General features: G+C 60.3%; 103 protein-coding genes, 1 tRNA gene and 3 pseudogenes. 59 read left to right on the forward strand and 48 right to left on the reverse strand.

The genetic code is table 11. The annotated features are described in order from the left end of the window. Positions 1–200: 200 nt before the first annotated feature. From AC3WJW_RS18795 to AC3WJW_RS18805, 3 genes are all read left to right on the forward strand, one after another. Positions 201–1,307: a GGDEF domain-containing protein gene (locus AC3WJW_RS18795; protein WP_493726959.1), complete on the forward strand. Its 1,107-nt coding sequence runs from the start codon at positions 201–203 to the stop codon at positions 1,305–1,307. Next, a complete protein-coding gene (locus tag AC3WJW_RS18800; protein ID WP_493726960.1) occupies positions 1,300–2,235 on the forward strand; it encodes an iron-sulfur-binding ferredoxin reductase in 936 nt (311 codons plus the stop codon). Before AC3WJW_RS18795 ends, AC3WJW_RS18800 begins: the two co-directional genes overlap by 8 nt. A gap of 146 nt (positions 2,236–2,381) precedes the next feature. Then, positions 2,382–3,131, forward strand: a complete 750-nt coding sequence (locus AC3WJW_RS18805; protein WP_493726961.1) for an enoyl-CoA hydratase-related protein — start codon at positions 2,382–2,384, stop codon at positions 3,129–3,131. 147 nt (positions 3,132–3,278) lie between these two features. Here AC3WJW_RS18805 and pyk read toward each other — a convergent pair whose 3' ends face one another. Continuing rightward, entirely contained in the window at positions 3,279–4,730 is a 1,452-nt protein-coding gene (gene pyk, locus AC3WJW_RS18810) for a pyruvate kinase (protein WP_493726962.1), read from the reverse strand. Positions 4,731–4,900: 170 nt separating this feature from the next. Here pyk and AC3WJW_RS18815 point away from each other — a divergent pair, with 170 nt between their 5' ends. Together AC3WJW_RS18815 and AC3WJW_RS18820 are read left to right on the forward strand one after the other, a co-directional pair. Continuing rightward, a complete protein-coding gene (locus AC3WJW_RS18815; protein ID WP_015096630.1) occupies positions 4,901–5,284 on the forward strand; it encodes a tetratricopeptide repeat protein in 384 nt (127 codons plus the stop codon). A 234-nt stretch (positions 5,285–5,518) separates the two neighbouring features. Then, positions 5,519–5,878 (forward strand): PilZ domain-containing protein, encoded by a 360-nt coding sequence (locus tag AC3WJW_RS18820; protein ID WP_095965416.1) that lies wholly within the window; start codon positions 5,519–5,521, stop codon positions 5,876–5,878. A gap of 12 nt (positions 5,879–5,890) precedes the next feature. Here AC3WJW_RS18820 and AC3WJW_RS18825 read toward each other — a convergent pair whose 3' ends face one another. From AC3WJW_RS18825 to AC3WJW_RS18850, 6 genes are all read right to left on the reverse strand, one after another. Beyond that, complete coding sequence (locus AC3WJW_RS18825; RefSeq protein ID WP_493726963.1) at positions 5,891–7,213, reverse strand: DUF58 domain-containing protein; 1,323 nt, start codon at positions 7,211–7,213, stop codon at positions 5,891–5,893. 103 nt (positions 7,214–7,316) lie between these two features. After that, complete coding sequence (locus AC3WJW_RS18830) at positions 7,317–8,318, reverse strand: AAA family ATPase (RefSeq protein WP_493726964.1); 1,002 nt, start codon at positions 8,316–8,318, stop codon at positions 7,317–7,319. Further along, positions 8,315–9,478, reverse strand: coding sequence for a DUF4350 domain-containing protein (locus AC3WJW_RS18835; RefSeq protein WP_493726965.1), 1,164 nt, complete (start codon positions 9,476–9,478; stop codon positions 8,315–8,317). Before AC3WJW_RS18835 ends, AC3WJW_RS18830 begins: the two co-directional genes overlap by 4 nt. Continuing rightward, positions 9,475–11,019, reverse strand: coding sequence for a DUF4129 domain-containing protein (locus AC3WJW_RS18840; RefSeq protein ID WP_493726966.1), 1,545 nt, complete (start codon positions 11,017–11,019; stop codon positions 9,475–9,477). Before AC3WJW_RS18840 ends, AC3WJW_RS18835 begins: the two co-directional genes overlap by 4 nt. Then, on the reverse strand, positions 11,006–11,983 hold the full coding sequence (locus AC3WJW_RS18845; protein WP_493726967.1) for a stage II sporulation protein M: 978 nt from the start codon (positions 11,981–11,983) through the stop codon (positions 11,006–11,008). The genes AC3WJW_RS18840 and AC3WJW_RS18845 overlap by 14 nt, the downstream gene beginning before the upstream one ends. Then, complete coding sequence (locus AC3WJW_RS18850) at positions 11,980–12,705, reverse strand: RDD family protein (protein ID WP_493726968.1); 726 nt, start codon at positions 12,703–12,705, stop codon at positions 11,980–11,982. Before AC3WJW_RS18850 ends, AC3WJW_RS18845 begins: the two co-directional genes overlap by 4 nt. A 187-nt stretch (positions 12,706–12,892) precedes the next feature. Between AC3WJW_RS18850 and sbcB the strand changes: the two genes are divergently transcribed. Beyond that, positions 12,893–14,323, forward strand: coding sequence for an exodeoxyribonuclease I (gene sbcB / locus AC3WJW_RS18855; protein ID WP_493726969.1), 1,431 nt, complete (start codon positions 12,893–12,895; stop codon positions 14,321–14,323). 100 nt (positions 14,324–14,423) lie between these two features. Here the strand turns inward: sbcB and mvaT are convergent, their stop codons facing one another. After that, on the reverse strand, positions 14,424–14,801 hold the full coding sequence (gene mvaT, locus AC3WJW_RS18860) for a histone-like nucleoid-structuring protein MvaT (protein WP_007933316.1): 378 nt from the start codon (positions 14,799–14,801) through the stop codon (positions 14,424–14,426). Between the two features lie 336 nt (positions 14,802–15,137). Between mvaT and purU the strand changes: the two genes are divergently transcribed. Both purU and AC3WJW_RS18870 read left to right on the forward strand, forming a co-directional pair. Next, entirely contained in the window at positions 15,138–15,986 is an 849-nt protein-coding gene (gene purU, locus AC3WJW_RS18865; RefSeq protein ID WP_007977367.1) for a formyltetrahydrofolate deformylase, read from the forward strand. A gap of 86 nt (positions 15,987–16,072) precedes the next feature. Then, positions 16,073–16,288, forward strand: coding sequence for a hypothetical protein (locus AC3WJW_RS18870; protein WP_493726970.1), 216 nt, complete (start codon positions 16,073–16,075; stop codon positions 16,286–16,288). 24 nt (positions 16,289–16,312) lie between these two features. Here the strand turns inward: AC3WJW_RS18870 and gpgF are convergent, their stop codons facing one another. The 5 genes and pseudogenes from gpgF to AC3WJW_RS18895 all read right to left on the reverse strand — a co-directional run. After that, complete coding sequence (gene gpgF, locus AC3WJW_RS18875) at positions 16,313–17,308, reverse strand: glucosaminyl phosphatidylglycerol flippase (RefSeq protein ID WP_493726971.1); 996 nt, start codon at positions 17,306–17,308, stop codon at positions 16,313–16,315. Then, positions 17,305–18,081 (reverse strand): N-acetylglucosaminyl phosphatidylglycerol deacetylase, encoded by a 777-nt coding sequence (gpgD, locus tag AC3WJW_RS18880; protein ID WP_493726972.1) that lies wholly within the window; start codon positions 18,079–18,081, stop codon positions 17,305–17,307. The genes gpgF and gpgD overlap by 4 nt, the downstream gene beginning before the upstream one ends. Then, positions 18,074–19,186, reverse strand: coding sequence for an N-acetylglucosaminyl phosphatidylglycerol synthase (gpgS, locus tag AC3WJW_RS18885; protein WP_493726973.1), 1,113 nt, complete (start codon positions 19,184–19,186; stop codon positions 18,074–18,076). The genes gpgD and gpgS overlap by 8 nt, the downstream gene beginning before the upstream one ends. A 228-nt stretch (positions 19,187–19,414) precedes the next feature. Beyond that, entirely contained in the window at positions 19,415–20,179 is a 765-nt protein-coding gene (locus AC3WJW_RS18890) for a methyl-accepting chemotaxis protein (RefSeq protein ID WP_428608872.1), read from the reverse strand. A 93-nt stretch (positions 20,180–20,272) separates the two neighbouring features. Then, a pseudogene (locus AC3WJW_RS18895) lies at positions 20,273–21,304 on the reverse strand (HAMP domain-containing protein); the annotation flags it as partial. A 188-nt stretch (positions 21,305–21,492) separates the two neighbouring features. On the opposite strand from AC3WJW_RS18895, the gene AC3WJW_RS18900 reads away from it, so the two are divergent. Beyond that, the gene (locus AC3WJW_RS18900) at positions 21,493–22,971 is read left to right on the forward strand and encodes a helicase HerA-like domain-containing protein (protein WP_493726974.1); all 1,479 of its coding nucleotides are present in this window, start codon (positions 21,493–21,495) and stop codon (positions 22,969–22,971) included. Between the two features lie 90 nt (positions 22,972–23,061). Here the strand turns inward: AC3WJW_RS18900 and AC3WJW_RS18905 are convergent, their stop codons facing one another. Continuing rightward, the gene (locus AC3WJW_RS18905) at positions 23,062–23,517 is read right to left on the reverse strand and encodes a DUF721 domain-containing protein (protein WP_493726975.1); all 456 of its coding nucleotides are present in this window, start codon (positions 23,515–23,517) and stop codon (positions 23,062–23,064) included. 307 nt (positions 23,518–23,824) lie between these two features. Here AC3WJW_RS18905 and secA point away from each other — a divergent pair, with 307 nt between their 5' ends. The 4 genes from secA to AC3WJW_RS18925 all read left to right on the forward strand — a co-directional run bounded on the left by secA (position 23,825) and on the right by AC3WJW_RS18925 (position 29,635). Next, a complete protein-coding gene (secA, locus tag AC3WJW_RS18910) occupies positions 23,825–26,560 on the forward strand; it encodes a preprotein translocase subunit SecA (RefSeq protein ID WP_493726976.1) in 2,736 nt (911 codons plus the stop codon). Positions 26,561–26,680: 120 nt separating this feature from the next. Continuing rightward, complete coding sequence (argJ, locus tag AC3WJW_RS18915) at positions 26,681–27,898, forward strand: bifunctional glutamate N-acetyltransferase/amino-acid acetyltransferase ArgJ (protein WP_102698385.1); 1,218 nt, start codon at positions 26,681–26,683, stop codon at positions 27,896–27,898. A gap of 163 nt (positions 27,899–28,061) precedes the next feature. After that, positions 28,062–28,694: a glutathione S-transferase family protein gene (locus tag AC3WJW_RS18920; protein WP_493726977.1), complete on the forward strand. Its 633-nt coding sequence runs from the start codon at positions 28,062–28,064 to the stop codon at positions 28,692–28,694. Continuing rightward, positions 28,691–29,635, forward strand: coding sequence for a Nudix family hydrolase (locus AC3WJW_RS18925; protein ID WP_493726978.1), 945 nt, complete (start codon positions 28,691–28,693; stop codon positions 29,633–29,635). Before AC3WJW_RS18920 ends, AC3WJW_RS18925 begins: the two co-directional genes overlap by 4 nt. 127 nt (positions 29,636–29,762) lie before the next feature. On the opposite strand, the gene AC3WJW_RS18930 is transcribed toward AC3WJW_RS18925, so the two are convergent. The 3 genes from AC3WJW_RS18930 to AC3WJW_RS18940 are packed head-to-tail and all read right to left on the reverse strand — an operon-like array spanning position 29,763 to position 33,346. Beyond that, positions 29,763–30,344 carry a cob(I)yrinic acid a,c-diamide adenosyltransferase gene (locus AC3WJW_RS18930; protein WP_104449221.1) on the reverse strand — a complete coding sequence of 194 codons (582 nt, stop codon included), beginning with the start codon at positions 30,342–30,344 and terminating at the stop codon, positions 29,763–29,765. Positions 30,345–30,346: 2 nt separating this feature from the next. Next, positions 30,347–32,383, reverse strand: coding sequence for a sensor histidine kinase (locus AC3WJW_RS18935; protein ID WP_493727096.1), 2,037 nt, complete (start codon positions 32,381–32,383; stop codon positions 30,347–30,349). Between the two features lie 45 nt (positions 32,384–32,428). Beyond that, positions 32,429–33,346, reverse strand: coding sequence for a putative 2-dehydropantoate 2-reductase (locus AC3WJW_RS18940; RefSeq protein WP_493726979.1), 918 nt, complete (start codon positions 33,344–33,346; stop codon positions 32,429–32,431). 135 nt (positions 33,347–33,481) lie between these two features. Here AC3WJW_RS18940 and AC3WJW_RS18945 point away from each other — a divergent pair, with 135 nt between their 5' ends. Together AC3WJW_RS18945 and AC3WJW_RS18950 are read left to right on the forward strand one after the other, a co-directional pair. Then, complete coding sequence (locus AC3WJW_RS18945) at positions 33,482–33,967, forward strand: YajQ family cyclic di-GMP-binding protein (protein ID WP_007977344.1); 486 nt, start codon at positions 33,482–33,484, stop codon at positions 33,965–33,967. 137 nt (positions 33,968–34,104) lie between these two features. After that, on the forward strand, positions 34,105–34,947 hold the full coding sequence (locus AC3WJW_RS18950; RefSeq protein ID WP_102698379.1) for a mechanosensitive ion channel family protein: 843 nt from the start codon (positions 34,105–34,107) through the stop codon (positions 34,945–34,947). A gap of 141 nt (positions 34,948–35,088) precedes the next feature. Here the strand turns inward: AC3WJW_RS18950 and AC3WJW_RS18955 are convergent, their stop codons facing one another. Beyond that, positions 35,089–36,417 (reverse strand): OprD family porin, encoded by a 1,329-nt coding sequence (locus AC3WJW_RS18955; protein WP_095965396.1) that lies wholly within the window; start codon positions 36,415–36,417, stop codon positions 35,089–35,091. Between the two features lie 909 nt (positions 36,418–37,326). Between AC3WJW_RS18955 and AC3WJW_RS18960 the strand changes: the two genes are divergently transcribed. Both AC3WJW_RS18960 and AC3WJW_RS18965 read left to right on the forward strand, forming a co-directional pair. Beyond that, positions 37,327–37,752, forward strand: a complete 426-nt coding sequence (locus AC3WJW_RS18960) for an HIT domain-containing protein (RefSeq protein WP_429394230.1) — start codon at positions 37,327–37,329, stop codon at positions 37,750–37,752. Positions 37,753–37,755: 3 nt separating this feature from the next. Further along, positions 37,756–37,962, forward strand: coding sequence for a SlyX family protein (locus AC3WJW_RS18965; RefSeq protein WP_007977339.1), 207 nt, complete (start codon positions 37,756–37,758; stop codon positions 37,960–37,962). 90 nt (positions 37,963–38,052) lie between these two features. On the opposite strand, the gene AC3WJW_RS18970 is transcribed toward AC3WJW_RS18965, so the two are convergent. Then, positions 38,053–38,655 carry a cold-shock protein gene (locus tag AC3WJW_RS18970; RefSeq protein WP_095965394.1) on the reverse strand — a complete coding sequence of 201 codons (603 nt, stop codon included), beginning with the start codon at positions 38,653–38,655 and terminating at the stop codon, positions 38,053–38,055. Between the two features lie 532 nt (positions 38,656–39,187). Here AC3WJW_RS18970 and AC3WJW_RS18975 point away from each other — a divergent pair. The 18 genes from AC3WJW_RS18975 to nadA all read left to right on the forward strand — a co-directional run bounded on the left by AC3WJW_RS18975 (position 39,188) and on the right by nadA (position 53,611). Then, positions 39,188–39,523, forward strand: coding sequence for a ribbon-helix-helix domain-containing protein (locus AC3WJW_RS18975; RefSeq protein WP_493726980.1), 336 nt, complete (start codon positions 39,188–39,190; stop codon positions 39,521–39,523). A gap of 137 nt (positions 39,524–39,660) precedes the next feature. Continuing rightward, positions 39,661–39,882: an FmdB family zinc ribbon protein gene (locus AC3WJW_RS18980; protein ID WP_007977333.1), complete on the forward strand. Its 222-nt coding sequence runs from the start codon at positions 39,661–39,663 to the stop codon at positions 39,880–39,882. A gap of 121 nt (positions 39,883–40,003) precedes the next feature. Then, positions 40,004–41,779, forward strand: coding sequence for an aspartate--tRNA ligase (gene aspS, locus AC3WJW_RS18985; RefSeq protein ID WP_007977331.1), 1,776 nt, complete (start codon positions 40,004–40,006; stop codon positions 41,777–41,779). A gap of 128 nt (positions 41,780–41,907) precedes the next feature. After that, positions 41,908–42,654: a YebC/PmpR family DNA-binding transcriptional regulator gene (locus AC3WJW_RS18990; protein WP_007977329.1), complete on the forward strand. Its 747-nt coding sequence runs from the start codon at positions 41,908–41,910 to the stop codon at positions 42,652–42,654. Positions 42,655–42,796: 142 nt separating this feature from the next. Continuing rightward, positions 42,797–43,321: a crossover junction endodeoxyribonuclease RuvC gene (gene ruvC / locus AC3WJW_RS18995; protein ID WP_102698375.1), complete on the forward strand. Its 525-nt coding sequence runs from the start codon at positions 42,797–42,799 to the stop codon at positions 43,319–43,321. 114 nt (positions 43,322–43,435) lie between these two features. Then, on the forward strand, positions 43,436–44,044 hold the full coding sequence (ruvA, locus tag AC3WJW_RS19000; protein WP_007995640.1) for a Holliday junction branch migration protein RuvA: 609 nt from the start codon (positions 43,436–43,438) through the stop codon (positions 44,042–44,044). Further along, a complete protein-coding gene (ruvB, locus tag AC3WJW_RS19005; RefSeq protein WP_493726981.1) occupies positions 44,045–45,106 on the forward strand; it encodes a Holliday junction branch migration DNA helicase RuvB in 1,062 nt (353 codons plus the stop codon). A 127-nt stretch (positions 45,107–45,233) separates the two neighbouring features. Continuing rightward, a complete protein-coding gene (ybgC, locus tag AC3WJW_RS19010) occupies positions 45,234–45,701 on the forward strand; it encodes a tol-pal system-associated acyl-CoA thioesterase (protein WP_085714501.1) in 468 nt (155 codons plus the stop codon). Beyond that, positions 45,691–46,386 carry a protein TolQ gene (gene tolQ / locus AC3WJW_RS19015; RefSeq protein WP_007977321.1) on the forward strand — a complete coding sequence of 232 codons (696 nt, stop codon included), beginning with the start codon at positions 45,691–45,693 and terminating at the stop codon, positions 46,384–46,386. Before ybgC ends, tolQ begins: the two co-directional genes overlap by 11 nt. A gap of 23 nt (positions 46,387–46,409) precedes the next feature. Continuing rightward, positions 46,410–46,862, forward strand: a complete 453-nt coding sequence (gene tolR / locus AC3WJW_RS19020) for a protein TolR (protein ID WP_162130292.1) — start codon at positions 46,410–46,412, stop codon at positions 46,860–46,862. Then, the gene (gene tolA / locus AC3WJW_RS19025) at positions 46,862–47,941 is read left to right on the forward strand and encodes a cell envelope integrity protein TolA (RefSeq protein WP_102698374.1); all 1,080 of its coding nucleotides are present in this window, start codon (positions 46,862–46,864) and stop codon (positions 47,939–47,941) included. The genes tolR and tolA overlap by 1 nt, the downstream gene beginning before the upstream one ends. 17 nt (positions 47,942–47,958) lie before the next feature. Continuing rightward, positions 47,959–49,239, forward strand: coding sequence for a Tol-Pal system beta propeller repeat protein TolB (tolB, locus tag AC3WJW_RS19030; protein ID WP_493727097.1), 1,281 nt, complete (start codon positions 47,959–47,961; stop codon positions 49,237–49,239). A gap of 52 nt (positions 49,240–49,291) precedes the next feature. Next, positions 49,292–49,789, forward strand: a complete 498-nt coding sequence (pal, locus tag AC3WJW_RS19035; protein WP_003178634.1) for a peptidoglycan-associated lipoprotein Pal — start codon at positions 49,292–49,294, stop codon at positions 49,787–49,789. A gap of 6 nt (positions 49,790–49,795) precedes the next feature. Next, positions 49,796–50,635: a tol-pal system protein YbgF gene (gene ybgF / locus AC3WJW_RS19040; protein WP_429394244.1), complete on the forward strand. Its 840-nt coding sequence runs from the start codon at positions 49,796–49,798 to the stop codon at positions 50,633–50,635. Positions 50,636–50,802: 167 nt separating this feature from the next. Next, positions 50,803–51,450 carry a 7-carboxy-7-deazaguanine synthase QueE gene (queE, locus tag AC3WJW_RS19045; RefSeq protein ID WP_007977310.1) on the forward strand — a complete coding sequence of 216 codons (648 nt, stop codon included), beginning with the start codon at positions 50,803–50,805 and terminating at the stop codon, positions 51,448–51,450. Position 51,451: 1 nt separating this feature from the next. Next, on the forward strand, positions 51,452–52,144 hold the full coding sequence (queC, locus tag AC3WJW_RS19050) for a 7-cyano-7-deazaguanine synthase QueC (RefSeq protein ID WP_102698370.1): 693 nt from the start codon (positions 51,452–51,454) through the stop codon (positions 52,142–52,144). Positions 52,145–52,206: 62 nt separating this feature from the next. Then, positions 52,207–52,282 (forward strand) — tRNA-Lys (locus AC3WJW_RS19055). A 270-nt stretch (positions 52,283–52,552) separates the two neighbouring features. Continuing rightward, on the forward strand, positions 52,553–53,611 hold the full coding sequence (gene nadA / locus AC3WJW_RS19060; RefSeq protein ID WP_007995624.1) for a quinolinate synthase NadA: 1,059 nt from the start codon (positions 52,553–52,555) through the stop codon (positions 53,609–53,611). Positions 53,612–53,708: 97 nt separating this feature from the next. On the opposite strand, the gene AC3WJW_RS19065 is transcribed toward nadA, so the two are convergent. From AC3WJW_RS19065 to arcD (AC3WJW_RS19120), 12 genes are all read right to left on the reverse strand, one after another. Beyond that, complete coding sequence (locus AC3WJW_RS19065; RefSeq protein WP_493726982.1) at positions 53,709–54,197, reverse strand: RDD family protein; 489 nt, start codon at positions 54,195–54,197, stop codon at positions 53,709–53,711. Positions 54,198–54,291: 94 nt separating this feature from the next. Beyond that, a complete protein-coding gene (locus AC3WJW_RS19070; protein ID WP_007977299.1) occupies positions 54,292–54,504 on the reverse strand; it encodes a cold-shock protein in 213 nt (70 codons plus the stop codon). Between the two features lie 403 nt (positions 54,505–54,907). Beyond that, entirely contained in the window at positions 54,908–56,032 is a 1,125-nt protein-coding gene (gene gcvT, locus AC3WJW_RS19075; protein ID WP_493726983.1) for a glycine cleavage system aminomethyltransferase GcvT, read from the reverse strand. A 36-nt stretch (positions 56,033–56,068) separates the two neighbouring features. Further along, positions 56,069–57,445: an L-serine ammonia-lyase gene (locus AC3WJW_RS19080; protein ID WP_015096592.1), complete on the reverse strand. Its 1,377-nt coding sequence runs from the start codon at positions 57,443–57,445 to the stop codon at positions 56,069–56,071. Positions 57,446–57,650: 205 nt separating this feature from the next. Next, positions 57,651–60,503 carry an aminomethyl-transferring glycine dehydrogenase gene (gcvP, locus tag AC3WJW_RS19085; protein WP_493726984.1) on the reverse strand — a complete coding sequence of 951 codons (2,853 nt, stop codon included), beginning with the start codon at positions 60,501–60,503 and terminating at the stop codon, positions 57,651–57,653. An 11-nt stretch (positions 60,504–60,514) separates the two neighbouring features. After that, positions 60,515–60,898: a glycine cleavage system protein GcvH gene (gcvH, locus tag AC3WJW_RS19090; RefSeq protein ID WP_493726985.1), complete on the reverse strand. Its 384-nt coding sequence runs from the start codon at positions 60,896–60,898 to the stop codon at positions 60,515–60,517. A gap of 431 nt (positions 60,899–61,329) precedes the next feature. Next, positions 61,330–62,838: a transcriptional regulator GcsR gene (gene gcsR, locus AC3WJW_RS19095; RefSeq protein WP_493726986.1), complete on the reverse strand. Its 1,509-nt coding sequence runs from the start codon at positions 62,836–62,838 to the stop codon at positions 61,330–61,332. A gap of 202 nt (positions 62,839–63,040) precedes the next feature. Continuing rightward, entirely contained in the window at positions 63,041–63,403 is a 363-nt protein-coding gene (locus AC3WJW_RS19100) for a DUF5064 family protein (protein WP_493726987.1), read from the reverse strand. Positions 63,404–63,415: 12 nt separating this feature from the next. Continuing rightward, entirely contained in the window at positions 63,416–64,345 is a 930-nt protein-coding gene (gene arcC, locus AC3WJW_RS19105) for a carbamate kinase (RefSeq protein ID WP_493726988.1), read from the reverse strand. 137 nt (positions 64,346–64,482) lie between these two features. Continuing rightward, positions 64,483–65,493, reverse strand: coding sequence for an ornithine carbamoyltransferase (locus AC3WJW_RS19110; protein ID WP_007974406.1), 1,011 nt, complete (start codon positions 65,491–65,493; stop codon positions 64,483–64,485). A gap of 81 nt (positions 65,494–65,574) precedes the next feature. After that, positions 65,575–66,831 carry an arginine deiminase gene (arcA, locus tag AC3WJW_RS19115; protein WP_493726989.1) on the reverse strand — a complete coding sequence of 419 codons (1,257 nt, stop codon included), beginning with the start codon at positions 66,829–66,831 and terminating at the stop codon, positions 65,575–65,577. 33 nt (positions 66,832–66,864) lie between these two features. Next, the gene (gene arcD / locus AC3WJW_RS19120) at positions 66,865–68,292 is read right to left on the reverse strand and encodes an arginine-ornithine antiporter (protein WP_493726990.1); all 1,428 of its coding nucleotides are present in this window, start codon (positions 68,290–68,292) and stop codon (positions 66,865–66,867) included. A 443-nt stretch (positions 68,293–68,735) separates the two neighbouring features. Between arcD (AC3WJW_RS19120) and arcD (AC3WJW_RS19125) the strand changes: the two genes are divergently transcribed. Further along, positions 68,736–70,163 (forward strand): arginine-ornithine antiporter, encoded by a 1,428-nt coding sequence (gene arcD / locus AC3WJW_RS19125; RefSeq protein WP_493726991.1) that lies wholly within the window; start codon positions 68,736–68,738, stop codon positions 70,161–70,163. Then, positions 70,160–71,023 carry a DNA-3-methyladenine glycosylase family protein gene (locus tag AC3WJW_RS19130; protein ID WP_493726992.1) on the forward strand — a complete coding sequence of 288 codons (864 nt, stop codon included), beginning with the start codon at positions 70,160–70,162 and terminating at the stop codon, positions 71,021–71,023. Before arcD (AC3WJW_RS19125) ends, AC3WJW_RS19130 begins: the two co-directional genes overlap by 4 nt. A gap of 112 nt (positions 71,024–71,135) precedes the next feature. On the opposite strand, the pseudogene AC3WJW_RS19135 reads toward AC3WJW_RS19130, so the two are convergent. From AC3WJW_RS19135 to gap, 10 genes and pseudogenes are all read right to left on the reverse strand, one after another. Beyond that, positions 71,136–72,485 (reverse strand): annotated as a pseudogene (locus AC3WJW_RS19135) (CoA transferase). Positions 72,486–72,658: 173 nt separating this feature from the next. Further along, positions 72,659–73,414 (reverse strand): methyl-accepting chemotaxis protein, encoded by a 756-nt coding sequence (locus AC3WJW_RS19140; protein WP_376739137.1) that lies wholly within the window; start codon positions 73,412–73,414, stop codon positions 72,659–72,661. A gap of 102 nt (positions 73,415–73,516) precedes the next feature. Continuing rightward, positions 73,517–74,839: pseudogene (locus AC3WJW_RS19145) on the reverse strand (methyl-accepting chemotaxis protein); the annotation flags it as partial. A gap of 159 nt (positions 74,840–74,998) precedes the next feature. Next, positions 74,999–75,388: a YbaN family protein gene (locus AC3WJW_RS19150; RefSeq protein WP_493726993.1), complete on the reverse strand. Its 390-nt coding sequence runs from the start codon at positions 75,386–75,388 to the stop codon at positions 74,999–75,001. A gap of 158 nt (positions 75,389–75,546) precedes the next feature. Then, positions 75,547–76,155, reverse strand: a complete 609-nt coding sequence (locus AC3WJW_RS19155) for a biliverdin-producing heme oxygenase (protein WP_493726994.1) — start codon at positions 76,153–76,155, stop codon at positions 75,547–75,549. Positions 76,156–76,270: 115 nt separating this feature from the next. Continuing rightward, a complete protein-coding gene (locus AC3WJW_RS19160) occupies positions 76,271–78,835 on the reverse strand; it encodes a TonB-dependent receptor (protein WP_493726995.1) in 2,565 nt (854 codons plus the stop codon). A 122-nt stretch (positions 78,836–78,957) separates the two neighbouring features. After that, on the reverse strand, positions 78,958–79,923 hold the full coding sequence (locus AC3WJW_RS19165; RefSeq protein WP_493726996.1) for a FecR family protein: 966 nt from the start codon (positions 79,921–79,923) through the stop codon (positions 78,958–78,960). 91 nt (positions 79,924–80,014) lie between these two features. Further along, complete coding sequence (locus AC3WJW_RS19170; RefSeq protein ID WP_102700505.1) at positions 80,015–80,542, reverse strand: RNA polymerase sigma factor; 528 nt, start codon at positions 80,540–80,542, stop codon at positions 80,015–80,017. A 77-nt stretch (positions 80,543–80,619) separates the two neighbouring features. Continuing rightward, positions 80,620–81,084, reverse strand: coding sequence for a methylglyoxal synthase (locus AC3WJW_RS19175; protein ID WP_116582949.1), 465 nt, complete (start codon positions 81,082–81,084; stop codon positions 80,620–80,622). Between the two features lie 328 nt (positions 81,085–81,412). Next, a complete protein-coding gene (gene gap / locus AC3WJW_RS19180; RefSeq protein ID WP_007974423.1) occupies positions 81,413–82,414 on the reverse strand; it encodes a type I glyceraldehyde-3-phosphate dehydrogenase in 1,002 nt (333 codons plus the stop codon). 220 nt (positions 82,415–82,634) lie between these two features. On the opposite strand from gap, the gene edd reads away from it, so the two are divergent. From edd to AC3WJW_RS19235, 11 genes are all read left to right on the forward strand, one after another. Further along, positions 82,635–84,461, forward strand: a complete 1,827-nt coding sequence (gene edd / locus AC3WJW_RS19185; protein ID WP_493726997.1) for a phosphogluconate dehydratase — start codon at positions 82,635–82,637, stop codon at positions 84,459–84,461. Then, the gene (locus AC3WJW_RS19190; RefSeq protein ID WP_493726998.1) at positions 84,458–85,417 is read left to right on the forward strand and encodes a glucokinase; all 960 of its coding nucleotides are present in this window, start codon (positions 84,458–84,460) and stop codon (positions 85,415–85,417) included. The genes edd and AC3WJW_RS19190 overlap by 4 nt, the downstream gene beginning before the upstream one ends. 179 nt (positions 85,418–85,596) lie before the next feature. After that, positions 85,597–86,328 (forward strand): response regulator, encoded by a 732-nt coding sequence (locus AC3WJW_RS19195; RefSeq protein ID WP_007974429.1) that lies wholly within the window; start codon positions 85,597–85,599, stop codon positions 86,326–86,328. Beyond that, entirely contained in the window at positions 86,318–87,787 is a 1,470-nt protein-coding gene (locus AC3WJW_RS19200) for an ATP-binding protein (RefSeq protein WP_493726999.1), read from the forward strand. Before AC3WJW_RS19195 ends, AC3WJW_RS19200 begins: the two co-directional genes overlap by 11 nt. Before the next feature lie 224 nt (positions 87,788–88,011). Continuing rightward, entirely contained in the window at positions 88,012–89,271 is a 1,260-nt protein-coding gene (locus tag AC3WJW_RS19205; protein WP_493727000.1) for a D-mannose isomerase, read from the forward strand. A gap of 117 nt (positions 89,272–89,388) precedes the next feature. Further along, positions 89,389–90,687, forward strand: coding sequence for an ABC transporter substrate-binding protein (locus AC3WJW_RS19210; protein WP_493727001.1), 1,299 nt, complete (start codon positions 89,389–89,391; stop codon positions 90,685–90,687). 156 nt (positions 90,688–90,843) lie between these two features. After that, a complete protein-coding gene (locus AC3WJW_RS19215) occupies positions 90,844–91,752 on the forward strand; it encodes a carbohydrate ABC transporter permease (protein ID WP_007974433.1) in 909 nt (302 codons plus the stop codon). Beyond that, a complete protein-coding gene (locus AC3WJW_RS19220; protein WP_218427135.1) occupies positions 91,745–92,590 on the forward strand; it encodes a carbohydrate ABC transporter permease in 846 nt (281 codons plus the stop codon). Before AC3WJW_RS19215 ends, AC3WJW_RS19220 begins: the two co-directional genes overlap by 8 nt. Positions 92,591–92,594: 4 nt before the next feature. After that, positions 92,595–93,755 carry an ABC transporter ATP-binding protein gene (locus AC3WJW_RS19225; RefSeq protein WP_493727002.1) on the forward strand — a complete coding sequence of 387 codons (1,161 nt, stop codon included), beginning with the start codon at positions 92,595–92,597 and terminating at the stop codon, positions 93,753–93,755. A gap of 191 nt (positions 93,756–93,946) precedes the next feature. Next, the gene (locus tag AC3WJW_RS19230) at positions 93,947–95,293 is read left to right on the forward strand and encodes a carbohydrate porin (protein WP_493727003.1); all 1,347 of its coding nucleotides are present in this window, start codon (positions 93,947–93,949) and stop codon (positions 95,291–95,293) included. 253 nt (positions 95,294–95,546) lie between these two features. After that, positions 95,547–96,401: a D-hexose-6-phosphate mutarotase gene (locus AC3WJW_RS19235; RefSeq protein ID WP_493727004.1), complete on the forward strand. Its 855-nt coding sequence runs from the start codon at positions 95,547–95,549 to the stop codon at positions 96,399–96,401. 125 nt (positions 96,402–96,526) lie between these two features. Here the strand turns inward: AC3WJW_RS19235 and AC3WJW_RS19240 are convergent, their stop codons facing one another. Next, positions 96,527–97,387 (reverse strand): MurR/RpiR family transcriptional regulator, encoded by an 861-nt coding sequence (locus AC3WJW_RS19240; RefSeq protein ID WP_170948639.1) that lies wholly within the window; start codon positions 97,385–97,387, stop codon positions 96,527–96,529. A 228-nt stretch (positions 97,388–97,615) separates the two neighbouring features. Between AC3WJW_RS19240 and zwf the strand changes: the two genes are divergently transcribed. From zwf to AC3WJW_RS19255, 3 genes are read left to right on the forward strand one after another with little or no spacing between them, the layout of a single operon-like run. Next, positions 97,616–99,085 carry a glucose-6-phosphate dehydrogenase gene (gene zwf / locus AC3WJW_RS19245; protein WP_493727005.1) on the forward strand — a complete coding sequence of 490 codons (1,470 nt, stop codon included), beginning with the start codon at positions 97,616–97,618 and terminating at the stop codon, positions 99,083–99,085. After that, complete coding sequence (pgl, locus tag AC3WJW_RS19250; RefSeq protein ID WP_493727006.1) at positions 99,072–99,785, forward strand: 6-phosphogluconolactonase; 714 nt, start codon at positions 99,072–99,074, stop codon at positions 99,783–99,785. The genes zwf and pgl overlap by 14 nt, the downstream gene beginning before the upstream one ends. A gap of 17 nt (positions 99,786–99,802) precedes the next feature. Further along, positions 99,803–100,468, forward strand: a complete 666-nt coding sequence (locus AC3WJW_RS19255; RefSeq protein ID WP_015096565.1) for a bifunctional 4-hydroxy-2-oxoglutarate aldolase/2-dehydro-3-deoxy-phosphogluconate aldolase — start codon at positions 99,803–99,805, stop codon at positions 100,466–100,468. 223 nt (positions 100,469–100,691) lie between these two features. On the opposite strand, the gene AC3WJW_RS19260 is transcribed toward AC3WJW_RS19255, so the two are convergent. Together AC3WJW_RS19260 and AC3WJW_RS19265 are read right to left on the reverse strand one after the other, a co-directional pair. Continuing rightward, on the reverse strand, positions 100,692–101,873 hold the full coding sequence (locus tag AC3WJW_RS19260) for an aminotransferase class V-fold PLP-dependent enzyme (RefSeq protein ID WP_493727007.1): 1,182 nt from the start codon (positions 101,871–101,873) through the stop codon (positions 100,692–100,694). 20 nt (positions 101,874–101,893) lie between these two features. After that, positions 101,894–102,130 (reverse strand): DUF3820 family protein, encoded by a 237-nt coding sequence (locus tag AC3WJW_RS19265; protein WP_003227425.1) that lies wholly within the window; start codon positions 102,128–102,130, stop codon positions 101,894–101,896. Between the two features lie 202 nt (positions 102,131–102,332). On the opposite strand from AC3WJW_RS19265, the gene AC3WJW_RS19270 reads away from it, so the two are divergent. Further along, positions 102,333–102,800, forward strand: coding sequence for a ferritin-like domain-containing protein (locus AC3WJW_RS19270; RefSeq protein WP_493727008.1), 468 nt, complete (start codon positions 102,333–102,335; stop codon positions 102,798–102,800). Between the two features lie 130 nt (positions 102,801–102,930). Here the strand turns inward: AC3WJW_RS19270 and AC3WJW_RS19275 are convergent, their stop codons facing one another. Both AC3WJW_RS19275 and AC3WJW_RS19280 read right to left on the reverse strand, forming a co-directional pair. Then, positions 102,931–103,401: a MaoC family dehydratase gene (locus AC3WJW_RS19275; protein ID WP_095967928.1), complete on the reverse strand. Its 471-nt coding sequence runs from the start codon at positions 103,399–103,401 to the stop codon at positions 102,931–102,933. A 42-nt stretch (positions 103,402–103,443) separates the two neighbouring features. Continuing rightward, entirely contained in the window at positions 103,444–104,388 is a 945-nt protein-coding gene (locus AC3WJW_RS19280) for an alpha/beta hydrolase (protein WP_104449179.1), read from the reverse strand. A 239-nt stretch (positions 104,389–104,627) separates the two neighbouring features. Between AC3WJW_RS19280 and fadD2 the strand changes: the two genes are divergently transcribed. After that, complete coding sequence (gene fadD2 / locus AC3WJW_RS19285; protein ID WP_493727009.1) at positions 104,628–106,316, forward strand: long-chain-fatty-acid--CoA ligase FadD2; 1,689 nt, start codon at positions 104,628–104,630, stop codon at positions 106,314–106,316. A gap of 356 nt (positions 106,317–106,672) precedes the next feature. Continuing rightward, a complete protein-coding gene (gene fadD1, locus AC3WJW_RS19290; protein WP_493727010.1) occupies positions 106,673–108,373 on the forward strand; it encodes a long-chain-fatty-acid--CoA ligase FadD1 in 1,701 nt (566 codons plus the stop codon). A 121-nt stretch (positions 108,374–108,494) separates the two neighbouring features. Here fadD1 and AC3WJW_RS19295 read toward each other — a convergent pair whose 3' ends face one another. Then, on the reverse strand, positions 108,495–108,875 hold the full coding sequence (locus tag AC3WJW_RS19295; RefSeq protein WP_493727011.1) for a hypothetical protein: 381 nt from the start codon (positions 108,873–108,875) through the stop codon (positions 108,495–108,497). A 202-nt stretch (positions 108,876–109,077) separates the two neighbouring features. On the opposite strand from AC3WJW_RS19295, the gene AC3WJW_RS19300 reads away from it, so the two are divergent. The 3 genes from AC3WJW_RS19300 (at position 109,078) to def (ending at position 110,945) form a co-directional block, all read left to right on the forward strand. Next, complete coding sequence (locus AC3WJW_RS19300; protein ID WP_007974460.1) at positions 109,078–109,269, forward strand: CsbD family protein; 192 nt, start codon at positions 109,078–109,080, stop codon at positions 109,267–109,269. 177 nt (positions 109,270–109,446) lie between these two features. Then, positions 109,447–110,403: a YihY/virulence factor BrkB family protein gene (locus AC3WJW_RS19305; protein WP_493727012.1), complete on the forward strand. Its 957-nt coding sequence runs from the start codon at positions 109,447–109,449 to the stop codon at positions 110,401–110,403. A gap of 2 nt (positions 110,404–110,405) precedes the next feature. After that, positions 110,406–110,945: a peptide deformylase gene (def, locus tag AC3WJW_RS19310; protein ID WP_104449174.1), complete on the forward strand. Its 540-nt coding sequence runs from the start codon at positions 110,406–110,408 to the stop codon at positions 110,943–110,945. 131 nt (positions 110,946–111,076) lie between these two features. Here def and AC3WJW_RS19315 read toward each other — a convergent pair whose 3' ends face one another. Then, positions 111,077–111,493, reverse strand: coding sequence for a GNAT family N-acetyltransferase (locus AC3WJW_RS19315; protein WP_493727013.1), 417 nt, complete (start codon positions 111,491–111,493; stop codon positions 111,077–111,079). 328 nt (positions 111,494–111,821) lie between these two features. Here AC3WJW_RS19315 and AC3WJW_RS19320 point away from each other — a divergent pair, with 328 nt between their 5' ends. Further along, a complete protein-coding gene (locus AC3WJW_RS19320) occupies positions 111,822–112,763 on the forward strand; it encodes a fatty acid desaturase (protein ID WP_493727014.1) in 942 nt (313 codons plus the stop codon). A gap of 142 nt (positions 112,764–112,905) precedes the next feature. Beyond that, positions 112,906–113,697, forward strand: a complete 792-nt coding sequence (locus tag AC3WJW_RS19325; RefSeq protein ID WP_493727015.1) for a phosphate/phosphite/phosphonate ABC transporter substrate-binding protein — start codon at positions 112,906–112,908, stop codon at positions 113,695–113,697. The last annotated feature ends 92 nt before the right edge of the window (positions 113,698–113,789 follow it).

Below are 113,789 nucleotides of genomic sequence, written 5' to 3' on the forward strand. Positions count from 1 at the left end.
GTAGGAGCTGCCGCAGGCTGCGATCTTTTGATTTTGTTTTCAAGATCAAGATCAAAAGATCGCAGCCTGCGGCAGCTCCTACAGGGGAATCGGGTCTTCCCGAAAATTGAATGGTCATTTATCGGCCACGCCACTAAAGTGACATACGGTCTGTAGAGTAGGACGCTCTGTCAGTCTCCTTTCATTTGGTGAGTCAACGATTGACCCATAACGCCATCCAGCGCCTGTTGCTCAAACGTTTCGCCCTCGCGGCCGGCACCTATGCCCTGGCATTGCTGTTGCTGTGGCTGGCGTTTTTTACCGGTCACTACGATGCACCGATTTCCAGTGTCGCCATCGGCAGCGCACTGGTCGTGACCAGCCAGGCCGTCCTGTTCGCGGTGTTCTACAGCGGCTGCAACCTGCGTTTCGCCGACCCCAGCCTGACCGAGGCGCAAGTGTTGTTGGGGCTTGGCTGGCAAACCTGGCTGATCGCCCATCTGGACGAAGCCCGGGGTGCGTTCCTGGTGTTTTACGTCCTTATCCTGCTGTTCGGCCTGTTCCATCTGTCACGCCGGTCCTTTGTGCGATGCGCATTGCTGGTGTTCTTCAGCTTTAGTGCGATCACCCTGTGGGAGGGCTACCACTTCCAGTTGCCCGACCCAGCCATGGCGGTGTTGCAGGTGTGCGTGCTGTTCATCGTGCTGGTGTGGCTGGTGTTGTATGCCCGCTACGTCCAGGCTTCACGACAACGTATGCGTCAGCGGCGTTTTGCCTTGCAGGCGCACCAGGACACCTTGCGCGGGATGATGCGCCAGCTCGAAGACCTGGTGGCCACCGACGAACTCACAGGCCTGTTCAATCGCCGGCATTTCCTGCGCCTGGCTTCCCGCGAGTTGAACGCCATGGAAGCCGGTGTCGTGCATGGCCTGGCGCTGATCGACCTCGACCATTTCAAACGCATCAACGATCTGCACGGGCATGCCGCCGGCGATCAGGTACTGCAAGCCTTTGCCGGCGTTGCCACCGCGTGCCTGCGTGACAGCGATGTACTGGCTCGCTACGGCGGCGAAGAGTTCGTGGTGCTGCTGCCCGATTGCGATGCCGACAGTCTGACTTCGTGCTGCGAACGGCTGCGCATCGCCTTCACCGATGTCGAGTTGATCGGTCTGAATGTGCGCAATCTCAGCCTGTCCGCCGGCATGACCCTGCTGGAGCTGGGCTGCGACCTCGATGACGCGCTGCAACGGGCCGATCAGGCGCTCTATCGGGCCAAGCGTGACGGCCGCAACCGATGCGCAGCGGCGTGGGAGAACGTCGATGCCTGAGTTGCGGGTTGGCGAGCGCCTCTGGTCGGTAGCGGTGGGCAGCAATCTGCTCGACGCGCTGAATCAGAACGGCGTGCCGGTGCCTTACAGTTGCCGCGCCGGCAGTTGCCATGCGTGCCTGGTGCAGTGTGTGCAGGGCCTGCCGAGCGACAGCCGGCCGGATGCCCTGAGTGCGCAGCAGCGAGAACAGGGTTGGCGTCTGGCGTGCCAGTGCCAGGTGGTCGAGGACTTGCAGGTGCACGCCTTCGACCCGCAGGTCGATGGTCAACCGGCCGAGGTCGCCGCGGTCGATTGGCTGAGCACCACGGTGCTGCGCTTGCGGGTGAGCGCGCAGCGACCGTTGCGCTACAGCGCCGGCCAGCACCTGGTGTTGTGGGCGGGCAACGTGGCGCGGCCGTATTCCCTCGCCAGCCTGCCGCAGGAAGACCGTTTTCTCGAGTTTCATCTCGATTGCCGCCAGCCTGGGGAATTCAGCGATGCCGCCCGGCAAATGCGTATCGGCGATCCGATTCGCCTCGGTGAATTGCGCGGCGGTGCCTTGCATTACGATCCGGACTGGCACGCCCGGCCATTGTGGTTGCTGGCGGCCGGCACCGGGTTGGGGCCGTTGTTTGGTGTGTTGCGCGAAGCGCTGCGCCAGGATCACCAGGGCGCCATCCGTGTCATTCACCTGGCCCATGATGCCGATGAGCACTACCTGGCCAAGCCTCTGCAGGCCATGGTCGCCAGCCGTCCGAACCTGAGTGTCGAACTCTGGACCCCGGCCGAGTTGCCAGCGGCTTTGGCGCAACTGCGGCTTGTTTCCCGGCAAACCCTGGCCTTACTCTGCGGAGCCCCCGACAGTGTCGATGCCTTTGCCCGGCGCCTGTACCTGGCGGGACTGCCGCGCAATCAACTGCTGGCCGATGTGTTCCTGCCTCGTGGTTGAGCGCTGAATCCGCTGTTGTGGCGAGCGAGCTTGCTCGCGCTTGAATGCGCAGCGCTCACAGGTCTTTTGGACCGCTGCGCAGCCCGGCGCGAGCAAGCTCGCTCGCCACAATGAAATCTTCTGACCTCGCACCGCTGAGACCTGCCATGACCGATGCCATCCAAGTTGAACGCGAACGCGGCCTGTTGACCCTGCGCCTGAATCGCCCGGACAAGAAAAACGCCCTGACTCGCGCCATGTACAGCCAACTGGCCGAAGCGTTGAAACAGGCCGACAGCGACCCCGGGATCAATGCCGTACTGATCAGCGGTTCCGCCGAATGCTTCACCGCCGGAAACGACATCGCCGATTTCATCCAGCAACCGCCGACCGGCCTCGATAGCCCGGTGTTCCAGTTCATGCTCAATCTGCTCGAATGTCGCAAACCGGTGATCGCCGCTGTGGCCGGGGCGGCGGTGGGCATTGGCACGACGATGCTGCTGCATTGCGATCTGGTCTACGTCAGCCGCGATGCGCGCCTGCGCATGCCGTTCGTCAATCTCGGGTTATGCCCTGAGTTCGGTTCCAGCCTGATCCTGCCGCGCTTGCTCGGGCAGGCCAAAGCAGCGGAGTTGTTGCTGCTGGGCGAAGGTTTCAGCGGTGAACAGGCGGCTGCCTGGGGCATTGCCAATGAAGCCTTGGGCAGTGGCGAAGAGGCCCTGGCCAAGGGGCGGGAGATGGCCTTGCGCTTTGAGTCGCTGCCGCCGGAAGCGGTGCGGATCAGCAAGCAACTGATGAAAGCGCCGGATCGGGAACTGTTGCGCAAGGTGATTGAAGAAGAGGGTGCGTTGTTTACCCAGCGGTTGCGTTCGCCGGAAGCGTTGGCAGCGTTGACCGGGTTCATCAAGCGGCATTGAATTTGAAAAGATCGCAGCCTGCGGCAGCTCCTACAGGGGTACGCATTCCATGTAGGAGCTGCCACAGGCTGCGATCTTTTGATGTTCAAAACATAAAAAAGCCCCGCCATTCACATGGCGGGGCTTTGTTTTTCAGCAACCGGTCACTCAGACCATCGGGTCGCCAACGTGCAGGATCTTCATGCCGTTGGTGCCGCCGGTGGTGTGGTAGCTGTCACCCTTGGTCAGGATGACCCAGTCGCCTTTCTGTACTACGCCGCGCTTGACCAGCTCGTCGATCGCCTTCTGGCTGACTTCGTTCGGCGCCAGCGAAGCCGGGTCGAACGGGATGGTGTACACGCCACGGAACATCGCCGCGCGAGCCTGGGCTTCGCGGTGCGGGGTGAACGCGTAGATCGGCACCGAGGAACGGATACGCGACATGATCAGCGGGGTGTAGCCACTTTCGGTCAGGGCGATGATCGCCTTCACGCCCGGGAAGTGGTTGGCGGTGTACATGGTCGCCAGCGCAATGCTCTCGTCGCAGCGCTGGAACTCCTTGCCGATGCGGTGGCTGGAGGTCTTGCTGGTCGGGTGCTTTTCGGCACCGACACAGATACGCGCCATGGCCTGAACGGCTTCCAGCGGGTACAGGCCTGCGGCACTTTCGGCCGAGAGCATCACGGCGTCGGTGTAGTCGAGCACGGCGTTGGCCACGTCGGACACTTCGGCTCGGGTCGGCATCGGGTTCTGGATCATCGACTCCATCATCTGGGTCGCGACGATCACTGCCTTGTTGTGGCGGCGTGCGTGCAGAATGATCTTCTTCTGGATGCCCACCAGTTCGGCGTCGCCGATTTCCACACCCAGGTCACCACGGGCAACCATCACCGCGTCGGATGCCTTGATCAGGCCGTCGAGGGTTTCGTCATCGGCCACGGCTTCGGCGCGTTCAATCTTCGCCACCAGCCAGGCAGTGCCGCCGGCTTCGTCGCGCAGTTGACGGGCGTACTCCATATCGGCGGCGTCACGCGGGAAAGACACCGCGAGGTAGTCGACTTCCATTTCCGCAGCGAGCTTGATGTCGGCCTTGTCTTTTTCAGTCAGGGCCGGAGCGGTCAGGCCGCCACCGCGACGGTTGATGCCTTTGTGGTCGGACAGCGGGCCGCCGATGGTCACGGTGCAGTTCAGTTCGGTGGTGGTGGCGGTATCGACGCGCATCACCACGCGGCCGTCGTCGAGCAGCAGCTCGTCACCTACGCCGCAGTCCTTGACCAGGTCCGGGTAGTCGATGCCGACCACTTGCTGGTTGCCTTCGGTCAGGGGATGGCTGGTGGAGAAGGTGAATTGATCACCGATCTTCAGCTCGATCTTCTTGTTGGCGAACTTGGCGATACGGATTTTCGGGCCTTGCAGGTCACCCAGCAGGGCGACGAAGCGGCCGTGCTTGGCGGCCAGATCACGCACCAGCTTCGCGCGAGCCTTGTGCTCGTCGGGGGTGCCGTGGGAGAAGTTCAGGCGGGCGACGTCCAGGCCAGCCAGAATCAGCTGTTCGAGAACTTCCGGCGAGTTACTGGCCGGGCCAAGGGTGGCGACGATTTTGGTACGACGGACGGACATGCAAAGACTCCTGAGTTCAAGCGCTGAGTGAGGCTACTATGCTCCGAAGGTGTAGTCATTGTTCGTATGCACTACTTTTTTCTTTCTTTATTGAACCTGACAACTTTGCGCCAGGCAGCCTGAAGATTTCCGCCCACGGGTCGATACAGCGTTCAAGACAGGAGATCCCCATGCGATTCGTACTCATTGCTGCCCTTGCCGTCGGCGCCCTCAGTGCCACGGGCTGCACCCGTTGGGCAATGAACCATCACTTGAACAATGCCTACAGCGCCTATGACCGGGGCAATTGCGAGCAGGTGATGCTCGAACTGTCCAAGGTCGAACGCGACAGCCGCGCGCGGCCTTACGTGTGGCCGGAAGTGTCGATGATGCGCGGCCAGTGCCTGGAGCGGCAGAAGATGTTTATCGACGCGGCCCAGACCTACCAGTTCATTATTGCCGCCTATCCGCAAAGCGAATACGCCTACCGCGCCCGTGCCCGCCTGGAAACCTTGCAGAGCCTGGGCCACTACCCGCTGCGCAGTGCCGCGGCGGTAAAACCGACGCAGTTCTGATGGCCGGCGGGCAGTCCATCGCTGGCTCCCCGGCGGCGGTGAGCTATAGTCCAAGGAACCGGTTCTAGAGCCTTGCCTCTGAACCGGGGCAACACCTGTGACCGGCATAAGCAGGACTCAGCGCCGTAAGGACTGGCGCACCGGGAACGGGGAGAGCGGGCCACTACTCAATGCGCACCCGTTCCGAAGCAGTAGTGCGGCTCTGCTTAAGAGCCTTGCATAGCGAAAACGCACATGTTCACCGACCGCCGAATCGAGCGGCATCAACTGCCGTATTTCCTGAAAGTGTTCAACGGCATCACCGGCAAACCCATCGGCTACCTGGGCAATGTCTCCGAAGACGGGCTGATGCTGATCAGCCAGCTGCCGATGATGATCGGCGCGGACTTCAACCTGCGCCTGAAAATACCAGCCACCGAAGGCGGCCAGCGGATCATCGACCTGCAGGCCTGTTGCCTGTGGTGCCACGAAGACGCGACCCCCCAACATTACGACGCCGGTTTCAGCCTGCAACGGGCACCGCCGGAGTATGGGCAATTGGTGAGGGCGTTGAAGCAGTACTTCAGTTTTCAGTCGTTGCCGGCTTCGGCTTGAGGTCACTCAGGCTCAAGCTCTTTTCCAGCCCAGATACCGCGTCACCAACGCCGCCCCCAACTCGCCGGGTAACGCATCCATCACCAACACTCCATGGGCGTTCAAACGCTCATGGAGTTCGGCGCGTGCATTGAGGTAGTCCACGGTCCCGCAATAGGCCAGCGCCTCGGGCAAGGTCTGTACCGGTGACTGACGCAGGGTGTCGAGCACGTCCTCGCGAAGGCTCGCGACCAGCACCTGGTGCTGCTGGCTCAGGCGCTTGACCGCCGGGAGCAACTCAGCGTCGTCCTCTTCGCGCAGGTTGGTCACCAGCACCACCAGTGCCCGGCGTTTTTGCCGTGCCAGCAGTTGCGTAGTGGCGGCTTGGTAGTCGGCGCTGCGTTGGCTGCTGTTCAAGTCATAGACGCTATTGAGCAGTGTGTTGAGATGGCTGGTGCCTTTTACCGGCGCAAGATAGCGCGGCTGTTCGCTGGCAAAGGTACTCAGGCCCACCGCATCGCCCTGACGTAGCGCGACGTAGCTGAGCAGCAAGCAGGCATTAAGCGCATGGTCGAAGTGCGACAGCTCGCCGTCCTGGCTGCGCATGTGCCGGCCGCAGTCGAGCATGAAGATGATCTGCTGGTCGCGTTCGTCCTGATACTCTCGGGCTATGGGTGAGCGCTGGCGGGCGGTGGCTTTCCAGTCGATCTGACGCAGGCTGTCGCCTTCGCGAAACTCCCGTAGCTGATGAAACTCCAGACCCAGGCCTCGACGCTGGCGTTGGCGTACACCGAGTTGGCTGAGCCAGTTATCCACAGCCAGTAACTGGCCGCCATAGAGGCGGGCGAAGTCGGGATAGACGCGGGTGTGGTCCGCGACATCGAGAATGCGTGTGTCGGACCACAAACCCAATGGGCTCGGCAGGTTGATTTCGCAGTGCTCAAAACTGAAGTGTCCGCGCTTGAGCGGACGTAGCCGGTAGTCGATTCGGCTGTGCTGGCCCGGTTGCAATTGGACAGTCAGCGGCAGGTGTTCGAAGTCCAGGCCCGAGGGGACATGGTCGAAGATCTGTACGCTCAGCGGTTGTGAAAAGTCGTGCTCAAGGATCAGTTGCACATCGCTCCAGCGACCGAGGGCCAGACTGCCGGGTATCTCACGGCTCAGCCGGGGCGAGGGTAGTCGCTTCAGCCGAAAGGCATCGAGCAGGGCCAGGACCAGCAATGCCAGGAGCAGTCCCCAATTGATCTGCGTGACGCTCGCCGGCATCGCCAGCTCCAGTGCCTGCAGACTGCCGAGCACGATGCCGATGGCCAGTAGCGAGGTTAACCAGATCAAGAGCAGGCGCGAGGGCTTCATGATTGGGCACCTGAAAGATCGCAGCCTGCGGCAGCTCCTACAACGATCGTGTACACCTGTAGGAGCTGCCGAAGGCTGCGATCTTTTCGTTTCTGCACGGGTTTCACTGCCGCGGCGCCGGTACTTGGTCGAGCATCTGCCGGAGCACCTGATCGACATCCAGCCCTTCGATGTCCAGCTCCGGCGCGATGCGCACGCGATGACGTAACACGGCCAGGGCGCAACCCTTGATGTCGTCCGGAATCACGAACTCACCGCCGCGCAGCAGCGCACGGGCACGGGCGCACCGTACCAGCGCGATGGACGCGCGCGGGCCGGCGCCGAGGATCAGTCCGGGCCAGCTGCGGGTGGAGCGGGCCAGGCGCACGGCGTAATCGAGCACCTGATCGTCCAGCGCCAGGTCACTGGCGATGCGTTGCAGGGCCAGCACATCCCTGGCTTGCAACAAGGTGCGCATCGGTTGGACATCGAGCATGTCGGCCCGGGTCGAGCGGCTGACCTGACGGACCATGTCCAGCTCTTGCTCGGCGTCCGGGTAATCCATGCGCACCTTGAGCATGAAGCGATCCAGTTCGGCTTCCGGCAGCGGGTAAGTGCCTTCCTGCTCGATCGGGTTCTGCGTGGCGAGCACCATGAAGGGTTGCGCGATCGGCAATGGCTGGCCTTCGAGGGTGACTTGCCGTTCCTGCATGGCTTCGAGCAGCGCCGCCTGGGTTTTCGCCGGGGCGCGGTTGATCTCGTCGGCCAGTAGCAGGTTGGTGAACAGCGGCCCCTTGCGCAGTTTGAATTGCTCGGTCTGCAAGTCATACACCGCGTGCCCGGTGACGTCGCTGGGCATCAGGTCCGGAGTGAACTGGATGCGCGCGAACTCACCGCCGAAGCAGCGGGCGAGGGCGCGTACCAACAGGGTCTTGCCCAGCCCCGGCACGCCTTCGAGCAATACGTGGCCGCCAGCGATCAGCGCGGTCAGCACGTCGTCGATCACGCTGTCCTGGCCAATCACGGCTTTTTGCAATTCCTTGCGTACGGCCTGGGCCAGATGGCCGGCACGCTGACGTTGTTGAGCGGCATGGCTCGCTGCGTCGGGTTCGATCGGTTGACTCATAAGGCATTCCTCAGGGATTGCAGGTGGGCGACCTGACGGCTGAATTCAACGCTGGAAAGCCGTTGGTTCGGACGCGGGCTCATGGCCTGGCTGATAGCGCGTGTGGGTTGGCCGGTCAGGCGTGCGAGCACCAACCATTGTTCGGCGACGGCAAGTTGTTCAAAGCCGGGATGGCGACGTCGCACGCGCCGCAGGATGTCTTGCTGCAAGGCTTGCAGGAGGCCGGCTTGACCGTTGTGGCGCAACAGGAAGTCGGCACTGGCGCGCAGATGCTCCTGCAGTTGCCGGCGTGCTTTCGGTTCCGGCTCCAGCAACGGCCCCTGACGCACGCCAAAGTGCCAGAAACCCAGGACGATCAAGGCGAACAACGCGACCAGCGCCTGGGGGAAGTAACGCAGCAGCAAGGTCGGCAGGCTGTCGTGATCGGTGTTGAAGATCAGCGTCACGCGGGTGTCGGCGGTCAGGTACCAGAGCAGCCAGGCGTTGTCGTATTGCTCGACGGCCGGGGTTTTCCACAGGTCGGCATCGGTGACCACGATGATCGAACCGAGTCCGTAATCGAGTTGCATCATGTGCGTTGCCCTGGCGCTGTTGGCCCAGGCCTGGGCGAGGTTTTTCGGGTCCTCGAGATGGAAGGCGGTATCGAAACCGGCATAGGCCGGGGCGTCTTCGTCTTCCAGATAGAGCTTGGTCAGTTGTGGGTAAGGATCGTCACCGACATCCGGTGGCGGCTCCTTGAGGTCTTTGCTCAAAGACTGGCGCAGTTGTACCCGGTCAAGCAGCAGGTCATTGCTGTGGCCGAGTTTTTCATCCCACAACGACTCGGCGACGAACAGCAGCCGCCCACCGGCCCGGGTCCAGTTCATCACCTGATCGATCTGCCGTGGCGTCATGTTGTAGCGGTCCCCGAGCAATAACAGGCTGTGTCGATGCGGATCGAGACTGGGCAGGATGTCCAGGCCGTTGGCGTGATCGACACTCAGGCCTTGCCGACGCAGGAACAGCTGCGCCGCCAGGTAAGGGTTGGCCCTGGCTTCGGGAGAAGGGCCGTGGTCGATTTCGACCTGATAAGGGCTCGCCTTGAGGTACAGATAAACACCCAGCGCCGCCACCAGCACGGCGAGCAGCGCAATGGCGATCGTCCCCCGGTGCCGATTCAATGGAGCGCCTCCGGATCGAACAACACGCGCCAGCCGTCACACAGTTCCTGTCGCACCTGTTCGTGGGGCAGGCGGTGACCGTAGGCCATGCCTTGCCAGTGCCCGGTCAGGCTTTTGCTGTAGGCCAGCAAGGCCGGTTGCTGTAATTGCTCGATGCGCTGCAGCACCTGTCCTTCAGTGTCGGCGGCCTCGAGCGCGATGTTGAAGTCGTGTGACAGGCGGCTGAGCAGGGCGCGATAGAGCAAGCCGAGGGCTTCGCGCGGATGGCTCTGCCAGAGGCTTTCGGCGTGGGTGGCAATGTCGGCGGGCAGGGACTCGGGCTTGAGGTCCAGGCCAAACGCCTGCTGCGGCAAGGGGCGCACGGCTTGGGCGCCGAGGGGCGGTCGCCGGCTGACGAACGCCTGCACCCAGTCGCGATAGCGCCAGATCAACAGGCCGACAGCACCGATGACGATGCCCCACAGCGCGATTTCAATCAGGTTCGCCAAGGCTCTGAAGTGCTGCCCCTCAAACAGCTGCAACAGGGACTTCAGCCATTGCGGTGTCTGCCCGTCGCCCGATGCATCAGCGCCCCCCGGGTCTTCGCTGAAGCGATAGCGTGTCACCGCTTCCCGGTTCTTGAAGGGCGGCTGTTCGAGGATCGTCTTGATGCTGTCCCTGGCGACCTGGGTGTTCAGGGGCTGGTCCAGCAGGCGCGGGCTGTCGGGTGAAATGGCCGGTTCGGCGGCCCACACGCTGTGTGTCGGTGACATCAGCAACAGCACGGCGATCAACAGCACGCTGCTCGCACTGATCAGGCGCTGGCGCATCCGGCGGAACACCAGTTCGATGTCCCAGGCCTCCAGCACGGTGCGCCGGTTCAGATAAAGGCTGAAACCGCAGGCGACATAGATCGGCTCCCAGACCACCAGCACCAGTGCATAAAACAGGTTGGTCAGGTGTTCCAGCCAGCGCCAGTCCTGGGTGGCCGCAGAGATCAGCGACTGCCAGCTCCAGTCCAGCGCGACCTGTTGTGGCAACAGCAGATAGAACAGCACCATCAAGCCGATCCACAGCGCGCCTTCCAGGTGCGCGCCGATGATCGTCAGCCAGCGTGCGGCGCCGGCGTCCCGCTGCAGCAGCACCTCTAAACGCTGCTGGCGTTGTTGTCCGTCGAGGCCTTCGAGTTGCGCCACCGGCATCACGAAACTGCGCTGCAGACTCAGGCGTCGCCAGGTCAGGCTGGCCAGCAATTGCCCTTTGAGCAGCCGCGGCCATTGCCGCAGGGCCTGTTTGAGTGTGGGGGTTTCGCCGAACATGGCTTTGGACAGGATGTATAACGGCAAGCGGTCGAATGCCGGTTTCAGCCACCAGAAAATCAACACGGCGAGAGAAGGCGAGTCCCAGAGCCCCCAACAGAGCAACGCGAATACCGGCAACGTGAGCAACGCCCAACTGGTCATCAGCAGGCGTCGGTGGCGCTGGCTCAGGAGCACGCCGAGGTCCATGGCTTCCCAGGTCGAGCGCGGGCGAATGACCACGCTGGCGTCATTCAGGCGCATGGCGGCGACGTCCGGCGAACACGAGATAAACCAGCACCAGCAACCAGAGCGCCGCGCCGACCAGGTACTTGGTCTGGGGCGACGGGCGAGTCATCGATGACCAGTAGGCTTCGATAAACGCCGCGATCAACAGAAACAGCATGACCCCGCAGATCAGCAGCACGCTCTTGCGCGCCGCCAATCGCAAGGACTCGGCACGGGGCAGGCGCCCGGGGGCGACCAACGCCCAGCCCAGCTTCAGACCGGCGGCGCCCGCCAGGGCGATGGCGCTGAGTTCGAAGGCGCCATGGCCGATCACGAATGACCAGAAGGTCTGCCCGTAGCCGACGTAGGTCAGGTGCCCGGCCACCGCACCAATCATCAGGCCGTTGAAAATCAGGAAGAACACGCTGCCCAGGCCAAACAGCAAACCGCTGGCGAAGGTCTGAAAGGCAATGCCGATGTTGTGCATGATGTAGTAACCGAACATCACCCAGTCTTCACTGGCGGCCCGTTCCGCCGTGCGCCCGAGGTGACCGGCAACGGGGTCGTACATGCTTTGCATTTCGCTTACCTGCTCGGCGGGGATCAGGTTGTAGATCAGGTCCGGGAACAGGTACACCAGCAGCGCGAAACCGGCCAGGCTGACAAAGAACATCAGGCTGGCGGCGAGCACGAAACGCCACTGTTCGCGCACCAGGCGCGGGAAATCCGCGAGGACGAAAGCCAGCGCATTGGCCCTCAGGCGACTGCGGTGACGGTAAAGCTGTTGATGCCCGCGCAGCACCTGTTGCTGCAACGAATCGATCAGAAAACTGCTGTAGCCACGCTCCCGTGCCAGTGCCAGGTGCTGGCAGAGGCGTCGGTAATCCTTCGGGAAACTACCAGCGTCGGTGGCCTTGCCGTCCCGTTCCAATTGCTCGAGCAGCCCAGAGAAACGTTCCCACTCGGCCTTGTGCCGACGTTCGAAAAGGCTTTGCTTCATGTTGGCCCCAACAAGCCGCGGGCGATGCCGTTGAGCTCGGTCACCGCCTGCGGGGTCGGGACTTGCAAGGGTTGGGCGAGAATGGCGGCCAGTTCATCGGCCCGCGCCCGGGAGAGTTCGCCCTGGCGTTCGGCAAACCCGAGAATGGCCCGTTGCTCGCTGAGCGTCAGGGCAAATGCCGTGCGGCGGGGCTGGGCTTCGGGGAGTTCGGGGCGGCTGTGCGAGTGTTCGCGGTAGATCACCAGGGTCCCGGCGGCGATATCGCCAAGGCGCTTGAAGTGGGGGTGTTGCAGGCAACTGATGGCCCCGAGGAAGTAACCGAAGGGGAGCAGGTCGACAACGCGCAGCAGGTTGCGCAGCAGCGACGCGGACCAGCCGACCGGTGTGCCATCGTCGTGCACCACCCGCAGCCCCATCCATTGCTTGCCCGGCGAGCGACCCTGGTTGAGCACCTCGAACAGCACCATGTACCACCAACTCACCACGAACAGCAGGATCGACCCGAGCCCGGCGCCCAATTTGCCGAGCATCGCCAGCGCAATGAACAGCACACCGAGGACCAGGCCGCGCAAACCAAGATCGAAGGCGAACGCCAGCGCACGAACCATCAACCCGGCCGGGCGCAGTGGCAGGTCGACGCCCTCCGGCGTTTCGACCTGGTACCGCGTGTCCAGTGGCGGTGACAGCGGAGCATTCCGTGGCTGTGCTGTGGTCTCGAGCATGGGCAACCTGATGATGTGGCCTGGATCGGGATTGTGTATCCATTCGATGCTAGCAGCCTATACGGGGGGAAACGACATAACTATGTATTGCATGGTGAGCCGGGCAAGCTGCTGGAATGACAAGACTACTGGCCGTGGCGGGAGGTGAACGCCTAGACTTTGCCGATCTTCAGTTCAGGAATCGCCCGTGACCTCCATCTTCTGGTACGACTACGAAACCACTGGCATCAATCCCCGTTGCGACCGTCCGTTGCAAATGGCCGGCCTGCGCACCGACGTCGATCTCAATGAAATCGACGAGCCGGTCAATCTTTACTGCCAGCCCAGCGACGACATCCTGCCGCACCCGGCCGCGTGTGCGATCACGGGAATCACGCCCGGGCAACTGCAGGCGCAGGGCTTGAGCGAAGCCGATTTCATGACACGGGTGCATGCCCAGCTCGCGGCACCGGGCACCTGTGGCGCGGGGTACAACACGCTGCGTTTCGATGACGAGATGACCCGCTACAGCCTGTACCGAAACTTTTTCGATCCTTATGCGCGGGAATGGCAGGGCGGCAACAGCCGCTGGGACCTGATCGATGTGGTGCGCGCCGCTTATGCCTTGCGTCCCGATGGCCTGCAATGGCCGACGGACGACGAAGGGCGGGTCACGCTCAAGCTCGAACGCCTGACCGCGGCCAACGGCATCGATCATGGCAATGCCCACGAGGCGCTGTCGGACGTTCGCGCGACGATTGCCCTGGCGCGCCTCATTCGGGAGAAACAACCAAAGCTCTACGCCTGGCTGTTTCAACTGCGCAGCAAGCAGAAAGTCATGGACCAGATACGCCTGCTGCAACCGCTGGTGCATGTTTCCGGGCGCTTTTCGGCGGCGCGCAGCTATGTGGGGGTGGTGTTGCCGCTGGCCTGGCACCCGCGCAACAAGAACGCCCTGATTGTCTGTGACCTGCACCTCGATCCCCAGGGCCTGCTCGATCTGGATGCCGAAAGTTTGCGTCAGCGCTTGTATACCCGCCGCGACGAACTGGCCGAGGGGGAATTGCCGGTGCCGTTGAAGTTGATTCATATCAACAAGTGCCCGGTAGTGGCCCCGTTGTCGGTACTTCGCCAGGAGGATCAGCAGCGCCTGGGTCTGGACATGGCGCTGTATCAGCAGCGAGTGCTGCGGCTAAATGACGCGCGGAAAGTTTGGCTGGATAAAATCCTGGCAATTTATGCCCGCGAAGAATTTTCCCAGAGTGAGGATCCGGAGCAACAGTTATACGATGGATTCATCGGTGATCGGGATCGGCGCTTGTGCGAACAAGTCAGAACCGTTGACCCGATGCAGTTGGCACAAGAGCAGTGGCCTTTCGATGACGAACGCTTGCCTGAATTATTGTTTCGATATCGCGCACGCAACTTTCCCGATACGTTGAATGCCGAGGAGCAAGAGCGCTGGCGAATATTCTGTCAGAAGCGTTTGTCAGACCCCGGATGGGGGGCGCCAAATACCCTCGAAAGTTTTCTAGAGGCCGCGGCCCAATTGAGCGTTAGTGCCACTCCGTTTCAGCAGGGGGTGCTCGGTGAGTGGCAGGATTATGTCCAGGGACTGCGTCAGCGTTTCCATCTTTGAAATCGAACCTGCCGGTGCTTAAACACCGCGCATAAAAAAACGCCAGCATTTGCTGGCGTTCTTTTTTTGTCACGGATCCATCTGCGACAAGCTCTGAGGCTTAGCCCAGCAGGGTAGCCCAGCCTTCTACCACGTCACCGCCCCACTTGGCTTTCCACTCTTTCAGAGTCTTGTGGTTGCCACCTTTGGTTTCGATGACTTCGCCGTTGTGCGGGTTTTTGTATTGTTTAACTTTGCGAGCACGCTTGGTGCCGGTAGTTTTCACTGCACCACCGCGTGGTGCCTTGGTTTTCGACTCTGGATCCAACAGCGCGATGATGTCACGCAGGGACTTGGAGTATTCACCCATCAAGGTGCGCAGTTTGCCTTCGAATTCCAGCTCGGTTTGCAGTTTGTCGTCTTGGGACAGGTTCTTCAAACGGGCTTGCAGCTCTTTGATAGCTTCTTCGGTGGCGCGATATTCGTTGATCAAGGACATGGGAACTACCTTATGTTGTACGCTGGATGGCAGGTGACAGTGCGGCAATAATAGTCACGGTGTTTCATCAAGTAAACATATAAGCCAACTTTATTTAATTTAGTTGCCGTGTCTTGGGCGCACATTGGTAATGCCGTTATTAGTGTGATCCCGGTCCGTCAGATATACATAATTTAACAATTGCCCGGCACCGCTAGAGCATCCGGACGAACCGGCACGGGTGTTGACCGTCCAGCCGCATCGACCTTCCGGCAGGGCGAAACGTCAACAATACTGCAGTTTTGCTGCGCAATCGCTAGAATGGCGGCCTTTGCGAAGTTCTGGAGTTTCCCCCTCATGCGCACTTTTCGTCTGGTGATTTCTTGCCCGGACCGTGTTGGCATCGTTGCCAAAGTCAGTAACTTTCTGGCATCACACAACGGTTGGATCACTGAAGCGAGCCATCACTCGGACAATCTCAGTGGCTGGTTCTTCATGCGTCACGAAATCCGTGCCGACTCCCTGCCATTTGGTATCGAAGCGTTGCGCGAAGCCTTTGCCCCGATCGCCGAAGAGTTCTCGATGGACTGGCGCATCACCGATACCGAACAAAAGAAGCGTGTGGTGCTGATGGCCAGCCGCGAGTCGCACTGTCTGGCCGACTTGCTGCATCGCTGGCACAGCGATGAACTGGACTGCGAAATCTCCTGTGTGATTTCCAACCATGATGACTTGCGCAGCATGGTGGAGTGGCACGGCATTCCGTACTACCACGTCCCGGTCAATCCCCAGGACAAGCAGCCGGCTTTCGCCGAGGTATCGCGTCTGGTCAAACAGCACGACGCCGAAGTGGTGGTGCTGGCCCGTTACATGCAAATCCTGCCGCCCGAGTTGTGCAGCGAGTACGCGCACAAGGTGATCAACATTCACCACAGCTTCCTGCCGTCGTTCGTCGGTGCCAAGCCGTATCACCAGGCCTCCCTGCGCGGAGTGAAGCTGATCGGCGCGACTTGCCACTATGTGACCGAAGAGCTGGATGCCGGCCCGATCATCGAGCAGGACGTGGTGCGTGTCAGCCACAGCGACAGCATCGAAGACATGGTGCGTTTCGGCCGTGATGTCGAGAAGATGGTGCTGGCCCGTGGCCTGCGTTATCACCTGGAAGACCGGGTGCTGGTGCACGGCAACAAGACCGTCGTCTTCTGATAGACGCACGACGCGGTTGAAATTCGAAGGGCCTGGGCGTTCAATCGCTCCAGGCCCTTCGCCGTTTCTGCACCGAGGACATGACCATGGCCGATCCACTGGACAAAGCCACATCCAGGGCGCCCGCCACGCTGGGCGAGGGTTGCCTGAGCCGCTACGACCCGGATGACATGGGGCCTGAAGACGGTACGGAGTTTCCGGGGGCGGCCGAGTTGTGGGAGCAGCTGCAGCAGGAGTCTGACGAATTAAAAAGATCGCAGCCTGCGGCAGCTCCTACAGGGGGAATGCGTGCCATCATGTAGGAGCTGCCGCAGGCTGCGATCTTTTCAGGCCTGCCTGATTTTCATCAATTTCATCAGCAGCGGCCGCCCCAGCATCAGCAAAAACACCGGCCCACCGACCAGCAAGTAGAAGTAATACGTCACCGCCCGCCAGATCAGAATCGCCGCGGCTGCCGTGGATTTCCCGACCATGGGGGCCAATAGCGCTGCCGACGTCAGCTCCGCCGCCCCGGCTCCGCCCGGCAGAAGGCTGAATTGCCCGGCGCTGAGCGCCAGCATCTGGATCAGAAAACTCCAGGCCCACTGCAAATCCGCGCCGAGTCCGCGCAACGCCAGATAGAGCACGCTGTAGCGCAGGAGCCAATGCACACAAGTCAGGACGAATACCTTGATCAAGGTCTGCGCGGGCAATTTCAGCGTGTCGGTAAACGCCGCCAGAAACTGCAGGAGCTTGCGCGCCCAGCGCATTCGCGTGGCCGCCTTGACATTGACTCGGGCGAGCCATCGACCGCTCAGGCGAATCAACGAGCGGTGATAGCGGGCGACCATGGCGCAGGTAATCAAGCCGCCGAACAGCGAGACAGCGCTGACCATCAGCATCCATTCCATGCGCTGGCTGAGGTGCTGGAACAGGGCGTAAACAAGGATCCCGCTCAGGGCGCAGAGGAAAAACAGCAAGTCGCTCAGTTGGTCCATGGCAAACACGGCACTGCCCCTGGCCGGACGCACGCCGTGACGCGCCAGCAACGCCATGATCGTCAGCGGCCCGCCGCTGCCGCCTGGCGTGGCACAGTAGGCAAATTCGGCGGCCATCACCACGCCAAGGCTCCTGAGCCGGCCCACCTTGTGGCATTGATCCCCCAACAACAGGCGCAAACGCAGGGTGTTCACGCCCCAGCACAGCAGGATCATGCCGAACATGATCAACAGCCACGGCAGCGGAAAAGCGCTCAGCCGGGAGCCGATTTCGCTGCCGCCCAACAGCAGTGGAATCAGCACCGCCGCGAGCAGGCCGACGAGCAATAGCAGGGCGCGACTCATGCGGCACAGCCCATTCGGTTGTTTTGCAGCGCCAGCCACTGGGACTTGGTCATCGGAACGCGTCCTTTATCGAGCAGGCGCTCAAGGGTTCGAAGCCAGTATCGGTGCGAGAACTCGTGGCGCATGTCCACCGGGTGCAAGCCCAGGCGAATCACCGGTGCGTGCTCCCAGCGTTGTTCACGGCGGTCGTTGACAAGCTTCGATACACCCCGGCGCCAGGCACTGCGCGCACTCCAGACCAGCCCTGGCGCCTCGATCGCGGTGAAATCCGGTAAACGGTATAGATGCTGCGAGTCGCTGGTGTAACTCAGCGGCAGTTGGCGCAATGCCTGGCGAGTGCCCTGGCTCATCAACCAGGCCGGGGCGACGAACCCTTCCAGCGGCCAGTCATGCCGGTGGAACATTTCGATGCCCGAACGCAGGCGGGCGAGAGCGTCTTCTTGAGACAAACGATAAAACTCGCCTTCGTGGGTGTAGACCCGACGCAGGAACCAGTCGCGGGGATTGAGGGTCATCGGCCCCTCGTCGCAATGGAAATAGCCATGCAGTGCCAGTTCGTCGCCCCGGGCGAGCCTGGCACTGAGCTGGCGGCAAAACGACGGATGGGCGTCCAGGTTGTTGTGTTTGTGGTAATCCGGAACCACCAGCCAGGTGATCGGCACGTCCCCCAAGGCGTCGACGGCTTTGACGAACGGTTGGTAATCGGCCCAGGTGGGTGGTGCCACGTCGTGCAGCACCAGCAGTAAAGCGGGCCTGTTCATGGACTCAACCATTGGCTGTCAGCGGCCATTGGCTGCCGAGCACGGCGTGGTAGTGGCACAGCAAACTGGTGACCACCGTGTCCCAGGCGTAATGTCGTTCGACATGTAACCGCGCTTGGCGGCCCAGCGCTACGCTGCCCGAGCCGAACAGTTCCCGAACAGCGGTGGCCATCGCGGCTGGATCGTTCGGCGCGCAGAGCCGGCCGCAGTCCTCGGTGACGATTTCCTCGAAAGCCCCGGCCGCCACGGCCACCACCGGAATACCGCTGGCCATGGCTTCGAGTATCACCAGACCGAAGGTTTCCTGATCGCCGGCGTGCAGCAATGCGTCGGCGCTGGCCATCAGGCGGGCCACCTGCGGCGCCGGGCAGAACTGGTCGATCACCGTCACATTGGACGGCACGGCCGTCGGCATCGATGAGCCAACCAGCAGCAGGTGATAGCGTCGGCCCAAGCGTTTCATGCAGTCGAGCAACACTGGCAGGTTTTTTTCCTTGGAACCGCGCCCGGCGAAGATCAGCAGCCGGGTGTTGTCGTCCAGGCCCAACTCGGCCCGCAGTCCGGGGTCCCTGACATCGGGATTGAAGGTTTGCAGGTCGACACCCAGCGGTTGCACGAACACATTCCTGACCCCAAGCCCGGTGAGTTTGTCGGCCATGACCCGACTGGGCGCCAGGACCCGGTCGAAGTTGCCGTAGAGCTTGCTGACATAGGCCTCGACGTTGTTGGTCACCCAGTTGCCCATGCGGTTGCTGACCAGCAGCGGCAGGTCCGAGTGGTAGAAACCTATGACCGGTACATCGAGTTGCCGCCGTGCGTCCAACGCTGCCCAGGCGGTGAGGTAGGGATCGCCGACCTCGATCAGGTCAGGTTGCAAAACCTGCAGGACATTGCGCCAGGGCGCGAGACGCAGCGGGAAGCGATAGCCTTTGCCGAAGGGCAGGGCAGGGGCCGGAACGGTGAAGATGCCATCCTGTTCGCTCAAGGACGATCCGGGGATCAGCAGACTGTGACGAATGCCCGGCTTTATGCCCAGGCGACGGTGCTTTGCATCCAGATAAGTGCGCACGCCACCGCTGGCAGGGGCGTAGAACATGGTGATGTCAGCGATATGCACGATGAACGATCCTCCGGTCCCGGTATTCCCTTGGTTGACCTTTATGAAGGATAGATGTTCGGTTGGGGTTGTGCGGGTGGGGTGTCAGCGGGGAGATGTATCGTTTGACAGGCCGCCTTCGCGGGCAAGCCCGCTCCCACAGTGGATCTCGGTCGTACACAAAGTTTGTGTCCACTGAAGATCAAATGTGGGAGCGGGCTTGCCCGCGAAGGGGCCCGCAAGAGCGCCTCAGATCCTGAAACTGCCCACCAACTGCTTCAACCGCGCCGCCTGCTGCTCAAGGTCCGAGCACGCGCGCAAGGTCGATTGCAGGTTTTCCACGCCTTCCTGGTTCAGCGTGTTGATCTCGGTGATGTCGACGTTGATCGACTCCACCACGGCGGTCTGTTCTTCGGTCGCGGTGGCCACCGACTGGTTCATGCCGTCGATTTCCCCGATGCGTAACGTCACGCTGTTCAGACGTTCGCCGGCGAGGTTGGCGATTTCCACACTGTCCTGGCTGTGACGCTGACTGTCGCTCATGGTGCTCACCGATTCCCGGGCACCGACTTGCAGCTCCTCGATCATGGTTTGCACCTGTTGCGCCGACTCCTGCGTGCGGTGTGCCAGGTTGCGCACCTCGTCCGCCACCACGGCAAAACCCCGACCGGCTTCACCGGCACGGGCGGCTTCGATCGCGGCATTGAGTGCGAGCAAATTGGTTTGCTGGGAAATGCTGGTGATCACTTCGAGAATCTGCCCGATGTTCACCGTTTTGCTGTTCAGCGATTCGATGTTGGTGCTCGAGGCGCTGAGCATGCTCGACAGTTGATTCATCGCCACGATGCTGCGGTCCACCACTTGCTGGCCGTCTTCGGCCAGGCTGCGGGCATCGCTGGCCTGGCTCGAAGCTTGAGCTGCGTTACGGGCGATTTCCTGGGCTGCGGCGCCGAGCTGATTGATTGCGGCCGCAACGCTACTGGTGCGCGAGGCTTGCTGGTCGGAGTTGAACATCGACGAGTTGGAAGCCGCGACCACGCGCAACGCCACTTCGTTGACTTGCCCGGTGGCCGAGGACACTTCGCGGATCGAGCCGTGAATGCGCTCGACGAAACGGTTGAACGCGGTGCCGAGGGTGCCGAATTCGTCATTGTTCTGGATGGTCAGGCGTTTGGTCAGATCACCTTCGCCGTCGGCGATGTCGGCCATGGCGCGGGTCATGACGTGCAACGGCTGGATCAGGATGCGAATCAACATGCCGAGGAGGGCGATGATGATCGCCACGGCAATGATGGTTGCAACCACAGCCGAGGTGCGGAACTCGCTGAGCATCGAGTAGGCTTTTTCCTTGTCGACCGACAGACCGATGTACCAGTTGACCGAAGGCAAGCCCTTGATCGGAGTAAAGCTGACAATGCGGGTCTTGCCGTCGACGTCCACTTCGCTGAAGCCGTTGCCGATGCGCGGGGTGTCTTTCGGATACGCCTCGCTCAGGGACTTCATCACCAGCGCTTTGTCCGGGTGAACCAGGATCTTGCCGTCGGCGCTGACCAGAAACGCGTAGCCCATGCCATCAAAGTCGCGGGCACTGAGGGTGGCGATCAGGGTTTGCAGGCTCAGGTCGCCACCCACCACACCGACGCTCTGTCCGGCTTTTTTCGAAGCCGTGGCCATCGAGATGATCAGTTGACCGGTTGCCGCATCGATGTAGGGTTCGGTCAGGGTCGGCGTGCTGCTGTTTTCGGCGCCTTTGTACCAGGGGCGAACACGCGGATCGAAACCGTCCGGCATCTTCGCGTCCGGACGAATGGTGAAGTGCCCGGTGGCGTCACCCAGGTAGGACGCCATGAAAGTCGACGTCAGGGTTTTCTGCTCAAGCAGGCTGGCGACATTGGCTTGTTCGGGGTTGATGGCGATGTTTTGCGAGAGGTTCTCGATCAGCAAAATACGCCCGGCCAGCCAGGTCTGGATGTTGTTGGCGGTGACGTCACCCATCTCGTTGAGATAGTTATCGAGGTCCTCGCGGATGGCATTGCGCTGCAAATAGTCGTTGTACAGCGTGAATGAGGCGAAGGCGGCAATAACAATGAGGGCGGCGGCAAGCAGGATTTTATGGCTGAAACGCAGATTTTTGTTCATGGCTTGGGGTTCCGCTAAGGTCTTAATGTCCAGCGCGTGCTTTTATAAAGGGACGCACGACGGGCAAGGTTGAAAGCAATTGAATTTTCCGACTCTCCTTAGGGAAATTTCCTACCAGATCGTGTCTGACTGCTTTGTCGTTATCTCTATCGGCCGTGTAGGACCAAAGATTAATCATGGGTGACCAAATGCCTGACTCACTGCAACTCGTTATCGGCGCCGACCTCAAGGGGCAGCCGATTGCCCAGGCCATGCGCCTGGCGAATCGCCACGGTTTGATCGCGGGCGCGACCGGCACCGGAAAAACCGTGACGTTGCAACGAATGGCCGAAGCGTTCAGCGATGCCGGCGTGGCGGTGTTCGCCGCCGACATCAAGGGAGACCTGTGCGGCCTTGGCGCCGCAGGCAACCCCCAGGGCAAGGTCGCCGAGCGGATTGCCGGTATGCCGTGGCTCAACCACAAGCCTCAGGCTTATCCGGTGACGTTGTGGGACGTACAGGGCCAGTCCGGTCATCCTTTACGCACAACCTTGAGTGAAATGGGGCCGCTGCTGTTGGGCAGCCTGCTGGAACTGACCGACAGTCAGCAGTCGGCGCTGTACGCGGCGTTCAAGGTGGCGGACCGTGAAGGCCTGTTGTTGCTCGATCTCAAGGATCTGAAGGCGCTGCTCAATCACCTGCGGGACAACCCCGAGTTGCTGGGCGACGATGCGGCACTGATGACCACCGGCTCCAGCCAGGCGCTGCTGCGACGTCTGGCGACCCTGGAGCAGCAGGGCGCCGATGCCTTGTTCGGCGAGCCGGCGCTGCAACTCGAGGACATCCTCCAGCCCACTGCCGATGGCCGCGGGCGCATCCATTTGCTGGATGCCAGCCGTCTGGTGCATGAAGCGCCGAAAGTCTACGCGACGTTCCTGCTGTGGCTGCTGGCCGAGCTGTTCGAGCAACTACCGGAGCGTGGCGATGCCGACAAACCCTTGCTGGCGCTGTTCTTCGACGAGGCCCACTTGTTGTTCAACGGCACGCCCCAGGCATTGCGTGATCGCCTGGAACAAGTGGTGAGGCTGATTCGTTCAAAAGGCGTGGGCGTGTATTTCGTCACCCAGTCGCCGGGTGACCTGCCGGATGATGTGCTGGCTCAGTTGGGCTTGCGCATCCAGCACGGTCTGCGTGCGTTTACCGCCAAGGAGCAAAAGTCCCTGCGCGCAGTGGCCGAAGGTTTCCGGCCGAATCCGGCGTTCGATACGTTGTCGGTGTTGACCGAACTCGGGATCGGCGAAGCACTGGTCGGCACGCTGCAGGAAAAAGGCACCCCGGAAATGGTCCAGCGGGTGCTGGTCGCGCCGCCGCAATCGCGGATCGGGCCTTTGACCGGTGCCGAGCGTACGGCGCTGATTGCCGGTTCGCCGTTGCAGGGTCGCTATGACAAGCCGATTGACCGCGAATCGGCCTATGAAGTGCTGATGGGGCGCAAGGGCCTGGCGCCCGAGCCCGAAGCGAAGCAGGGCAAACAGGAACCGAGTTTCACCGAACAGGCGGGTGAGTTCCTCGGCACAGCAGCTGGGAAGGCGCTGAAATCGGCGATGCAACAGGCGGCGAACCAGCTTGGCCGACAGTTGGTGCGCGGCTTGATGGGCTCATTGCTGGGCGGCAGCAAACGCCGTTAATGTTAATAGAGCAAAGGATCGCAGCCTTCGGCAGCTCCTACAGGGATCGGTGTAGGAGCTGCCGAAGGCTGCGATCTGTTGATCTTGTGTTTAAGCTTTGGTCTTGGCGTGCGCCGCCAGTCGCTCCAGCGCTGCCCGCAGATTCGGGTCGCTGATGCCGTCGGCCGTGGCCTGGATGGTCGCGGCCGCATCGTCCGACAGATCCATGGTGTGCCCGGTCGCGCCCCGCTGGACGGTCGGTGGCTGCACCTTGAACAGGATTCGCGTCAGGTTGGCAAACTCGTCGAACAGTTGCAGTTGCCGCTGCAGGCGCTTCTGCTGGTAGCGCAGGCGGGTTGCCCAATGGCCGTCGGTGACAATCAGCAACAAACTGCCTTCGCGCCAGGACGCCACGTGGCAATGCTCGCGAGCAGCGGGTTGCAATTGGCTTTCGAGCAAACGTTGCAAATGACCCAGGCGTTGAGCGTGGCCTAGAATGGCTTTCAGCGGCTTGGCTTCGCGTAGTAGAACGGCGGGTACTTTGGCCGTAAGTGGGCGAAATGCCATGATCAGACACCTGAAGTAACAGAGCCGCCATGGTAGCAGAAAGCACCGGATGCACCCGCCCATTGCTTTTGTGGGCGCTTTACCCATTAAATCAACAACTAACTTCTGCCTTGAACGGCTTGAAGTTGAGCAAAACGCCCCTATTTTAAGTGAGCCCCGTCAAAGCGCTGTGCCAGCATCGTGGAATATCGCCACTTTCCTCACCACCGTTTCCGGGTAGAATGCTCGTTCGCATGCGGCCATGAGGGCTGCACGGGCGACTCACGGGGCCGCCCTCCATCCCTTTAGTGTGGAAGATCCTGCCGATATGTTTGCGCCTTTGTTAAAGAAACTTTTTGGAAGCAAGAACGAGCGTGAAGTCAAACGCATGCTCAAGACGGTGCAACTCGTCAATGCCTTCGAAGAGCAAATGGTGGCCCTTTCGGACGATCAATTGCGTGCCAAGACCAGCGAGTTCAAGGCCCGCATCGCCAAAGGGGAATCCCTCGACAAGCTCCTGCCAGAAGCCTTTGCGGTCGCCCGCGAAGCCGGCAAGCGTGTCATGGGCATGCGCCACTTCGATGTCCAGCTGATCGGCGGCATGACCTTGCATGAAGGCATGATCGCGGAAATGCGTACCGGTGAAGGCAAGACCCTGGTGGCAACACTGGGCGTTTACCTCAACGCGCTGTCCGGCAACGGCGTGCACGTTGTGACGGTGAACGACTACCTGGCCCGCCGTGACGCCAATTGGATGCGCCCGCTGTATGAATTCCTCGGCCTGACGGTCGGCGTTGTCACGCCGTTCCAGCCGCCGGAAGAGAAGCGTGCTGCCTACGCCGCCGACATCACCTACGGCACCAACAACGAATTCGGGTTCGATTACCTGCGCGACAACATGGCGTTCAGCATGGAAGAAAAATTCCAGCGCGAACTCAATTTTGCCGTGATCGACGAAGTCGACTCCATCCTCATCGACGAAGCCCGTACGCCGCTGATCATCTCCGGTCAGGCCGAGGACAGCTCCAAGCTGTACATCGAGGTCAACAAGTTGATCCCGCAGCTCAAGCTGCACGTTGAAGAAGTCGAAGGCGAAGTGACCCAGGCCGGTCACTACACCATCGACGAGAAGACCCGTCAGGTCGAACTCAACGAAGCCGGTCACCAGTACGTCGAAGAAACGCTGACCCGCATCGGCCTGCTGGCTGAAGGCGAAAGCCTGTACTCGGCGCACAACCTGAGCCTGCTGACTCACGTCTACGCCGGCCTGCGTGCGCACAAGCTGTTCCATCGCAACGTCGAATACATCGTGCAGGACGGTCAGGTCGTACTGGTCGACGAACACACCGGCCGCACCATGCCGGGTCGCCGGTTGTCCGAAGGCCTGCACCAGGCCATCGAAGCCAAGGAAAACCTGAACATCCAGGCCGAAAGCCAGACGCTGGCGTCGACCACCTTCCAGAACTACTTCCGTCTGTACAACAAGCTGTCCGGCATGACCGGTACGGCCGACACCGAAGCGTTCGAGTTCCACCAGATCTATGGCCTGCAGGTCATGGTGATTCCGCCGAACAAGCCGCTGGCGCGTAAAGACTACAACGACCTGGTGTTCCTGACCGCCGACGAGAAATACGCGGCAATCGTGGCCGACATCAAGGAAAGCATGGCCGCCGGTCGTCCGGTGCTGGTGGGTACCGCCACCATCGAAACCTCCGAGCACATGTCCAGCCTGCTCGTGAAGGAAGGCATCGAACACAAGGTTCTGAACGCCAAGTTCCACGAAAAGGAAGCCGAGATCATTGCCCAGGCCGGTCGCCCGGGTGCACTGACCATCGCCACCAACATGGCCGGTCGTGGTACCGACATCCTGTTGGGCGGTAACTGGGAAGTGGAAGTGGCTTCCCTGGAAAACCCGACCCCTGAGCAGATTGCCCAGATCAAGGCCGACTGGCAGAAGCGTCACCAGCAAGTGCTCGAATCGGGTGGTTTGCAGGTGATTGCGTCCGAGCGTCACGAATCGCGCCGTATCGACAACCAGCTGCGTGGTCGTGCCGGTCGTCAGGGCGACGCCGGTTCCAGCCGTTTCTACCTGTCGCTGGAAGACAGCCTGATGCGCATCTTCGCCTCTGACCGGGTGAAGAACTTCATGAAGGCCCTGGGCATGCAGCCTGGCGAGGCGATCGAGCACCGCATGGTGACCAACGCCATTGAAAAGGCCCAGCGCAAAGTTGAAGGTCGCAACTTCGACATCCGCAAGCAGCTGCTCGAGTTCGACGACGTCAACAACGAACAGCGTAAAGTGATCTATCACATGCGTAACACGTTGCTGGCCGCCGACAACATCGGAGAGACCATCGCTGACTTCCGTCAGGACGTGCTCGACGCCACCGTCAGCGCACACATTCCTCCGCAATCGCTGCCTGAGCAGTGGGACGTGGCCGGTCTGGAAGCTGCGTTGCAGAGCGACTTCGGTGTGACACTGCCGATCCAGCAATGGCTCGACGAAGACGATCACCTGTACGAAGAAACCCTGCGCGAGAAGCTCATGAACGAGCTCATCGCGGCGTACAACGAGAAAGAAGACCAGGCGGGCGCCGAAGCGCTGCGCACCTTCGAGAAGCAAATCGTTCTGCGTGTTCTGGACGACCTGTGGAAAGACCACCTGTCGACCATGGACCACCTGCGTCACGGTATCCACTTGCGTGGTTATGCCCAGAAGAACCCGAAACAGGAATACAAGCGCGAGTCGTTTACCCTGTTCTCCGAGTTGCTGGACTCGATCAAACGCGACTCGATCCGTGTGCTGTCCCACGTTCAGGTTCGCCGCGAAGATCCTATCGAGGAAGAGCAGCGCCTGCGCCAGGAAGCCGAGGCATTGGCCGCTCGAATGCAGTTCCTGCATGAAGAAGCTCCAGGTCTGGATCAACCGGAAGTGCTGGGCGAAGAGGTCGATGTGGCTCTGGCCGCTGCCCCGGTTCGCAGCGAGCATAAGCTGGGTCGCAATGAGCTGTGCTACTGCGGTTCGGGCAAGAAGTTCAAGCATTGCCACGGGCAGATCCAGTAAAACCCGTTTCAATCGCTGAAATACCCGCGCCGCGACCGGCTTCTGCCGTCGCGGCGTTTTACCATTCGAACCACCGTCTTCCTGAAACGGTGCTGACATCATTTATAAAGGAGCGCATTCATGGCTGTTGGTCTTGGTCCTTTGCCAACGTTGCACCCGGTTGCCGGTTTTGAACTCGGTATCGCCTCGGCTGGCATCAAGCGCCCGGGGCGCAAGGATGTTGTGGTCATGCGCTGTGTTGAAGGCTCCACGGTAGCCGGCGTGTTCACCCTGAACGCCTTTTGCGCCGCCCCGGTGATCCTGGCCAAGCAACGCGTACAAGGCCCTGTGCGTTACCTGCTGACCAACACCGGCAATGCCAACGCCGGTACCGGCGAGCCAGGCCTGGCCGCCGCCGAGCGTACTTGCGCCAAACTGGCCGAGCTGACCGGCGTCGAAGCCAGTCAGGTGCTGCCGTACTCCACCGGTGTGATCGGCGAACCGTTGCCTGTGGAGAAAATCGAAGGCGCGCTGCAAGCGGCCCTTGACGACCTGTCGATCCACAACTGGGAAGCTGCCGCCACCGGCATCATGACCACCGACACCCTGCCCAAAGGTGCCAGCCGTCAGTTCCAGCACGACGGCGTGACCGTCACCGTGACCGGCATCAGCAAAGGCGCCGGCATGATTCGCCCGAACATGGCGACCATGCTCGGCTACATCGCGACCGACGCCAAAGTCTCCCGCGATGTGTTGCAAAACCTGATGCTCGATGGCGCCAACAAGTCGTTCAACCGCATCACCATCGATGGTGATACGTCGACCAACGACTGCTGCATGCTGATCGCCACGGGGCAGGCGGCGCTGCCGGAAATCACCCGCGCCGAGGGCGAACTGTTCGCCAAGTTGAAGCAGGCGGTGTTCGAAGTGTGCATGGACGTGGCCCAGGCCATCGTTCGCGACGGCGAAGGCGCGACCAAGTTCGTGACCGTTGAAGTCAACGGCGGCGGCAATCACCAGGAGTGCCTGGATGTCGGCTACACCGTGGCTCACTCGCCGCTGATCAAGACGGCGCTGTTTGCTTCCGACCCGAACTGGGGCCGTATCCTGGCCGCCGTTGGCCGTGCCGGTGTGCCGGACCTGGACGTGAGCAAGATCGACGTATTCCTCGGTGACGTGTGCATTGCCAGCCGTGGTGCGCGTGCGGCGACCTACACCGAAGCCCAGGGCGCGGCGGTGATGCAGCAGGAAGAAATCACCATTCGTATCGAGCTGGGTCGTGGCGATTGCAGCGAAACCATCTGGACCACCGACCTGTCACACGAGTACGTGAAGATCAACGCCGAGTACCGTACCTAAGACCGCGTCGACCCGATCGCGGGCAAGCCCGCTCCCACAGGTTCAGTGGCGTACACAAAGGTTGTGTTCAGCGCGGTCACTGTGGGAGCGGGCTTGCCCGCGATGACGGATGACCAGACGCTAGAGATTTTGGCCTGTCCCCCCTCATCACAAGGTCCCGACTATGAGCCTGCACCTGATCATCGGCGACAAACTGCATTCCTCCTGGTCCCTGCGCGGCGCTCTGGCCCTCGATCTGGCTGGTGCCTCCTACACCGAAGAACTGATCAAGCTGAACCAGCCGGACACCCGCGAGCGTCTGCTCAAGCATTCGCCGACCGCCAAGGTCCCGCTGCTCAAGACCGAACACGGCACCATCGCCGACTCCCTGGCGATTGCCGAATACCTGGCAGAACAGTTCCCCGACGCGAACCTGTGGCCCAAAAACACCGCCGCCCGCGCCCAGGCACGTTCGGCGTGCGCGCAGATGCACAGCGGCTTTTTCGCCATGCGCGGCAACATGCCGTTCGACCTGAGCCATGATGCAGCGCTGTCGCCGGTCCCGGCCGATGTCCAGGCGGACATCGAGCGCATGTCAGCGTTGTGGGCCGAGTGTCGTGCTGCTGCGACCGAGAGCGGTCCGTACCTGTTTGGCCGCCTCACGTTGGCCGACGCGTTCTTTGCACCCATCGCCGTGCGCCTGCGCACCTATCGGGTGAAACTGTCTGCGGCTGACGAAGCCTATGTTGAAACCCTCTACCAATGGCCGGCGTTCAAGGCCTGGCAGAAGGCCGGACTGGAGGAGTTGGAAAAGTGAAACGAGTCCATGTCGCCGCCGCCGTCATCCGCGATGGCAGTGGCCATATCCTGATCGCCCGTCGTGCCGATTCACAGCACCAGGGTGGCTTGTGGGAGTTTCCCGGGGGCAAGGTCGAGGCCGACGAGTCGGTCGAAACCGCACTGGCCCGTGAGCTCCATGAAGAGCTGGGCATTGTGGTCGGCGCGGCGCGCCCGCTGATCAAGGTCCGGCACGATTACCCGGACAAGCAGGTGTTGCTGGATGTCTGGGAAGTCTCGGCGTTTAGCGGCGAGCCCCACGGCGCCGAAGGCCAACCGCTGGCCTGGGTGTCGCCCCGGGATTTGTCGGGTTACGAGTTCCCTGCGGCCAATCAGCCGATCGTCGCGGCGGCCAGATTGCCGTCGCAGTACCTGATTACCCCGGAAGATCTGGAAACCCCGGCGTTGCTGCGTGGCATCCAGAAGGCCATTGCCAGTGGCATCAAGCTGATCCAGTTGCGCGCACCGAACGGTTACGATCCCAAATATCGCGACCTGGCTGTCGATGCGGTGGGCCTGTGTGCCGGCAAGGCACAATTGATGATCAAGGGGCCGTTCGAGTGGTTGGGCGATTTCCCGTCCGCGGGTTGGCACATCACTTCGGCACAGTTGCGCAAATACGCAGCGGCTGGCCGACCGCTACCGGCTTCGCGCTGGCTGGCGGCGTCGTGCCATAACGCTGAAGAGCTGGCGCTGGCCGAACAGATGGGGGTGGATTTCGTGACTCTGTCGCCGGTGCAACCCACCCTGACTCACCCGGGCGCCGAGCCATTGGGTTGGGAGCAGGCGTCGAGCTTGATCGAGGGCTTCAGCAAGCCGGTGTTCCTGCTGGGTGGCGTTGGCCCGGCCGAGGTCGAAAAAGCCTGGGCGGCGGGTGCACAGGGTGTGGCGGGGATTCGGGCATTCTGGCCTGAGGCCTGATTCTGTGCTGTAGCTTCTGACGCCTTCGCGAGCAGGCTCGCTCCCACATTTGATCGCATTTCTTCAGTAACAATGCGGTCACCTGTGGGAGCGAGCCTGCTCGCGAAGGAGCCCTGACAGGCACCGGTTAAACCTCAGGCTTCGCCGCCGGCTGCCATAGAATCTCGGCCACACCCTGACGCTTGGCAATCAGCCGCGCCACCACAAACAACAAATCCGACAACCGATTGATATACGCCAGGCCAACCCCGGCCAACGGCTCAATCGCGTTCAATTGCTGACACCGCCGCTCGGCACTGCGCGCCAGGCTTCGGCAAACATGCGCCTGGGCAATCAGCGCCGAACCGCCGGGCAAGATGAAGTTTTCCAGTGGTCCCAACTCTTCATTCCACACATCGATCGCCGCTTCCAGGCGCTCGATTTCCGCCGCATTCAGCGCCTGATACACCGGCATTGCCAGCTCACCGCCCAGATCAAACAATCGATGCTGGCAAGGCGCCAACACCTCGATCACTTCCTGCAAGCCTGCAAAAGTATCCGTTTGTGCCGCCAACCCGGCCAGTAACACGCCCACCTGACTGTTCAGCGTATCGACTTCGCCAATGGCCTCGATCCGCGGGTGATCCTTGGGGACGCGACGGCCATCGCCCAGCCCGGTCTCGCCTTTGTCGCCAGTGCGGGTGTAAATCTTCGACAAACGAAAGCCCATGGTTACCTCGATAGCAGATTGTGTTCTTGCGCGACAGGTGGCGTGCTCGCCAGGGGCAGGCGCAAGGTGAAGCAAGTGCCTTGGCCCAGGGTCGATTGCACTTCCATCTGCCCCTTGTGGTTATTGGTGATGATGAAGTACGACACCGACAGCCCAAGTCCGGTGCCCTGGCCAATTTCCTTGGTGGTGAAGAAGGGTTCGAAGGTGCGTTTGCGCACGTTTTCACTCATGCCGATGCCGTTGTCTTCGACCTGGATTTCCGCCCACGGCGGGTTCAGCCGGGTGCGCAGAATGATCCGCCCCGGCTCGCTGTCGTCCTCGCGCTGGTGAATGGCTTGGGCAGCGTTTTTCAGCAGGTTGAGCAGTACTTGCTCCAGTTCGTTGGCGGTGCCGGGGACCGGGCCCAGCGCCGGGTCGAACTGACGAATGATGGCCTGGCCCTTGAAGTCGAAGCCGATCGCCAGGTCGAAATCGTTGCCGGCGATTTCCACCGCTTGATCAATCAGGGCGGGCAGATCGCACGGGGCCATCTGGCGGGTGCTGCGACGGCTGAAACTGAGCATGTGGGTGACGATTTTGGCGGCCCGGGCACCGGCCTGCTGGATACCGTCGAGCAACTGTGGCACTTCGCGGATTTTCAGATACTGATTGACCGTCGCCAGTTCGACGCCGGCCTGTTCGGCCACTTCAAGGTTCTTCGGCAGGTCGGGGGACAGGCGTCGACGAATGTTTTGCACGTTGTGCAGGATCGCACCCAGCGGGTTGTTGATCTCGTGGGCCATGCCGGCGGCAAGACCGCCTACCGACAGCATTTTCTCCGACTGCACCATCATTTCTTCCAGGGACAGGCGCTGGGTGATGTCGTCGATCCGGATCACCACGCCACGCCCTGCACCGCCCATCAACGGATAGAACGTCAGGGCGTAGTGGCGGGGCTCGTCGTCCTTGAGCCAGGTGACACGTTCGATTTTGGCCACCGTATGCTGTTCGACCGTTTCCTTGAGTTGCGGCAAGAACGGCTTGAGCGGTTCGAAGGCGAGGAAGATGGGCTGGTTCAGGGCTTCATCGAGGCGTGTGCCGGACAGGGCGCTGGCTTCCTGGTTCCATTGAGTCACGTAGAGCTGTTCGTCGAGAGCGATCAGCGCCGACGGCATGGAGTCGATGATGCTGTTGAGGTAGTTCTGGAAGCCGGTTAGCTTTTTCTCGATCTTGCTGCGCACCTGGACTTCGAGCTCGAGTTTGCGGTTGGTATGACGGGTTTCTTCCGCCAGGCCCTGAGCCTGGTCGTATGCGGCCTGGGAGTCGTCCCGAGCCCGCTTGAGTTGCTGCTCCCTGGCCTCGATCCGCGAGAGCATGGTGTTGAACGCCTCGGCGAGGCTGCCGATTTCATCGTGGTTTCCTCGTGAAGCGCGCAGTGCGTAGTTTTCTTCACGGGTGACCTGCCGCGACAACTCTTCGAGCTGGTGGATCGGCCGGGTGATCAGGCGCTTGATCTGGCGGGCGATGATCAGCCACAGCAGCACGCTGAAGATCAGAATGCCCAGGCTGGCCGTCAGGGTCCCGGTGTAGAACGCCACGGGCAGTTCACTGCTGGCCACCAGCAGCAAATGTCCCGGTGCAGCGCCGAGGCGGGGCAGGGTGATGACTTGATTAGCGCGAAACTCGGTGACCTGCCAGTCTTCGATATGCCGGAAATGTTTGGGCAGTTCCAGATTGTCGCCATGCTGCAATTGCGCCAATCGCTCACCCTTTGCGTCATACAGGGCTGCCGCGCGCAACGGCGAATAGCTGTTGAGTTCATTCAGCAGGCGCTCGGCGCTTTGGGGGGACGCCAGGGCTTCGGAGGCCAGGCCCGGGTTGGATACCAGCCGGCCGATGGTCTGCAGGGCCTGGGGCGCCATGCTTTCCTGGGAGATGTAGTACGCGGCGCTGATAAAGGTCAGGTTGGCAACCAGCAGGACGGTGACCATCAGTACCAGCAGGGCGGCTAGCAGTTTCTGGCCGACGGGCAGGTTTTCAAGGCGCTGGCGCAATGGCATCGGATTCATCGCAGACAAGGAACAAGTGGCCAGCGTAGCCGCTGCTCAGTCGCTGGGCAATCCAAGGCTTTGCAGGCGAGCGATCAACCTTGCCTGAAGTTGATTGAGGTGAGGCAGGCTCAGTTGATGTCGCCCGGCCACTTTGCAGGCGTAGCCCAGCAGGTAGCTGATTTCCGTGCGGCGCTGGCTCGTGACGTCCTGATGCATCGACGAGTAGTTGGCTGCGGTGGCGTGAATCACCCGTTCGACTTCCTGCTGCAGGTTTTCGCCCGCCGCCGGCTGACCGCAACGCTCGAGCAACTCCACCAGTTCACCGCACAGGGTGGCCACTTCGCACTGATGTTGCTGCAAACCGCCGTTGCGGCAATCGTGCAGCACCGTCAGCGGATTGATCGCGCAGTTGAGAGCCAGCTTGCGCCACAGTCTGGTCAGAATATCGGTGCTCCACTCGTGAGGGATGCCGGCTGCGCTCAAGTCATCGAGCCAGATCGGCGCGACCGGATGGCTCGCATCCCCCAGCCAGGTGAAGCCATGTCCGGCAAACACCACACGCCAATCGCCATCGCGGAAGGCGCCTTCGGTGCTCGAGGCATAGATGCAGCGTGCCTGGGGAACCTGTGCGGCGACCGCGTCCTGACTGCCCAGGCCATTTTGCAGCAGGATCAGTTCGACGCCGGGGGCCAGGCGTGACGCCAGTCGGGCCACCGCGCTTTCGGTATCGTAGGCCTTGCACGCCACCAGCAGGCGGTTGATCGGCTGGCTGCTGTCCGCTGTTTCGGCGGGCACGGCGTAGTGTTGCGCCTGGCCGTGTTCCACCAGTGTCAATCCGCCCGCAGCCTCATAGGCCTGCAGTCTCGCGGTGTCCCGCAGGATCAGCCTGACCGGCACGCCAGCCCGGGCCAGACGTGTCGCCCATAAAGTGCCGAGGCTGCCGGCGCCGAGTACATGCCAGGTGGTGGACATCAGCTTTTTGCTCTGTTTAAGGCGTGCATCGGCAGCTCACAGTGAATGATGGGAAAGACCCGTTATAATCAGCGCGGATTTTAACCGCAAGCCAGGCGCGCTCCATCGGTGCGCCTTTAAATTTGGAGAGATTACATGCCGTCGTTCGACGTGGTATCCGAACTGGACAAACACGAAGTCACCAACGCGGTCGAGAACGCCGTCAAGGAACTCGATCGTCGTTATGACCTGAAAGGCAAAGGCAGCTTCGAGTTCAAGGAAAAAGACCTGACCGTCAACCTGACCGCAGAAGCGGATTTCCAGCTCGAAGCGATGATTGAGATCCTCAAGCTGGCTCTGGTCAAGCGCAAAATCGACGTGCAGTGCCTCGAAGTCAAGGATGCCTTCGCGTCGGGCAAGCTGATGAAGCAGGAAGCCGTCCTCAAGGAAGGCATCGACAAGGAACTGGCGAAGAAAATCGTCGCTCACGTCAAAGATGCCAAGCTCAAGGTCCAGGCAGCCATTCAGGGCGAGCAGGTTCGTATTACCGGCAAGAAGCGTGATGACCTGCAAGAAGCCATTGCTGTGCTGCGGGCCAAAGAGTTCGGTATGCCGCTGCAGTTCAACAACTTCCGCGACTGACCTTGAAAGCGGGAACCTCTTGGCGATTGTGACGTCGGAGGCCCAGGCAACGGCAGAAACGATTGAGCCCGTCGCGGTTCGATCGTTCTGCCGCTTTTTTTACGCATGCCGCATAGCCGGAAAACAGGAGAAAGTAGATGGATTTAAGCGCTGAGGTAGACAACCTGGTCAAGGTATCCCAAACCTGGATTCCGATGATCATGGAATACGGCAGTCGCGTACTGCTGGCGGTCATCACCCTGGCCATCGGCTGGTGGCTGATCAACAAAGTCACGAAAAAGCTCGGCGGTCTGATTGCATTGCGCAATGCCGACCTGGCGCTGCAGGGCTTTATCAGCAGCCTGGCGAACATCATCCTCAAGATCCTGCTGGTCGTCAGCGTGGCCTCGATGATCGGTGTGGAAACCACTTCGTTTGTGGCGGCGATTGGTGCGGCGGGCCTGGCCATTGGCCTGGCTTTGCAGGGCAGCCTGGCGAACTTCGCTGGCGGCGTGTTGATTTTGCTGTTCCGTCCGTTTCGTATCGGTGACTGGATCGAAGCCCAGGGGATTGCCGGCACCGTCGACAGCATCCAGATTTTCCATACCGTACTGCGCACCGGTGACAACAAGACCATCATCGTGCCCAACGGTAATCTGTCCAACGGCATTATCACCAACACCAATCGCCAGCCAACCCGCAAAGTCGTGTTTGATGTAGGCGTCGATTATGAAGCGGACTTGCAGAAAGCCCGACAGGTGTTGCTGGAGTTGGCCAAGGATCCGCGTGTATTGACTGATCCGGAACCTCAGGCAGTCATTTCGACATTGGGTGACAGTTCTATCACTGTTTCCCTGCGTGTATGGGTGAAGACAGCGGATTATTGGGATGTGATGTTCATGTTCAACGAACTGTCCCGTGATCGTCTGAGAGAGGCCGGCATCGATATTCCATTTCCACAGCGGGTTATTCGCGTGGTTCAGGAGTCCGCAGTGCAGTGATAGACCTTGTCATATATGTCTGACTTTTCGGTCAGACACATAGGGCGATTGTTCAATAATTGAACAATTTGCACAGGCAACAAAAAAGGCCCATCCGAAGATGGGCCTTTTATTTTGTTACCGCAAACTAACTGGATGCGATTACAAAACCGACAGCGGGTAGTCGACGATGAAACGGAACTCTTTCACGTCGCCTTCACCTTCGTCAGCGTTAGCGAAGTGCCATGCTTGACGAATACGGAAGGACAGGTCTTTTGCCGGGCCAGTCTGAACAACGTACTTGGCTTCGAAGTTGGTTTCGTTGTGCTTGCCGTCTGCACCGTAGATGCCTTCGTAAGCGCCGCCAACTGGAGCTTTGGTGCCGTCGATGTCCCAACCTTTCACGTAACGGGTCATGAAGCTCAGACCTGGAACGCCGTACTCAGCCATTTTCAGGTCGTAACGAACCTGGGCAGACTTCTCGTTTGGAGCGTTGAAGTCAGAGTACTGGATGGAGTTGGCAAGGAAGATCGAGTCGCCGCCGCGGTTGTTTTTGCCCACGCCGATGTAGTCGAACGGAGTGTCACCGTTGATCTTCTGGAAGGCGAGGGTGATGGTGTGCGCTTTCATGAACGAGAAAGCGGCTGCCAGGGAGTAAGCGGTGTTGCTGATCTCGCCCGCTTTGGCATCACCAGTGTCTTTGGTGTTGTAGATGTTACCGTCGAGGTTCAGCGACTCGTCGCCGCCCAGCGGGATGGTGTAGTTCAGGTTGGCGTAGTACTGGTTCCAGATGTCTTCCAGCTTGGCGCCGTACAGCGATGCCGACAGGTTGTCGGTGATGCCGTATTTACCACCGAAGTAGTCGATGGAGTTGGCTTCTACGCCAGCGTAGGTTGCAAACAGGCCGCCGTCACGAGCGTTACGGTCCTGGCTGGTCGCCGAGTAGAAGTGACCGGCTTCGAGGTCAAGGTCTTTGACTTCGCTGCTTTGCAGTTGGATACCGCTGGCAGTTTGAGGAAGGATGCGGGAACCGCCAACAGCGAACACTGGAGCAGTGCTTGGCTGCATGTCGCCGACTTTCAGCTCGGTTTTCGATACGCGGAATTTAACGGCGCCGCCGGCTTTACCCTGGCTGTCGTTAACTTCGCCATCGGCGTCGCGGCTCATGTTGCCGGTGCCGCCGGTGCCGTCACCGCCGTCCAGTTTGATTGCCAGGTAACCGAAAGCGTCAACGCCAACACCGATCAGGCCTTGGGTGTAACCGGAGCTGAAATTGCCCCAGATGCCTTGGGTCCAGTCTTTCTGGTCGTTGGCACCATCTTTGTTATCACGGTTGAAGTAGTAGTTGCGAACCAGCAAGTTCAGGGTGCTGTCTTCAACAATACCTTTGGCTTCAGCCTGGTCACTTACGAAAGGGGCGGCCGTAGCCAATTGGGTACTGGCTGCTGCTGCAACTGCCAGTGCGATCATGCTCCACTTCATCACGCGCATCGTGATTTGCTCCTTTGGTTTTAGAAGAGTACTGCCGTCCCACCTGTTTTATTATCTGGGCGGCTCTTTCTTTTTGTGTCGGCGCAAACTTATATCACGCCGACAATGTTGGCGATACTTGCGTATCTAACCTTTCGCGTTCTTTACGACCATGTCGCAAACAGCGAGGTAGATGTCGCAAATTTCGAGCTCCGACGCAACCGGGCTGACAACTTTAATGCTGTTTTCTGAGCCTGGGTGTCGGTAAAAAGAGTCCTGGTGAAACGTTTGAATCTCCATCGGGCTACCTTGCCACTGTCTTTTTTGCCTGAATGCTCCCCACTTCCAGCGGGTGTCACTCAGGTGATGTTGGGTATGTATGCAACAAGCGTGCACAAAATCATGTTTTTTTGCGGTTTTTTCAAAATGACTCTCTGACGCTGTAAAAACCTCATAAAACCGGGGGGTTCAAGCGTCCTTGGTGTGGGCTTGACGCTTTGCCTCGCATGATGTTGCACCCTTCTGGTTGACTGCCTGACAAGCAAAAATGTTACCGGTTCACCCCGCCAGTGAGTAAAAGGCGGATGTCGAAGCATTCAGCGTAGACCCACTGTGCGTTTTTGGTGCAAAAAATTTTAACCTTGTGCTGAATTCATTCCTGTTGATCGAGTGTCTTACGCGAACTCTTCGTTGTTTATCAGTCATTTCGGCGTTTTTTTCGGCTGGCCGGTTCTGTGGTGGTGCGCGGCGGCGAAAAGTGTCTCATTCGGGGGCGGGCTGTCAGCTTTTCGCTGGTGCTCGTGGCGCCTGTGCAAGGTTCGCCGTGAAGCCTGCGCCGTTCACAGGTATGCTGCCGTCCGGTCGCTTGGTGCGCTGCTCTTCTGGATGGGCGCTAAGCTGAAAAATGATGACCCGGCGGGAGTACGCGCAGTGTTCGCTCTAGATCCACGACTTCAACAAGACACGTTACCGATCGGGGACTTTCCGCTCTGCCGGTTGCTGTTGTCCAACGACTCGAACTACCCCTGGTTCATCCTGGTACCTCGTCGTGAGGCTATCAGCGAGATATTTCAGTTGGATGTCGCAGACCAGCGACAACTTTGGCAGGAGACGACGGCGCTTTCGCAAGTGCTCAAGGACTCGTTCGATGCGGACAAATTGAATGTTGCGGCGCTGGGCAATGTTGTCAGCCAGTTGCACATGCATGTGATTGTGCGCAAGCACGAAGATGCCGCCTGGCCAGCGCCAGTTTGGGGCAGGCATCCGGCAAAACCCTACAGTTCGGAGCAGATTGCCGCCATTCGCGAGCGTTTGCGCCTGATATTGACCGATGACTTTACGTTTCTGGAGGGCTGAACCATGAGCCTGGAAGAACGCGTTACCGATCTTGAAAGCCGCCTGGCCTTTCAGGATGACACCATCCAGGCATTGAATGATGTGCTGGTCGCGCAGCAGCGGGTGGTCGAGCGTCTTCAACTGCAAATGGCTGCGTTGCTCAAGCGGCAGGAGGAAATGGTCGGCCAGTTCGAGTCGTTCGAAGAGGAAGCGCCACCGCCGCACTACTAAGTAACTGCAGTAAGCAACTGCAGTAAGCAACGTGCAGGCATGAAAAAACCGCGTACAGCCAGGCTGTGCGCGGTTTTTTTCTGCCTTGAATCAGCGACGCGGCAGTGCGGCGATCACATCTTCGGCTTGCAGGCCCTTGTCACGATTCATGACAGAGAACTCCACGCGCTGGCCTTCTACCAGGACGCGGTGGCCTTCACCGCGAATGGCCCGGAAGTGGACGAAGATATCGTCGCCGGAGTCGCGGGAAATGAAGCCGAAGCCTTTGGAAGTGTTGAACCACTTGACGGTGCCAGTATCGCGGTTGCTCATGTCGTAGCTTGGCGAGGCAGCGACCGGTGACGATTTGTAGAAGCTGATGCCCAGGTGCAGGGCAACAGCGATCAGGGCTGCGACCAGGCTGAACAGAACGGCAGGTTGACCGGCGATGACAGGCATCGGCGCGATCAGCGTCAGGGTCTGCAGGACTACCGCCAGAGCCAGCAGGACGCTGACCAGATTTTGCAGTTGGTGGCGCGGACCCTTGTTCCAGTAAGGGATGACAGGTGCAAGCGTGAGATTGAGCAGGCCGAAAAAGGCCAGGTACAGCGCGTCAGGTTGTTGCAGGTAAGGCAAGGCTTCAGGGTGCAGGCTAGGGATGAAGGACAGCAGCAAGGCTGCTGCGCCTATCAACAGATGGACGATTTTCAACATTTTGATTAACTCACGTTAAGACAGCTCACGAGGAAGAGCTGATGGCGCACGGTTCGCTTCAAGACAATAAAGAGGCGTTGGACACGTGCCCGGTATCAGCCTATGCGCCAAGCCCGGAAAAATAGGCACTGGCGACACGTCGTCTATTTAACAGCAAAGCCGCAGGCTACTCAAATCAGGGCGTCCGGCGGCTCTTTGGCGGTCATTTGCCGCAGGTTGCCCGAAGTTCCGGGGCTGCGGTAAGGCAAGTGACTTGCTGATCCGTGTATGCAGTTGCATGAAAAAAAACGGCGTGGATGCTTGGCGCTCTTCTTTCCTACGCCATTTCGTAGGAGCTTCTGAAGGGGGCATCGCTTCACTGTGTGGGAAAACGTCCGGGGTAGGACGATCTCCAGGGTCTGCCATAAGTTGTTGGCTTATCCTACGTCGAGGGTCATAAAGTCAGCTGGAAAACACCTTTGCACCTGCGTTTTTATAAGTCGACAGGCAGTTGCGCTTTAAGAAACCAGGATGGCAAAGGAGTGTCAGCGTTATGGTTTATGAAAGGCAAGAAGAGGGGCGATACGGTTCACACAGGGATGTAAGGGTTGATCCGTTCGTTCGCGAGTTCGATATGGGATTGGCCCAGCCCATGTCCCGATCCGTACGATTGAATGGCTTCGCTACCTGTTTGCGGCTTGAGCAGGTTTATTGGGATATTTTGGCGGGGATGGCCCGGGCCAACGGTTGTTCGGTCAGTCGCCTGTTATCCCATGTGGATCGCGAAGTTCACTTGCGTCATGGCGGAGTCAGGAATTTCAGTGGATTGGTGCGGGTTGTCTGTGTCGTACACAGCCTCAAGGAAGGGGGTTGCATCGTCACCGCCTAGTTCGGGGCGGCGAAAACGGCAGAGTGTCGGTCTGTGCAGTCTTACGGCTGCACAGGCCGCATTTAATGGATATAATCCCGCTCTTTGCCGCGAAACCCAGCGTGTGCGGTAGCAATCTGATCGCCGAGACAACCTCCATGCCGATGTACGATTATCAATGTGCTTCCTGTGGTCATCAGTTGGAAGCCATTCAAAAGATCAGCGATGCACCGCTGGTCGACTGCCCTGCCTGTCAGGCGCCAGAGCTTAAGAAAATGCTGTCCATGCCGGGCTTTCGCCTCAGCGGCACGGGTTGGTACGAAACCGATTTCAAGACCGGTTCCAAGAAGAACCTGGCCGGCGGCGACAAAGCTGACTAAGGTCCTGAACCTGAATTGAACGACACACGCGAGTTCTTGCATCACCCGACGACTTTTTAAAGGCGGGGCTGCTGTAGGATCTCCAACCGAATTTCGAATTACGAGAAGTGAAACCACGACCATGATGCGCAGCCATTATTGCGGCCAACTGAACGAAAGCCTGGACGGCCAGGAAATTACCCTTTGCGGATGGGTTCACCGTCGCCGTGACCACGGTGGGGTGATTTTCCTCGATATCCGTGATCGTGATGGTCTGGCCCAGGTCGTGTTCGATCCGGACCGCGCTGAAACCTTCGCCGCAGCCGATCGCGTGCGCAGCGAGTACGTCGTGAAGATCACCGGCAAGGTTCGCCTGCGTCCGGCCGGTGCGACCAACGCCAACATGGCGTCGGGCATGATCGAAGTCCTCGGCTACGAACTGGAAGTGCTGAACGAATCGGAAACCCCGCCGTTCCCGCTGAACGAGTTCTCCGACGTCGGCGAAGAAACCCGCCTGCGCTATCGCTTCCTCGACCTGCGTCGCCCGGAAATGGCCGAGAAGCTGCGTCTGCGCTCGCGCATGACCACCAGCATCCGTCGCTTCCTGGACGAGAACGGCTTCCTCGACGTCGAGACGCCGATCCTGACCCGTGCTACCCCGGAAGGCGCGCGCGACTACCTGGTGCCGAGCCGTACTCATGCCGGTTCGTTCTTCGCCTTGCCGCAATCGCCGCAGCTGTTCAAGCAACTGCTGATGGTGGCCGGCTTCGACCGTTACTACCAGATCGCCAAGTGCTTCCGCGACGAAGACCTGCGCGCCGACCGCCAGCCGGAATTCACCCAGATCGACATCGAGACCAGCTTCCTCGATGAAAAAGAGATCATGGGCCTGACCGAGCAAATGATCCGCAACCTGTTCAAGGAAGTGCTGGGCCTGGAATTCGGCGAGTTCCCGCACATGACCTTCGAAGAAGCCATGCGCCGCTACGGTTCCGACAAGCCAGACCTGCGTAACCCGCTGGAACTGGTGGACGTGGCCGACCAGCTCAAGGAAGTCGACTTCAAGGTGTTCAGCGGCCCGGCCAACGACCCGAAATGCCGCATCGCCGCCCTGCGCGTGCCTGGCGGCGCGAGCATGCCGCGCAAGCAGATCGACGACTACACCAAGTTCGTCGGCATCTACGGTGCCAAGGGCCTGGCGTACATCAAGGTCAACGAACGCGCGAATGGTGTTGACGGTCTGCAATCGCCGATCGTGAAGAACATCCCTGAAGCCAACCTCAACGTGATCCTGGATCGTGTTGGTGCGGTTGACGGCGACATCGTGTTCTTCGGTGCCGACAAGGCCAAGATCGTCAGCGAAGCGTTGGGCGCATTGCGCATCAAACTCGGTCACGACCTGAGCCTGCTGACCTGCGAATGGGCTCCGATGTGGGTCGTTGATTTCCCGATGTTCGAAGAGAACGACGACGGCAGCTTCAGCGCCTTGCACCACCCGTTCACCGCGCCGAAGTGCTCCCCGGCGGAGTTGGAAGCCAACCCGGCGGGCGCTCTGTCCCGTGCCTATGACATGGTGTTGAACGGCACCGAGCTGGGTGGCGGTTCGATCCGTATCCACCGCAAAGAGATGCAACAAGCGGTCTTCCGCCTGCTGGGCATCAACGAAGTGGAACAGGAAGAGAAATTCGGCTTCCTGCTCGACGCCCTGAAATATGGCGCACCGCCGCACGGTGGCCTGGCCTTCGGTCTGGACCGACTGGTGATGCTGATGACCGGCGCCCAGTCGATCCGTGAAGTGATCGCCTTCCCGAAAACCCAGAGCGCGGCCGATGTCATGACCCAGGCGCCGGGCCAGGTGGATGCCAAGGCATTGCGCGAGTTGCACATTCGTCTGCGTGAAACGCCTAAGGCCGAGTAAGGCTGACCCGAAGGGCGCATCTGCGGATGCGCCCTTTCTTTATAGGCAGAGCTGTTCAAGATTTTTGTTTGCCGGCCGGCGCAATACAGTGCGGCGGGCAATGTTTCAAAGAGAATTCGGAGCGAGTTATGGCAGGTCATTCCAAGTGGGCGAACATCAAGCACCGCAAAGAACGTCAGGATGCCAAGAGGGGCAAGATCTTCACCAAGTGGATTCGTGAGCTGACCGTCGCTGCCCGTCAGGGTGGTGGTGATCCAGGCTCCAATCCGCGTCTGCGCCTGGCCCTGGACAAGGCTCTGGGTGCGAACATGAGCCGTGACATCATCGATCGTGCCATCGCCCGCGGTACCGGCGCTGCCGACACCGACGACGTGGTCGAGCTGACCTACGAAGGTTACGGTCCGGGCGGCGTGGCGGTGATGGTCGAATGCATGACCGACAACCGCAATCGCACCGCTGCCGCGGTTCGCCATGCGTTCAGCAAGTGCGGTGGCAACCTCGGGACTGACGGTTCGGTGGCCTATCTGTTCGAACGCAAGGGGCAGATCTCTTTCGCTGCCGGCGTTGACGAAGACGCGCTGATGGAAGCGGCCATGGAAGCCGACGCCGATGACGTGGTGACCAACGAAGACGGTTCGATCGACGTGTTCACCTCGTTTGCCGGATTCTATTCCGTGCGTAACGCACTGGAAGCGGCGGGTTTCAAGGGTGACGACGCGGAAATCGTCATGCTGCCGACCACCAGCGCCGAGCTCGATCTGGAAGGCGCCGAGAAAGTCCTCAAGCTGATCGACATGCTCGAAGACCTGGATGACGTGCAAAACGTCTACTCCAACGCGGAAATCCCGGAATCGGTGGCCGCGCAGCTCGGTTGATGATCGATAAAGATCGCAGCCCTGCAGGAGCTGCCGCAGGCTGCGATCTTTTGATCTTCGCATCTAAAATCAAAAGATTGCAGCCTTCGGCAGCTCCTACACGGTTATCCTCAGGCAACCGCGAATTCCTTTTGCAGGCGTTATGACTCTAATTCTTGGTATCGACCCCGGTTCGCGCATCACCGGTTACGGTGTGGTTCGTGATACCGGCCGTGGCTGCGAGTACGTCGCCTCCGGTTGTATCCGCACCGGTGCCGGCGAGCTGGCTGAGCGACTGCAGATTGTCTATCGCGGGGTGCGGGAAATCATTCAGACCTACCATCCGGTGACCATGGGGATCGAAAAGGTGTTCATGGCTCGTAACGCCGATTCCGCCCTGAAACTGGGGCAGGCCCGTGGCGCCGCGATCGTGGCGGGCGCCGAGGAAAGCCTGGAAATTGCCGAATACAGCGCTACCCAGGTCAAGCAGGCGGTGGTCGGTACCGGCGCGGCCAACAAGGAGCAGGTGCAGATGATGGTCATGCACATGCTCAAGCTGACCAGCAAGCCGCAGATCGATGCTTCGGACGCCCTGGCCATTGCCATCTGCCATGCTCATACCCGCTCCAGTCTGCTGCCCCATGGCCTCGGGGCGGCACGCAGTCGTGGCGGGCGCCTGCGTCTCTGATAGCATCAGCAATCATTTTCATGGGGTGAGGGCGTTTCGCCTGGGTTGTCGGCGCTACTCTCTTGCTCTATCAGTCGCTGGCCCAGAGCTGGCCAACGCTCAAGGATTTGTAACGTGATTGGACGTTTGCGCGGCACCCTGGCTGAGAAGCAGCCTCCACACCTGATTCTGGATGTAAACGGCCTGGGTTATGAACTCGAAGTACCCATGACGACCCTCTATCGCCTGCCGTCGGTCGGTGAGCCGCTGACGTTGCACACTCATTTGGTCGTGCGTGAAGACGCACAGTTACTCTATGGTTTTGTCGGCAAGCGTGAGCGCGATTTTTTCCGCGAGTTGATCCGCCTCAATGGTGTCGGGCCGAAACTGGCGCTGGCCTTGATGTCGAGCCTGGAAGTCGACGAACTGGTTCGTTGCGTACAGTCCCAGGACACTTCGGCGCTGACCAAGGTGCCAGGTGTGGGCAAGAAAACCGCCGAGCGATTGCTGGTGGAACTCAAGGATCGCTTCAAGGCCTGGGAAACCGTACCGGCCATGTTCGCCCTGGTGCCGAACCAGCCGGATGGACCGGCCCCGGTGAACACTGCTGAAAATGACGCCGTCAGCGCCTTGATCTCCCTGGGCTACAAGCCGCAGGAAGCCAGCAAGGCGGTGTCTGCGATCAAGGAGAAAGGCTTGAGCAGTGAAGACATGATCCGTCGCGCCTTGAAGGGAATGATCTAAGTGATTGAAGCTGATCGTCTGATCGCTGCCACGCACAGTCCGCGTGAGCGCGAAGAAGTCCAGGACCGGGCGATCCGCCCGGTCAGCCTGGCGGAATACATTGGCCAGCCGACCGTTCGCGAGCAGATGGAGTTGTTCATCCAGGCCGCTCGCGGTCGTAACGAGTCCCTGGATCACACGCTGATCTTCGGGCCGCCGGGCCTGGGCAAGACCACCCTCGCCAACATCATCGCCCAGGAAATGGGGGTGTCGATCAAGAGCACTTCGGGGCCGGTGCTGGAGCGTCCGGGTGATCTCGCCGCGCTGTTGACCAACCTTGAACCTCACGATGTGCTTTTCATTGACGAAATCCATCGCCTGTCGCCCATCGTTGAAGAAGTGCTGTACCCGGCCATGGAGGATTTCCAGCTCGACATCATGATCGGTGAAGGTCCGGCCGCGCGGTCGATCAAGCTGGATCTGCCGCCGTTCACTCTGGTCGGCGCAACGACCCGGGCGGGGATGCTCACCAACCCGTTGCGTGACCGTTTCGGTATCGTTCAGCGTCTTGAGTTCTACAATAACGCCGATCTTTCGACGATTGTCAGTCGTTCGGCGAGCATCCTCGGTTTGCCGCTTGACCCGGAAGGCGCCTTCGAGATCGCCCGCCGTGCCCGTGGCACGCCCCGGATTGCCAACCGACTGTTGCGCCGGGTGCGTGATTTCGCCGAAGTTCGCGCCAAGGGGCATATCACCAAGCCGATTGCCGACCTGGCGCTGAACCTGCTGGACGTCGACGAACGCGGCTTCGATCACCAGGACCGGCGTCTGTTGCTGACCATGATCGAGAAGTTCGATGGCGGGCCGGTCGGGGTCGACAGCCTGGCCGCCGCCATCAGCGAAGAGCGTCACACCATTGAAGACGTACTTGAGCCTTACCTGATCCAGCAGGGTTACATCATGCGCACGCCAAGGGGGCGAGTGGTGACGCGGCATGCCTATCTGCATTTCGGTTTAAACATTCCGTCACGATTGGGCGAAATGCCCGTGGCAGACGAGTTCCTCGGTGCCGGTGACGATTAATTAACATTGCGTGCTGATTTTTTCGGGCAATGTAGGGTCCCAGCACCGTACTTTCGCAAGAAAGCCGCAGATCAATGAAAAACAGTTGCCTGGCCGGATTGGCAACCTGAGGAGTAAGCACTAGAGTATGCGCGCGCAAAACGGGCTTGAGCCATTCGCACATCGGTGTCGCGTTTATTACGAGGACACCGATGCGGGCGGCATCGTGTATTACGTCAATTACCTCAAGTTTATGGAACGGGCTCGAACCGAGCGGCTGCGAGATCTGGGCTTTGCCCAATCACAGCTGGCAGGAGAGGACCTGTTGTTCGTCGTGCATTCCAGCGAAGCGCGTTACCACGCGCCGGCGCGACTGGACGACGAACTGCTGGTAAGCGCTGAAGTAATCGAATTGAACCGTGCCAGCCTGCGCTTCAAGCAGCAGGTCAGGCGGGCAACGGATAATGCGCTGCTCTGCGAAGGGCAGTTTTTGGTGGCCTGTGTGCGCACTGACAGTTTGAAACCCCGGGCCATTCCCGAAGCTCTACGAGCGGCCTTTGCCGACGTGAGCGGCGCGGGTACACACTCAAAGCAGGAGATAAAGCGTGGAAGCTAACGTCGTCGACCATTCCTCCATGTGGAGCCTGGTCAGCAATGCCAGTATCGTGGTGCAACTGGTAATGCTGACCCTGGTAGCCGCATCGGTGACCTCGTGGATCATGATCTTTCAGCGCAGCAACTTGCTGCGCGCCGGTCGACGTGCCCTGGAGAGCTTTGAAGAGCGCTTCTGGTCGGGTATCGACCTGTCCAAGCTGTACCGCCAGGCCGGCAGCAACCCGGACCCTGATTCGGGTGTCGAGCAAATCTTCCGTGCCGGTTTCAAGGAGTTCTCCCGCCTGCGCCAGCAGTCAGGCGTTGACCCGGAAGCGGTCATGGAAGGCGTGGCCCGTGCCATGCGCGTTGCGATTTCCCGCGAGGAAGAAAAGCTCGAACAGAGCCTGCCCTTCCTCGCCACTGTCGGTTCCGTCAGCCCCTACATCGGCCTGTTCGGTACCGTCTGGGGGATCATGAACTCCTTCCGTGGCCTGGCCACCGCCCAGCAAGCGACCCTGGCCACTGTGGCCCCGGGTATCGCCGAAGCACTGATCGCCACGGCCATCGGTCTGTTCGCGGCCATTCCAGCCGTTATCGCTTACAACCGTTTTGCTGCTCGCAGCGAAACCCTGCTGGGCCGCTACTACACCTTCGCCGACGAGTTCCAGGCGATCCTGCACCGCAAAGTGCACACCAGCGAAGAATAAGCAGGTAATTTCCAATGGCTTTAATCGCTCGAGCTCGCAAAAAGCGCAAGCCGGTCGCCGAGATGAACGTGGTGCCCTACATCGACGTGATGTTGGTGCTGCTGGTCATCTTCATGGTGACCGCGCCGATGCTCAATCAGGGCGTGAAAGTTGATCTGCCCAAGGTTTCCAGCGAAGCCTTGCCGCAGGACAACAACACCCAGGTCCTGACCATTTCCATCAAATCCGACAAGACCTACTACTGGAACCTTGGCAGCGAAGTCGACACGGACAAGCAGCAGGACCGGGCCATGACGTTGCCGCAGATGACTGACGCCGTGACCAAGATCATTCGCGTCGGCAATGAAAACGGCAAGCACACCCAGGTCTTCATTCGCGGCGACAAATCCGTCGATTACGGTTCCGTCATGGGGGCCATGGGCGGGTTGCAGAAAGCCGGGGTCGGTAATGTTGGCTTGATTACCGAGGCGCCCTGATGCAGCAACAGCGAGAGCCGTCCGCCTCGGAAAGCTACTTCTGGCCTAGTGTCTGGGCGATTGGCTTGCACGTGCTGGTGTTCGGCATGTTGTTCGTCAGTTTTGCCTTTACCCCGGAGCTGCCGCCGGCCAAGCCGATTGTCCAGGCGACCTTGTACCAGCTGAAATCGAAAAGTCGGGCGACCACCCAGACCAATCAGAAGATTGCCGGTGAGGCGCAGAAATCTGCTGCACGTCAGACCGAAGTCGAGCAGATGGAGCAGAAAAAGGTCGAGCAGGAAGCGGTGAAGGCTGCGGAACAAAAGAAAGAAGAGGCGGCTCAAAAGGCCGAGGAAGCCAAGAAGGCCGACGAGGCGAAGAAAGCGGACGAGGCGAAAAAGGCTGATGAAGCCAAGAAAGCCGACGACGCGAAGAAAGCCGCGGAAGCCAAGAAGGCAGAAGAGAAACAATTGGCTGATATAGCCAAGAAGAAATCTGAAGAAGAAGCCAAGAAGGCTGCTGAAGAAGAGGCCAAGAAAGCGGCCGCTGAAGAAGCCAAGAAAAAGATCGTCGAAGACGCGAAGAAGAAAGCCGCGGAAGACGCCAAGAAGAAAGCCGAGGCTGAAGAGGCGAAGAAGAAAGTCGCCGAGGAAGCGAAGAAGAAAGCTGCTGCCGATGCTGCGAAGAAGAAATCGCAGGACGCGGCGCGTAAATCCGCCGAAGACAAAAAGGCTCAGGCCCTGGCAGATTTGCTTTCCGACACGCCGCAGCGTCAGCAGGCCTTGGCCGATGAGCAGGGTGACGAAGTCGCCGGCAGTTTCGATGACCTGATTCGTGCGCGTGCAGCGGAAGGCTGGGCTCGTCCACCTTCGGCACGCAAAGGCATGACGGTCGTGTTGCAAATCGGCATGTTGCCGGACGGTACGGTGACTTCGGTCAGCGTGTCCAAGTCCAGTGGCGACGGTCCGTTTGACGCCTCGGCTGTTGCAGCAGTGAAGAATATTGGACGTTTGACAGAAATGCAGGGAATGAAGCCGAGTGATTTCGCTCCGTATCGTTCATTCAAGATGACATTCACACCTGAGGATCTAGCCTTGTGAGAAACCTTCTTCGAGGAATGCTGGTCGCTATCTGCTGCATGGCAGGGATGGCGATGGCAGATGAGAAAAACATTCTGGTTACCAGCGGCAGCGATCGGGCGACCCCGATCGCCGTTGTACCGTTCGGCTTCCAGGGTGGTAGCGTGCTGCCGGACGACATGGCGGAAATCATCGGTAACGACCTGCGCAACTCGGGTTACTACTCGCCGATTCCAAAGCAGAACATGATCAGCCAGCCGAGCCAGGCCGGCGAAATCATTTTCCGTGACTTCAAGGCACTGGGTGCCCAGTACGTCATGGTCGGCAGCATTGTTCCGGCGGGCGGTCGCCTGCAGGTGCAATATGCACTGTTCAACGTAGCCACCGAACAGCAAGTGCTGACCGGCAGCGTGTCGGGCGGTGTCGATCAGTTGCGCGACATGGCGCACTACATCTCTGACCAGTCGTTCGAAAAACTCACGGGTATCAAGGGTGCCTTCTCGACTCGCCTGCTGTACGTAACGGCCGAGCGTTTCTCCGAGAACAACACTCGCTACACCCTGCAGCGTTCGGACTACGACGGTGCCCGCGCCGTGACCCTGCTGCAATCGCGTGAGCCGATCCTGTCGCCGCGTTTCGCACCGGATGGCAAGCGCATCGCTTATGTCTCCTTCGAGCAGAAGCGTCCGCGTATCTTCATGCAGAACATCGACACCGGTCGCCGTGAGCAGATCACCAACTTCGAAGGCCTGAACGGTGCACCTGCCTGGTCGCCGGATGGCAATCGCCTGGCGTTCGTGCTGTCCAAGGACGGTAACCCGGACATCTACGTGATGAACCTGGGCTCGCGTCAGATCAGCCGCGTCACCAACGGTCCTGGCATCAACACCGAACCGTTCTGGGGCAAGGATGGCTCGACCATCTACTTCACTTCCGACCGTGGCGGCAAACCGCAGATCTACAAGACTAGCGCAGGTGGCGGCGGTGCCGAACGCGTGACTTTCGTCGGTAACTACAACGCCAACCCTAAATTGTCGGCTGATGAAAAGACGCTTGTCATGATTCACCGTCAGGATGGCTTCACCAATTTCAAGGTGGCGGCCCAGGATTTGCAGCGCGGTAGTGTAAAAATCCTCACTGATAGCACTCTGGACGAGTCGCCTACTGTCGCGCCCAACGGCACCATGGTAATCTACGCCACCCGCCAGCAGGGCCGGGGAGTCTTGATGCTCGTGTCCATCAATGGACGCGTAAGGCTCCCGCTTCCTACCGCACAAGGCGAAGTCAGAGAACCTTCCTGGTCCCCTTACCTGAACTGACGCGGCGCTATACGTTTTACTTAACACACTGGGGTTCATTAGGAGTTTCACGATGGAAATGCTGAAGTTTGGTAAATTTGCTGCGCTGGCACTGGCCATGGCTGTAGCTGTAGGTTGCTCGTCCAAAGGCGGCGACAATGCCGGTGAAGGCGCGGTAGATCCAAACGCTGGTTACGGCGCAAACACTGGTGCAGTTGACGGCTCCCTGAGCGAAGAAGCTGCACTGCGCGCTATCACCACTTTCTACTTCGAATACGACAGCTCGGACCTGAAGCCAGAAGCCATGCGCGCTCTGGACGTTCACGCCAAAGACCTGAAAGCAAACGGCGCTCGCGTTGTTCTGGAAGGCAACACCGACGAACGTGGTACTCGTGAGTACAACATGGCACTGGGCGAGCGTCGTGCGAAAGCCGTTCAGCGCTACCTGGTACTGCAAGGTGTTTCCCCAGCTCAGCTGGAACTGGTTTCCTACGGCGAAGAGCGTCCAGTTGCTACCGGCAACGACGAGCAGTCCTGGGCTCAAAACCGTCGCGTCGAACTGCGTAAGTAATTCGTCATGCGAACGTGCCGTCGTGCTGTAACTGTTCTGGCTCTCAGCCTCGCGCCGCTTGCGGTGTGGGCTGCGGTTCCTGTGGTCGATAATGACTCCGGCTATAACAATAGCGGGAGCAGTTATCCGCCTGCAGGTTACGGTACGAACGGCGCCTATGCCGGGGGAGGGGTTTCGACCCCTGTCTCGGCACAGGGCCAGCTGTTCAACCAACTGCAACAAATGCAGGAGCAGATCTCGCGCCAACAGGGTGTGATCGAAGAACTGCAAAATGATGTAGCGCGCATGAAGCAGGAAAACCTGGAGCGATACCAGGATCTTGATCGGCGCATAGGAACCGGCGTTGCACCAGCCGCGACTCCTGAAAATTCTTCCACCGGTGGTGAAACGAATGCCCCCGGTGCAGCCGCAGGTGCAGCAGCTGGCGCAGCCGCCGCTCAAGCACCTGCCGCGGGTAGCGAGCCGGCAGATCCGGCGAAGGAAAAGCTCTATTACGATGCTGCCTTCGACCTGATCAAGGCCAAGGATTTCGACAAGGCCAGCCAGGCTTTCGCCGCATTCCTGCGCAAATACCCGAACAGTCAGTACGCGGGTAACGCCCAGTACTGGCTGGGCGAAGTGAACCTGGCCAAAGGTGATCTGCAAGGTGCAGGTCAGGCGTTTGCCAAGGTTTCGCAGCTGTATCCCAAGCACGCCAAGGTGCCTGATTCGCTGTACAAGCTTGCTGATGTAGAGCGCCGTCTCGGTCATACCGACCGGGTCAAGGGCATTCTGCAGCAGGTCGTGTCCCAGTATCCGGGTACTTCCGCTGCTCAGCTGGCGCAGCGTGATCTGCAGAAAATGTAAGGCGGCTTGAGCCGTTTCAAAGAAACCCGCGCTTGTCGCGGGTTTTTTCGTTAGAATTCACCCCCTTTTTCTGAAACACGCTTTTTGGGATCTGCGCATTGCCGGGGGTTCCTTGAAGTGCCTGACGGAGGCGGACAGCCTGTTTAGCTGTTACGCCCGTGGCGACTATGCAAGACACATTGAGAATCACCGAAGTTTTCTACTCGTTGCAGGGTGAAACTCGGACTGCCGGCCTGCCCACTGTTTTTGTGCGCCTGACCGGTTGCCCGTTGCGTTGCCAATACTGCGACAGCGCCTATGCGTTCACCGGCGGAACCATTCGCACCCTCGACGACATCCTCGAGCAGGTCGCCGGTTTCCGCCCGCGTTATGTCTGTGTCACGGGCGGCGAGCCCCTGGCGCAACCCAACGCCATTCCCTTGCTCAAGCGCTTGTGCGACGCCGGTTACGAAGTGTCACTGGAAACCAGTGGCTCTATCGATATCTCGCCAGTAGATTCCCGGGTCAGTCGCGTTGTCGACCTGAAAACCCCGGGTTCGAAGGAAGCGCACCGCAATCGCTACGAAAACATCGAGCTGCTCACGCCCAACGATCAGGTTAAGTTTGTCATCTGTTCGCGGGAGGACTATGACTGGTCCGTTTCCAAATTGATTCAGTACGGTCTGGACCAGCGTGCCGGTGAAGTCCTGTTCTCGCCCAGCCACCATGATCTCAATGCCCGGGACCTGGCGGACTGGGTGGTGGCGGACAACCTGCCAGTGCGTTTGCAATTGCAGCTGCATAAATATCTATGGAATGACGAGCCGGGGCGCTGAAATGACTGAACAACTCAACACCGCTGAAAAACGGGCGGTCATCCTGCTGTCCGGTGGCCTGGACTCGGCGACCGTGGTAGCCATGGCGCGCGCCGAAGGCTACAGCTGCTACACCATGAGCTTCGACTACGGTCAGCGCTCTCACGCCGAACTGCACGCAGCCGAGCGCGTGGCGCGGGATCTGGGTGTGGTCGAGCACAAGGTGATCGGCCTGAACCTGAACGGCATGGGCGGCTCGGCGCTGACCGACAGCAGCATCGATATTCCGGAAGAGCTGGGTGAGGGCATTCCTGTCACTTACGTGCCTGCGCGTAACACGGTGTTCCTGTCCCTGGCCCTGGGCTGGGCTGAAGTGCTCGGTGCGCGGGACATCTTCATCGGCGTCAATGCGGTGGATTACTCCGGTTACCCGGACTGCCGCCCCGAGTTCATCGAATCGTTCGAGCGCATGGCCAACCTGGCAACCAAAGCCGGCGTGGAAGGCAATGGCTTCCGCATTCAGGCGCCGCTGCAAAACCTCAGCAAAGCGCAGATCGTCCAGGCGGGTGTGAAGCTTGGCGTGAACTACGGGCTGACCGTTTCCTGCTATCAGGCCGACGATGATGGCCGTGCGTGCGGCAAATGCGACAGCTGCCGACTGCGCGCAGAAGGCTTTGCGGCGGCCGGAATCAGCGATCCAACACCTTATTTTTGATTTTTTTAAAATAGGTGTTGAATAGTCCTTAAAAATCAGTATTATACGCGCCACCACACAGCGGGTCGTTAGCTCAGTTGGTAGAGCAGTTGGCTTTTAACCAATTGGTCGTAGGTTCGAATCCCACACGACCCACCATTTTTAGCAGTTTTAAAAGTCTGGAAGGCCCACGCAAGTGAGGATTTCCGGATTTTTTTTTGCCTGCGATTCAAGCCCGCCTCGCTTCGGGCTGCTGCGCAAGGCGCAGGTCAGAATCATCTTTTGCATCTGTCGGATATTCTGTAGCCTTGCGCAGCTTCAACGCTGTCCGTGCCTGATGAATACTCACTTTCCCGGCGGTACCCTGAAGGGTACGGAGCCGGGTGTATACTCGACTTTCGCGCGAAAGCGCCTGCAGGTCTTGCGAACATGACGCAAATATCCGAACGCCTTCTGGTTCAAGCCCACCTCGACGCCAAACAGCCCAAACCGCTGACCGCCGATGAAGAGGCTTACTACCGTGCCGCCATCGCTGCCGAGCTCAAGGCTCAGGACGCGGTGCTGGTGGCCCACTTCTATTGTGACCCTGTCATTCAGGCGCTGGCCGAAGAAACGGGGGGCTGTGTCTCCGACTCGCTGGAGATGGCCCGCTTCGGCAACGCCCATCCGGCCAAGACCGTGGTCGTCGCCGGCGTGAAATTCATGGGGGAGACTGCCAAGATCCTCAATCCGGAAAAACGCGTGCTGATGCCGACCCTCGAAGCGACCTGTTCGCTCGACCTGGGGTGCCCGGTGGACGAGTTTTCCGCGTTCTGCGATCAACACCCGGAGCGCACGGTCGTGGTGTACGCCAACACTTCCGCTGCGGTAAAAGCCCGCGCGGATTGGGTGGTGACTTCAAGCTGTGCGCTGGAAATCGTCGAAAGCCTGATGGACAACGGCGAGACCATCATCTGGGGGCCGGACAAGCACCTGGGTACCTACATCCAGCGCCAGACCGGTGCCGACATGCTGCTGTGGGACGGTGCCTGCATCGTTCACGAAGAGTTCAAGTCCAAGCAGCTTGAAGACATGAAGGCGCTGTACCCGGATGCGGCGATCCTGGTGCACCCGGAGTCGCCGACTTCGGTGATTGAACTGGCCGACGCCGTGGGCTCCACCAGTCAGTTGATCGCGGCGGCTCAGAGCCTGCCGAACAAGACGCTGATCGTTGCCACCGACCGCGGCATCTTCTACAAGATGCAGCAGCTGTGCCCGGACAAGGTCTTTATCGAAGCCCCAACGGCGGGTAACGGTGCGGCGTGCCGCAGTTGTGCACATTGCCCGTGGATGGCCATGAACACCCTTGAGCGCACGCTCAAGGCGTTGAAAGAAGGCGCGAACGAGATCTTTGTCGATCCGGCGCTGATCCCGCAGGCGATCCGGCCGCTCAAGCGGATGCTGGACTTCACCCAGGCGGCGCGGATGAAACTGGCCGGTAACGCATAAAAGCCAGAAAGCAAAAGATCGCAGCCTTCGGCAGCTCCTACAGGTGTAAACAAAACCCTGTAGGAGCTGCCGAAGGCTGCGATCTTTTTTGTGGACGTTACTTGGTCTTCTTCGGAATCCGCACCAGTTCGGTATTGGAATAGATGTCATGCCAGCTGCGTTGCTGTTTGTCGAACAGCGACCAGAAGAACCCAAGGCCAACACACAGCAAGGAAGCAATCGACACCACAAAGCGCAACAGCGCCTGCCACAGGCTGATGGATGAGCCGTCGGCGTTCTGTACGCGAATGCACCAGACCTGCATGCCCAGGGTCTGACCCGACCAGGTCCAGAATTTGGCGAAGAAGCCGAACAGTACGAACAGCAGGACGGTGGAGAGCAGGGGATCGCCGTCCAGCGCGCCGGCTTCGGTCAGGGTGCGCATCCTTTCTTCGCCGATGATCGCCATCTGGATCATCTTGTAGATGCCACCGGTGACGATCAGCAGGGCGGTGCACAGCAGGAAATCATAGAACATGGCTGCCAGGCGACGACCCAGGCCAGCGGCAGGAAAGTCGCCCTGGGGAGTAAGCAGGTGTTTCGACATGGCAGGCTCTCGGCGAAAAAGAAGCCATTTTACGGATTTACGCGCACAAAAAAGCCCCTGATGTCAGCATCAGGGGCTTTTTCGTTACAGAAGATTAGGCTTCTGCTTGTACTTCGTCAGCCTGCATGCCTTTCTGGCCTTGCACGGCGATGAAAGTCACTTTCTGGCCTTCTTTCAGGCTCTTGAAGCCGTTGCCCTGGATGGCGCGGAAATGCACGAACAGATCCGGACCGCTTTCAGGAGTGATAAAACCAAAACCTTTCTCGTCGTTAAACCACTTGACGGTACCGCTCTGACGTTGGGACATTTCTTATTTCCTTTGACGCAAAAAATTAATGACAGTCTCCTTCTCATGAAAGAGTACTGGGGCTGGTTGCAGGAGAGTAAGAAGACGTCGAACGGGATGTAGCTAACTTGTAGGCTACTGCCCAGGTCACGATTCCAAGCGACCCATGCAAACACAGTGAACAAACTCTACGCCAACTACGGGAGAAAAAACAAGCCCTGTGAAGGCCCCGTATTTCCTCAGGTTGATGGCAAAGTCAGTCCACTAGTGGGGCCTTATACGCTAGCGCTGTTCAAATGTTTTCAATCGTTATAAGCAAAGTTCATAATCGAAGCTTAGAGCCAAACAATGCACTATTTTATGGCGGTTGCGTTACACATTAGTGCACAGTTAACGCAACCGCGTTACTTATAGAAACATTCAATCAGCCGCGATAGTAGCGTTGTGGAACAAATGGCATTTTGCTTACAAGCAATGGCACCTTTTTCCCACGAACAATCGCCCAGACGGGTGTGTCCAGTGCGATATAGGCGCTGTCGACATAACCCATGGCCAGCGGCCCACCCAGGGTCGGCCCGAAACCGCCGCTGCAGACGCTACCGATGATGTCGCCGGCTTCGTTGACGATCTCCGCACCCTCGCGCACCGGCGTGCGTTCCTGCGGTAACAGGCCGACGCGTTTGCGGCTGACACCTGCCTGTTGCTGGGCGAACACGGTTTCGGCGCCAGGGAAGCCGCCGGCCCGTGCGCCATCGGCGCGACGCGGCTTGGAGATCGCCCACAGCAGGCTCGCTTCGATCGGGCTGGTCTCGGTGTTCATGTCATGCCCATACAGGCACAAGCCTGCCTCAAGGCGCAGCGAGTCGCGGGCGCCCAGGCCGATGGCGGCCACTTCCGGTTCGGCCAGCAGGGCGCGAGCCAGGGCTTCGGCGTTGGCGGCGGGGACGGAAATTTCGAAACCGTCTTCGCCGGTGTAACCCGAGCGGCTGACAAAACAGTCCACGCCCAGCAGCTTCACGCGGGCGAACTGCATGAAGGTCATCTTCGCCACTTCCGGGGCCAGGCGTGCCAGCACGGTCACTGCAGCCGGGCCTTGCAGGGCAAGCAGGGCACGTTCTTCGAACAACGGCTCGATAGCGCACTGCTCACCAATGTGCTTGCGCAGGTGGGCCAGGTCCTGATCCTTGCAAGCGGCGTTGACCACCAGGAACAGTTCGTCGTTGCCCAGGTTGGCGACCATCAGGTCATCAAGGATGCCGCCCGTCGCATTGGTGAACATCGCGTAACGCTGCATGCCCACCGGCAGGTCGATGATGTCCACCGGCACCAGGGTTTCCAGGGCCTTGGCAGCATCGGCGCCGGTCAGGCGGATCTGGCCCATGTGCGAGACATCGAACAGCCCGGCCTGGTCGCGGGTGTGCTGGTGTTCTTTCATCACGCCCAGCGGGTATTGCACCGGCATGTCATAGCCGGCGAACGGCACCATGCGCGCGCCGAGTTCGATGTGCAGTGCGTGCAACGGGGTTTTCAACAGTTGTTCGGTGGACATATTCAGCTCCTGAAGAAGGGTGCAGATGAGCGCACATCAGCACTCGATAATGTTGACCGCCAAACCGCCACGGGCGGTTTCCTTGTATTTGCTTTTCATGTCGGCGCCGGTCTGGCGCATGGTGCGGATGACCTTGTCGAGGGAGACGAAGTGTTGCCCGTCGCCGCGCATGGCCATGCGCACCGCATTGATGGCCTTGACCGAACCCATGGCGTTGCGCTCGATGCAAGGCACCTGCACCAGTCCGCCAATCGGGTCGCAGGTCAGTCCGAGGTTGTGTTCCATGCCGATTTCCGCTGCGTTTTCCACTTGTTGCACGCTGCCACCGAGCACTTCGCACAAGGCTCCGGCGGCCATCGAGCAGGCGACGCCGACTTCACCCTGACAACCGACTTCGGCGCCGGAAATCGAGGCGTTTTCCTTGTACAGAATGCCGATGGCGGCGGCAGTGAGCAGAAAGCGCACCACCCCGTCATCATTCGCGCCGGGGATAAAGCGCATGTAGTAATGCAGCACCGCCGGAATGATCCCGGCCGCACCATTGGTGGGTGCCGTCACCACGCGTCCGCCGTTGGCGTTTTCTTCGTTGACGGCCAGGGCGTACAGGTTGACCCAGTCCAGCACTGACAGCGGATCGCGCAAGGACGATTCAGGGTTGCTGCACAATTGCCGATGCAGCGCTGCCGCCCGGCGTTTGACCTTCAGGCCACCGGGCAGGATGCCTTCATTACGGCAACCGGCGGCGACGCAGTCCTGCATGACCTGCCAGATCTTCAGCAGGCCGGCGCGGGTTTCCGCTTCCGGGCGCCAGGCGCTTTCATTCGTCAGCATCACCTGGCTGATCGACAGGCCGTATTTGGCGCAATGAGCGAGCAGGTCCTTGGCGCTTTTGAAGGGGAAGGTCAGGGGCGTGGCGTCTTCGACGATGCGGTCGGCGCCGGCGGCGTCCTCATCAACGACAAACCCGCCACCCACCGAGTAGTACTCGCGGCTGCGAATCTGCAAACCCGCCGCATCGAAGGCGCGAAAAATCATGCCGTTGGGGTGATAGGGCAACGGTTTGCGAATCATCGCCAGGTGTTCTTTCTCGTTGAACGCAATGCTGTGTTCGCCGAGCAGGTTCAAGCGTGCGTTGCTGCGGATTTCTTGCAGGCGCGCAGCGACGGTTTCGGTATCCACGGTGTCCGGGTGTTCGCCTTCCAGGCCCAGCAGCACAGCCTTGTCACTGCCGTGGCCTTTGCCGGTGGCGCCAAGCGAGCCGTACAGCTCGACCTTGACGCAGGTGGTGGCCGTCAGCAGCCCTTCACGGCGCAGGCCTTCGACGAAACGCACAGCGGCGCGCATCGGGCCGACGGTGTGGGAGCTGGAGGGGCCGATGCCAATCTTGAACAGGTCGAACACGCTTAACGACATGGTGGTTCTCCGGTTTCTTGTTATAGGAATTCACGGAATCGGAAGGTTGGCGCAATTCACTGTGGGAGCGAGCTTGCTCGCGATGACGGTCTGACATTCACCATGGATGTCGACTGAAAGACCGCTATCGCGAGCAAGCTCGCTCCCACAGGGGGCTGTGGTGTTTTTGCAAAAGGGGGGCGGGATCAACCGCCCCCTCATTGCTTTAAGCGTAGCTTTCGATCGACGGGCAGGCGCAGACCAGGTTGCGGTCGCCGAACACGTTGTCGACGCGACCGACCGGCGGCCAGTACTTGCCTTCGATCAGAGACGCAACCGGGTAAACCGCTTGTTCGCGGCTGTACGGGTGCGACCACTCGCCGACCAGTTCCTTGGCGGTGTGCGGAGCGTTTTTCAGCGGGTTGTCATCCTTGTCCAGGGTGCCGTTTTCCACCGCGCGGATTTCTTCGCGGATGCGGATCATGGCGTCGCAGAAGCGGTCCAGTTCTTCCTTGGATTCGCTTTCGGTCGGCTCGATCATCAGCGTGCCGGCTACCGGGAAGGACATGGTCGGCGCGTGGAAACCGAAGTCGATCAGGCGCTTGGCCACATCATCGACGCTGATGCCGCTGCTGTCTTTCAATGGACGCAGGTCGAGGATGCACTCATGCGCCACCAGGCCGTTGCTGCCGGTGTACAGCACGGGATAGTGCTCTTCGAGGCGACGGGAGATGTAGTTGGCATTGAGGATCGCCAGCTGCGAAGCACGCTTGAGGCCCGCGCCACCCATCATACGAATGTACATCCAGGTGATCGGCAGAATGCTCGCGCTGCCGAACGGTGCCGCGCAAACGGCGCCTTCCTTGCGCTCCATCTGTGCGTGGCCCGGCAGGAACGGTGCCAGGTGCGATTTCACACCGATCGGGCCGACGCCCGGGCCGCCACCGCCGTGGGGGATGCAGAAGGTCTTGTGCAGGTTCAGGTGCGACACGTCGCCGCCGAACTTGCCCGGCGCGCAGAGGCCGACCATGGCGTTCATGTTGGCGCCGTCGATGTACACCTGGCCGCCGTTGTCATGAACGATGCCGCAGATTTCGCGGATGCCTTCTTCGAACACGCCGTGGGTCGACGGGTAGGTGATCATCAGCGCGGCGAGGTGCTCGCGGTGCTCGATGGCCTTGGCGCGCAGGTCTTCGATGTCGACGTTGCCACGGGCATCGCACGCGGTCACGACCACACGCATACCGGCCATCTGAGCGGTGGCCGGGTTGGTGCCGTGGGCCGAGGACGGGATCAGGCAGATGTCGCGGCGGTCTTCGCCACGGCTCTGGTGGTAGGCGCGGATCGCCAGCAGGCCGGCGTATTCACCCTGGGAACCGGCGTTCGGTTGCAGCGAAACCGAGTCGTAGCCGGTTGCAGCGCACAGCATGGCTTCCAGTTCGTCGGTCAATTGCTGATAACCGGCGCTTTGCTCGGCCGGGGCGAAGGGGTGCAGGGCACCGAACTCGGCCCAGGTCACCGGGATCATTTCGCTGGAGGCGTTGAGTTTCATGGTGCACGAACCCAGCGGGATCATGGTGCGGTCCAGCGCCAGGTCCTTGTCCGCCAGTTTGCGCAGGTAGCGCATCAGCTCGGTTTCCGAGTGATAGCGGTTGAACACCGGGTGGCTGAGGATCGGCGACTGACGGACCAGCGCGGCCGGGATGGCGCTCTGCACCGAGGCGGCGAGGGCGGCGAAGTCCGGCAGGGCCTTGCCGTCGGACAGCAGGCTCCACAGGGTTTCAACGTCGGCTTGAGTGGTGGTTTCGTCCAGGGACAGGCCCAGGCGTTCGCCATCGACCACGCGCAGGTTGATGCGCTGGGCGTGCGCCTTGTCGTGCAGGGCGGCGGTTTGAGCGCCGGTCTTCACGGTCAGGGTGTCGAAGAAGTTCGCTTGCTCGACGTTCAGACCCAATGCGCTCAAGCCTTTGGCCAGGATCGCAGTCAGGTGGTGCACGCGATTGGCAATCTGCGTCAGGCCTTTCGGACCGTGGTACACGGCGTACATGCTGGCGATGTTGGCCAGCAGCACTTGCGCGGTGCAGATGTTCGACGTGGCTTTCTCGCGACGGATGTGTTGTTCGCGGGTCTGCATGGCCAGGCGCAGGGCCGGGTTGCCGAAGCGGTCTACGGAAACACCGACCAGGCGGCCCGGCATGTCACGCTTGAACGCATCCTTGGTGGAGAAGTACGCCGCGTGCGGGCCACCAAAGCCCAGCGGCACGCCGAAGCGCTGTGCGCTGCCGATGGCCACGTCGGCACCGAACTCGCCCGGTGCGGTCAGCACGGTCAGGGCCAGCAGGTCGGCCGCCACGGCGACGAGGGCGTTGGCGGCGTGGAAACGTTCGGTCAGCTCGCGGTAATCGAACACGTCACCGTTGCTTGCCGGGTATTGCAGCAGGGCGCCGAAGAACGGCGTCACGTCGGTCAGTTCACGCTCGTCGCCGACCACCACGTCGATGCCCAGAGGCTCGGCACGGGTGCGCAGTACGTCGAGGGTCTGCGGGTGGCAATGCACGGAGGCGAAGAATTGATGGCTGCCTTTGTTCTTGCTCAGGCGCTTGCAGAAGGTCATGGCTTCGGCAGCGGCGGTGGCTTCGTCGAGCAGCGAGGCGTTGGCGATCGGCAGGCCGGTGAGGTCGCTGATCAGGGTCTGGAAGTTCAGCAGCGCTTCGAGACGGCCCTGGGAAATTTCTGGCTGGTACGGGGTGTAGGCGGTGTACCAGGCCGGGTTTTCCAGCAGGTTGCGCAGGATCGGCGACGGCGTGTGGGTGCCGTAGTAACCCTGGCCGATAAAGGTCTTGAACAGCTGGTTTTTGCTCGCGATGGACTTGATCAAGGCCAGGGCATCGGCTTCGCTCAAGCCGTCTTCCAGGCCGAGGACGCTGGTGCCCTTGATGCTGTCGGGAATCACGCTGGCGCTCAGGGCTTCCAGGGAGTCGAAACCGAGGCTGTTGAGCATGGCTTGCTCGTCGCCGGCGCGCGGGCCGATGTGACGGGCGATGAATTCGTTGGCAGTGGTCAGATTCACTTCGGTCATGTCAGTGCTCCTCAGGCTTCGGCTTGGGCTTTGATCAGGCGGTCGTAGGCGTCCTGATCCAGCAGTTGGCCGACAGCGGAGGCATCGGCAGGTTTGAAACGGAAGAACCAGCCTTCACCCAGCGGATCTTCGTTGACCAGTTCAGGGTTGCTGTCCAGGGCCGGGTTCACTTCCAGCACTTCGCCGTCCAGCGGCATGTACACGCCGCTGGCTGCCTTTACCGATTCAACGGTGGCGGCTTCGGCGCCTTTGTCGTAGGACTGCAGCTCAGGCAGTTGAACGAAAACCACGTCGCCCAGGGCGTTCTGTGCGAAAGCGGTGATGCCGACCGTGACGCTGCCGTCAGCTTCGGTGCGCAGCCATTCGTGATCTTCAGTAAAACGCAACTCGCTCATGGAAACTCCTAAGGGGCCAGACTCGTCTGGTGGACGCGATTGAATGCTTGGGCAATGCCCTGGTTATGGAGGACTACATAGCAAGAACGCGGCCAATGTTGTTTTTATTGTTATTGATCAATGATTTAGGTGGTTTCGACAAAGACTGAAATTCATTCACTGTAGCGAAATCGATACGGCGTATGTCAATGATAAAAGCCGAGGTGGATCAAAGCCTTGCACAGCCGTGATCGGAGAGGTGTGTAGCGATATCGTTCCGCTGTAGCGCTTTCAGTACAGATGGAGGTCGTTTTTGGCGCGGTTTCATGTCGAACACAAAAAACTGTGGGAGCGAGCTTGCTCGCGATGAGGGCGTGTCAGTCGACATTTTTGTTGAATGTGACTTCGCAATCGCGAGCAAGCTCGCTCCCACAGTGGTTCTGTGTCAGGCCTCAGGCCTTGCCGGGTATGCCGTACTTGCGCAACCGATGGGCAATCGCGGTGTGGGAGGTTTGCAGGCGGGTCGCCAGTTGCCGGGTCGAGGGATAGCTGACGTAGAGCTTTTCCAGCAGGGTCTTCTCGAATGAGTCCATGGCCTGTTCCAGGCTGTCGACGTCATGGTCGCCCTGGCGGGCCACCGAGGTGCCGGCGATGTCGAGGTCGCCAATGTCCACCAGGCTGCTTTCGCAAATCGCCGCGGCGCGGAAGATCACGTTCTGCAATTGCCGCACGTTGCCCGGCCAGCGGTTGCCCAGCAGCGCCGGGTAAGTGCCCGGTGCCAGGCGACAGATCGGGCGCTGGATCTGCGCACAGGCCTGCTGCATGAAGTAGCGGGCCAACAGCAGGATGTCCTGGCCGCGCTCGCGCAACGGCGGCACTTCAACATTCAGGACGTTGAGGCGATAGAACAGGTCTTCGCGGAACAGGCCTTCGCTGACCATTTTTTCCAGGTCGCGGTGGGTCGCGCTGAGGATCCGCACGTTGACCTTGACCTCACGGTCACCGCCGACCCGGCGAAAACTGCCGTCGTTGAGGAAACGCAGCAGCTTGGCCTGCAAATACGGCGACATCTCGCCGATTTCATCGAGAAACACCGTGCCCTGGTTGGCCAGCTCCATCAGCCCTGGCTTACCGCCGCGTTGCGCGCCGGTGAAAGCGCCGGGGGCGTAGCCGAACAGTTCACTTTCGGCGAGGTTCTCCGGTAATGCGGCGCAGTTCAACGCCAGAAAGGGCGAACTGTGCCGGGCGCTGATGGCGTGGCAGGCACGGGCCACCAGTTCCTTGCCGGTGCCGGTTTCGCCCTGGATCAGCAGCGGTGCATCGAGGGCCGCCACCCGCTGGGCGCGTGCCTTGAGGGTGCGGATCACCGGGGACTCGCCGAGCAGTGCATCGAAACCTTCGGCGTGGTCATGGTGCAGTGCGGAAAGACGTTCGCCGATGCGGTTCGGCTGGTACAGGGTCAGCAGGGCGCCGGCGTCAGTGATCGGTGTGGCGTCGAGCAGGAAGGTCTGGCCATTGACGATGATTTCCCGCAGGGGCAGGCGAAAGCCGTGTTCGAGCAGGGCGTCGAGCAAGGCCGGGTCGGCAAACAGCTCGGCCACACTTTCACCATTCGGCTCGCGGCCGTACAGGGCGATCAACGCCGGGTTGGCCAGCAGCACCTTGCCGGCGCTGTCCAGTGCCAGCACCGGGTCGGTCATGGCGGCCAGCAACGCGTCGAGCTGCAAGTGCCGACGCTGGCCGGGCAGGATGTCGACCACCGTCACCGCTTGCACGCCACGCACGCTGAACAGGGCATCGCGCAGTTCCTCAAGGACTTGCGGGCTCAGGGTCGGGGCGTCGATATAAACATTGGGCGGGACCATTTCCACTGCATCCAGGTTCAGATTGCGCCCGCCAAGCAGGGCCAGGACTTCCTGGGTGATACCGACGCGGTCGATGAAGCTGACGTGGATACGCATGGGGCGGTTTTGGTTCTGCAGTGCGGAGGGTGGCAAGTATGCCTTGGGGCGGGCTAATGGTGAAATCCTGCGCGGATTTCAATAGAGCGATGATCCCCCTTGTGGGAGCGAGCCTGCTCGCGAAGGCGTCGTGTCAGGCACCCTTGATAGTGACTGATACACCGCTTTCGCGAGCAGGCTCGCTCCCACCGGGAAATGTGGGCTACTCGAAGCTCTCGAGATCTATCGGGTCGCCGGATTTCATATTCAGTTGCTTGCGGATGTCTTCGAACATCAGGTCGTAATGTTCGTGTGACGATCCAATGGCGATTTTTTCTTTGGGAATGCCATATTTCTCGGCGATTTTCGTCACATTGCTGGCGAAGTTGTAGGCTTCCTCCTTGGGCAGGAAGAAGGGCTCCTTCAGGTCCTTGCCCTGAATGCTGCCATGCATGGTGAACTGAATGCCTTTTTCCCCTTTGGGGTTCTTGCTGACTTCATAGTCTAGGTGGATGTTGTAGCTCACATCATCCTTGTTCAGCGCATGGCGCTCGATGTGCAAGTGACCTGGATCAAACGTTGCCATAAACGCCTCTCTCTACAAGTAAGTAATGCCGGCGGTCGCCGTGCTGATGCGCGTACCGGCCTTGCCCTGGACGATCGCTTCGATGTCCGCGAGCGAGCCAATCACCGCCACTTTTCCAGTATGGCGCGCGAATTCGCAGGCCGCCTGCACCTTCGGTCCCATGGAGCCGGCGGCGAAGCCGAGTTTTTCCATTTCGTCGGGGTGCGCCTGGGCGATGGCTTTCTGCGTGGGTTTGCCAAAGTCGATGAACGCGGCGTTGACGTCGGTGGCGATCACCAGCAGATCGGCTTCTAGCTGTTCGGCCAACAGCGCCGAGCACAGGTCCTTGTCGATGACCGCTTCGACGCCCTCGAGTTTGCCGGGCGAGGTATACATGGTCGGAATGCCGCCGCCGCCGGCGCAGATCACGATGCTGCTTTTTTCCAGCAGCCATTTGATCGGACGGATTTCGAAGATGCGCTTGGGTTTCGGACTGGCGACCACGCGACGGTATTTGTCGCCGTCCGGGGCAATGGCCCAGCCTTTTTCGGCGGCGAGTTGTTCCGCCTCGGCCTTGCTGTAGACCGGGCCGATGGGCTTGCTCGGGTTCTTGAAGGCCGGGTCATTGGCATCGACTTCGACCTGGGTCAGCAGGGTCGCGAAGGGCACTTCGAAGTCCAGCAGGTTGCCCAGTTCCTGTTCGATGATGTAGCCGATCATGCCTTCGGTCTCGGCGCCAAGCACGTCCAGCGGGTAGGGCGAAACCGAGGTGTAGGCCGCCGCCTGCAATGACAGCAGGCCGACCTGGGGGCCATTGCCGTGGGCGATGACCAGTTGGTTGCCGGGATGGATCTTGGCGATCTGTTCGGTGGCGATCCGGATGTTGGCGCGCTGGTTGTCAGCGGTCATCGGTTCGCCGCGGCGGAGCAGGGCATTACCGCCCAGAGCAACGACGATACGCATGGTGCAGTCCTTTTTGGGGTAGGAGCTGCCGGAGGCTGCGATCTTTTGATCTTGCTATTGATCTTCAAAGATCAAAAGATCGCAGCCTTCGGCAGCTCCTACAGGTCAGTGGTTGATCATGGAATCGTGATCAGCCGTTAAAGGTCGGCCAGCGTCGACACCAGAATCGCCTTGATGGTGTGCATGCGGTTTTCCGCTTGCTCGAAGGCGATGCAGGCCGGCGACTCGAACACGTCATCGGTCACTTCGATGCCGTTGCTCAGGTGCGGGTACTGCTCGGCAATCTGCTTGCCGACCTTGGTATCACAGTTGTGGAACGCCGGCAGGCAGTGCATGAACTTGGTGCGCGGGTTGCCGGTGGCTTTCATCAGTTCGGCGTTGACCTGGTACGGCAGCAGTTGCTGGATGCGTTCGGCCCAGGCTTCAACCGGTTCGCCCATCGACACCCAGACATCGGTGTGGATGAAGTCGACGCCCTTGACTGCCGCTTTCGGGTCTTCGGTGAGGGTGATGCGTGCGCCGCTTTCTTCACCGTACTGTTTGCAGCGGGCGACCAGGTCGTCCGCCGGCCACAGGGCTTTTGGCGCGCAGATGCGCACGTCCATGCCGAGCTTGGCGCCGATCAGCAACAGCGAGTTACCCATGTTGTTGCGCGCGTCGCCGAGGTAGGCGTAGCTGATTTCGTGGATCGGTTTGTCGGCGTGTTCACGCATGGTCAGCACGTCGGCGATCATTTGTGTCGGGTGATACTCGTCGGTCAGTCCGTTGAACACGGGTACGCCGGCAAACTTGGCCAGTTCCTCGACGATTTCCTGCTTGAAGCCACGGTACTCGATGGCGTCGTACATGCGCCCGAGCACGCGGGCGGTGTCCTTCATGCTTTCCTTGTGGCCGATCTGCGAGGAGTTCGGGTCGATGTAGGTGACGTTGGCGCCCTGGTCATAGGCTGCAACTTCGAACGCGCAACGGGTGCGGGTCGAGGTTTTTTCGAAGATCAGCGCGATGTTGTTGCCCTTGAGATGCTGCTGTTCGGTGCCGGTGTACTTGGCACGCTTGAGGTCGCGGGACAGGTCGAGCAGGTAGCGCAATTCGCGAGGGGTGTGGTGTTCCAGGCTCAGCAGATTGCGGTTATGGATGTTGAACGCCATTTTGGATCTCCTAAGGTGTCGGTTATCCCCTTGGCCCGAGCATGCCCTGGGGTAGAGGGCAGCGCGGGCCAAGGTAATAGGTTAGTAGTCGATCGGATCGCGGATGATCGGGCAGGTCATGCAATGGCCGCCGCCCCGTCCCCGGCCGAGTTCGCCGGCGCTGATGGTGATGACCTCCACCCCGGCCTTGCGCAGCAGGGTATTGGTGTAGGTATTGCGGTCGTAGCCGATGACCACGCCCGGCTCCACGGCCACCACGTTGTTGCCGTCATCCCATTGCTCGCGTTCGGCGGCGAAGCTGTTGCCGCCGGTTTCCACCACGCGCAAGGCTTTGAGGTTGAGGGCCTGGGCCACGGTGTCGAGGAAGTTGGTTTCTTCGCGACGGATGTCGATGCCGCCTGCCTTGCTTTCATCGGGACGCAGGGTGAAGGCGACAATCTGGTTCACCACTTCCGGGAAGATCGTGACGAGGTCGCGATCGCAGAAGCTGAACACGGTGTCCAGGTGCATCGCCGCACGGGATTTCGGCAGGCCGGCGACTATCACTTTCTCCACGGCCTTGTTCTTGAACAGGTTCACCGCCAGTTGGGCGATGGCCTGGCGCGAGGAGCGTTCGCCCATGCCGATCAACACCACGCCGTTGCCGATCGGCATCACATCACCGCCCTCAAGGGTGGCGTTGCCGTGGTCCTTGTCCGGGTCGCCGTACCAGATCTGGAAGTCGGCGTTGGTGAACTCGGGGTGGAACTTGTAGATGGCGGTGGTCAGCAGGGTCTCCTGACGGCGCGCCGGCCAGTACATCGGGTTGAGGGTGACGCCACCGTAGATCCAGCAGGTGGTATCGCGGGTGAACTGGGTGTTGGGCAGCGGCGGCAGGATGAAGCTGGAGTGGCCAAGGAAGTCGCGGAACATCTCGATGGCCTTGCCGCCGAAACTGGTGGGCAAATCGTCGCCCGATACGCCACCGATCAGGAACTCGGCGATCTTGCGCGGCTCCAGGCTGCGCAGCCACGAGGCGGTTTCGTTGATCAGGCCCAGGCCCACCGAATTGGCGGTGATCTTGCGCTCCAGAATCCAGTCCAGGGCTTCGGGGATGGCGACGATGTCGGTCAGCAGGTTGTGCATTTCCAGCACATCGATGTTGCGTTCGCGCATCTTGGTGACGAAGTCGAAGTGGTCGCGCTTGGCCTGGGCCACCCACAGCACATCATCGAACAGCAGTTCGTCGCAGTTGTTCGGGGTCAGCCGCTGATGGGCAAGTCCTGGGGAGCAAACCATGACTTTGCGCAGTTTGCCGGCTTCGGAATGGACGCCGTACTTAACTTTTTCCGTGGTCATTACAGTGATCCTCCAGATGACAAAACAAGTGCATTACAGGGTCAGGAAGCCGTCGTAGAGACCGTAGGCCGCCACCACGGCGCCGACGACCACCGCAGCGAAAATCAGCTTCTCGACGTTGGTGAAAACAGGTTTGTTGATTTCCAGCTTGGCCTTGGCGAACAGGATCACGCCGGGGGCGTAGAGCAGGGCGGACAGCAGCAGGTATTTGATGCCACCGGCGTAGAGCAGCCAGACCGCATAGACCAGGGCCACGGCGCCGATGATGAGATCTTTCTGCCGACCGCCTGGCGCGCCCTCGTAGGTTTCGCCCCGCACGGCCAGCAGCAAGGCATAGGCCGCCGACCACAGGTATGGCACCAGGATCATCGAGGTGGCGAGGTAGATCAGCGACAGGTAGGTACTGGCCGAGAACAAGGTGATGATCAGGAAGATCTGCACCATGGCGTTGGTCAGCCACAGGGCATTGACCGGTACATGGTTGGCGTTTTCCTTGCGCAGGAATGCCGGCATGGTGTGGTCCTTGGCAGCGGCGAACATGATCTCCGCACACAGCAGCACCCACGACAGCAACGCCCCCAACAGCGAGATGATCAGGCCGACGCTGATCAGCACTGCGCCCCAGTGGCCGACCACATGCTCCAGCACCGCCGCCATCGACGGGTTCTGCAATTTGGCCAGTTCCGGCTGGGTCATGATCCCCAGCGACAGCACGTTCACCAGCACCAGGAACAATAGCACTGTGACAAAGCCGATCACGGTGGCTTTACCCACGTCGCTGCGTTTTTCCGCCCGGGCCGAAAAGATGCTCGCGCCTTCGATGCCGATGAACACCCACACGGTGACCAGCATCATCTTGCGCACCTGGTCCATCACGCTGCCCAGGTCCGGGTTTTTCAGGCCCCAGATGTCGGCGGTGAAGATGTCCAGTTTGAAAGCGAACAACGCGATCAACATGAACAGCACCAGCGGCACGATCTTGGCGACGGTGGTCACCAGGTTGATGAACGCTGCTTCCTTGATTCCTCGCAGTACGAGGAAATGCACGGCCCAGAGCAGCACCGAGGCACCGATCACGGCAGCAGGGGTATTGCCCTCCCCGAATATCGGAAAGAAGTAGCCGAGCGTGCTGAACAGCAAGACGAAGTAACCGACGTTGCCCAGCCAGGCACTGATCCAGTACCCCCAGGCAGACGAGAAGCCCATGTAGTCGCCGAAACCGGCCTTGGCGTAGGCGTAGACCCCGCCGTCCAGGTCGGGTTTGCGATTGGCCAGGGTCTGGAACACGAATGCCAGGGTGAGCATGCCGACGGCGGTGATTGCCCAACCGATCAGAATGGCACCGACATCGGCACTGGCGGCCATGTTTTGCGGCAAGGAAAAGATCCCGCCACCAATCATCGAACCGACGACTAATGCAACCAGTGCGCCGAGTTTGAGTTTTCCGGGAGCTTCAGACATTGCATGACTCCAATGCAGGAGAAGAGAGGCAACAGACTAATTCCGTTGGCTATCCAATCAGCTGACTTGGATCACTAAATGAGAGCGTTCCCAGTTTCGTGGCGGAGTGCTATCACTTGCAAGGCGGCTGCTTGTAATGCTTGATCTAGAGCCTTTCTTTGAATAATTTCAGTACTTTTGTATTTTGTTTCGAATTATGACGCTAGTTGGTTTTTCAGAATTCGCCAATCTTCCTCCTGGGTTTTTTGTACAAAATGGATGTATTGGAAAAGCGTATACAACAAATGATTATATCGGCGTCTTTAATAGCCGTTTTGTGCAAGTAAAAAGACATAGGTTGGCGTTATCCAATAAACGTTATTACGCTTCAACAGTTTAGTTGACGCCCGATATGTGACGATCTCGCGGCAGTTGTCGCCCCCCGAAAAAATGGAGATGCAACGATGTCGCAATCACCGAGCAAGCTTCGCCTGAGCGCATTGATCGCCTTGGTGGTGGGTTCGATGATCGGCGGCGGGATCTTTTCCCTGCCGCAAAACATGGCGGCCAGGGCCGATGCCGGGGCGATCCTGATCGGTTGGGCGATCACCGCCGTCGGCATGCTGACCCTGGCGTTCGTGTTCCAGACCCTGGCCAATCGCAAGCCGGAGCTGGAGTCCGGGGTGTATGCCTATGCCAAGGCCGGGTTCGGCGACTACATGGGCTTCTCGTCCGCCTGGGGGTACTGGATCAGCGCCTGGCTGGGCAACGTCGGCTACTTCGTGCTGCTGTTCAGCACCCTGGGTTATTTCGTTCCGGTCTTTGGCGAAGGCAACACGCCGATCGCCATCGCCTGCGCTTCGGTGCTGCTCTGGACCGTGCATTTTGTGGTGATGCGCGGAATCAAGGAGGCGGCGTTCATCAACCAGGTGACCACAGTGGCCAAGATCGTGCCGTTGATCATGTTCATCGTGATTGCCGCCGTGGCGTTCAAGGCGGACATCTTTACCCTCGATATCTGGGGGCGTAACAACCCGGAATTCGGCAGTGTGATGGATCAGGTTCGGCACATGATGCTGGTCACCGTGTTCGTGTTCATCGGCATCGAGGGGGCCAGTGTCTATTCGGCCCGGGCGGAGAAACGTTCCGACGTGGGCCGGGCGACGGTGATCGGGTTCATTGGGGTATTGGCCCTGTTGGTGCTGGTGAACGTGCTGTCGCTGGGGATCATGACCCAGCCGGAACTGGCGAAACTGCAGAACCCCTCGTTGGCGGCGGTGCTTGAGCATATCGTCGGCCCCTGGGGTGCATTGCTGATCAGCGTCGGCCTGGCGATCTCGCTGTTGGGTGCGTTGCTGTCGTGGGCGCTGCTGTGCGCCGAAATCCTGTTCGCCACGGCGAAAGACAAGACCATGCCGGCATTCCTGACCAGGGAAAACACCAACCATGTGCCGGTCAATGCAATGTGGCTGACCAACTCGATGATCCAGCTGTTCCTGCTGATCACGCTGTTTTCCGCCGGCACCTACACCAGTCTGATTTATCTGGCGTCATCGATGATTCTGGTTCCGTACCTGTGGTCGGCGGCCTATGCGGTATTGCTGTGCGTGCGCGGGGAAACTTATCAGCAGGCAACCGCCGAGCGCAGCAAGGATTTGCTGGTTGGTGTCATCGCCTTGAGTTACGCGGTGTGGTTGCTGTACGCCGGTGGCCTGAAGTATTTGCTGCTGTCGGCGTTGCTGTATGCGCCGGGTGTGATCCTGTTTGCCAAGGCCCGCCATGAACAGGGCATGCCATTGTTCACGACGCTCGAGAAAGGCATTTTCACCGCGGTCATCAGCGGCGCCGGGCTGGCGGCTTATGGGTTGTATAGCGGGTTGCTGAGTCTGTGAAGCTGTTGCTGGCGTATCAGCCACCCTATGACTGGCCGGCCATGCTGGGATTTTTGTCGGCTCGGGCGATTGCAGGACTGGAAACGGTTGCTGACGGCGTCTACTCGCGCAGCATCGATCTGAAGGGTATGCACGGCAGCTTTTCTATCCAGCCTGCCAAGTCTGACGCCCTTGAGCTGACGCTGGACTTTCCCGACCCGAGCGCCGTGCCCGACATCGTCGCAAGCGTGCGGCGGATGTTCGATCTCGATGCCGACCTCGGCACGATCCATCGGCATTTAGCGCTTGATCCGCTGATGGCCCGGTTGATTGCCGAGCGTCCCGGGCTGCGTGTGCCGGGGGCGTGGGACGGGCTGGAACTGGCGATCCGCGCGGTATTGGGGCAGCAGATTACGGTGGCGGCGGCGATCCGCCTGGCGGGGAAACTGGTGGCGCAATATGGCATGCCACTGGGTAAGCCGTTGGCGGGTTTGAGTCATGTGTTCCCCACGGCTGACGTGTTGGCGCAGGCCGATCTGGCTGCGTTGGGCATGCCAAAAAGCCGGGGCCGGACCTTGTCGGGTGTGGCTCGGGCATTGCTCGATGACCCGCGATTGTTTGAGCCCGGCCGGGAGGGGGGCGTAGCGCGGTTGCTGGCGTTGCACGGGATTGGTGACTGGACGGCGCAATACATTGCGTTGCGCCAGTTGCGGGAGATGGATGGATTTCCCAATGGCGATGTGGGGCTGGTCAATGCGTTGGTGGCGCTGGAGGGTGGGCCGGTGACGGCCAGGCAGTTGTTGTTGCGGGCGGAAGCGTGGCGGCCTTATCGAGGGTATGCGGCGCAGCTTCTTTGGACTTCATTGAGTCGGGTGGATTGAGTTGATCCGGAATTTGTATCGATAGTCCTGACGCCTTCGCGAGCAGGCTCGCTCCCACAGGTGACCGAGTTCAAATGTGGGAGCGAGCCTGCTCGCGAAGGCGATCTGAAAGTCACCACCACTGCGCGGGATGTGAACCCAGTTCAGTCGCGGGCAATGTCCACTGTAGTGGCGTCCCGATGATCTTCAGCGGCACCTGCAACCGATGCGCCGGTCCCCAGGACGTTTGCTCCACCAGCATCCCCAGATCCTGTTGATCTTCGCCGCGCAACGACCCATCCGGGCCGGCCCCCTGCTCGATTAACAACTTCGCCGTGCGCGCCAACGACAATCGCGCCGAGCCACCTGTACCGTCGCTCAACCGTCCCGCCAGCAACCTGATCGCACTGGCCGCCATCAAATACCCGGTGGCGTGATCGAGTGCTTGCACGGGGAGCGGTGTCGGCTTGTCGGCACTTTTCCAGCGCATGCCGGCTTCGGCGATGCCACTGCTCATCTGTATCAGGCTGTCGAAGCCCCGACGATTTTGCCAGGGGCCACTCCAGCCATAGGCGTTGAGGCAAACATCAATCAGGCCGGGGTTCAGTTGCCGACGCTGATTCGTGCCCAAGCCAAGTCGCTCCAGCGCATCGGCACGATAGCCGTGGAGCAGAATGTCGGCGTCCTTGAGCAGGGATTCGAATACGCCGCGGTCGGACTTGTCGCTCAGATCAAGACGCGCGCAACGTTTTCCCAGCGTGACTTCCGGCACCACTCCCGGCTCGTTCCAGGTCGGCGGATCGATGCGCAGGACATCGGCGCCCAGGCCTGCCAGAAAGCGGCTGGCGATGGGGCCTGCCAGTACCCGGGTCAAGTCCAGCACCTTGATGCCGGCCAGTGGTCGAGCCACTGAACCTGTCCACGGTTTGTGGCTCTGGCTTGGGTGGTTGGCGAACAGAACCAAGGGTTCGGCATTGACCGCCTGGCCTTGGGGATGGACCTGCCATTGTTCCCGGGTGCGCATTTCGGCGGCACAACCACCGGCATCGACCACCGCCTGTTCCAGCTCTCTTTTCGTCCATTGCGCCACTTTGTCGGCCATCGCTGCGCGGTCGGCACAGGCACCGAGCACGCGTTCGGCAGCGGCGCGGTGATGGGGCGCGTTGGTGTGCAGGCGAATCCAGCCGTCGCGGGTGGCGTAGTCACCGGCCACCGCGTCCCACAGCGGTGGAACGCGCCAGCCGATCGGGCGAATCGAGGTCGCGAACCAGAAGGACGCCAGGCGTCGGTCAACTTCAAGGTCGGGCCGGCGTCCGGTCTATTGGTGCAGCAGCTCGCTGGCGGCCTGGCCGGCGGCGGCGATGCTCGCGCAAGCCAGCTCGGTGACGGCAAATGCAGAGGGCAGGGTGCCGCTGGACGTGAAAGGAATCGGGGTGTGAGGCAAACCGAGTGCGGCTTGAATGGACGTGAGCAGATCAGTCATTGAAGAGCCCTCCGGAGCGAGAGCCAGATCTTAGTCCAGATTGGCTGACAAGCCAGATGAAACCTGTGGGAGCGAGCCTGCTCGCGAAGGCGATGTGTCAGCCACATTGATGTTGCATGGGCTGCCGTCTTCGCGAGCAGGCTCGCTCCCACAGGGGGGATGTGGCGATTTTTTTAAACGCGGAACTGATCCATCAACTTCATCTGGTGGGTGGTCAGGGTGTTGAGCTGGCTGCTGATCTGCGCCGACTCGGTGGCCTGGCCGGTCAGGGTTTCGGTGACGGTGCGGATCGCCGAGACATTGCGGTTGACCTCTTCGGCGACGGCGCTTTGCTGCTCGGCGGCGCTGGCGATTTGCAGGTTCATGTCGCTGATCACGGTGACCGCGTCGCTGATTTTGCTCAGGGCCTGGACCGCCTGCTGGATCTGCCCGGCGTTGCTGTGGGCCTGGGTCTGGCTCGAGTGCATGGTGGCGACCACACCGCGGGTACCGGACTGGATGCGTTCGATCACCAGGCGAATTTCCTCCACCGAATCCTGGGTACGTTTGGCCAGGTTGCGCACTTCATCGGCGACCACCGCGAAGCCGCGACCGCTTTCGCCGGCACGGGCCGCTTCAATCGCCGCGTTGAGGGCCAGCAGATTGGTTTGCTCGGCGATGCTGCGGATCACTTCCAGCACCGAGCCGATCTGTTCGCTGTTCACCGCCAAGGCTTCGACTTCGGTCACGGCCTTGCTGACTTCGTCGGCCAGTTGATTGATGTCGCGGGTGCTGCGTTCGATGATCGACATGCCGTCGCGGGCCGACTGGTCGGCACCTTTGGCGGCGTTGGCCGCGTTAGAGGCGCTGTTGGCGACATCGTGGGCCGTGGCGCTCATTTCGTTGGACGCGGTGGCGACCTGGTCGATTTCGCGGAACTGCACCTGCATGCCTTCACTGGTCTGGCGTGCGATTTCCGAAGACTGGTCGGCCGTGCCACGGGCATCGGTGATGCTTTGCTTGATCTGCGCTATGGTCGGTTGCAGCTTGTCGAGGAAGCGGTTGAACCAGCTCACCAGTTCGCCCAGTTCGTCCTGCTTGCTGTAGTGCAGGCGCTGGGTCAGGTCACCGTCGCCACTGGCAATCGCCTTGAGCATTTGCGCCACGCTGTTGATCGGTTGGGTCACGCCGGTCGCCGTGAGCCACATCAGCAGCAGGCCGATCACACCGGCAATCACCGCCACCGACAAGGCCTTGATCGTGCCACTTTGCTGGGCATCGTCGAGTACCGCTTGCAGCTTCACCGAGTCGGCCAGCAGCACTTGTTTGGGCAAGTCGATCACCACGGCCCAGGCCTTGGCATCGGCAATCGGGCTGACCGGGTACACCGCACGGATCAGGTCGCCTTGCTGGAGTATCTTCGGTGCACCGCTGCCAAGCAGTTGCAGGATGTTCTTGCCGTCGGCGCCCAGGGTGTCGCCGATGCTCTTGCCGACCTTGCCGGCATCGACACTGTAGGCGGCCAGCACGCCAGTGCCGGAAACGATGAGCATGTGCCCGGCACTGTTGAACAGGTCGCGCTGAGACTCGACCGCCGCCGCTTGCAGGGCGTCGAGGGCGATGTCGATACCGACCACGCCGATGGACTTGCCATCCACCAGCAGCGGGACGGAAATGGTGGTCATCAACATTTCCTTGTTGCCGACCGTATCGGCATAGGGGTCGAGCAGGCAGATGCGCTTGCTGTCCCGCGGGCAGGTGTACCAGACGTTGTACGGATTGCCGCTGAGGTTCAGGGTGGTCTTGGTCATGTCCTCTTCGACCATGATCGTGTTGAGGGCATCACCCCCGGCGCGGCTCCAGTACGTAGCGAAACGCCCGATCTCGTTGGATTGACGGGCGGCGTCGTTGACGAACTCGCTGTCCTTGCCGTCCAGGCCGTTGGGTTCGAAGGCCAGCCAGATGCCCAGCACCTTGTCGTTGCGTTCGAAGGCGGTTTTCAGGTTCTCGTTCAGCTCTTCTCGCAAGACGCCGGGCTCGAGCGAGCGCTTGGCGGCCAGGTTGCGCATGTCCTGGATCTGGTCCGCGAGGGCGGTCACCACCGTCAGGGTTTCACCGAAGGTCTTCTGCACCCGCACCGCCTGCTCGGCGGCCTTGGCCTGCAGCAGATCCTGCACACTGGCGGTGAGCATTCTGCTGCTGGAATCGCTGACCAGATCATCGTTCTGATTGGTCTGGTAGATGTTCATGCCCACTATCAGGGCGACTACCCCCAGCAGGCACAGACCGGACAGCAGGACGATTTTCAGGCGGATGGACAGTGAGTCGAACATAGGGCGAACTCGCGAATGGATGAAGTGTTGGCTGCGAGCCATTGCGGCTCACTGGCTAAATCCATTTAGCGCCATTCAATGCACATCGGCGTGATGGCCAGGTTACATGAATGGGCTGCCGACGAACGGTAGCGGTTGAACGTTTGCGCAGAAAAATGTGCCGAAAATGGGGGTAAAAAGAGGAAAAAGCGCGGGGGGAGTTCAGGCGGGTTGCGGCAGTGATTCCGGTCGTGACCAGATCCACAGGTTGCCCAGCCCCATCCCGGCAATCGCCAGGTAGATCGGCCAGTCGTGCTCGAGCATCACCAACATGAGACTGGCGCATACCAGCATGCTGACGGTGGCACTGACCTTGGCCCGGCGCGCGATGACCTTGCCGTTGCGCCAGTTAAGGAGGATGGGGCCGAACAGCCGGTGGTGTTCCAGCCAGGCACTCAGGCGCGGCGAACTGCGGGTCGCGGCCCAGGCGGCCAGCAGGATGAACTCGGTGGTCGGCAGACCGGGAATGACGATCGCGATCAGGCCGATGCCCAGGCTGACATAGGCCAGCAGGCCGAAGAGGAGGCGGGAGAGTCTGGAAGAGGTGGGCATGGGCTCAAGGCAGGTGTTGAGGCTTGATCGGGATCCAGTGGACTTGCTCGGACCCTGTGGGAGCGGGCTTGCCCGCGATAGCAATTTACAACTCAGCATCTCTATTGGATGCGAAGCCGCCATCGCGGGCAAGCCCGCTCCCACAGGGGTTAGATGTCTCAGGCCGGTTCGGCAGTTGTCGAATAAGCCTGCTCCAGCAACACGGTGAAGCGGTTGAACGCGTCGAGGGCGCCTTTCTCTACTTCGGCTTCTTCCTGGGCGCTGAACTCAAGGCCGTCCAGGGTTTTGACAAAGCTTTTCCAGCCTTCCGCGCGGCCGCCGGCCGGTTCGCCGAGGTGACGGGCACCAAAGGTTTCACTCAGGCCAAGGCCCACGGCACGCTTGATCAGGAACGCTGCACCGAGCTTCGAGCCTTCGGAGACGAAGAGCCAGCCCAGGGCCTGGGCCTTGGTCGGGTTCTTCAGGGCGCCGGCGACAGGTGCCGGTATGTCGGTGTCCAGGTCCGCCAGGTCAGCCTTGGCCGCATCGGCGCGGCAGCGGGCCGGCAGGTCCGGGACGATGGCGGTCAGTTCGGCATCGTTGTACAGCGACACCAGTTCCGACTGGAACAGGTACTGCGCCACCACGAAGCGGGCGAAACTGGCCTGGGTTTCAAACGGGGAGTGGGCCTTGACCAGCGCATCGAGCTTGCTGTGCGGCTCGTGGGTGATCTGGTTCAAACGCTGCGAACGCAAGTTGTGGCGTTGTTCGGTGGCCTGGGTAGTCATGGCAATTCCTTGGAGAAAGAAGAGGCGCTTGGTAACGAGACGAACAGGACGGCGCCTGACAGTAAAAAAATCCTCACCGGGCGGCTTGATGAAACCGCCCGGAGAGATGAGCGGATCAGATATCCCAGATCAGGTTGACCGCGAAGTTGCGACCCGGCTGGGTCAGGCGGTCGAGGTTGGCCGGTTGGGTCACCGAGGCTTCGCCGACACTGTCGTAACCGCGCACGTCATCCCACAGCCAGTACTTCTTGTCGGTCAGGTTGTAGACGCCGCCGCTGACGGTCACGTCGTCGGTCACCTTGTAGAACGCGCTCAGATCCAGAATGCCGAAGCCCGGGGTCTTGAACTGGGTGCTGGTGCCGTCCGGGGTCTTGAAGGTGCTGCTGTCGACGCGATCCTTCTTCTTCACCAGTGTCCAGTTGAGCAAACCGCCGTAGGTGTCCTGCTCGTAACCGAAGCCGAACACGCCGGTCAGCGGGTTGACGCTGTTGAGCGGCTCGCCGCTGTCGTCGTTGCGACCGTAGGCATAGGCCACCGAGCCCTGGGTGTAGAGGCCTTGCGGCGCGCCGAAGGCGTCGAGGTTCAGGCGTCCCTTGACCTCGGCACCCTTGATGGTGGCGTGCTTGATGTTGTTGCTCTGGAACGTGGTCTCGGTGTAGCCGGGCGTGATGGCGTTCTCGTCGATGAAGTCGCGGTATTTGTTGTAGAACACGGCTACGTCAAATGAGCCCTGCTCGAAGTTGCCGCGCAAACCGGTCTCGTAGCTTTTGCTCTTTTCCGGTTCGAGGTCCGGATTAGGCGCGACCCGATAGCCACCGGCGAGGTTTTCGAAACGGCCATACAACGCCTTGGCGGTCGGGGTGCGGAAGCCTTCGGCGTATTGGCCGTACCAGGTGTAGTTATCGTTGAAGCTGTAGGTGGTGCCGAACTTCGGCGACAGGCGATGCCAGGTCTTGGTCTCGTCGCTCACCGTGCCGTTGCCGCTCTGGTCGGCGGTGGCCAGGAACTCTTCGGTGATGTGCGGCTTGAGCTGGGTGTAGTCGTAGCGTGCACCGGGCAGGAAGGTCCAGTTGCCCCAGCTGATCTGATCCTGGGCGAACAGGGCGTAGCTGTTGATGGCCGGGTCCGGGAAGTCACTGGCCGGTGTCAGCGTGTCGGTGACGCTGGGGGCGCCGATGACCCGGCAGGCGCCGGCCACGGTCAGGCAAGTGCCGGTACCGGTACGCAGGCCGGTGATTTTGTCCTGCTTGATGGTGGTGCCATAGGTGACGAAGTGTTCGGTGTCGGCGATGGCAAACGACTTGTCGACCTGGGCATCGAATACCCATTGGCGATCCTTGTAAGTGGTATCGCGGTTACGCAGCACGGTCCGCGACGGCGCGTAGATTTCTTCGGTGGTCTGGTCGGTCTTGGCGATCTGGTAGTTCAGGGTCCACTTGATGTTGTCAGCCAGTGCACTGTCCAGGCCGAAGCTGTGTTCCAGGCCAAAGCGTTCGCGGGTGATCGTATCGTTGCCGGTGCGGGACTTGTAGAAGCCGAAACCGCGTCCGGCATTGAACGGGCCGCCCACCGCGCTCAATTGATTGGTGTCGCGGTCGTCCTTGTAGTGCTCGTAGGTCAGGCCCAATCGAGCGTCGTCGGCGTAATCCCAGCCCAGTTTTGCCAGCACGCTGGTGGTGCGAGCGTCCTGGGGGTTGGCTTCAGTACGGTTCAGGCCAGTGCCGCCGGTTTCTCCATAGGACTCTGTTTCATGACCGTTGCGTTGACTGAAGTGCAACAGGCCATCGAACTCGCCGTTGCGGCCGGCGACGGTGCCGGACGTCAGCCAGCTTTCATCGGCGGAGCTGTAGCCGGTTTTCAGGCGTGCACCGACATCCTTGCCCGGTTTGATGATGTCGTCCGGGTCCAGCGTGTAGTAGCTGACCGCACCGCCAATGGCGTTGCTGCCATACAGCACCGACGCCGGGCCCCGGAGGATTTCCACGCGCTTGACGATTTCCGGGTCGACATAGTTGCGGTTGGTCTGGGCATACGGGCCGTTGAAGAAACCGTCGGGCACCTGCACCCCGTCGACCTGGGTCAGCACGCGGTCGCCATCGATGCCGCGAATGTTGTAGCCGGTGATGCCGGCGCGCTGGCCTGCGCCGCCGACCGAAACGCCGGGTTCGTAGCGCACCAGTTCCTTGATGGTGTTGACGTTGTTGCGGTCCAGATCTTCGCGCGTGTAGACAGAGACCGTGCTCGGTACGCTGTTCACATCCTGCTCGTTACGGGTGGCGCTGATGGTGACCTGATCCAGATTGAGGGCACTGCTAGCGCTGCGCTTTTCCAGCACGATGCTGTTATTGCCCAGTTTGCGATAACTCAGGTTGGTCCCCACCAACAGGCGATCCAGGGCTTTCTCCGGCGACAGCGAACCACGGACGCCCGGTGAAGCCACACCTTGCGCCAGCTCCGACGACACGCCGACCTGCCAGCCGGTCACAGCGGTAAAGGCATTGAGTGCCGATACCAGAGACTGTTGGGGAATGGCGAACGCGTAGTCGCCCATTTTGCGAGTCGACGGCTCGGTGGCGGTGGCGGCCATGAGCGGTGCGGCACCGGCCATCAGGATGGCAGCGGTCAGCAGCGACAGCATGCGGGAAGGTGAGGTGGCTGGGCGGGTGAGGCGAGAGGACATCGATAGCGCTCCGTGTCGCACGAATCTTTATAGGTGCTGATTGGCATGGTGAGATGCGAATCAATTGCATTGGCTATAACGAGACGTACAGGGTTTGGCTATCGAGTAAAAATAATTCTCATTCAGTTCAAGATGACCAGCGCCGGGAATTCCTGAAGCCGTGCCGAGGTGATGTGGGCCAGGGAGCGAACCACATCCAGTGGCTGATCGAGGCGGTAGTTGCCGGTCACGGCGACATCGGCCAACTGTTCGTTGTTGTTGATGATCCAGCCCGGGTAGTAGCGGCGAAGTTCCGCCAGCACCTGGTTCAACGGGCAGTTTTCAAACACCAGTCGCCCCTGGACCCACGCCAGGTCGGTGGCGGCATCCAGCTTGGCCGGGCGGTCGAAGCCGTTGGGGCCGATGCGAATGCTTTCCCCGGCGGACAAACGCACCCGCGCATCGTCACGGGTGGCGCGCAAGTCGACATCCCCGCGCTGCACCCGCACCTGTGCCACGCCGTCGAGGTAACGCACGGCAAACGCGGTATCGCGAACGCTGGCCGTGACCGGACCGGCGTCGATTTCCAGTGGCTGATTGCGATTGGCCTGCACTTCGAAAAACGCTTCACCCTGATACAGGCGGGCAACGCGTTGTTGATCGTTGATGGTGCTTGAGAACGCCGAATTGGTATTGAGCAGGACTTTGGAGCCGTCTTCCAGTTGCAGGCGCTGGCGCTCGCCGACCACGGTCAGGTGATCGGCCTGCAGGCGCATCGGCAGGTTGCTGAAACTGAACAGACCGAGCAGCAGCACGGCGGCGGTGGCCAGCGGTTTCCAGTGCGGACGCAGGCGGGCGAGGACCGTGACTTTCGCGGGACGGGCAGCCAGGCTTTGCGCGCATTGCGCCACTTGCGGGCCGTCCCAGATCGCCTGGGCCTTGGCGAACGCCTGGGCATTCAACGGATCGGCGTCAAGCCACGCCTGGAACTGGCGGGTCTGCTCCTCGTCGGGACTGCCGAGCACGATCAGCCAGTCCAGGGCCTGGTCCATCGCACTTGCGGGATCCTGCGCCGGTGAAGGCTCAGGGGAGCGGTGGTTGTCCGTCACGGTGTTTCCTCGGCAGGGGCTTTTGAGAAGCAGTTTTAAGCTGCAAGCCGCAAGCCGCAAGCTAAAGTTGGTTTCTGGATTGACTTGCAGCTTATAGCTTGCCGCTGCCGTCATGCCGTTCTGCAACCCCGATGCAGATCGACATGATCAGTTTGAGCTCTTTCTGCACAGTACTGAGGGATACGTTCAGCTCGTCGGCGATCTCCTGGTAGCTATGCCCGTGCAGGCGGCTGAGGATGAAAATCCGCTGTTGGCGGGCGCTGAGTTCACTGAGGCTCACGTTCAGGCGCTCCAGCAATTGTTCGGCGTGGGCGGCGTCTTCGGCGCTGCTGGTGGGGGCGGCGACGCTGTGCACCACCTCTTGCGGTACGTCGTCGACCATGGTGCGCGAATGGATGCGCCGTGCGCGCAAATGGTCCAGCGCCAGGTTGCGCGCCGTCTGGAAGACAAAGGGCTCAAGATGATCGATGGCCCGTTCGCTCAATGCACGGGTCACCCGCAGGTAGGTTTCCTGCAGGAGGTCTTCAGCGGTGCTGTGATTGTTGACCATCCGCTCCAGCGTGCGCAGCAGGGAGGTGCGCTGGGCGAGGAAAACGTGGTTGAAGCGCGACTGACTCACGGGAGAACCTGATCCATTTCGAGTGAATGATAATGCTTATCATCTACTCGAATGGTCAAGCACTGATTTGTGAAGCTTTACGCGCGACCCTGCAGATAGCTCGCGTAATCGGGAATCCGATGAGGATGCGCCTGATCCATCAACGGGCTGCTGAGCAGGTAGTCGGCGCTGCATTCGTTGCACGCCACCGGGATGTTCCACACGGCTGCGACCCGCAGCAATGCCTTGATATCCGGGTCGTGGGGTTGTGGCTCGAACGGGTCCCAGAAGAACACCAGCATGTCGACCCGCTGCTCGGCGATTTGCGCACCGAGCTGCTGGTCGCCGCCCAGGGGGCCACTAATCATGCTTTCCACGGGCAGGTCGAGGCGTTGTTGCAACAACAACCCCGTGGTGCCGGTAGCGACCAGATCATGCTGGGCCAGCTTGTCTTTCTGCCGTTCGGCCCAGTCGAGCAAGAACACCTTGCAGTGGTCATGGGCAACCAGGGCGATACGCTTGCGCGCCGCCAGAGTCTTTTGCGTAAAAGTAATGCCGATCATTGCATGCTGCTCCAGACGCCTTAGAGATGTTCCAAATACCCGTGTAGGAGCTGCCGCAGGCTGCGATCTTTTGATCTTGGTCTTTTGAAATTCAAGATCAAAAGATCGCAGCCTGCGGCAGCTCCTACAGGTGAACAGGCGGTGCTTTACCCGGCGTTGCCGCCGAAAGTAATGCCGATCATTGCGTGCTGCTCCAGACGCCTGTGAGGTGTTGCAAATCCCTGTGTAGGAGCTGCCGAAGGCTGCGATCTTTTGATCTTGGTCTTTTGAAAATCAAGATCAAAAGATCGCAGCCTTCGGCAGCTCCTACAGGTGAATAGGCAGTGCTTTACTCGGCGTTACACAGCGCCAGGCAGTTATCGAGCATGCGGTTGGAGAAGCCCCACTCGTTGTCGTACCAGGCCAGGACCTTGAGCAGTTTGCCGCTGGACTTGGTGTGGTTGGCGTCGAAGATCGACGACAGGGGGTTGTGGTTGAAGTCGCTGGAGACCAGCGGCAGGGTGTTGTACCCAAGGATCTTCGAGTGCTGGCTGGCCTCTTTCATCAGCGCATTGACCTCATCGGCCGACGCTTCGCGCTTGAGCTGCACGGTCAGGTCCACCAGCGACACATTGATCACCGGGACGCGCACCGACATGCCGGTCAATTTGCCCGCCAGTTCCGGCAGCACCAGGCCCACTGCTTCAGCAGCACCGGTCTTGCTCGGAATCATGTTCTGGGTGGCCGAACGGGCGCGGTATGGATCGACGTGATAGACGTCGGTCAGGTGCTGGTCGTTGGTGTAGGCATGAATGGTGGTCATCAGACCGCTTTCGATGCCCAGCTCGCGGTGCAGCACCTGGGCCACCGGGGCCAGACAGTTGGTGGTGCACGACGCGTTGGAAATGATCTGGTGCGACTGGCGCAGAATGTCGTGGTTCACCCCGTAAACCACGGTGGCATCGGCGCCTTTGGCCGGGGCCGAGATAATCACTTTGCGCGCGCCGGCCGTAATATGCGCGGCGGCTTTGGCCCGGTCGGTGAACAGGCCGGTGCATTCGAACACCACATCAATCTTTTCCGCGGCCCAGGGCAGGTCGGCCGGGTTGCGGATGGCGCTGACCGAAATGCGGTCACCGTTGACTGTCAGGCTCTCCTGGTCGTGCTGGACATCGGCATCGAACGTGCCGTGAACGGTGTCGTACTTGAGTAGATGAGCATTGATCGCGCTGTCGCCCAGGTCGTTGATGGCGACGATCTGCAGATCCTGACGGTAGCCCTGGGTATAGAGTGCGCGCAGGACATTACGGCCGATGCGGCCAAAACCATTGATTGCGATTCGAAGAGTCATATTGCGGCGCTACCGTCGTTTTGTTGTTGGAATTACAAGATTATTCGCAAAAAAATAGAAAACAAGCCTTTTTGATGGCAATATTTTGTTCAATCTACAACGAGCGACCTGAATCAACTGGTCCAACCGATCAAGAAAACCGTCTGTCATCCCATCGACACCGGCCTTTGATCAGCATAGACAATCAGGTCGCCACATCCGTTAGCCTGGAGTTCTACACATGCATCCCCGCGTCCTTGAGGTCACCGAACGGCTTATCGCCCGCAGTCGCGCCACGCGTGAGGCTTACCTTGCATTGATTCGCGGTGCGGCCAGCGACGGTCCGATGCGCGGCAAGCTGCAATGCGCCAACTTCGCCCATGGCGTGGCCGGTTGCGGCAGCGACGACAAGCACAGCCTGCGGATGATGAACGCCGCGAACATCGCGATTGTTTCGTCATATAACGACATGCTCTCGGCGCACCAGCCGTATGAAGTCTTTCCGGAACTGATCAAAAAGGCCCTGCGCGAAATCGGCTCCGTCGGCCAGTTCGCCGGTGGCACACCGGCCATGTGCGATGGCGTGACCCAGGGCGAGCCGGGCATGGAGCTGAGCCTGCCGAGCCGCGAAGTGATCGCGCTGTCCACCGCCGTGGCGCTGTCCCACAACATGTTCGACGGCGCGCTGCTGCTCGGCATCTGCGACAAGATCGTGCCGGGGCTGATGATGGGCGCGCTGCGCTTCGGCCATCTGCCGATGATCTTCGTGCCGGGCGGGCCGATGGTCTCGGGCATTTCCAACAAGCAGAAAGCCGACGTGCGCCAGAAATACGCCGAAGGCAAGGCGACCCGCGAGGAGCTGCTGGAATCGGAGATGAAGTCCTACCACAGCCCTGGCACCTGCACCTTCTACGGCACCGCCAACACCAACCAGCTGCTGATGGAAGTCATGGGCCTGCACCTGCCGGGCGCGTCCTTCGTCAACCCGAACACGCCGCTGCGTGATGCCCTGACCCGCGAGGCGGCGCACCAGGTCACGCGCCTGACCAAACAGAATGGCGACTTCATGCCGATCGGCGAAATCGTCGACGAGCGTTCGCTGGTCAACTCGATTGTCGCGCTGCACGCCACCGGCGGCTCGACCAACCACACCCTGCACATGCCGGCCATCGCCATGGCGGCGGGCATTCAACTGACCTGGCAGGACATGGCCGACCTCTCCGAGGTGGTGCCGACCCTGAGCCACGTCTACCCGAACGGCAAGGCCGACATCAACCACTTCCAGGCTGCGGGCGGCATGTCGTTCCTGATCCGCGAACTGCTGGAAGCCGGGCTGCTCCACGAAAACGTCAACACCGTGATGGGCCACGGCCTGAGCCGCTATACCCAGGAGCCGTTCCTCGACAGCGGCGAGCTGGTGTGGCGCGAAGGCGTGACCGACAGCCTCGATGAAAGCATCCTGCGTCCGGTCGCCCGTGCATTCTCGGCCGAAGGTGGCCTGCGTGTGATGGAAGGCAACCTCGGTCGCGGGGTGATGAAAGTCTCTGCCGTCGCCGTGGAAAACCAGATTGTCGAAGCGCCGGCCATGGTGTTCCAGGATCAGCAGGACCTGGCCGATGCATTCAAGGCCGGTTTGCTGGAGAAGGATTTTGTCGCGGTGATGCGCTTCCAGGGGCCGCGCTCCAACGGCATGCCCGAACTGCACAAGATGACGCCGTTCCTCGGCGTGTTGCAGGACCGCGGCTTCAAGGTGGCGCTGGTGACTGACGGACGCATGTCCGGGGCGTCGGGGAAAATTCCGGCGGCCATTCACGTCAGCCCCGAAGCTTATGTCGGCGGCGCTTTGGCGCGGGTGCAAGAGGGCGATATCATCCGCGTCGATGGCGTCAAAGGCACCCTGGAGCTTAAGGTGGACGCCGAAGAATTCGCAGCGCGCACGCCGGCCAAGGGCCTGTTGGGCAACAACATCGGCACCGGTCGCGAACTGTTTGGTTTCATGCGCATGGCCTTCAGCTCGGCGGAGCAGGGCGCCAGCGCCTTTACTTCTGCCCTGGAGACGCTTAATTGAAACTGGCTTTGGTCGGTGACATCGGTGGGACCAACGCACGTTTCGCGTTGTGGAAAAACCAGCAGCTGGAATCGGTCCAAGTGCTGGCAACGGCGGACTTCCCCAGCCCGGAAGAAGCGATCAGCCTCTACCTCAACGGTCTGGGGCTGGCACCGGGTTCGATCGGTTCGGTGTGCCTGTCGGTGGCCGGTCCCGTCAGTGGCGATGAGTTCAAGTTCACCAACAATCACTGGCGCCTGAGCCGCAAGGGTTTCTGCCAGACCTTGCAGGTGGATCAACTGTTGCTGGTCAACGACTTCTCGGCCATGGCCCTGGGCATGACCCGTTTGCAGCCCGGCGAATTCCGCGTGGTCTGCGAAGGCATGCCGGAGCCGTTGCGCCCGGCCGTGGTGATCGGTCCGGGCACCGGCCTGGGTGTCGGCACCTTGCTCGATCTGGGCGAGGGCCGGTTTGCTGCGTTGCCAGGGGAGGGCGGCCACGTCGACCTGCCATTGAGCAGCCCGCGTGAAACCCAACTGTGGCAGCACATCTTCAACGAGATCGGCCATGTCAGTGCTGAAACGGCGTTGAGCGGCGGCGGCTTGCCCCGCGTCTACCGGGCGATCTGTGCGGTGGACGGGCACACGCCTGTGCTCGACACGCCGGAAGCCATCACCGCCGCCGGGCTGGCGGGCGACCCGATTGCCGTGGAAGTGCTTGAGCAGTTCTGCTGCTGGCTCGGTCGCGTGGCGGGCAACAACGTGCTGACCAGCGGCGGACGCGGTGGCGTGTACATCGTTGGCGGGGTGATTCCACGGTTTGCCGATTTCTTCCTCGAAAGCGGTTTCGCCCGCTGCTTCGCCGACAAGGGTTGCATGAGCGATTACTTCAAGGGGATTCCGGTGTGGCTGGTGACGGCGCCGTATTCGGGCCTCGTCGGTGCCGGTGTAGCGCTGGAGCAATCTATTCCGGTTTGAAAATGCGATCAAAATGTGGGAGCGAGCCTGCTCGCGAATGCGGTGTGTCAGTCAACGAATGTGTTGAATGTAAAACCGCTTTCGCGAGCAGGCTCGCTCCCACAGTTGTTTCTGTGGTGTTTGTAGAATCAGTGCATCAGGCATAATCCGCCCAATTCAAACAACAAGGACGCCGCCCCGTGAGCTCAGTCAACAAGTCGATTTTGTTGGTCGATGACGATCAAGAGATACGCGAGTTGCTGGACACCTACCTGACTCGCGCCGGGTTCCAGGTGCGTGCCACTGCCGATGGCGCCGGTTTTCGCCAGGCGCTGAACGAGGCGCCGGCCGACCTGGTGATCCTTGACGTGATGCTGCCCGACGAAGACGGCTTCAGCCTGTGTCGCTGGATTCGCCAGCATCCGCGCCAGGCGCAGGTGCCGATCATCATGCTCACCGCCAGTTCCGACGAAGCCGACCGTGTCATCGGCCTGGAGCTGGGTGCCGACGATTACCTCGGCAAGCCGTTCAGCCCACGGGAATTGCAGGCGCGGATCAAGGCGTTGCTGCGCCGCGCGCAGTTCGGTCAGGAGCGTAACGGCGGTGAGGTGCTGGCCTTCGATGACTGGCGCCTGGACATGGTCAGCCATCGGTTGTTTCACATCGATGGCGAAGAGGTGATTCTCTCGGGGGCCGACTTCGCACTGCTGAAACTGTTCCTCGATCATCCGCAGGAAATCCTCGACCGCGACACCATCGGCAACGCGACTCGTGGCCGTGAATTGATGCCGCTGGATCGCATCGTCGACATGGCGGTCAGCCGGTTGCGCCAGCGCCTGCGCGACACGGAAAAACCGCCACGGTTGATCCGCACCGTACGTGGCAGCGGCTACCAACTGGCGGCCAATGTGGTTGCCGGCAATGGCCACTGAGATGTTGCGCAAGCTCGCCGCCAGGGTACCGATGCCGCGTTCGCTGCTCGGGCGGATGTTGCTGTTGACCTTGCTTGCCGTGTTGTTCGCCCAGGCGCTGTCGAGTGTGATCTGGGTGTCGCAATTGCGCGCCACGCAGCTCGAGGGCCTGGTTACCAGCGCCCGCAGCCTGGCCCATTCGATGACCGCCAGTGTCAGCTATTTCCGTTCGTTGCCGGTGGCGTTTCGGCCCCTGGTGCTCGATCAGTTGCGCAGCATGGGCGGCACCCGGTTCGTGGTCACGCTCAACGACAAACCCCTGGGCATGGAAGTGCTGCCCATCACCCCGCGCAAAGAGGCGGTGCTCAAGGCGGTGGACGAGGTGCTGCGCCAGTCCCTCGGCCAGGACACGGACATCTCGGTGACCTTCGTCAGCCCGGAAGACCTGCGCATCTTCAATGGCGGCCTGAAACTCGATGAGTTGCCACGCTCCTGGGCGCACTACGCGTTGACCCTGGAACCGGTGAACCCGCCGGTGCTGGTCACGCAGATCCAGATGGCACCGGGCGAATGGCTGTACATCGCCTCGCTGCTGCCCGAGCCCTACACCAGTCTTGAAGAGCAGGGGCTGCCGGCGCAGCAGGTGTGGTTCATCGTCCTGACCAGCGGCTTTCTGCTGTTGTTCATCGGCCTGCTGGTGCACTGGCAGAGTCGTCCGCTCAAGCGCCTGGCGCGGGCCGCGCGCGATCTGTCGCTGGGTGCCGACGTGGAACCGGTGGCCGAGGGCGGTGGCAGCGAAGTGGTCGAGGTCGGGCGCGCCTTCAACACCATGCGCGAGCGCATCAGCCGTTACCTGACCGAGCGCAGTCAGTTGTTCAGTGCGATCTCCCACGACTTGCGCACGCCGATCACCCGTTTGCGCCTGCGCGTTGAATTGCTCGAAGACGAAACGTTGCAAGCCAAGTTCGGACGCGATCTGGACGAACTCGAATTGCTGGTCAAGGGCGCGTTGCAATGCGTGAAGGACACCGACATCCACGAGAACATCGAGCCGGTGGACCTCAATCATGTGCTCGACTGCCTGGTGGAACCGTACCTGGCCCCCAACGGCAATGGTCGCGTGACCCAGCAGGGGCGGGCGCTGGCGGCGTATCCGGGCAAACCGCTGGCGCTCAAGCGCTGCATCGGCAACCTGATCGACAATGCATTGAAGTACGGGCAGAACGCGCACCTGCACATCGATGACGATGACCGCGTGTTCATCCTGCATGTCGATGATGAAGGGCCGGGCGTGCCGGAGCAGCGGCTGGAGCAGGTGTTCGAACCGCATTTCCGTCTGGCCGGGCAGCAGCAGGGGTATGGGTTGGGACTGGGGATTGCCCGCAATATTGCCCATAGCCATGGTGGTGAGGTCAGCTTGCAGAACCTGCGTGAGGGTGGGTTGCGGGTGACCCTGCAATTGCCACGCAGCGTTGACTAGTTAGACTGCGTTATCGTTCTTCGCGAGCAGGCTCGCTCCCACATTGGATTTGTATAAGACGCCACCCTGTGGGAGCGAGCCTGCTCGCGAAGGCGTCAGATGATCCAACACATCTCCCAAGGAAATGTCACAACCTGGTGACATAACCCACCCCCTTCGTTACAAGCCCGCCGCCTTCCGTTGTTTATGCTGCCCCTCAGTCATAACAACAAAAAAGGTACGCCATGGACACCCTCCAACCAGCCTTCAGCAGTTGGCTGAACGCACCTGCCCATCAGCAATGGCTCGCCGCCGAAGGCCTGCGCCTGTTGAGTTTTGCCAAGGCCTCCAAGCTCCCTGAAGGCTTCGGCAACCTCGATGAAAAGGGCCGCCTCCCGGCCGATGCGCAAGCCCAGACCATGAACACCGCACGCATGACTCACAGCTTCGCCATGGCCCACATTCAGGGTTTGCCAGGCTTTGCCGAACTGGTCGATCACGGCGTTGCGGCACTGCGCGGGCCCCTGCGCGATGGGGTTCACGGCGGCTGGTTCGCCACCGCCGAACATCGCGATGGCAACACCGGCAAGAACGCCTACCTGCATGCTTTCGTCGCACTGGCCGCCAGTTCGGCGGTGGTCGCCCAGCGTCCCGCTGCGCAAGCCTTGCTCGATGATGCCATCGACATCATCGACACCTGGTTCTGGAATGAAGAAGAAGGCGCGATGCGCGAATCCTTCAATCGCGACTGGAGTGAAGAGGAGGCGTACCGGGGCGCCAACAGCAACATGCACGCCACCGAAGCCTTCCTCGCCCTGGCCGATGTCACTGAAGACAAGCGTTGGCTTTGCCGTGCACAGCGCATTGTCGAACGCGTGATCCATGGTCACGCCGCTGCCAACGACTACCTGGTGATCGAGCATTTCGACCGCGACTGGCAGCCACTGCGGAACTACAACCGTGACAATCCGGCGGACGGTTTTCGCCCCTACGGCACCACCCCGGGCCACGGTTTCGAGTGGGCGCGGCTGTTGCTGCACCTCGAAGCTTCGCGGGTGAGTGCGGGGATGCTCACGCCGGGCTGGCTGGTCACCGACGCGCAACAACTCTTCGAGCACAACTGTCGTCACGGCTGGAACATCGATGGCGCGCCGGGGATTGTCTACACCCTGGACTGGGACAACAAAGCGGTGGTCCGCCATCGCCTGCACTGGACCCATTGCGAAGCCAGTGCCGCCGCCAGTGCACTGATCAAACGCACGGGTGAAGTGCAATACGAGCAGTGGTACCGCCTGTTCTGGGAATTCTGTGACAGTCATTTCATCGATCGCTGTGATGGCAGCTGGTATCACGAACTCGATCCGCAAAACCGCCCGAGCGCCGATATCTGGCCCGGCAAGCCTGACCTTTACCATGCCTGGCAAGCCGTGCTGATTCCGCGCCTGGCGCTGTCGCCGAGCATGGCCACGGCGCTGGCGCAGTTGTCCCAGAGCGGTTCTATGTAACCATGCGGTGACATTCGCGCATCCCTTCGTTACCTGCGAGGGGATATCCCCTGTTTAGAATCTTATGCAGCGCAAGCAACAGACTTGCATGCATAACAACAAGAAAGGTGCTCCTAGATGAATGCGATTTCTCGCCTCGCTACTGTCATTTCTCTCGCTTCCCTGTCTGCGCTCCCCCTCAGTGTCCTGGCCGCCGAATCCAAAGGTTCCGTTGAAGTCGTTCACTGGTGGACCTCCGGTGGTGAAAAAGCAGCGGTCGATGTCCTGAAGGCTCAAGTCGAAAAAGATGGCTTCACCTGGAAGGACGGCGCAGTCGCCGGTGGCGGCGGTTCCACGGCCATGACCGTACTCAAGAGTCGCGCCGTCGCTGGCAACCCGCCAGGCGTTGCGCAGATCAAGGGTCCGGACATCCAGGAGTGGGGCAGCACCGGCCTGCTCAGCACCGACGCGTTGAAAGAGGTTTCCAAGGCGGAAAACTGGGATGGCCTGCTGTCGAAGAAAGTCTCCGACACCGTGAAGTATGAAGGCGACTATGTCGCCGTGCCGGTGAACATCCACCGCGTCAACTGGCTGTGGATCAACCCGCAAGTGTTCAAGAAAGCCGGGATCGAAAAAGCCCCCACCACCCTCGAAGAATTCTATGCCGCCGGCGACAAGCTCAAGGCCGCCGGCTTCATCGCGCTCGCCCACGGTGGCCAGCCTTGGCAGGACAGCACCGTGTTTGAAGACGTGGTGCTCTCGGTCATGGGCGCCGACGGTTACAAGAAAGCCCTGGTCGACCTGGACCAGAAAACCCTGTCCGGCCCGGAGATGACCCAGTCGTTCGCCGAGCTGAAAAAGATCACCGGCTACATGGACCCGAACCGCGCCGGTCGTGACTGGAACATCGCCGCCGCCGACGTCATCAACGGCAAGGCCGGCATGCAGATGATGGGCGACTGGGCGAAAAGCGAGTGGACGGCAGCCGGGAAAGTCGCGGGCAAGGACTACCTGTGCGTAGCGTTCCCGGGCACTGAAAAAGCCTTCACCTACAACATCGACTCCCTGGCGGTGTTCAAGCTCAAGGCCGATCGCAAGGGCGACATCGCTGCCCAGCAAGACCTGGCCAAAGTGGCGTTGGGCACCGACTTCCAGAAAGTCTTCAGCATGAACAAGGGGTCGATCCCGGTGCGTAACGACATGCTGGGTGAAATGGACAAGCTCGGCTTCGACGAGTGCGCCCAGAAGTCGGCGAAGGACTTCATCGCGGACGACAAGACCGGCGGCCTGCAACCGAGCATGGCGCACAACATGGCCACCTCCCTGGCCGTGCAGGGCGCGATCTTCGACGTGGTCACCAACTTCATGAACGACAAGGACGCAGACCCGGCCAAGGCCAGCGCCCAACTGGCTTCGGCTGTCAAAGCCGCCCAGTAATCCCTGACACCTAGCACCCCCTGTGGGAGCGAGCCTGCTCGCGAAAGCGGTCTGACATTCAGAAGTGATGTCGACTGAAACACCGCCTTCGCGAGCAGGCTCGCTCCCACAAGGGGTCACCGTGTCGGTTCATTTCTCTAAACCTGGATTATCCCGATGAGCTCTGTGGCGGTTTTCAGCAAAGCCTCACCGTTCGATGCGCTGCAACGCTGGCTACCCAAATTGGTACTCGCGCCGAGCATGCTGATCGTGTTGGTTGGCTTCTACGGTTACATCATCTGGACGTTCATTCTGTCCTTCACCAATTCCAGCTTCATGCCGAGCTACAAGTGGGTCGGCCTGCAGCAATACATGCGCCTGATGGACAACGACCGCTGGTGGGTCGCGAGCAAGAACCTCGCGGTGTTCGGCGGCATGTTCATCGGCATCAGCCTGGTGCTGGGCGTGTTCCTCGCCGTGCTGCTGGACCAGCGCATTCGCAAGGAAGGCTTCATCCGCACCGTCTACCTGTACCCGATGGCGCTGTCGATGATCGTCACCGGTACCGCCTGGAAATGGCTGCTCAACCCTGGCCTGGGCCTGGACAAGATGCTGCGTGACTGGGGCTGGGAAGGCTTCCGTCTCGACTGGCTGGTGGATCAGGATCGCGTCGTCTACTGCCTGGTGATCGCCGCCGTATGGCAAGCCTCCGGGTTTGTCATGGCGATGTTCCTCGCCGGCCTGCGCGGTGTCGATCAATCGATCATCCGTGCCGCGCAAGTCGATGGGGCGAGCCTGCCGACCATCTACCTGAAGATCGTCCTGCCGAGCCTGCGTCCGGTGTTCTTCAGTGCCTTCATGATCCTGGCGCACATCGCGATCAAGAGCTTCGACCTGGTCGCGGCGATGACTGCGGGCGGCCCGGGTTATTCATCCGACCTGCCGGCGATGTTCATGTATTCCTTCACCTTCAGCCGTGGCCAGATGGGCATCGGTTCGGCCAGCGCCATGCTGATGCTCGGCGCCGTGCTGACCATCCTCGTGCCGTACCTGTACTCCGAGCTGCGAGGCAAACGCCATGACTAATCAACTCGGCAAACCATCGCTCAGCTTCAGCCGCATCGCGATCTACGCCACCTTGTTGCTGGCCGCTGCGATCTACCTGATCCCGCTGGTGGTGATGCTGCTGACCAGCTTCAAATCCCCGGAAGACATCCGCACCGGCAACCTGCTGAGCTGGCCGACCGTGATCGACGGCATCGGCTGGATCAAGGCCTGGGACGTGGTCGGCGGCTACTTCTGGAACTCGGTGAAGATCACCGTGCCGGCGGTGCTGATCTCGACCTTCATCGGCGCGATGAACGGCTACGTGCTGTCGATGTGGCGCTTCCGTGGCTCGCAGTTGTTCTTCGGCCTGTTGCTGTTCGGCTGCTTCCTGCCGTTCCAGACCGTGCTGCTGCCGGCCTCGTTCACCCTCGGCAAATTCGGCCTGGCCAACACCACCACCGGCCTGGTGCTGGTGCACGTGGTCTACGGCCTGGCGTTCACCACGCTGTTCTTCCGCAACTACTACGTGAGCATTCCGGATGCGCTGGTCAAGGCCGCAAGGCTCGATGGTGCGGGCTTCTTCACGATCTTCCTGAAAATCCTGCTGCCGATGTCGATCCCGATCGTGATGGTCTGCCTGATCTGGCAGTTCACCCAGATCTGGAACGACTTCCTGTTCGGCGTGGTCTTCGCCAGCGGCGATGCCCAGCCAATTACCGTGGCCCTGAACAACCTGGTCAACACCAGCACCGGGGCCAAGGAATACAACGTTGATATGGCCGCCGCGATGATCGCCGGGCTGCCGACACTGCTGGTCTACATATTCGCTGGCAAGTATTTCCTGCGTGGGCTGACGTCCGGCGCGGTCAAGGGGTAGAAAGATGGCAACTCTCGAATTGCGCAACGTCAACAAGACCTACGGCCCCGGCTTGCCGGACACCCTGAAAAACATCGAACTGAAAATCGATGACGGTGAGTTCCTGATCCTGGTCGGCCCGTCGGGCTGCGGTAAGTCCACGCTGATGAACTGCATCGCCGGCCTGGAAACCATCAGCGGCGGCGCGATCCTGGTGGATGACGCCGACATCAGCGGCATGAGTCCCAAGGATCGTGACATCGCCATGGTGTTCCAGTCCTACGCGCTGTACCCGACCATGAGCGTGCGCGACAACATCGCCTTCGGCCTGAAGATCCGCAAAATGCCGACCGCGGAAATCGACGAGGAGGTCGCTCGCGTATCCAAGCTGCTGCAGATCGAACACCTGCTCAGCCGCAAGCCCGGCCAGCTCTCCGGCGGCCAGCAACAGCGCGTGGCGATGGGTCGTGCATTGGCGCGGCGGCCGAAGATTTATCTGTTCGACGAACCGCTGTCCAACCTCGACGCCAAGCTGCGGGTCGAGATGCGCACCGAAATGAAACTGATGCACCAGCGCCTGAAAACCACCACGGTCTACGTGACCCACGACCAGATCGAAGCGATGACCCTGGGTGACAAAGTGGCGGTGATGAAGGACGGGATCATCCAGCAATTCGGTACGCCGAAGGACATCTACAACAACCCGGCCAACCTCTTCGTGGCGAGCTTCATCGGCTCGCCGCCGATGAACTTCATCCCGCTGCGCCTGCAGCGCAAGGACGGTCGCCTGCTGGCACTGCTCGACAGCGGCCAGGCCCGTTGCGAGTTGCCGCTGGGCATGCAGGACGCCGGTCTCGAAGATCGCGAAGTGATCCTCGGCATGCGCCCTGAACAGATCATCCTGGCCAACGGTGAAGCGAACGGTTTGCCGACCATTCGTGCCGAAGTCCAGGTCACCGAACCGACCGGGCCGGACACCCTGGTCTTCGTCAACCTCAATGACACCAAGGTCTGCTGCCGCCTGGCGCCGGATGTGGCGCCTGCGGTGGGGGAGACCCTGACCCTGCAATTCGATCCGGCGAAAGTGCTGCTGTTCGATGCCAGGACAGGGGAACGGTTGGGCGTTGCCGGCGTGCCAAAAGCCGAGACGCATGCTGACAACGTCGCACAGTTCAAAGGTAGATAGAGATCAATGTGGGAGCGAGCTTGCTCGCGATAGCGGACTGACATTCAACATCGTTGTCACCTGATACACCGCCATCGCGAGCAAGCTCGCTCCCACAGGGGGGATTCGCAATGCACGGCCTGTCGCGCATTGCACCGGATGTAACCGCGTTAAAGAAGAAAAGTTAATAACAATAAAACGAGGATGTAGGGATGAAGATGACGAACAAGGCCCGGTTGATCTGCCAGGTTTCAGCAGCGGCAGCACTGGTACTGGCCGGCAATGCGATGGCCGATGAAGCGTTCAGCTCCGACTCCAAGTGGATGACGGGCGACTGGGGTGGCGAGCGTACCAAGCTGATCGAGCAAGGCATCGACATCAAGATGGACTACGTCGGTGAAGTCGGCGGCAACCTGCATGGCGGCTTCAACGATGACAAGACCGCGCGCTACGCCGACCAGTTCGGCCTGGGCGCGGCGCTGGACCTGGAAAAACTGTTCGGCTGGGACAACACCCAGGCCAAGATCCAGCTCACCAACCGTAACGGCGAAAACATCTCCAACGACCGTATCGGCGACCCGCGTGCCGGCACCTTGAGTTCCTCCCAGGAAGTCTACGGTCGTGGCCACATGGTGCGTCTGACCCAGTTGTGGATTCAGCACCAGTTCTTCGACAACAAACTGGACGTCAAGGCCGGTTACTTCGGTGAAGGTGAAGACTTCAACACCTTCCCGTGCGAATTCCAGAACCTGGCGTTCTGCGGATCCCAGGTCGGTAACTGGGCCACCAACATCTGGTACAACTGGCCGGTCAGCCAGGCGGCGATCCGCGTGAAGTACCACATCAATGACGAGCTCTACGCCCAGATCGGCGCGTACAACCAGAACACGTCGCAACTGGAGCACGGTAACGGCTTCAAGCTCAGCGGCAGTGGCACCAATGGCACCGTCCTGCCGGTCGAGCTGGTCTGGTCGCCGAAGGTCAACAGCCTGCCGGGCGAATACCGTGTCGGCTACTACAAAAGCACCTCCGATGCCGACGACGTTCTCAAGGACGACAACGGCCAGGATGCCGCGACCACCGGCAACCCTTATCGCGTCCACGATAGCAAGCACGGCTACTGGTTCGTCGCGCAGCAGCAACTCACCAGCCACAACGGCGATGCTTCCCGTGGCCTGAACATCGCGGCCAACGCCACCTTCCACGACAAGGACACCAACTTCATCGACAACTACCAGTCGCTGATGTTCGTGTACAAGGGCCCGTTCGACGCACGTCCCAAGGATGACGTGGGCATCGGTTTCGCCCGTATCCATGTCAACGATGATGTGAAGAAAAACGCCGAGCTGACCAACGCGGCCAATGGCGTTTCGGAATACGACAATCCGCTGTTCTCGCCCATTCGTGAAACCGAATACAACTACGAGATCAACTACGGCTTCCACGTGACCAACTGGCTGACCGTACGTCCCAACCTGCAATACGTCACTCACCCGGGTGGTGTGGATGAAGTCGACAACGCGCTGGTGGCCGGCCTGAAAATTCAGTCGGTGTTCTAACGCGTCTGCGATAAGCTTCTCTCCATGTGCGCATATTTGCGGACAGCCATGGCTGTCCGCTTTTTTTTGCGAGGGCTGACTGGACTTTGGGGTACTGCTTTTGTGGCGAGGGAGCTTGCTCCCGCTGGGGTGCGAAGCACCCCCAAAAAAGGGACTGCTGCGCAGTCCAACGGGAGCAAGCTCCCTCGCCACAAAAATGAGCACAGGCCGTTTGGAGAGATGAGTACACCCATGTTTTTCAGGACCGTGGCACATGCTTGAGCATCCGCTACAACGCTTCTTCAAATCCTTGCGTGAACGTCCGGTGTTCGCGTGGGAGCGCTATCAGATGCGCGACGTGCTGGTGATCGATCATCCGCTGTGTCAGGCGGTGTTCAGTCGGCAGGGCGCGCAGTTGCTGCACTTCCAGCCCAAGGGGCAAAAACCCTGGCTGTGGTGCGCGGCAAAGTGGCCGCAGGTCGGGGCGATTCGCGGTGGTGTACCGGTGTGTTGGCCCTGGTATGGCCGGCATCCGAGCGAAAACGCCTGGCCGTCCCATGGCTGGGCGCGGCTACTCGACTGGAAGCTCCTCGACAGCAACAGTGACGACGAAGGCGTGCGGCTGCACTGGCAGCTGAAGTTGTGCGACTGGCAGGTGGATCTGCACGCCCATCTGGGAGAGCGCATGGACTTGCGCCTGAGCACCGAGCATCAGGACGACATGCCGTGCCAGATGAGCCAGGCTTTGCATGCTTACTGGCGTATTGGCGATGTCAGTGAGATAGCGCTGTCTGGGCTTGAAGGTGCGCAGGGTTATGACCAGTTGAGCCGACAGGTTTGTCGGCAGGAAGGCGAGTTGCGCGTGGATGGCGGATGCCAGCGGGTGTTCCAGCATGATGGCGAATTGCAGCTCAACGACCACGCCTGGCAGCGGGCGTTGTGCATCGATACGGGGGAAACGGCCGACACGGTGGTGTGGCATCCCGGCTCGCGACCGTTGCTTGGCGTGACCTGGAACGAGATATCAGAATTTGTTTGTGTAGAGGCAGCAAGCGGTGGCACCGACAGCCTGTGCCTAAAGCCTGGGGAGCGGGCGCATCTGAGTTTGCAGGCGCGGGTGGGGGGTTAGCTCAGCATCTGTGGTGCTCCGTATACCGCCATCGCGAGCAAGCTCGCTCCCACATTTGGAATGCATTCCCCTGTGGGAGCGAGCTTGCTCGCGATGAGGCCATTCAGGGCGATGGAGATGCTGGATTAATTAAACTCATCCCCAACGGGATACCGGCTGGCATTCAGGCTCTCCTTGATCTTGCGCAAATGCGGCTGGAAATCCACACCCCGGCGCAACGTCATGCCGGTGGCGAGCACGTCCAGCACGGTGAGCTGGATGATCCGCGACGTCATCGGCATGTAGATGTCGGTGTCTTCCGGTAGCGGAATGTTCAGGCTCAGGGTGCTGGCCTTGGCCAGTGGCGAGTTCTCGGCGGTCAGGCCCAGCACCGAGGCGCCGTTTTCCCGGGCGATGCGCGCCACTTCCACCAGTTCGCGGGTGCGCCCGGTGTAGGAAATGATCACGAACAGTTCGCCGGTATGGGCCACGGAGGCAATCATGCGCTGCATCAGTACGTCGGCGTGGGCGGTGACGGCAAGGTTGAAGCGGAAGAACTTGTGCTGCGCGTCCAGTGCCACCGGGGCCGAGGCGCCGAGGCCGAAGAAGTGGATCTGCCGGGCCTGGATCAGCAGGTCGACGGCGCGGCTGATCAGGTTCGGGTCCAGTGCCTGGCAGGCGCTGTCCAGCGAGGCGATGGCGCTGCCGAAGATCTTCTGGGTATAGGCCTCCGGATTGTCATCGGCCTCCACCGCACGGCTGACGTACGCGGCGCCACTGGCCAGGCTCTGGGCCAGTTGCAGCTTGAGCTCGGGGTAGCCGCTGACGCCGAACGAACGGCAGAAACGGTTGACCGTCGGTTCGCTGACCGACGCCGCCTGGGCGAGGGCGGCGATGCTGAAGCGGGTGGCCTGCTGCGGGTTGAGCAGGATCACCTCGGCGACTTTGCGTTCGGCCTTGTTCAGCTCTTCAAGGCGATTCTGGATCTGCTCCAGTAAATTTCGCACGCGGTCCATATAAGTATCCTTGATTCACCGGCGCGGATAAGCGCGCGGCTAATGCAAAAAGGGCCTTTGGTGAGGCCCATGACGGTGGCCTATCCTACTGATGGCTCCGACCGACCACCACTCGGAATCTGTATTTTGCGAAAATGTTGTGGTTATTACTACATTTTCCCTTGAGTGATGCCTTGAAAAAAGGTATTTGTAGCTTAACTTGATAAAAGAACAAACATCATGCTCTCGATTACGGTTGAACCGTGCACCTTTGCCTTGTTCGGCGCCCTTGGCGATCTGGCCTTGCGCAAGCTGTTTCCTGCCCTTTATCAACTCGACGGCGCCGGCCTGTTGCACGAGGACACGCGGATCATCGCGCTGGCCCGTGAGCCGGGCAGCGAGCAGGAACACCTGGCGTTCATCGCCTCTGAGCTGCGCCGCTATGTCGGTGCCAAAGAGCTGGACGAAGCCGTGGTCGAGCGTTTTCTGGCGCGCCTGAGCTACCTGCACGTCGACTTCCTCAAGTCCGAAGATTATGTGGCCCTGGCCGAAGTGGCCGGGACCTCGCAACGGGTCATTGCCTACTTCGCCACGCCGGCTGCTGTCTATGGCGCGATCTGCGAGAACCTGGCCAAGGTCGGCCTGGCGCAAAACACCCGTGTGGTGTTGGAAAAGCCCATCGGTTCTGACCTGGAATCCTCGCGCAAGGTCAACGACGCCGTGGCGCAGTTCTTCCCGGAGAACCGCACCTACCGCATCGACCACTACCTGGGTAAAGAGACCGTCCAGAACCTGATCGCCCTGCGTTTCGCCAACAGCCTGTTCGAAACCCAGTGGAACCAGAACTACATCTCCCACGTGGAAATCACCGTGGCCGAGAAGGTCGGCATCGAAGGCCGCTGGGGTTACTTCGACAAGGCCGGCCAGCTGCGCGACATGATCCAGAACCACCTGCTGCAACTGCTCTGCCTGATTGCCATGGACCCGCCGGCCGACCTGTCCGCCGACAGCATCCGTGACGAGAAGGTCAAGGTGCTCAAGGCCCTGGCGCCGATCAGCCCGGAAGGCCTGACCACCCAGGTGGTGCGCGGCCAGTACATCGCCGGCTACAGCGAAGGCAAAGCGGTGCCGGGGTACCTGGAAGAACCCAATTCCAACACCCAGAGCGATACCGAAACCTTTGTCGCCCTGCGTGCCGACATCCGCAACTGGCGCTGGGCCGGCGTGCCGTTTTACCTGCGTACCGGCAAGCGCATGCCGCAGAAGCTGTCGCAGATCGTCATCCACTTCAAGGAACCGTCGCACTACATCTTCGCTCCCGAGCAGCGCCTGCAAATCAGCAACAAGCTGATTATCCGCCTGCAGCCGGACGAAGGCATTTCCTTGCGTGTGATGACCAAAGACCAAGGCCTGGACAAAGGCATGCAGCTGCGCAGCGGTCCGTTGCAGCTGAATTTTTCCGACACCTGGAGCAGCGCACGGATTCCCGATGCCTACGAGCGGTTGTTGCTGGAAGTGATGCGCGGCAATCAGAACCTGTTTGTCCGTAAAGATGAAATCGAAGCCGCGTGGAAGTGGTGTGACCAGTTGATCGCCGGGTGGAAAAAATCCGGTGATGCGCCCAAGCCGTACGCGGCCGGGTCCTGGGGGCCGATGAGCTCCATTGCTCTGATCACGCGGGACGGGAGGTCGTGGTATGGCGATATCTGATTTGAAACTGCCGCAGGGCGTCAGCGCCCATGGGTTCAAGAGCCCGGTGTTGCTGGCTGAAAGCCTTGCACTGAGTGTGGCGAAAAAACTGAGCGACGCGATCGACACCCAGGGCACTGCGACCCTGGTGGTCTCCGGTGGCCGCAGTCCGGTGGCGTTTTTCCAACACCTGGCCAGGCAGTCGCTGGACTGGTCGAACGTGGTGGTCAGCCTGGCCGACGAGCGCTGGGTGCCGGTGGAACACGCCGACAGCAACGCGGGGCTGATCAAGCGTTATCTGTTGCAAGGTCCCGCGGCCAAGGCGCAGTTCCTGAGCCTGTACAGCGCCAGCGCCAACCTTGAACAGGCGGCGGAACAGGCCGACCGCTTGCTGTCCGAACTGCCGGTGATCGACGTGCTGATCCTCGGCATGGGCGATGACGGCCACACCGCGTCGCTATTCCCCAACAGCCCGAACCTTGCCGAGGCATTGCAGGCCGATGGCGTCCGTCGTTGCTGGCCGATGTTGGCGCCGACCGTGCCGCATCAGCGCCTGACCATGAGCCGCGCGCTGCTGGCCTCGGCCAAGCACAAGGTTCTATCGATTTCCAGTCAGTCCAAGCTGACCACCCTGAGTACCGCACTGGCCGGCGACGATATCGCCGCAATGCCGGTGCGCGCATTTCTGCAACCCACGTTAGAGATTTTCTGGTGCCCATGAGCCAAGGAACAGCCGCTATGACAAACCCATCCCCGACCGTTTCCATGGCGGACAAAGTTGCCCTGATCGACAGCCTCTGCGCGAAAGCGCGGATTCTGCCGGTGATCACCATCGCCCGCGAGCAGGACGTCCTGCCGCTGGCCGACGCGCTCGCGGCCGGTGGCCTGACAGCCCTGGAAGTGACCCTGCGTTCGCAATTCGGCCTCAAGGCCATCCAGATTCTGCGCGAGCAGCGTCCGGAGCTGGTGACCGGTGCCGGCACCGTGCTCGATCGCCACATGCTGGCGGCGGCGGAAGCGGCGGGCTCGCAGTTCATCGTCACGCCGGGCATCACCCGCGACTTGCTGGAAGCCAGCGTCGCCAGCCCGATTCCACTGTTGCCAGGCATCAGCAATGCCTCGGGCATCATGGAAGGCTACGGTCTGGGTTACCGCCGCTTCAAGCTGTTCCCGGCCGAAGTCAGCGGCGGCGTTGCGGCCATCAAGGCGTTGGGCGGCCCGTTCGGCGAAGTGAAATTCTGCCCGACCGGCGGCGTGGGCCCGGCCAACATCAAGAGCTACATGGCGCTGAAAAACGTCATGTGCGTGGGCGGTAGCTGGATGCTTGATCCGGAGTGGATCAAGAACGGCGACTGGTCCCGCATTCAGGAGTGCACCGCCGAGGCCCTGGCGCTGCTGGACTGATCGCTTCACCCTACACTTCGTTGTGTGTTCTACGGCTTTACGGTGCGCTTGGTCGGTGCACCGTTTTTTTTTGCCCGCCAAAATGCAATCCCCCTGTAGGAGCTGCCGAAGGCTGCGATCTTTTGATTTTGATTTTTCAAGATCAAAAGATCGCAGCCTTCGGCAGCTCCTACAGGGGATGTGGACATCCTGGAAGAGAGGGTGTTTATGCCACCGTCTGACGTCAGCCCAGTTCAGTCAGTGCCCTGGCCAGCACATCCATGTCAGCCGCCCTGGTCGTCAGCCCCGGTGTAATACGGATGCAAGGACCGCATGCAGCACCGCTGCGGGTCACGGTGAACAGGTTGTACTCATTGAGCAGGCGCTCGGTCATGACTTGCTGGTCGGCCTGCCGGGTAAAGCGCATCGAGGTGATGCCGCAATACAGGCGCGGGTCATCCGGAGTCAGGACTTCAATGCCCGGCAACCGCCGCGCCGCACTGACCCAGCGGTTACGCAGATAATTGAGCCGCGCGCCCTTGGCCGCGGTTCCACCCATCGCCCAATGTTCTTCGAGCACCAGCGGCAGGGTCAGCAGCGCCGGGATGTTGGGGGTGCTGTACGAGGTTCGGGCGCGGATGTCAGTGGGCGGGAAATGCATCTCGCCCATGTCCGGGTCGATGTCGGCCAGGCGTTCGGGGGCGATGTAGATATAGCCGAGCGTCAGCGGTGCACCGATCCACTTGTGCAGGTTGTAGCCGGCGAAGGCGATACCCAGTTCAGTCAGGTCAAATTCGAGTTGGCCGAGGGCATGGGCACCGTCGAGGATGACGTCAATGCCATGTTCCTTTGCCGCGGCCGCAATCGCCTGCACCGGCATCACCAGGCCCGTGCGATGGGTGACGTGGGTCAGGGCCATCAACTTCAGCCGTGGGTGCCGGGCGAAGGTTTCGCGGTAGGTGTTCAGCAGGCTGTCGAAGGTGGCCGGGTGTGCGTGTTCGATTTCGATCACTTCAACGCCGCGATTACGCGCCAGCCAGCGCATGGCGCCTTTGACCGTGTCGTATTCCAGATCGCAAAACAGTACCTGATCGCCGGGCTGCAGCCGGTTGTAGTTGCGGATCAGCGACTGCAAACCTTCCGATGCGTTGCGGGTCAGGGCGATGCTGTCGCCGGGGACGCCTGTCAACCTGGCCAGTTGCGCGCGGACCTTCAGGCTGTCGCCCTGTTCGAAGCGCTGGCGCACGTACACCGAATTGCTGCGATTGATCAGCTCGATGTTGCGTTGGTACTCCTCGACGACCGTGCGCGACATGCGTCCGAAGTAACCGTTCTCCAGGTTGAGCGGGCCGGGTTCGACATCGTAGCGGTCGGCAAAGGTTTGCCAGAAGGCTTCGTCACGGGCGCGGCGGGTGTTGTCAGGCATGAGGGTGCTCGGTAGGTGATTCAGTGACGCGGGGCCGGTTTGCCGTGTTTGGCGCGCAGCGGTTCGAGCAAGTCCGACAAACCGTTGTGATCGATTTCCTGCATCAGGGCCAGCAAACCGCCCAATTCGCCGTGAGGGAAACCCTCCCGGGCGAACCAGTTCAGGTAAGGGCCGGGCAGGTCGGCAATGATTCGACCCTTGTATTTGCCGAAGGGCATTTCACGGGTGATCAGCAGTTCGAGCTTTTCAGGATTCATCGATCGGTCGTCTTGATTCAGTCAGTCTGGAAAATACAGGCATTCTGCATGCAGGCCAATTGACAGATCATGCAAATAAAACGGATACAGATTTTTTGTTAATGGATAACTGTTTGAAAAATAACGAATAGTTAAACGATTCCGAGCTGGCATGCAGGGTGCAGTACTCATTGCATCTTTCATCAACCGAAGGAATTGAAAAATGACTGACATGAATAAAGAAGCGATTTCTGTACTCAATGACCTGATTGAAACCAGCAAGGACGGTCAGGCCGGGTTCAAGACTTGCGCTGAAGATATCAAACACCCTGAACTCAAAACCCTGTTTATCAATCGCTCGGCCGATTGTGCGACGGCCGCTGCGGAGTTGCAGTCCGCGGTGCGTTCGATGGGTGGCGATCCGGAAACCTCCACCAGTGTCAGCGGTGACCTGCACCGTCGCTGGGTCGACGTGAAGTCGATGTTCACCGGCAAGGGCGAGGAGGCCGTGCTCAATGAAGCCGAGCGCGGTGAAGACCATGCGTTGAAGGCTTATCGGGATGCCATGGAGAAAATCAACAAGCACAACCTGGTGGGCATTCGTGACCTGGTTGAGCGCCAGTACCATGGCGTGCAACGCAATCACGATCAGGTCAAGGCCCTGCGTAACCAGGCGCGTGCGCGTTCGTAAGCCTGGCTGAGCTGAAGTCAATGTGGGAGCGAGCCTGCTCGCGAATGCGGTCTGACAGTCACCATTAATAGTGACTGACACGCCGCCTTCGCGAGCAGGCTCGCTCCCACAGTGTTTTGTGACCCTTCGATCAGCCGATGCTGATCGCCGGCAGCTCCGTCAGCGTCACGCTCTGTTGCTTGCGTGGTGCGAGGATTTCCGCTTCGCCATCCACCACCAGTTCATCCCGCTGATTGAACACGCGAGTGGCAATGCGTACGCGAAACTTCGGCAGCTTTTCCAGGATCTCCAGGCGCACGGTCAGGGTGTCGCCGATCTTCACCGGTTTCTGAAAGCTCATGGTCTGGCCGATGTAGATGGTCCCCGGTCCAGGCAATTCGCAGGCGACCGCCGCGCTGATCAACGCACCGCTGAACATGCCATGGGCGATGCGCTCCTTGAACATGGTGCTGGCGGCGTATTCGGCATCCAGGTGCACCGGGTTGTGATCGCCGGACATCGCGGCGAACAACTGGATGTCACGCTCTTCGACCGTCTTGCTGAAGCTGGCGGTCTGGCCCACTTCGAGGGCTTCGTAAGGGGTGTTGGTAACCTGGGTCATCTGTCTCAATTCCTGTGACGAATTAAATAATTCACAAAAAAACTATTCGGATCGGTGCGGCCGAGGGGTGCTCAAGACCTGGGCGATCCAGTTCAGCACATCGGCGACGATTTCATCGCGGTTGCTCTCGTTGAACAGTTCGTGCCGTGCCTGCGGGTAAACGGTCAGTTGCAGGTGCCGGCTGCCGGCCGCCCGCAACGCGTCGGCCAGATCCTTCAGACGTTTGCCTTCGCTCACCGGATCACATTCACCGCCAATCACCAGCAGCGGCAGGCCCGGGTCGATCTGGGCGAGATTGGACGCTTTGCTGATTTGCTGCAAGCCACCGAGCAAATCGATCCACAGTTGATTGGTGCAGCGGAAACCGCAGAGCGGGTCGTTGACGTACAGGTCGACCTGCGCCGGATCACGGCTAAGCCAGTCGAACGGCGTGCGTGCCGGTTTGAATTTGTTGTTGAACGAACCGAACGACAGCCATTCGATCAATGCGCTGCGTCCTTTGCCGCCCTGGCGCAGCCGTTCGAAACGGGCGATTTGCCGTGCCGCGCGATAAAGCGCCACGGGCTGGAAGTTCGAGCCGCTGAGGATGGCCCCGTGCAGGCTGGCACTGTGGTGCAGCAGATAGGCCTGGGCAATGTAACTGCCCATGCTGTGACCGAGCAGCACGATCGGTATGCCAGGGTGCTGCTGGCCGATGTGCTGGTTGAGGCACGCCAGGTCGCTGACGACCTTGCACCAGCCGTCGTCATCGGCGAAATGTCCCAGGGTCCCGTTTTCGGCAGTTTTGCCATGTCCACGCAGGTCCGGCGCACACACGCCATAGCCCTGATCACAGAGTTTTTCCGCAAGGGCTCCATAACGGCCGCTGTGTTCGGCCATGCCATGGGCCAGCAGAATCATTGCCTTGAGGCTGCCGTCGGGTAGCCACTGGTTGACGAAGAGGCGGCTGTGGTCGCTCGTGGTCAGCCAGAAAGTGTCATGGATCATGGCGGTTCCTTTGCACTGAGTCGTTGCATTGTATAGCGCATCCCGTTGCATGCGTCTGATCAGCCCACAGCAAGGCAGGAAGATTCACACGGTCAATGACGGCTTTGCGCATATTTGCCTGAATCGCCATAGCTGCTAGTGTCCGTGAAGCTCCGCTTTTCGCTTTCTGCCTTTGAGGGATCAGGGAGAAATGACAGAAACGCGGCCCCGGATAGATTCAGGTAAAGAGGACAAGAACAATGCAACCTGATTTCTGGAATGACAAACGCCCGGCCGGCGTCCCCCTGGATATCGATCTGGGTGCCTACAAGTCGGTGATCGAGGTGTTCGAGCGTTCCTGCAAGAAGTTTGCTGACCGCCCTGCGTTCAGCAACATGGGCGTGACCCTGACCTACGCCGAACTGGAACGCCAGAGCGCTGCTTTCGCCGGCTACCTGCAGGCCCACACCGACCTGGTGCCGGGTGACCGCATCGCCGTGCAGATGCCCAACGTCCTGCATTACCCCATTGCCGTGTTCGGCGCCTTGCGCGCCGGGTTGATCGTGGTCAACACCAACCCGTTGTACACCGCGCGGGAAATGCGTCACCAGTTCAAGGATTCCGGTGCCCGGGCGCTGGTGTACCTGAACATGTTCGGCCAGAAAGTCCAGGAAGTGCTCCCCGACACCGACATCCAGTACCTGATCGAAGCGAAGATGGGCGACCTGATGCCCACCGCCAAGGGTTGGCTGGTCAACACAGTGGTGAGCAAGGTCAAGAAGATGGTCCCGGACTATTCCTTGCCCCAGGCCGTCTCTTTCAAGAGCGCCTTGCGCCTGGGCCGTGGCCTGGGCATCAAGCCGCTGAAGGTCGGCCTCGACGACATCGCCGTGCTGCAATACACCGGTGGCACCACGGGCCTGGCCAAGGGCGCGATGCTGACCCACGGCAACCTGGTGGCGAACATGCAGCAGGCACGGGCCTGCCTCAGCCAGTCGGCCAGCGACGGTCAGCCGCTGCTGCGGGAAGGCCAGGAGGTGATGATCGCGCCGCTGCCGCTCTACCACATCTATGCCTTCACGGCGAACTGCATGTGCATGATGGTGACGGGCAACCACAACGTGCTGATCACCAATCCACGGGACATCGCCGGCTTCATCAAGGAACTGAAGAACTGGCGGTTCTCGGCGCTGCTGGGGCTCAACACGCTGTTCGTCGCGCTGATGGATCACCCGGACTTCAAGACCCTGGACTTCTCCAGCCTCAAGCTCACCAACTCCGGTGGCACCGCACTGGTCAAGGCCACCGCCGAACGCTGGGAACAACTGACCGGTTGCCGCATCACCGAAGGTTACGGCCTGACCGAAACCTCGCCGGTGGCCTGTACCAACCCGTATGGCGAGCAGTCCCGGATCGGCACGGTCGGCCTGCCGGTGCCGGGCACCACGCTGAAAGTCATCAACGATGACGGCGTCGAACAACCTTTGGGTGAACGCGGCGAGTTGTGCATCAAGGGCCCGCAAATCATGAAGGGCTACTGGCAAAAACCTGAAGCCACGGCGGAAGTGCTGGATGCCGAGGGCTGGTTCAAGTCCGGTGACATCGCGGTGATCGACCCGGACGGTTTCGTACGCATTGTTGACCGCAAGAAGGACATGATCATTGTCTCGGGTTTCAACGTGTACCCGAACGAAATCGAAGATGTGGTGATGGCTCACCCGAACGTCGCCAACTGTGCGGTCATCGGTGTGCCTGACGAACGGTCGGGGGAGGCGGTGAAGCTGTTCGTGGTGGCCCGTGAAGCGGGCGTCAGCCTTGAAGAGCTGAAGGCTTACTGCAAGGAGAACTTCACGGCGTACAAAGTACCGAAGCACATCGTGCTGCGCGAATCGCTGCCGATGACGCCGGTGGGCAAAATTTTGCGGCGGGAGTTGCGTGATATCGCGTAGCCGGTTGTAGATCGAGGCGGTCCCGAAAGATCGCAGCCTTCGGCAGCTCCTACAGAGGAATGCGATCCCTGTAGGAGCTGCCGAAGGCTGCGATCTTTTGCTTTGAGCCCCCGATTTACGAGGCTTTCAAGGCGGTTATAGAATTTTTGCTCTAAAATGACTCGCTTCAAGTCTTGAGTCACAAATGTGACCGTAGAGGCCGCTTTTGGCTCTAGTCGACCCTTGGCAAAGCTGCTACTCTCGGCGCGCTTTGTGACTTCTCGGCCTTCTATCAGCCAGATTTACCAATGGCCAAACACCAATAATAATCGCATCAAATGCGGTGCTGAATTCGCGTTGCTGAGGAGTGGGCTTCCATGATCGAAGACTTTTGGAAGGATAAGTACCCAGCTGGAATTGCTGCCGACATCAATCCAGACGAGTATCCGAATATTCAGGCAGTGTTGAAGCAATCCTGCCAACGCTTCGCCAACAAGCCGGCGTTCAGCAACCTGGGCAAGACACTCACCTACGGTGAACTGTACGAATTGTCCGGTGCGTTTGCCGCTTACCTGCAACAGCATACCGATTTGCAGCCAGGCGATCGAATCGCCGTGCAACTGCCCAACGTGTTGCAGTACCCGGTTGCCGTCTTCGGCGCGATCCGCGCCGGGCTGATCGTGGTCAACACCAACCCGCTGTACACCGCGCGGGAGATGGAACACCAATTCAACGACTCCGGTGCCAAGGCCCTGGTCTGCCTGGCCAACATGGCGCACCTGGCGGAAACCGTGGTGCCGAAAACCGGCGTCAAGCACGTGATCGTCACCGAAGTCGCCGACCTGCTGCCGCCGCTCAAGCGCCTGCTGATCAACAGCGTCATCAAGTACGTGAAAAAGATGGTGCCGGCCTATCACTTGCCAAAAGCCGTCAAGTTCAACGACGTGTTGAGCAAAGGCCAGGGCCAGCCAGTGGCCGAAGCCAATCCGGCCAGCAGCGATGTCGCGGTGCTGCAATACACCGGCGGCACCACCGGTGTGGCCAAGGGCGCGATGCTGACCCACCGCAACCTGGTGGCGAACATGCTGCAATGCAAGGCGCTGATGGGGTCCAACCTCAATGAAGGTTGCGAGATCCTGATCACGCCGCTGCCGCTGTACCACATCTATGCGTTCACTTTTCACTGCATGGCGATGATGCTGATCGGCAACCACAACATCCTGATCAGTAACCCGCGTGACCTACCGGCGATGGTCAAGGAACTGTCGAAGTGGAAGTTCAGCGGCTTCGTCGGTTTGAACACCCTGTTCGTGGCCCTGTGCAACAACGAAGGCTTCCGCAAGCTGGACTTCTCCGCGCTGAAAGTCACCTTGTCGGGCGGCATGGCCCTGCAACTGGCTGCGGCCGAACGCTGGAAGGCGGTCACCGGTTGCGCCATCTGCGAGGGCTACGGCATGACCGAAACCAGCCCGGTGGCCACAGTCAACCCGATCCAGAACATCCAGATCGGCACCATCGGCATTCCGGTGCCGTCGACCCTGTGCAAAATCGTCAACGATGCCGGTGTCGAACAACCGATGGGCGAAATCGGCGAACTGTGCGTGAAGGGGCCGCAGGTCATGAAGGGCTACTGGCAGCGTCAGGAAGCCACCGATGAAATCCTCGACAGCGAAGGCTGGTTGAAGACTGGTGACATCGCGCTGATCCAGCCTGATGGCTACATGCGCATTGTCGATCGCAAGAAAGACATGATCCTGGTGTCCGGTTTCAACGTGTACCCGAACGAGCTCGAAGACGTGCTGGCGACCCTGCCGGGCGTGCTGCAATGCGCGGCCATCGGTGTGCCGGATGAGAAATCGGGTGAAGCGATCAAGATTTTCATCGTCGCCAAGCCAGGCGTGACCCTGACCAAGGAACAGGTGATGGAGCACATGCGCGCCAACGTCACCGGCTACAAGGTCCCGCGCTCCGTGGAGTTCCGCGATGCACTGCCGACCACCAACGTCGGCAAGATCCTGCGTCGTGAATTGCGCGATGAAGAGCTGAAGAAGATCAACGCGAAGAAAGCCACCGCGTAACCGACAAAAAGCCCCGCAGATGCGGGGCTTTTTGTTGAAGATCAAAGGATCGCAGCCTTCGGCAGCTCCTACAGGTGACCGCGATCCCATGTAGGAGCTGCCGAAGGCTGCGATCTTTTCTTTATTGTTGGCGAAACGGCGCGAAGTTGACGTGGGTGCCCGCCGGGCGCATGTCTTGCAGGAAGGAGTCCTTGTCGGCGCTCAGTTCCAGGCTCAATGCGGCCTTGCGCTTGCCTTCGTTGCGTACCACCAGCCCCTCGAGCTTCTCGCGCAGGAACACGGTCGGCACTTTCAGGTGCAACAGCTCGTCGGTGGCCGGCGTGTGCATCAGCAAATGGATCCACTCGTACTGACCGATTGCCAGGCGCGTCACCGGGAGGTCGAACCACCAGATGTTGCGATTACGGTTCAATTCGGCGAAGTGGCAGTTGTTGACGCCAAGCACAGCACCGCCGAGTTCCTGGTTTCTGCGGGCAATGGCCTGCTTTTTATCGAGTTTCATAACATTCCTACGGGATTGGATCTTCAGCGCCATGGCCTGAACGTGTTGCGCATTCTCGGGGGTTGGCCCGCAAACATAAAGCGCAACCTGCACTGAACGATGAAATGTCGTGGTGAAAATAAATGAAACTCCCTGCAAAAGCCCCCGGTCAACCTTGTGTAACGACTTTTCTTCCCATTGAACTGTTCACAGGAGAATCACCATGGGCAGCACAAGCGATAAAGTCAAAGGCATGGCCAATGAAGCCGCCGGCAACGTCAAGCAGGGTGTCGGCAAGGCCACCGGCAACGACAAGTTGCGTGCCGAGGGCGTGATGCAGGAAAAGAAAGGCGAGGCCCAGCAAGCAGTGGGCAAGGCCAAGGATGCGCTCAAAAAAGGTATCGACGACGCGTGATCCGGCCGTTTAATGAAAACACGAAGCGGCCATCTCGGATGGCCGTTTTTGTGTCAGCCTGAACTTGCATCCTGAAATTGTTTCAAAGTCGCCAACTGGGCTACCTTGATGATAGAAAGCGGCCCCTGAGTCGCCACGACTCCAACCCAAATCCGTATGCGGCGAATGGAGACGCGAATGATTTTTCCGGACATGAGAGGCCTGCCCCTGCACCGTGTGATGATGCGCACGGTGACCGAGTTCGTCGCCGACGAGATGTCGACCTATGCCTCGGCGTTGGCCTATCAAATGCTGTTTTCGCTGTTTCCGTTCATTCTGTTCCTGATCGCCCTTATCGGCTTCCTGCACCTGCCGGACTTCTTCTCCTGGCTGCGCCTGCAATCGGAACTGGTGCTGCCGCCCCAGGCGCTGGAACAGGTCAACCCGGTGATCGACCAGTTGCAGCAATCCAAGGGCGGCTTGCTGTCGGTGGGTATCGTGATTGCGCTGTATACCGCCTCTGCCGGTGTGCGGCTGATGATGAGCGCGATGAACGCGGCCTACGACGTGGTTGAAGGGCGCCCGCTGTGGAAACGCTTTCCGTTGTCGATCATCTACACCGTCGGCATTGCCGGCATGCTGCTGGTTGCCGCGGCACTGATGGTGCTCGGGCCGCAGGTAATGGGCTGGATCGCTGCGCAAGTCGGCCTTGAGTATTTCATCGTCACGCTCTGGACCCTCTTGCGCTGGCCGGTGATCGTGATTCTGCTGATGGTCGCGGTGGCGTTGATCTACTTCGTCATGCCCGACGTCAAACAGGAATTCCGCTTCATCACACCGGGATCGGTGCTGGCGGTGGTGGTGTGGATCATTGCCTCCCTGGGCTTCGGTTTGTACGTCAAGGAGTTCGCCAACTACAACGCCATGTATGGCAGTATCGGTGCGATCATCGTGCTGTTGCTGTACTTCTACATTTCCGCCGCGGTGCTGCTGCTGGGCGCGGAAATGAACGCGGTGATCGAACACATGTCGCGAGAGGGCAAGGACCCTGGGGAAAAAGTGCCTGGCGAGCATGGTCCCGTCCATGAGGAAAAACACCACGTCTCGGGCCTGGGCCGCGATCACTCAATCAAACCGACCATTGATGAAACCTGATCATGATTCGTGAAATTCTGAAAATGGGCGACGAGCGCCTGCTGCGTATTGCCCCGCCGGTGCCGGCCGAGATGTTCGACAGCCCCGAGCTGTGGCAACTGATCGATGACATGTTCCAGACCATGGAAAGTGTGGGGGGCGTTGGCCTGGCGGCTCCGCAGATCGGCGTCGACCTGCAACTGGTGATCTTCGGTTTCGAGCACAGCGAACGTTATCCGGATGCCGAGGCCGTGCCGCAGACGATCCTGATCAACCCCTTGATCACACCGCTGAGCCCGATCATGGAGGAGGGCTTCGAAGGCTGTTTGTCCGTGCCCGGCCTGCGCGGCGCGGTGCAGCGTTACCAGCAGATTCGCTACGAAGGCGTCGACCCCAAGGGTGAGCCCATTGTGCGCGTTGCTTCGGGGTTCCACGCACGGGTGGTGCAGCATGAATGCGACCACCTGATCGGCCGCCTGTACCCGTCGCGCATCACCGACTTCAGCAAGTTCGGCTTCACCGAAGTGATGTTCCCGGACCTGGACCCCAACGCGGATGAATAGACTCGCTGCATACCCTGTGGGAGCGAGCTTGCTCGCGATGGCGGTGTATCAGTCGCCAACAATGTTGACTGACCGGGCCTCATCGCGAGCAAGCTCGCTCCCACATTGGATCTCCAACAGGGTTGAGTAAGTTAAACGCTTGGCGCCAACCCCATCGCAATCATCGGCTTGCTGCGCGCATACCGGCTCAACCGTTCAACCATCGCGTAAGGCATCGGCGGATCGAAAGTAAACCCGTGCCGCTCATAAAACCCGCGCAAGTCCGGATGACAGAACAACCACACCGGCAGTTCGCAATCCTTCACCGCGGCCGCAATCAACCCGGCGGCTATCCCTTGTTCCCGGCACTGCGGATCGACAAACAACCCGGTCAGCCAATGCCCGCCGGACACCGGACGTAAACACAGTGCAGCAACTATCTGGTCACGCCGGGCCACCCAAAGCTGCGCGTCGCGCACGGCTTTCATCGACGATTGGTGAGCGCGATAGAACTTGTTCATCAATGGCCATAACGGCTCGTCGAGCAGGGTGTAGTGGGTGTCGGGCATGGTCTCGGACTGTCGGTGTGCAAAGCGGCGATTATAAAAGAACACGCGCGCCGGGATAGGTGTATACCTGATCTCACATCCCCACGAGTGGAGTACGCATCATGTCCAAAGGTATGGATTCAAAGAAAGCAGACAAGAAAAAGCCGGCGAAAACCGCTATCGAAAAGCGCGCCGACAAGAAAGCCAAAAAGGTCAATGTGTTCGGGCATTGAGCCTGCGCTGACCGATCGCTCCCGCGCAATGCGGGGGCGGTCCTCCTGAAAATAATCTGCAAGATTTCCCATGGCCATTGCACAGAAGGGGACTGGTCCCCGATCTGAGCAACGCCATGCCCCATTACTTTGATAGCGCCCACCAAGAAGAAATCGAAACCCTGCGTCGGCGCTTCACCGCGCGCACCGAATGGCCGACCTGGTTGCTGTTGATCGGTGTGTACGGCGGCTGGTTCGGCATCGTGTTGAACAGCCATCGGCTGGGTTTGTGGTGGAGTACGTTGCTGCTGATTCCATTGCTGGTGCTGTGGTTGTCCGTGCAACACGAACTGCTGCACGGTCATCCCACGCGCTGGGCAACCCTGAACAAAATCCTTGGCTACGCGCCGTTTGCCGTCTGGTATCCGTACACCCTGTATCGCGACAGCCATTTGCTGCATCACCGCGACGAGGACCTGACGATCCCCGGTCGCGATCCGGAAAGCCGTTACCTGAATGCCGAGCAGTGGCAGGGCAGTTCGTTATTCGAACAAGGCCTGCACTGGTTGAACAAAACCGTGCTCGGGCGCTTTCTGCTCGGTGCGCCAATCGCTTTGCTGACGCTGGCCCGGGAAGAACTGCAACGCCTGAAAAGCGGCGAGCGCCAGGCCTGGTTGATGTGGCTCAGCCATGGCACCTTGACCCTGTTGATGCTGCTGTTCATCGCGCGCTACAGCGTGTTGCCGGTGTGGCACTACCTGTTGCTGGTCAGCGTGCCGGCGCTGTCGATTGCGATGATTCGCTCCTACTATGAACATCGACCTCACGCGGCGCCGGAGCAACGTACCGTGCTCAATGAAGCGGCGTGGCCGTGGCGCTGGCTGTTCCTGAACCTCAATTTCCACCTGGTGCACCACGAGTTGCCGGGGTTGCCCTGGTACGACCTGCCACGCGCCTATTGGGCCCGCCGCGAGCAATGGCTGGCGCGTAGCGGTGGATTCCTGGTGCAGGGGTATGGGCAGCTGTGGCGTGAACATGGCGTCAAAGCCATCGACAGCCCGAGGCATCCGTTTCACTGATTCTTCAATCGCCACTGACCTCCTGTGGGAGCGAGCCTGCTCGCGAAAGCGGTGTGACAGATTGCATGGATGTTGACTGACACGACGCCATCGCGAGCAGGCTCGCTCCCACAGGGGATTTTCGTTGCATGGGACTATCTCGATGACCCAACACATCGCCGAACTGCTGATGTACACCGCCCCCGAACCCATCCACCAGGCCAACGAACGCTGGCTGGCGCGAATCCTCGAGCACCTGGGCGAAACCCGCGTTAATGCCGCAGGCCTGTCACTGATGGAGATGTGGTTGTCGCCGCATTTGCTGCTCACCCAAACCTGCGGCTATCCGCTGATGACAGCCTTGCGCGGCAAGGTCCGGGTGCTGGGGCGGCCGCGTTACGAGCTGCCGGACAGCAGCGGCGGCAATCACTGCAGTCTGATCCTGGGGCGCGTCGATGATCCGCGCCAGACCCTGGCGGATTTTCGCGACAGTCGAGGCGTGATCAATGGCCATGACTCCAACAGCGGCATGAATTTACTGCGCCACCGATTGGCGCCGTTGCAGCGTGACGGGCGTTTTTTTGCCGAGGTCGGCATCAGCGGCAGTCATCGCGAAAGCCTGCGCTGGTTACGTGAAGGCCTTGCCGATCTGGCGGCCATCGACAGCGTGACATTTGCCTGTCTGGCCCGATACGCCGAGGAAGAAGTGACCGGTTTGCGCGTGATTGCCCGCAGTGCATTGAGTCCGACGTTGCCCTTCATCACGGCCGCAAGCGTCAGCGATCAGCAGGCTGAAACGCTGTTGCAGGCGATGAATCAGGCGTTGCACGAATTGCCGGACGTTGCCGACATCCTCGGGTTGCCTCAGGTGCTGCCCGCCAGTGAAAGCGACTATCAGGTTGTGCTCGATTATCAGCGTGAGGCCGAGGCGTTGGGGTATGGGGATTTGCGATAGGGCGCAAATGTTGGGTCGACAGGTTCATTTTTCGCGGGCAAGCCCGCTCCACAGGATTTCGGTGTACCTGTGGTTTAATTCCATAAATGAAT

It is taken from the genome of Pseudomonas sp. GW821-FHT07G06, assembly GCF_058986625.1.

Excerpts from the sequence above, each read along its gene's own strand:
- AC3WJW_RS18800 (WP_493726960.1), top strand. The coding sequence starts at position 1,300 with ATGCCTGAGTTGCGGGTTGGCGAGCGCCTCTGGTCGGTAGCGGTGGGC.
- AC3WJW_RS18805 (WP_493726961.1), top strand. The coding sequence starts at position 2,382 with ATGACCGATGCCATCCAAGTTGAACGCGAACGCGGCCTGTTGACCCTG.
- pyk (WP_493726962.1), bottom strand. The coding sequence starts at position 4,730 with ATGTCCGTCCGTCGTACCAAAATCGTCGCCACCCTTGGCCCGGCCAGT.
- AC3WJW_RS18815 (WP_015096630.1), top strand. The coding sequence starts at position 4,901 with ATGCGATTCGTACTCATTGCTGCCCTTGCCGTCGGCGCCCTCAGTGCC.
- AC3WJW_RS18820 (WP_095965416.1), top strand. The coding sequence starts at position 5,519 with ATGTTCACCGACCGCCGAATCGAGCGGCATCAACTGCCGTATTTCCTG.
- AC3WJW_RS18825 (WP_493726963.1), bottom strand. The coding sequence starts at position 7,213 with ATGAAGCCCTCGCGCCTGCTCTTGATCTGGTTAACCTCGCTACTGGCC.
- AC3WJW_RS18830 (WP_493726964.1), bottom strand. The coding sequence starts at position 8,318 with ATGAGTCAACCGATCGAACCCGACGCAGCGAGCCATGCCGCTCAACAA.
- AC3WJW_RS18840 (WP_493726966.1), bottom strand. The coding sequence starts at position 11,019 with ATGCGCCTGAATGACGCCAGCGTGGTCATTCGCCCGCGCTCGACCTGG.
- AC3WJW_RS18845 (WP_493726967.1), bottom strand. The coding sequence starts at position 11,983 with ATGAAGCAAAGCCTTTTCGAACGTCGGCACAAGGCCGAGTGGGAACGT.
- AC3WJW_RS18850 (WP_493726968.1), bottom strand. The coding sequence starts at position 12,705 with ATGCTCGAGACCACAGCACAGCCACGGAATGCTCCGCTGTCACCGCCA.
- mvaT (WP_007933316.1), bottom strand. The coding sequence starts at position 14,801 with ATGTCCTTGATCAACGAATATCGCGCCACCGAAGAAGCTATCAAAGAG.
- purU (WP_007977367.1), top strand. The coding sequence starts at position 15,138 with ATGCGCACTTTTCGTCTGGTGATTTCTTGCCCGGACCGTGTTGGCATC.
- AC3WJW_RS18870 (WP_493726970.1), top strand. The coding sequence starts at position 16,073 with ATGGCCGATCCACTGGACAAAGCCACATCCAGGGCGCCCGCCACGCTG.
- gpgF (WP_493726971.1), bottom strand. The coding sequence starts at position 17,308 with ATGAGTCGCGCCCTGCTATTGCTCGTCGGCCTGCTCGCGGCGGTGCTG.
- gpgD (WP_493726972.1), bottom strand. The coding sequence starts at position 18,081 with ATGGTTGAGTCCATGAACAGGCCCGCTTTACTGCTGGTGCTGCACGAC.
- AC3WJW_RS18890 (WP_428608872.1), bottom strand. The coding sequence starts at position 20,179 with ATGTTCAACTCCGACCAGCAAGCCTCGCGCACCAGTAGCGTTGCGGCC.
- AC3WJW_RS18900 (WP_493726974.1), top strand. The coding sequence starts at position 21,493 with ATGCCTGACTCACTGCAACTCGTTATCGGCGCCGACCTCAAGGGGCAG.
- AC3WJW_RS18905 (WP_493726975.1), bottom strand. The coding sequence starts at position 23,517 with ATGGCATTTCGCCCACTTACGGCCAAAGTACCCGCCGTTCTACTACGC.
- secA (WP_493726976.1), top strand. The coding sequence starts at position 23,825 with ATGTTTGCGCCTTTGTTAAAGAAACTTTTTGGAAGCAAGAACGAGCGT.
- argJ (WP_102698385.1), top strand. The coding sequence starts at position 26,681 with ATGGCTGTTGGTCTTGGTCCTTTGCCAACGTTGCACCCGGTTGCCGGT.
- AC3WJW_RS18920 (WP_493726977.1), top strand. The coding sequence starts at position 28,062 with ATGAGCCTGCACCTGATCATCGGCGACAAACTGCATTCCTCCTGGTCC.
- AC3WJW_RS18930 (WP_104449221.1), bottom strand. The coding sequence starts at position 30,344 with ATGGGCTTTCGTTTGTCGAAGATTTACACCCGCACTGGCGACAAAGGC.
- AC3WJW_RS18935 (WP_493727096.1), bottom strand. The coding sequence starts at position 32,383 with ATGCCATTGCGCCAGCGCCTTGAAAACCTGCCCGTCGGCCAGAAACTG.
- AC3WJW_RS18940 (WP_493726979.1), bottom strand. The coding sequence starts at position 33,346 with ATGTCCACCACCTGGCATGTACTCGGCGCCGGCAGCCTCGGCACTTTA.
- AC3WJW_RS18945 (WP_007977344.1), top strand. The coding sequence starts at position 33,482 with ATGCCGTCGTTCGACGTGGTATCCGAACTGGACAAACACGAAGTCACC.
- AC3WJW_RS18950 (WP_102698379.1), top strand. The coding sequence starts at position 34,105 with ATGGATTTAAGCGCTGAGGTAGACAACCTGGTCAAGGTATCCCAAACC.
- AC3WJW_RS18955 (WP_095965396.1), bottom strand. The coding sequence starts at position 36,417 with ATGCGCGTGATGAAGTGGAGCATGATCGCACTGGCAGTTGCAGCAGCA.
- AC3WJW_RS18965 (WP_007977339.1), top strand. The coding sequence starts at position 37,756 with ATGAGCCTGGAAGAACGCGTTACCGATCTTGAAAGCCGCCTGGCCTTT.
- AC3WJW_RS18970 (WP_095965394.1), bottom strand. The coding sequence starts at position 38,655 with ATGTTGAAAATCGTCCATCTGTTGATAGGCGCAGCAGCCTTGCTGCTG.
- AC3WJW_RS18975 (WP_493726980.1), top strand. The coding sequence starts at position 39,188 with ATGGTTTATGAAAGGCAAGAAGAGGGGCGATACGGTTCACACAGGGAT.
- AC3WJW_RS18980 (WP_007977333.1), top strand. The coding sequence starts at position 39,661 with ATGCCGATGTACGATTATCAATGTGCTTCCTGTGGTCATCAGTTGGAA.
- aspS (WP_007977331.1), top strand. The coding sequence starts at position 40,004 with ATGATGCGCAGCCATTATTGCGGCCAACTGAACGAAAGCCTGGACGGC.
- AC3WJW_RS18990 (WP_007977329.1), top strand. The coding sequence starts at position 41,908 with ATGGCAGGTCATTCCAAGTGGGCGAACATCAAGCACCGCAAAGAACGT.
- ruvC (WP_102698375.1), top strand. The coding sequence starts at position 42,797 with ATGACTCTAATTCTTGGTATCGACCCCGGTTCGCGCATCACCGGTTAC.
- ybgC (WP_085714501.1), top strand. The coding sequence starts at position 45,234 with ATGCGCGCGCAAAACGGGCTTGAGCCATTCGCACATCGGTGTCGCGTT.
- tolA (WP_102698374.1), top strand. The coding sequence starts at position 46,862 with ATGCAGCAACAGCGAGAGCCGTCCGCCTCGGAAAGCTACTTCTGGCCT.
- tolB (WP_493727097.1), top strand. The coding sequence starts at position 47,959 with ATGCTGGTCGCTATCTGCTGCATGGCAGGGATGGCGATGGCAGATGAG.
- pal (WP_003178634.1), top strand. The coding sequence starts at position 49,292 with ATGGAAATGCTGAAGTTTGGTAAATTTGCTGCGCTGGCACTGGCCATG.
- ybgF (WP_429394244.1), top strand. The coding sequence starts at position 49,796 with ATGCGAACGTGCCGTCGTGCTGTAACTGTTCTGGCTCTCAGCCTCGCG.
- queE (WP_007977310.1), top strand. The coding sequence starts at position 50,803 with ATGCAAGACACATTGAGAATCACCGAAGTTTTCTACTCGTTGCAGGGT.
- queC (WP_102698370.1), top strand. The coding sequence starts at position 51,452 with ATGACTGAACAACTCAACACCGCTGAAAAACGGGCGGTCATCCTGCTG.
- nadA (WP_007995624.1), top strand. The coding sequence starts at position 52,553 with ATGACGCAAATATCCGAACGCCTTCTGGTTCAAGCCCACCTCGACGCC.
- AC3WJW_RS19065 (WP_493726982.1), bottom strand. The coding sequence starts at position 54,197 with ATGTCGAAACACCTGCTTACTCCCCAGGGCGACTTTCCTGCCGCTGGC.
- AC3WJW_RS19070 (WP_007977299.1), bottom strand. The coding sequence starts at position 54,504 with ATGTCCCAACGTCAGAGCGGTACCGTCAAGTGGTTTAACGACGAGAAA.
- gcvT (WP_493726983.1), bottom strand. The coding sequence starts at position 56,032 with ATGTCCACCGAACAACTGTTGAAAACCCCGTTGCACGCACTGCACATC.
- AC3WJW_RS19080 (WP_015096592.1), bottom strand. The coding sequence starts at position 57,445 with ATGTCGTTAAGCGTGTTCGACCTGTTCAAGATTGGCATCGGCCCCTCC.
- gcvP (WP_493726984.1), bottom strand. The coding sequence starts at position 60,503 with ATGACCGAAGTGAATCTGACCACTGCCAACGAATTCATCGCCCGTCAC.
- gcvH (WP_493726985.1), bottom strand. The coding sequence starts at position 60,898 with ATGAGCGAGTTGCGTTTTACTGAAGATCACGAATGGCTGCGCACCGAA.
- gcsR (WP_493726986.1), bottom strand. The coding sequence starts at position 62,838 with ATGCGTATCCACGTCAGCTTCATCGACCGCGTCGGTATCACCCAGGAA.
- AC3WJW_RS19100 (WP_493726987.1), bottom strand. The coding sequence starts at position 63,403 with ATGGCAACGTTTGATCCAGGTCACTTGCACATCGAGCGCCATGCGCTG.
- arcC (WP_493726988.1), bottom strand. The coding sequence starts at position 64,345 with ATGCGTATCGTCGTTGCTCTGGGCGGTAATGCCCTGCTCCGCCGCGGC.
- AC3WJW_RS19110 (WP_007974406.1), bottom strand. The coding sequence starts at position 65,493 with ATGGCGTTCAACATCCATAACCGCAATCTGCTGAGCCTGGAACACCAC.
- arcA (WP_493726989.1), bottom strand. The coding sequence starts at position 66,831 with ATGACCACGGAAAAAGTTAAGTACGGCGTCCATTCCGAAGCCGGCAAA.
- arcD (WP_493726990.1), bottom strand. The coding sequence starts at position 68,292 with ATGTCTGAAGCTCCCGGAAAACTCAAACTCGGCGCACTGGTTGCATTA.
- arcD (WP_493726991.1), top strand. The coding sequence starts at position 68,736 with ATGTCGCAATCACCGAGCAAGCTTCGCCTGAGCGCATTGATCGCCTTG.
- AC3WJW_RS19140 (WP_376739137.1), bottom strand. The coding sequence starts at position 73,414 with ATGCAGGTGCAGTTCCGCGAAATCGACCAGGTCGCCACCGCGTCCAAC.
- AC3WJW_RS19150 (WP_493726993.1), bottom strand. The coding sequence starts at position 75,388 with ATGCCCACCTCTTCCAGACTCTCCCGCCTCCTCTTCGGCCTGCTGGCC.
- AC3WJW_RS19155 (WP_493726994.1), bottom strand. The coding sequence starts at position 76,155 with ATGACTACCCAGGCCACCGAACAACGCCACAACTTGCGTTCGCAGCGT.
- AC3WJW_RS19160 (WP_493726995.1), bottom strand. The coding sequence starts at position 78,835 with ATGTCCTCTCGCCTCACCCGCCCAGCCACCTCACCTTCCCGCATGCTG.
- AC3WJW_RS19175 (WP_116582949.1), bottom strand. The coding sequence starts at position 81,084 with ATGATCGGCATTACTTTTACGCAAAAGACTCTGGCGGCGCGCAAGCGT.
- gap (WP_007974423.1), bottom strand. The coding sequence starts at position 82,414 with ATGACTCTTCGAATCGCAATCAATGGTTTTGGCCGCATCGGCCGTAAT.
- edd (WP_493726997.1), top strand. The coding sequence starts at position 82,635 with ATGCATCCCCGCGTCCTTGAGGTCACCGAACGGCTTATCGCCCGCAGT.
- AC3WJW_RS19200 (WP_493726999.1), top strand. The coding sequence starts at position 86,318 with ATGGCCACTGAGATGTTGCGCAAGCTCGCCGCCAGGGTACCGATGCCG.
- AC3WJW_RS19205 (WP_493727000.1), top strand. The coding sequence starts at position 88,012 with ATGGACACCCTCCAACCAGCCTTCAGCAGTTGGCTGAACGCACCTGCC.
- AC3WJW_RS19210 (WP_493727001.1), top strand. The coding sequence starts at position 89,389 with ATGAATGCGATTTCTCGCCTCGCTACTGTCATTTCTCTCGCTTCCCTG.
- AC3WJW_RS19215 (WP_007974433.1), top strand. The coding sequence starts at position 90,844 with ATGAGCTCTGTGGCGGTTTTCAGCAAAGCCTCACCGTTCGATGCGCTG.
- AC3WJW_RS19220 (WP_218427135.1), top strand. The coding sequence starts at position 91,745 with ATGACTAATCAACTCGGCAAACCATCGCTCAGCTTCAGCCGCATCGCG.
- AC3WJW_RS19225 (WP_493727002.1), top strand. The coding sequence starts at position 92,595 with ATGGCAACTCTCGAATTGCGCAACGTCAACAAGACCTACGGCCCCGGC.
- AC3WJW_RS19230 (WP_493727003.1), top strand. The coding sequence starts at position 93,947 with ATGAAGATGACGAACAAGGCCCGGTTGATCTGCCAGGTTTCAGCAGCG.
- AC3WJW_RS19235 (WP_493727004.1), top strand. The coding sequence starts at position 95,547 with ATGCTTGAGCATCCGCTACAACGCTTCTTCAAATCCTTGCGTGAACGT.
- zwf (WP_493727005.1), top strand. The coding sequence starts at position 97,616 with ATGCTCTCGATTACGGTTGAACCGTGCACCTTTGCCTTGTTCGGCGCC.
- pgl (WP_493727006.1), top strand. The coding sequence starts at position 99,072 with ATGGCGATATCTGATTTGAAACTGCCGCAGGGCGTCAGCGCCCATGGG.
- AC3WJW_RS19255 (WP_015096565.1), top strand. The coding sequence starts at position 99,803 with ATGACAAACCCATCCCCGACCGTTTCCATGGCGGACAAAGTTGCCCTG.
- AC3WJW_RS19260 (WP_493727007.1), bottom strand. The coding sequence starts at position 101,873 with ATGCCTGACAACACCCGCCGCGCCCGTGACGAAGCCTTCTGGCAAACC.
- AC3WJW_RS19265 (WP_003227425.1), bottom strand. The coding sequence starts at position 102,130 with ATGAATCCTGAAAAGCTCGAACTGCTGATCACCCGTGAAATGCCCTTC.
- AC3WJW_RS19270 (WP_493727008.1), top strand. The coding sequence starts at position 102,333 with ATGACTGACATGAATAAAGAAGCGATTTCTGTACTCAATGACCTGATT.
- AC3WJW_RS19275 (WP_095967928.1), bottom strand. The coding sequence starts at position 103,401 with ATGACCCAGGTTACCAACACCCCTTACGAAGCCCTCGAAGTGGGCCAG.
- AC3WJW_RS19280 (WP_104449179.1), bottom strand. The coding sequence starts at position 104,388 with ATGATCCATGACACTTTCTGGCTGACCACGAGCGACCACAGCCGCCTC.
- fadD2 (WP_493727009.1), top strand. The coding sequence starts at position 104,628 with ATGCAACCTGATTTCTGGAATGACAAACGCCCGGCCGGCGTCCCCCTG.
- fadD1 (WP_493727010.1), top strand. The coding sequence starts at position 106,673 with ATGATCGAAGACTTTTGGAAGGATAAGTACCCAGCTGGAATTGCTGCC.
- AC3WJW_RS19295 (WP_493727011.1), bottom strand. The coding sequence starts at position 108,875 with ATGAAACTCGATAAAAAGCAGGCCATTGCCCGCAGAAACCAGGAACTC.
- AC3WJW_RS19300 (WP_007974460.1), top strand. The coding sequence starts at position 109,078 with ATGGGCAGCACAAGCGATAAAGTCAAAGGCATGGCCAATGAAGCCGCC.
- AC3WJW_RS19305 (WP_493727012.1), top strand. The coding sequence starts at position 109,447 with ATGATTTTTCCGGACATGAGAGGCCTGCCCCTGCACCGTGTGATGATG.
- def (WP_104449174.1), top strand. The coding sequence starts at position 110,406 with ATGATTCGTGAAATTCTGAAAATGGGCGACGAGCGCCTGCTGCGTATT.
- AC3WJW_RS19315 (WP_493727013.1), bottom strand. The coding sequence starts at position 111,493 with ATGCCCGACACCCACTACACCCTGCTCGACGAGCCGTTATGGCCATTG.
- AC3WJW_RS19320 (WP_493727014.1), top strand. The coding sequence starts at position 111,822 with ATGCCCCATTACTTTGATAGCGCCCACCAAGAAGAAATCGAAACCCTG.
- AC3WJW_RS19325 (WP_493727015.1), top strand. The coding sequence starts at position 112,906 with ATGACCCAACACATCGCCGAACTGCTGATGTACACCGCCCCCGAACCC.